102 protein-coding genes and 1 tRNA gene are annotated in these 115,343 nt (G+C 59.4%); 54 read left to right on the plus strand and 49 right to left on the minus strand.

What is annotated here, in order from left to right; all coding sequences use genetic code 11:
* Together QZ869_RS00985 and QZ869_RS00990 are read left to right on the plus strand one after the other, a co-directional pair.
* On the plus strand, positions 1-614 hold a 614-nt coding region (locus QZ869_RS00985; protein ID WP_296102066.1), incomplete at its 5' end, for an efflux RND transporter periplasmic adaptor subunit.
* Entirely contained in the window at positions 611-3,700 is a 3,090-nt protein-coding gene (locus QZ869_RS00990) for an efflux RND transporter permease subunit (protein ID WP_296102068.1), read from the plus strand. The genes QZ869_RS00985 and QZ869_RS00990, both read left to right, overlap by 4 nt.
* 348 nt (positions 3,701-4,048) lie before the next feature.
* Here QZ869_RS00990 and QZ869_RS00995 read toward each other — a convergent pair whose 3' ends face one another.
* The gene (locus QZ869_RS00995; protein ID WP_296014480.1) at positions 4,049-4,873 is read right to left on the minus strand and encodes a tetratricopeptide repeat protein; all 825 of its coding nucleotides are present in this window, start codon (positions 4,871-4,873) and stop codon (positions 4,049-4,051) included.
* 183 nt (positions 4,874-5,056) lie between these two features.
* Positions 5,057-5,284 (minus strand): 30S ribosomal protein S21, encoded by a 228-nt coding sequence (rpsU, locus tag QZ869_RS01000; RefSeq protein ID WP_296014350.1) that lies wholly within the window; start codon positions 5,282-5,284, stop codon positions 5,057-5,059.
* Positions 5,285-5,589: 305 nt separating this feature from the next.
* Between rpsU and QZ869_RS01005 the strand changes: the two genes are divergently transcribed.
* The 5 genes from QZ869_RS01005 to QZ869_RS01025 are packed head-to-tail and all read left to right on the plus strand — an operon-like array spanning position 5,590 to position 11,069.
* Positions 5,590-6,843, plus strand: coding sequence for a sarcosine oxidase subunit beta family protein (locus tag QZ869_RS01005; RefSeq protein ID WP_112520933.1), 1,254 nt, complete (start codon positions 5,590-5,592; stop codon positions 6,841-6,843).
* Positions 6,840-7,247, plus strand: a complete 408-nt coding sequence (locus tag QZ869_RS01010; protein WP_296074460.1) for a hypothetical protein — start codon at positions 6,840-6,842, stop codon at positions 7,245-7,247. Before QZ869_RS01005 ends, QZ869_RS01010 begins: the two co-directional genes overlap by 4 nt.
* A 9-nt stretch (positions 7,248-7,256) precedes the next feature.
* Positions 7,257-7,571 (plus strand): sarcosine oxidase subunit delta, encoded by a 315-nt coding sequence (locus QZ869_RS01015; RefSeq protein WP_062439490.1) that lies wholly within the window; start codon positions 7,257-7,259, stop codon positions 7,569-7,571.
* Entirely contained in the window at positions 7,568-10,528 is a 2,961-nt protein-coding gene (locus tag QZ869_RS01020; RefSeq protein ID WP_296102070.1) for a sarcosine oxidase subunit alpha, read from the plus strand. The genes QZ869_RS01015 and QZ869_RS01020 overlap by 4 nt, the downstream gene beginning before the upstream one ends.
* The gene (locus QZ869_RS01025; RefSeq protein WP_113261854.1) at positions 10,521-11,069 is read left to right on the plus strand and encodes a sarcosine oxidase subunit gamma; all 549 of its coding nucleotides are present in this window, start codon (positions 10,521-10,523) and stop codon (positions 11,067-11,069) included. The genes QZ869_RS01020 and QZ869_RS01025 overlap by 8 nt, the downstream gene beginning before the upstream one ends.
* Before the next feature lie 110 nt (positions 11,070-11,179).
* On the opposite strand, the gene QZ869_RS01030 is transcribed toward QZ869_RS01025, so the two are convergent.
* The 14 genes from QZ869_RS01030 to QZ869_RS01095 all read right to left on the minus strand — a co-directional run bounded on the left by QZ869_RS01030 (position 11,180) and on the right by QZ869_RS01095 (position 34,960).
* Positions 11,180-11,812: a LysE family translocator gene (locus QZ869_RS01030; protein ID WP_296102072.1), complete on the minus strand. Its 633-nt coding sequence runs from the start codon at positions 11,810-11,812 to the stop codon at positions 11,180-11,182.
* Between the two features lie 76 nt (positions 11,813-11,888).
* The gene (locus QZ869_RS01035; RefSeq protein WP_296102074.1) at positions 11,889-13,259 is read right to left on the minus strand and encodes an APC family permease; all 1,371 of its coding nucleotides are present in this window, start codon (positions 13,257-13,259) and stop codon (positions 11,889-11,891) included.
* 350 nt (positions 13,260-13,609) lie between these two features.
* Entirely contained in the window at positions 13,610-14,647 is a 1,038-nt protein-coding gene (locus tag QZ869_RS01040) for a DUF2332 family protein (RefSeq protein WP_296102076.1), read from the minus strand.
* A gap of 24 nt (positions 14,648-14,671) precedes the next feature.
* Positions 14,672-15,154 (minus strand): MaoC family dehydratase, encoded by a 483-nt coding sequence (locus tag QZ869_RS01045; RefSeq protein ID WP_296014335.1) that lies wholly within the window; start codon positions 15,152-15,154, stop codon positions 14,672-14,674.
* A gap of 57 nt (positions 15,155-15,211) precedes the next feature.
* Positions 15,212-17,170 carry a glycogen debranching protein GlgX gene (gene glgX, locus QZ869_RS01050; RefSeq protein ID WP_296102078.1) on the minus strand — a complete coding sequence of 653 codons (1,959 nt, stop codon included), beginning with the start codon at positions 17,168-17,170 and terminating at the stop codon, positions 15,212-15,214.
* Between the two features lie 289 nt (positions 17,171-17,459).
* Complete coding sequence (locus QZ869_RS01055) at positions 17,460-19,091, minus strand: alpha-D-glucose phosphate-specific phosphoglucomutase (protein ID WP_296102079.1); 1,632 nt, start codon at positions 19,089-19,091, stop codon at positions 17,460-17,462.
* Complete coding sequence (gene glgA, locus QZ869_RS01060) at positions 19,092-20,534, minus strand: glycogen synthase GlgA (protein WP_296014331.1); 1,443 nt, start codon at positions 20,532-20,534, stop codon at positions 19,092-19,094.
* 5 nt (positions 20,535-20,539) lie between these two features.
* Positions 20,540-21,802 (minus strand): glucose-1-phosphate adenylyltransferase, encoded by a 1,263-nt coding sequence (glgC, locus tag QZ869_RS01065; protein WP_296014330.1) that lies wholly within the window; start codon positions 21,800-21,802, stop codon positions 20,540-20,542.
* Between the two features lie 119 nt (positions 21,803-21,921).
* Positions 21,922-24,129 carry a 1,4-alpha-glucan branching protein GlgB gene (glgB, locus tag QZ869_RS01070; protein WP_296102081.1) on the minus strand — a complete coding sequence of 736 codons (2,208 nt, stop codon included), beginning with the start codon at positions 24,127-24,129 and terminating at the stop codon, positions 21,922-21,924.
* Positions 24,129-26,591 carry a glycogen/starch/alpha-glucan phosphorylase gene (locus QZ869_RS01075; protein ID WP_296085928.1) on the minus strand — a complete coding sequence of 821 codons (2,463 nt, stop codon included), beginning with the start codon at positions 26,589-26,591 and terminating at the stop codon, positions 24,129-24,131. Before QZ869_RS01075 ends, glgB begins: the two co-directional genes overlap by 1 nt.
* A 332-nt stretch (positions 26,592-26,923) precedes the next feature.
* Positions 26,924-28,165 carry a TadE/TadG family type IV pilus assembly protein gene (locus tag QZ869_RS01080; protein ID WP_296102082.1) on the minus strand — a complete coding sequence of 414 codons (1,242 nt, stop codon included), beginning with the start codon at positions 28,163-28,165 and terminating at the stop codon, positions 26,924-26,926.
* A gap of 161 nt (positions 28,166-28,326) precedes the next feature.
* On the minus strand, positions 28,327-29,208 hold the full coding sequence (locus tag QZ869_RS01085; RefSeq protein ID WP_296102083.1) for a transglutaminase family protein: 882 nt from the start codon (positions 29,206-29,208) through the stop codon (positions 28,327-28,329).
* 3 nt (positions 29,209-29,211) lie between these two features.
* Positions 29,212-31,629, minus strand: coding sequence for a circularly permuted type 2 ATP-grasp protein (locus tag QZ869_RS01090; protein ID WP_296014322.1), 2,418 nt, complete (start codon positions 31,627-31,629; stop codon positions 29,212-29,214).
* Position 31,630: 1 nt separating this feature from the next.
* Positions 31,631-34,960: a DUF2126 domain-containing protein gene (locus QZ869_RS01095; RefSeq protein WP_296102084.1), complete on the minus strand. Its 3,330-nt coding sequence runs from the start codon at positions 34,958-34,960 to the stop codon at positions 31,631-31,633.
* A 415-nt stretch (positions 34,961-35,375) separates the two neighbouring features.
* On the opposite strand from QZ869_RS01095, the gene QZ869_RS01100 reads away from it, so the two are divergent.
* Positions 35,376-37,136, plus strand: coding sequence for an ABC transporter ATP-binding protein/permease (locus tag QZ869_RS01100; RefSeq protein WP_296102543.1), 1,761 nt, complete (start codon positions 35,376-35,378; stop codon positions 37,134-37,136).
* 63 nt (positions 37,137-37,199) lie between these two features.
* Here QZ869_RS01100 and QZ869_RS01105 read toward each other — a convergent pair whose 3' ends face one another.
* Positions 37,200-37,406 carry a hypothetical protein gene (locus QZ869_RS01105; protein WP_296014319.1) on the minus strand — a complete coding sequence of 69 codons (207 nt, stop codon included), beginning with the start codon at positions 37,404-37,406 and terminating at the stop codon, positions 37,200-37,202.
* Between the two features lie 342 nt (positions 37,407-37,748).
* Between QZ869_RS01105 and QZ869_RS01110 the strand changes: the two genes are divergently transcribed.
* Positions 37,749-38,132, plus strand: a complete 384-nt coding sequence (locus QZ869_RS01110) for an acyl-CoA thioesterase (protein ID WP_296014318.1) — start codon at positions 37,749-37,751, stop codon at positions 38,130-38,132.
* Positions 38,133-38,199: 67 nt separating this feature from the next.
* On the opposite strand, the gene QZ869_RS01115 is transcribed toward QZ869_RS01110, so the two are convergent.
* Both QZ869_RS01115 and QZ869_RS01120 read right to left on the minus strand, forming a co-directional pair.
* Positions 38,200-38,568 carry a hypothetical protein gene (locus QZ869_RS01115; protein WP_296014316.1) on the minus strand — a complete coding sequence of 123 codons (369 nt, stop codon included), beginning with the start codon at positions 38,566-38,568 and terminating at the stop codon, positions 38,200-38,202.
* 233 nt (positions 38,569-38,801) lie between these two features.
* A complete protein-coding gene (locus QZ869_RS01120) occupies positions 38,802-39,401 on the minus strand; it encodes a LexA family transcriptional regulator (protein WP_296014315.1) in 600 nt (199 codons plus the stop codon).
* 420 nt (positions 39,402-39,821) lie between these two features.
* Between QZ869_RS01120 and QZ869_RS01125 the strand changes: the two genes are divergently transcribed.
* From QZ869_RS01125 to QZ869_RS01170, 10 genes are all read left to right on the plus strand, one after another.
* Positions 39,822-40,001 carry a hypothetical protein gene (locus QZ869_RS01125; protein WP_296102086.1) on the plus strand — a complete coding sequence of 60 codons (180 nt, stop codon included), beginning with the start codon at positions 39,822-39,824 and terminating at the stop codon, positions 39,999-40,001.
* On the plus strand, positions 39,994-40,224 hold the full coding sequence (locus tag QZ869_RS01130) for a hypothetical protein (protein ID WP_296102087.1): 231 nt from the start codon (positions 39,994-39,996) through the stop codon (positions 40,222-40,224). Before QZ869_RS01125 ends, QZ869_RS01130 begins: the two co-directional genes overlap by 8 nt.
* On the plus strand, positions 40,221-40,352 hold the full coding sequence (locus tag QZ869_RS01135; RefSeq protein ID WP_296014311.1) for a hypothetical protein: 132 nt from the start codon (positions 40,221-40,223) through the stop codon (positions 40,350-40,352). Before QZ869_RS01130 ends, QZ869_RS01135 begins: the two co-directional genes overlap by 4 nt.
* Before the next feature lie 361 nt (positions 40,353-40,713).
* Positions 40,714-40,920 (plus strand): hypothetical protein, encoded by a 207-nt coding sequence (locus QZ869_RS01140; protein WP_296075516.1) that lies wholly within the window; start codon positions 40,714-40,716, stop codon positions 40,918-40,920.
* A gap of 10 nt (positions 40,921-40,930) precedes the next feature.
* Positions 40,931-41,404 carry a DUF1376 domain-containing protein gene (locus QZ869_RS01145; RefSeq protein ID WP_296102088.1) on the plus strand — a complete coding sequence of 158 codons (474 nt, stop codon included), beginning with the start codon at positions 40,931-40,933 and terminating at the stop codon, positions 41,402-41,404.
* A complete protein-coding gene (locus QZ869_RS01150) occupies positions 41,397-42,035 on the plus strand; it encodes a hypothetical protein (protein ID WP_296102090.1) in 639 nt (212 codons plus the stop codon). The genes QZ869_RS01145 and QZ869_RS01150 overlap by 8 nt, the downstream gene beginning before the upstream one ends.
* On the plus strand, positions 42,032-42,442 hold the full coding sequence (locus tag QZ869_RS01155) for a hypothetical protein (protein ID WP_296102091.1): 411 nt from the start codon (positions 42,032-42,034) through the stop codon (positions 42,440-42,442). The genes QZ869_RS01150 and QZ869_RS01155 overlap by 4 nt, the downstream gene beginning before the upstream one ends.
* Positions 42,439-42,999, plus strand: a complete 561-nt coding sequence (locus QZ869_RS01160) for a hypothetical protein (RefSeq protein ID WP_296102093.1) — start codon at positions 42,439-42,441, stop codon at positions 42,997-42,999. The genes QZ869_RS01155 and QZ869_RS01160 overlap by 4 nt, the downstream gene beginning before the upstream one ends.
* A gap of 377 nt (positions 43,000-43,376) precedes the next feature.
* Positions 43,377-44,513, plus strand: a complete 1,137-nt coding sequence (locus tag QZ869_RS01165) for a Fic/DOC family N-terminal domain-containing protein (protein WP_296014301.1) — start codon at positions 43,377-43,379, stop codon at positions 44,511-44,513.
* Positions 44,514-45,100: 587 nt separating this feature from the next.
* Positions 45,101-45,646 (plus strand): terminase small subunit, encoded by a 546-nt coding sequence (locus QZ869_RS01170; protein ID WP_296014300.1) that lies wholly within the window; start codon positions 45,101-45,103, stop codon positions 45,644-45,646.
* Between the two features lie 130 nt (positions 45,647-45,776).
* On the opposite strand, the gene QZ869_RS01175 is transcribed toward QZ869_RS01170, so the two are convergent.
* The gene (locus tag QZ869_RS01175; protein WP_296014297.1) at positions 45,777-46,535 is read right to left on the minus strand and encodes a DUF4261 domain-containing protein; all 759 of its coding nucleotides are present in this window, start codon (positions 46,533-46,535) and stop codon (positions 45,777-45,779) included.
* A 237-nt stretch (positions 46,536-46,772) separates the two neighbouring features.
* Between QZ869_RS01175 and QZ869_RS01180 the strand changes: the two genes are divergently transcribed.
* The 12 genes from QZ869_RS01180 (at position 46,773) to QZ869_RS01235 (ending at position 57,765) form a co-directional block, all read left to right on the plus strand.
* Entirely contained in the window at positions 46,773-48,284 is a 1,512-nt protein-coding gene (locus tag QZ869_RS01180) for a terminase (RefSeq protein WP_296040208.1), read from the plus strand.
* Between the two features lie 402 nt (positions 48,285-48,686).
* Positions 48,687-48,902 (plus strand): hypothetical protein, encoded by a 216-nt coding sequence (locus QZ869_RS01185; RefSeq protein WP_296086045.1) that lies wholly within the window; start codon positions 48,687-48,689, stop codon positions 48,900-48,902.
* A 1-nt stretch (position 48,903) separates the two neighbouring features.
* Positions 48,904-50,619 (plus strand): portal protein, encoded by a 1,716-nt coding sequence (locus QZ869_RS01190; RefSeq protein WP_296102095.1) that lies wholly within the window; start codon positions 48,904-48,906, stop codon positions 50,617-50,619.
* Positions 50,616-50,912: a hypothetical protein gene (locus QZ869_RS01195; protein ID WP_062439578.1), complete on the plus strand. Its 297-nt coding sequence runs from the start codon at positions 50,616-50,618 to the stop codon at positions 50,910-50,912. Before QZ869_RS01190 ends, QZ869_RS01195 begins: the two co-directional genes overlap by 4 nt.
* Positions 50,890-51,600: a hypothetical protein gene (locus QZ869_RS01200; protein ID WP_296102097.1), complete on the plus strand. Its 711-nt coding sequence runs from the start codon at positions 50,890-50,892 to the stop codon at positions 51,598-51,600. The genes QZ869_RS01195 and QZ869_RS01200 overlap by 23 nt, the downstream gene beginning before the upstream one ends.
* A 3-nt stretch (positions 51,601-51,603) precedes the next feature.
* The gene (locus tag QZ869_RS01205; RefSeq protein WP_296102098.1) at positions 51,604-52,599 is read left to right on the plus strand and encodes a major capsid protein; all 996 of its coding nucleotides are present in this window, start codon (positions 51,604-51,606) and stop codon (positions 52,597-52,599) included.
* Between the two features lie 26 nt (positions 52,600-52,625).
* Positions 52,626-53,069 carry a Bbp16 family capsid cement protein gene (locus QZ869_RS01210; protein ID WP_296078554.1) on the plus strand — a complete coding sequence of 148 codons (444 nt, stop codon included), beginning with the start codon at positions 52,626-52,628 and terminating at the stop codon, positions 53,067-53,069.
* The gene (locus QZ869_RS01215) at positions 53,062-53,511 is read left to right on the plus strand and encodes a hypothetical protein (protein ID WP_296102100.1); all 450 of its coding nucleotides are present in this window, start codon (positions 53,062-53,064) and stop codon (positions 53,509-53,511) included. The genes QZ869_RS01210 and QZ869_RS01215 overlap by 8 nt, the downstream gene beginning before the upstream one ends.
* 72 nt (positions 53,512-53,583) lie before the next feature.
* Entirely contained in the window at positions 53,584-54,165 is a 582-nt protein-coding gene (locus tag QZ869_RS01220; RefSeq protein ID WP_112953547.1) for a hypothetical protein, read from the plus strand.
* 4 nt (positions 54,166-54,169) lie between these two features.
* Positions 54,170-56,785: a ubiquitin-activating E1 FCCH domain-containing protein gene (locus QZ869_RS01225; RefSeq protein WP_296102102.1), complete on the plus strand. Its 2,616-nt coding sequence runs from the start codon at positions 54,170-54,172 to the stop codon at positions 56,783-56,785.
* Positions 56,782-57,240, plus strand: coding sequence for a hypothetical protein (locus QZ869_RS01230; protein WP_296102104.1), 459 nt, complete (start codon positions 56,782-56,784; stop codon positions 57,238-57,240). Before QZ869_RS01225 ends, QZ869_RS01230 begins: the two co-directional genes overlap by 4 nt.
* Positions 57,241-57,243: 3 nt before the next feature.
* Complete coding sequence (locus QZ869_RS01235; protein ID WP_296102105.1) at positions 57,244-57,765, plus strand: hypothetical protein; 522 nt, start codon at positions 57,244-57,246, stop codon at positions 57,763-57,765.
* 41 nt (positions 57,766-57,806) lie between these two features.
* Here the strand turns inward: QZ869_RS01235 and QZ869_RS01240 are convergent, their stop codons facing one another.
* Positions 57,807-58,358, minus strand: coding sequence for a hypothetical protein (locus QZ869_RS01240; RefSeq protein ID WP_296102107.1), 552 nt, complete (start codon positions 58,356-58,358; stop codon positions 57,807-57,809).
* A gap of 116 nt (positions 58,359-58,474) precedes the next feature.
* Positions 58,475-59,080, minus strand: a complete 606-nt coding sequence (locus QZ869_RS01245) for a hypothetical protein (RefSeq protein ID WP_296102108.1) — start codon at positions 59,078-59,080, stop codon at positions 58,475-58,477.
* A gap of 332 nt (positions 59,081-59,412) precedes the next feature.
* Here QZ869_RS01245 and QZ869_RS01250 point away from each other — a divergent pair, with 332 nt between their 5' ends.
* Positions 59,413-61,845, plus strand: a complete 2,433-nt coding sequence (locus tag QZ869_RS01250) for a hypothetical protein (protein ID WP_296102110.1) — start codon at positions 59,413-59,415, stop codon at positions 61,843-61,845.
* Positions 61,846-62,011: 166 nt separating this feature from the next.
* On the opposite strand, the gene QZ869_RS01255 is transcribed toward QZ869_RS01250, so the two are convergent.
* Positions 62,012-62,284 carry a hypothetical protein gene (locus QZ869_RS01255; RefSeq protein WP_296040240.1) on the minus strand — a complete coding sequence of 91 codons (273 nt, stop codon included), beginning with the start codon at positions 62,282-62,284 and terminating at the stop codon, positions 62,012-62,014.
* Positions 62,285-62,295: 11 nt separating this feature from the next.
* Here QZ869_RS01255 and QZ869_RS01260 point away from each other — a divergent pair, with 11 nt between their 5' ends.
* The 11 genes from QZ869_RS01260 to QZ869_RS01310 all read left to right on the plus strand — a co-directional run bounded on the left by QZ869_RS01260 (position 62,296) and on the right by QZ869_RS01310 (position 74,252).
* The gene (locus tag QZ869_RS01260; RefSeq protein ID WP_296102113.1) at positions 62,296-64,383 is read left to right on the plus strand and encodes a hypothetical protein; all 2,088 of its coding nucleotides are present in this window, start codon (positions 62,296-62,298) and stop codon (positions 64,381-64,383) included.
* 17 nt (positions 64,384-64,400) lie between these two features.
* Positions 64,401-65,882: a hypothetical protein gene (locus QZ869_RS01265; protein WP_296102115.1), complete on the plus strand. Its 1,482-nt coding sequence runs from the start codon at positions 64,401-64,403 to the stop codon at positions 65,880-65,882.
* Positions 65,872-68,016 carry a hypothetical protein gene (locus QZ869_RS01270; protein WP_296102116.1) on the plus strand — a complete coding sequence of 715 codons (2,145 nt, stop codon included), beginning with the start codon at positions 65,872-65,874 and terminating at the stop codon, positions 68,014-68,016. The genes QZ869_RS01265 and QZ869_RS01270 overlap by 11 nt, the downstream gene beginning before the upstream one ends.
* Before the next feature lie 135 nt (positions 68,017-68,151).
* A complete protein-coding gene (locus QZ869_RS01275; protein ID WP_296101191.1) occupies positions 68,152-69,816 on the plus strand; it encodes a hypothetical protein in 1,665 nt (554 codons plus the stop codon).
* Between the two features lie 143 nt (positions 69,817-69,959).
* Complete coding sequence (locus QZ869_RS01280; RefSeq protein ID WP_296102118.1) at positions 69,960-70,376, plus strand: hypothetical protein; 417 nt, start codon at positions 69,960-69,962, stop codon at positions 70,374-70,376.
* 13 nt (positions 70,377-70,389) lie between these two features.
* Entirely contained in the window at positions 70,390-72,054 is a 1,665-nt protein-coding gene (locus tag QZ869_RS01285) for a hypothetical protein (protein WP_296102120.1), read from the plus strand.
* Between the two features lie 152 nt (positions 72,055-72,206).
* The gene (locus QZ869_RS01290; protein ID WP_296040259.1) at positions 72,207-72,452 is read left to right on the plus strand and encodes a hypothetical protein; all 246 of its coding nucleotides are present in this window, start codon (positions 72,207-72,209) and stop codon (positions 72,450-72,452) included.
* Positions 72,415-73,002, plus strand: coding sequence for a lysozyme (locus QZ869_RS01295; RefSeq protein ID WP_296102122.1), 588 nt, complete (start codon positions 72,415-72,417; stop codon positions 73,000-73,002). Before QZ869_RS01290 ends, QZ869_RS01295 begins: the two co-directional genes overlap by 38 nt.
* Complete coding sequence (locus QZ869_RS01300; RefSeq protein WP_296102123.1) at positions 72,999-73,382, plus strand: hypothetical protein; 384 nt, start codon at positions 72,999-73,001, stop codon at positions 73,380-73,382. Before QZ869_RS01295 ends, QZ869_RS01300 begins: the two co-directional genes overlap by 4 nt.
* Before the next feature lie 13 nt (positions 73,383-73,395).
* On the plus strand, positions 73,396-73,626 hold the full coding sequence (locus QZ869_RS01305; RefSeq protein WP_296040267.1) for a hypothetical protein: 231 nt from the start codon (positions 73,396-73,398) through the stop codon (positions 73,624-73,626).
* A gap of 14 nt (positions 73,627-73,640) precedes the next feature.
* Positions 73,641-74,252 carry a hypothetical protein gene (locus tag QZ869_RS01310; RefSeq protein WP_296013942.1) on the plus strand — a complete coding sequence of 204 codons (612 nt, stop codon included), beginning with the start codon at positions 73,641-73,643 and terminating at the stop codon, positions 74,250-74,252.
* A gap of 33 nt (positions 74,253-74,285) precedes the next feature.
* Here QZ869_RS01310 and QZ869_RS01315 read toward each other — a convergent pair whose 3' ends face one another.
* A complete protein-coding gene (locus QZ869_RS01315; RefSeq protein ID WP_296102125.1) occupies positions 74,286-74,858 on the minus strand; it encodes a DedA family protein in 573 nt (190 codons plus the stop codon).
* A 195-nt stretch (positions 74,859-75,053) separates the two neighbouring features.
* On the opposite strand from QZ869_RS01315, the gene QZ869_RS01320 reads away from it, so the two are divergent.
* Positions 75,054-75,194: a DUF2256 domain-containing protein gene (locus QZ869_RS01320; protein WP_296013939.1), complete on the plus strand. Its 141-nt coding sequence runs from the start codon at positions 75,054-75,056 to the stop codon at positions 75,192-75,194.
* A gap of 42 nt (positions 75,195-75,236) precedes the next feature.
* On the opposite strand, the gene QZ869_RS01325 is transcribed toward QZ869_RS01320, so the two are convergent.
* The 11 genes from QZ869_RS01325 to cpdR all read right to left on the minus strand — a co-directional run bounded on the left by QZ869_RS01325 (position 75,237) and on the right by cpdR (position 85,086).
* Positions 75,237-75,623, minus strand: coding sequence for an ACT domain-containing protein (locus QZ869_RS01325; protein WP_296102127.1), 387 nt, complete (start codon positions 75,621-75,623; stop codon positions 75,237-75,239).
* 14 nt (positions 75,624-75,637) lie between these two features.
* Positions 75,638-76,891: an acetylglutamate kinase gene (locus tag QZ869_RS01330; protein ID WP_296102129.1), complete on the minus strand. Its 1,254-nt coding sequence runs from the start codon at positions 76,889-76,891 to the stop codon at positions 75,638-75,640.
* 194 nt (positions 76,892-77,085) lie between these two features.
* Positions 77,086-78,405 (minus strand): extracellular solute-binding protein, encoded by a 1,320-nt coding sequence (locus QZ869_RS01335; RefSeq protein WP_296013933.1) that lies wholly within the window; start codon positions 78,403-78,405, stop codon positions 77,086-77,088.
* Positions 78,406-78,500: 95 nt separating this feature from the next.
* Positions 78,501-79,349 (minus strand): carbohydrate ABC transporter permease, encoded by an 849-nt coding sequence (locus tag QZ869_RS01340; RefSeq protein ID WP_296102131.1) that lies wholly within the window; start codon positions 79,347-79,349, stop codon positions 78,501-78,503.
* On the minus strand, positions 79,349-80,272 hold the full coding sequence (locus QZ869_RS01345; protein WP_296013930.1) for a carbohydrate ABC transporter permease: 924 nt from the start codon (positions 80,270-80,272) through the stop codon (positions 79,349-79,351). Before QZ869_RS01345 ends, QZ869_RS01340 begins: the two co-directional genes overlap by 1 nt.
* Complete coding sequence (locus QZ869_RS01350) at positions 80,265-81,365, minus strand: ABC transporter ATP-binding protein (protein ID WP_296102133.1); 1,101 nt, start codon at positions 81,363-81,365, stop codon at positions 80,265-80,267. Before QZ869_RS01350 ends, QZ869_RS01345 begins: the two co-directional genes overlap by 8 nt.
* 44 nt (positions 81,366-81,409) lie before the next feature.
* Positions 81,410-82,921, minus strand: a complete 1,512-nt coding sequence (locus tag QZ869_RS01355) for an alpha-N-arabinofuranosidase (protein WP_296102135.1) — start codon at positions 82,919-82,921, stop codon at positions 81,410-81,412.
* 172 nt (positions 82,922-83,093) lie between these two features.
* Positions 83,094-84,020, minus strand: coding sequence for a metalloregulator ArsR/SmtB family transcription factor (locus QZ869_RS01360; RefSeq protein WP_296102137.1), 927 nt, complete (start codon positions 84,018-84,020; stop codon positions 83,094-83,096).
* A gap of 59 nt (positions 84,021-84,079) precedes the next feature.
* Complete coding sequence (locus QZ869_RS01365; RefSeq protein ID WP_296102138.1) at positions 84,080-84,340, minus strand: hypothetical protein; 261 nt, start codon at positions 84,338-84,340, stop codon at positions 84,080-84,082.
* Positions 84,341-84,567: 227 nt separating this feature from the next.
* Positions 84,568-84,642: transfer RNA gene (locus QZ869_RS01370), tRNA-Val, on the minus strand.
* Positions 84,643-84,723: 81 nt separating this feature from the next.
* Positions 84,724-85,086 carry a cell cycle two-component system response regulator CpdR gene (gene cpdR, locus QZ869_RS01375; protein ID WP_027675545.1) on the minus strand — a complete coding sequence of 121 codons (363 nt, stop codon included), beginning with the start codon at positions 85,084-85,086 and terminating at the stop codon, positions 84,724-84,726.
* A 180-nt stretch (positions 85,087-85,266) separates the two neighbouring features.
* Between cpdR and QZ869_RS01380 the strand changes: the two genes are divergently transcribed.
* Both QZ869_RS01380 and hisN read left to right on the plus strand, forming a co-directional pair.
* Positions 85,267-86,151 (plus strand): N-formylglutamate amidohydrolase, encoded by an 885-nt coding sequence (locus tag QZ869_RS01380; RefSeq protein ID WP_296040327.1) that lies wholly within the window; start codon positions 85,267-85,269, stop codon positions 86,149-86,151.
* Between the two features lie 348 nt (positions 86,152-86,499).
* Entirely contained in the window at positions 86,500-87,276 is a 777-nt protein-coding gene (gene hisN, locus QZ869_RS01385) for a histidinol-phosphatase (protein WP_296102140.1), read from the plus strand.
* Positions 87,277-87,294: 18 nt separating this feature from the next.
* On the opposite strand, the gene QZ869_RS01390 is transcribed toward hisN, so the two are convergent.
* Positions 87,295-88,236, minus strand: coding sequence for an alpha/beta fold hydrolase (locus tag QZ869_RS01390; protein ID WP_296101176.1), 942 nt, complete (start codon positions 88,234-88,236; stop codon positions 87,295-87,297).
* Positions 88,237-88,755: 519 nt separating this feature from the next.
* Here QZ869_RS01390 and QZ869_RS01395 point away from each other — a divergent pair.
* Complete coding sequence (locus QZ869_RS01395; RefSeq protein WP_296013917.1) at positions 88,756-89,238, plus strand: Hsp20 family protein; 483 nt, start codon at positions 88,756-88,758, stop codon at positions 89,236-89,238.
* A gap of 388 nt (positions 89,239-89,626) precedes the next feature.
* Here QZ869_RS01395 and QZ869_RS01400 read toward each other — a convergent pair whose 3' ends face one another.
* On the minus strand, positions 89,627-90,667 hold the full coding sequence (locus QZ869_RS01400; protein ID WP_296102142.1) for a bile acid:sodium symporter family protein: 1,041 nt from the start codon (positions 90,665-90,667) through the stop codon (positions 89,627-89,629).
* 199 nt (positions 90,668-90,866) lie between these two features.
* Here QZ869_RS01400 and QZ869_RS01405 point away from each other — a divergent pair, with 199 nt between their 5' ends.
* A complete protein-coding gene (locus QZ869_RS01405; protein WP_296038367.1) occupies positions 90,867-91,727 on the plus strand; it encodes a LysR substrate-binding domain-containing protein in 861 nt (286 codons plus the stop codon).
* Positions 91,728-91,745: 18 nt separating this feature from the next.
* Here QZ869_RS01405 and QZ869_RS01410 read toward each other — a convergent pair whose 3' ends face one another.
* On the minus strand, positions 91,746-92,801 hold the full coding sequence (locus QZ869_RS01410) for a low specificity L-threonine aldolase (RefSeq protein ID WP_296102143.1): 1,056 nt from the start codon (positions 92,799-92,801) through the stop codon (positions 91,746-91,748).
* 374 nt (positions 92,802-93,175) lie between these two features.
* On the opposite strand from QZ869_RS01410, the gene gltB reads away from it, so the two are divergent.
* Together gltB and QZ869_RS01420 are read left to right on the plus strand one after the other, a co-directional pair.
* The gene (gene gltB / locus QZ869_RS01415) at positions 93,176-97,915 is read left to right on the plus strand and encodes a glutamate synthase large subunit (RefSeq protein ID WP_296102145.1); all 4,740 of its coding nucleotides are present in this window, start codon (positions 93,176-93,178) and stop codon (positions 97,913-97,915) included.
* A 182-nt stretch (positions 97,916-98,097) separates the two neighbouring features.
* Positions 98,098-99,555, plus strand: coding sequence for a glutamate synthase subunit beta (locus QZ869_RS01420; protein ID WP_296077893.1), 1,458 nt, complete (start codon positions 98,098-98,100; stop codon positions 99,553-99,555).
* A gap of 58 nt (positions 99,556-99,613) precedes the next feature.
* Here QZ869_RS01420 and QZ869_RS01425 read toward each other — a convergent pair whose 3' ends face one another.
* Complete coding sequence (locus tag QZ869_RS01425) at positions 99,614-100,573, minus strand: GlxA family transcriptional regulator (RefSeq protein ID WP_296102147.1); 960 nt, start codon at positions 100,571-100,573, stop codon at positions 99,614-99,616.
* 83 nt (positions 100,574-100,656) lie between these two features.
* Here QZ869_RS01425 and QZ869_RS01430 point away from each other — a divergent pair, with 83 nt between their 5' ends.
* Positions 100,657-101,322: a DJ-1/PfpI family protein gene (locus QZ869_RS01430; protein WP_296102148.1), complete on the plus strand. Its 666-nt coding sequence runs from the start codon at positions 100,657-100,659 to the stop codon at positions 101,320-101,322.
* An 81-nt stretch (positions 101,323-101,403) separates the two neighbouring features.
* Here QZ869_RS01430 and QZ869_RS01435 read toward each other — a convergent pair whose 3' ends face one another.
* The 3 genes from QZ869_RS01435 to QZ869_RS01445 all read right to left on the minus strand — a co-directional run bounded on the left by QZ869_RS01435 (position 101,404) and on the right by QZ869_RS01445 (position 104,278).
* A complete protein-coding gene (locus tag QZ869_RS01435; protein ID WP_296077890.1) occupies positions 101,404-101,595 on the minus strand; it encodes a hypothetical protein in 192 nt (63 codons plus the stop codon).
* A 154-nt stretch (positions 101,596-101,749) separates the two neighbouring features.
* A complete protein-coding gene (locus QZ869_RS01440) occupies positions 101,750-102,952 on the minus strand; it encodes a DUF459 domain-containing protein (protein ID WP_296102544.1) in 1,203 nt (400 codons plus the stop codon).
* 102 nt (positions 102,953-103,054) lie between these two features.
* A complete protein-coding gene (locus tag QZ869_RS01445) occupies positions 103,055-104,278 on the minus strand; it encodes a lytic murein transglycosylase (protein WP_296016601.1) in 1,224 nt (407 codons plus the stop codon).
* A 200-nt stretch (positions 104,279-104,478) separates the two neighbouring features.
* Between QZ869_RS01445 and galU the strand changes: the two genes are divergently transcribed.
* Positions 104,479-105,369, plus strand: coding sequence for a UTP--glucose-1-phosphate uridylyltransferase GalU (galU, locus tag QZ869_RS01450; RefSeq protein ID WP_113180803.1), 891 nt, complete (start codon positions 104,479-104,481; stop codon positions 105,367-105,369).
* A gap of 93 nt (positions 105,370-105,462) precedes the next feature.
* Here the strand turns inward: galU and QZ869_RS01455 are convergent, their stop codons facing one another.
* Positions 105,463-107,004, minus strand: coding sequence for an outer membrane beta-barrel protein (locus tag QZ869_RS01455; RefSeq protein WP_296102150.1), 1,542 nt, complete (start codon positions 107,002-107,004; stop codon positions 105,463-105,465).
* Positions 107,005-107,156: 152 nt separating this feature from the next.
* Here QZ869_RS01455 and QZ869_RS01460 point away from each other — a divergent pair, with 152 nt between their 5' ends.
* Entirely contained in the window at positions 107,157-108,152 is a 996-nt protein-coding gene (locus QZ869_RS01460) for a KpsF/GutQ family sugar-phosphate isomerase (protein ID WP_296081076.1), read from the plus strand.
* Between the two features lie 48 nt (positions 108,153-108,200).
* Here QZ869_RS01460 and QZ869_RS01465 read toward each other — a convergent pair whose 3' ends face one another.
* Positions 108,201-109,073, minus strand: coding sequence for a DMT family transporter (locus tag QZ869_RS01465; protein ID WP_296077885.1), 873 nt, complete (start codon positions 109,071-109,073; stop codon positions 108,201-108,203).
* A gap of 156 nt (positions 109,074-109,229) precedes the next feature.
* Between QZ869_RS01465 and QZ869_RS01470 the strand changes: the two genes are divergently transcribed.
* Positions 109,230-109,826, plus strand: a complete 597-nt coding sequence (locus QZ869_RS01470) for a TetR/AcrR family transcriptional regulator (protein ID WP_296096886.1) — start codon at positions 109,230-109,232, stop codon at positions 109,824-109,826.
* Between the two features lie 65 nt (positions 109,827-109,891).
* Here QZ869_RS01470 and QZ869_RS01475 read toward each other — a convergent pair whose 3' ends face one another.
* The 5 genes from QZ869_RS01475 to omp10 form a co-directional block, all read right to left on the minus strand.
* Entirely contained in the window at positions 109,892-110,350 is a 459-nt protein-coding gene (locus tag QZ869_RS01475) for an NfeD family protein (RefSeq protein WP_296038381.1), read from the minus strand.
* A gap of 1 nt (position 110,351) precedes the next feature.
* Positions 110,352-111,407 (minus strand): SPFH domain-containing protein, encoded by a 1,056-nt coding sequence (locus QZ869_RS01480; RefSeq protein WP_296016618.1) that lies wholly within the window; start codon positions 111,405-111,407, stop codon positions 110,352-110,354.
* 43 nt (positions 111,408-111,450) lie between these two features.
* Positions 111,451-112,500, minus strand: coding sequence for a ferrochelatase (gene hemH, locus QZ869_RS01485; RefSeq protein WP_296038383.1), 1,050 nt, complete (start codon positions 112,498-112,500; stop codon positions 111,451-111,453).
* Between the two features lie 199 nt (positions 112,501-112,699).
* Positions 112,700-114,661, minus strand: a complete 1,962-nt coding sequence (locus tag QZ869_RS01490) for a 5'-nucleotidase C-terminal domain-containing protein (RefSeq protein ID WP_296102152.1) — start codon at positions 114,659-114,661, stop codon at positions 112,700-112,702.
* A 211-nt stretch (positions 114,662-114,872) separates the two neighbouring features.
* On the minus strand, positions 114,873-115,241 hold the full coding sequence (gene omp10, locus QZ869_RS01495; RefSeq protein WP_296016625.1) for an outer membrane lipoprotein Omp10: 369 nt from the start codon (positions 115,239-115,241) through the stop codon (positions 114,873-114,875).
* Positions 115,242-115,343: the final 102 nt, after the last annotated feature.

A 115,343-nucleotide genomic window follows, 5' to 3' on the forward strand; every position in this document is an offset into this window, starting at 1 on the left:
ACAAGGCCAATGAGCAGCTCGGTTACGCACAGCTGACGGCGGAGTTCGATGGTGTGGTTACGGCAACATCCGCCGAGTTGGGGCAGGTCGTGACCGTCGGCCAGGTGATTGTCACGATTGCCAAGCCGGATGAGCGGGATGCAGTCATCGACGTACCGCAGTCGGTGGCCGAGCAGTTGAAGCCCGGAATGCCCTTCCAGGTGGCATTGCAGCTGGACCCGAAGGTGCGCGTGCCCGGCACGGTGCGCGAAATCGCCCCGCAGGCGGATGCGGCGACGCGCACGCGCAGAACCAAGATCGCGCTCAGCAATCCGGGTGAAGCCTTCCGTCTCGGTGCGGTCGTCACGGCCTCTGCCAGCGCTGCCGATCAACCAACGCTGATGCTCCCCGCAACTGCGATCCGCAGCCGCGACAACCAGACGGCTGTGTGGATCGTCGATGAAGCTGCGGCGAAGGTTATGCTTCGTCCCGTCGTGCTAGACGGCGAACCCAATGCCTATGGCTATGTCACTATCAAACAAGGCGTTTCGCCGGGCGACCGCGTCGTTGTGGCCGGTGTCAACACGCTTGAGGACGGACAGTCGATCCGCGTCGATCAGGAGCTCGCACAGTGAAAAAGTTCAATCTCTCCGACTGGGCGCTCGAGCACCGCTCGCTTGTCTGGTATTTCATGGTCGTCTTCCTGATCGCAGGCGTGTTCTCCTATCTCAATCTGGGCCGCGAAGAAGATCCGAACTTCACCATCAAGACGATGGTGATCTCGGCAGCGTGGCCGGGCGCCACGGCCGAAGAGGTCAGCCGCCAGGTGACCGACCGGATCGAGAAGAAGCTGCAGGAGCTGGAATCGCTCGATTATACTCGCAGCGAAACGACCGCCGGCAAGACAACCGTTTTCCTCGAGCTGCTGCCCACGACGAAAGCCAGGGACGTGGAGCCGACATGGCGTCGCGTCCGCAACATGATTTCCGACATTCGCGGCGATTTTCCCTCCGGCGTGCAGGGGCCGTTCTTCAACGACCGCTTCGGCGATGTTTTCGGCAACATCTTCGCCTTTACCAGTGACGGTCTCTCCCAGCGCCAGCTGCGCGATCTGGTCGAGGATGCGCGCTCCAAGATCCTGACCATTCCCAATGTCGGCAAGGTGGATATTATCGGGGCGCAGGACGAAGCGATCTATCTGGAATTTTCGACCCGCAAGATCGCAGCGCTTGGCATCGATCGCCAGTCGATCATCACGACACTTCAGGCGCAGAATGCGGTGACCCAGTCCGGCTTCGTCACCGCGGGGCCTGAGCGCATCGCCATTCGCGTCGGCGGGCAATTCGCCTCGGAAAATGCGCTGGAGTCCATCAATCTGCGCGTCAATGACCGCTTCTTCCCGCTGACAGACGTGGCCACCATCCGCCGTGGTTATGTCGATCCGCCAACCGCTTTGTTCCGCTATAACGGCACGCCCGCCATCGGACTTGCGATCGGCATGCGCGCGGGCGCAAACCTTCTGGAGTTCGGCGCGGCGGTGGACGAGCATATCAAGGCCATCGTCGCAGATCTGCCCATCGGCGTGGATGTTCACCGCGTTTCCGATCAGCCTGCCGTGGTGGAAGAGGCGGTGTCCGGCTTCACCCGTGCGCTGTTCGAAGCGGTCGCCATCGTTCTCGTCATCAGCTTCATCAGCCTTGGTTTTCGCGCCGGTCTGGTGGTGGCGGTGTCCATTCCGCTCGTGCTGGCCATCACCTTCGTCTATATGGAGTTCAGCGGTATCTCGCTGCAACGCATCTCGCTCGGCGCCTTGATCATCGCGCTCGGGCTTCTGGTCGACGATGCGATGATTGCAGTGGAGATGATGGTGGCGCGGCTGGAGGCCGGGGATAATCTGCGAAAGGCCGCCACATACGTTTACACCTCGACTGCCTTTCCGATGCTCACGGGTACGCTCGTCACCGTCGCGGGCTTCATCCCGATCGGTCTGAACAGCAGTGCGGCGGGCGAGTTCACCTTCACGCTCTTCGTCGTCATAGCGGTGTCGCTGCTTGTCTCGTGGATCGTCGCGGTTCTCTTCACCCCGCTTCTCGGCGTCGTCATGCTGCCCAAGCAGATGAAGGGGCATCATGAGGGCAAGGGCAGGTTTGCGCGGATCTTCTCCAGCCTGCTGCAAACGGCCATGCGTTGGCGCTGGGTGACCATTTTGCTCACCATCGCCATCTTCGGCGTGTCGGTGGGCGGCATGGGCCTGGTGCAGCAGCAGTTCTTCCCAAGCTCCGACCGGCCCGAACTGATCGTCGACTGGAACTTGCCGCAGAACAGCTCCATTGCAGAAACCAACCGCCAGATAGCGCAGTTCGAGCGCGAGAAGCTCGCCAATAACGCGGATATCGACCACTGGACGACCTATGTCGGTCAGGGTGCGCCCCGCTTCATTCTGTCCTTCGACGTGCAGAGCCAGAATGCGTTTTTCGGCCAGACCATCATCGTGTCGAAAAGCCTCGAGGCACGCGACCGCATTCGAGCCGATTTCCAGAAATATCTGAATGAGACGTTCCCCGGCACCGATGCCTTCGTAAAACTGCTCGATATCGGCCCGCCGGTCGGAAAGCCGGTTCAGTATCGCATCAGCGGCCCCGACATCCAGAAGGTGCGCGATATCTCGATGCGGTTTGCAGGCGTCGTCGGCCAGCATCCGTTGCTCACCAACATGATCTATGACTGGAACGAGCCGTCCCGCGTGGTCAAGGTGGATGTGTTGCAGGACAAGGCGCGGCAGCTCGGCGTCAGTTCCGAAGATATCGCCACCGTGCTGAACTCCATCGTGGAAGGGGCAAGCGCCACGCAGGTGCGCGACGACATCTACCTCGTCGATGTGATCGGGCGTGCGGCAGCCGATGAGCGTGGCTCTATCGAGACGCTGCAGAATCTGCAAATTCCAGGTTCCGGCGGAAAGCTCATTCCGCTCTCGGCGGTGGCAAATCTGCGCTACGATGTGGAGCAAGCCATGATCGCATCACGCGATCGCATTCCGACGATCACCCTGAAGGCGGCGATCAAGGGTCCAACGCAGCCGGCCACAATCGTGACCGCGCTTCAGCCGCAGGTCGATGCCTTCATCAAGACGCTGCCGGTGGGCTACAAGATCGAGATCGGCGGGTCGGTGGAATCGAGTGCGGAGGCGCAGGGGCCGATTGCAGCCGTCGCGCCCTTCATGCTCTTTGCCATGGCGACGATCCTGATGATCCAGTTGCAGAGCTTCAGCCGTCTGTTCCTGGTCTTTGCGGTGGCGCCCACGGCACTAATCGGCGTAGTGGCGGCGCTGCTTCTCAGCAACGCACCCATGGGCTTCGTCGCGATCCTCGGCATTCTGGCGCTGATCGGTATCCTCATCCGAAACTCGGTCATTCTCGTGGTGCAGATCGAAGACCTGCGCAAGGAGGGCGTGCCTGCCTGGCAGGCGGTGATCGAGGCGACGGAACACCGCATGCGCCCGATCATGCTGACGGCGGCGGCAGCGACCTTGGCGTTGATCCCGATCTCGCGCGAGGTGTTCTGGGGCCCGATGGCCTATGCGATGATGGGTGGTATCGTGGTCGGCACGGTGCTGACGCTGCTCTTCCTGCCTGCACTCTACGTGGCCTGGTTCCGGATCAAGCCGGAGGAGAAGAAGGCTGAGCCGGATGCGACGGCAGAAGGCGACGCCAAGCCTGCATGACGAAAGAGCCCTGCCATCGATCGACTGGCGGGGCCTTTTTTCTCGTTTCAGGTTTATGGCTTCGGCTGAACGGCTCGGAAAAAGCGGCTGAAGCGCTCTTGGGCTACGGGGCGAAACCCGGCCGGTCGTCAACCTCGGGCTTCACCCGAGGGTCCATATGCTCACGTGCTTGACAGTGGGACCGTGGATCTCGCCTCAAGGGCGAGTATGACAGCGAGGCGAGCTTCAAGGTCACGTGAACCGCGTGACGGATGCAATCCTGCTACCTCATAGCGTAGAGTAGGCGAGAGGCGAATAGTCCCCATCGCTCGTCGTTGCGGTCCCTACGCCATTGAAACGGCAGAGACCTTACGAGGCGCCAGCGCCGCGCAGGCGGGCAGCGCCGTCGACGCCGGGTTTGTATTTGGGGTCCAGGCGGGCGGCGTGGCTGTAGGATTTATACGCCTTGTCTCTCTCGCCACGTCGCTCATAGACCAGCGCCTGGTTTGCCCAGGACTCCGCCAGATCGCCGTCCAGCGCGATGGCGTGGTTGAAATCGGCAAAGGCGTTTTCGTCGTCGTTCAGCGCAATGTAGGAAATGCCGCGGCCGTTATACGGCTCGGGCGAATTGGGCGAGAGCGAGATGGCCTTGGAAAAATCTTCGATGGCCTGGCTATGCTGGTTGCGCAGCTGATAGATCAGGCCACGGTTGTGATAGGCGCGGCCATCGGTCGTGTCGGTGTTGATGGCGGCGGTGAAATCATTGAAGGCTTCGTTGGTGCGGCCTGACTGGCGGTAGAGATTGCCGCGACCGATCAGCGCCACGTCATAGTTCGGGTTGATCTGCAGCGCGCTGTTGTAATCCTGAAGCGCCTGCTGCTGCTGGCCCATATTGCGGTAGACGAGCGCGCGGTTGGCATAGGCCTGATAGAAGCGCGGGTTAATCTGGAGGGCCTGATTGAAATCGGCAATGGCGCGTTTGGAGTCACCGGCGCGGCCGTAAGCCGATCCGCGAACGTTGTAGCCTTCCGGGTCCTGCGGGTTCGCATTGATGACCGAGGTCAGCGAGGCGATGTTCTGCTCGGAGCCTTGAGCGCGGTCGATCTGGAAGACGTCGCTCGTGGGGGAAGTGGTGGCGCAGCCGGCAAGAGCCGCAACCATGCCGCAGAGGATGAGGGTGGAGGAGAGCCGCATGGTTTTTCTCTGAGATACGCCGTGGAAGAGGGCGAAAGGACGTCTGGATTCACGGATATCAACAGCGTTCATACGATATGGGTTCCCTCTCAAGGCCATTCATGCAGCCACAAACTCAAAGAGCGGCGGCGAATAAATCGCCCCCGCCCCATAAGCATTCAAAAACGTCGAAAAGACGGCCTATCAGCGGCCAGTGCGCGGACCGGCGATCAGACCTTCACGCTGCATGCGCTTGCGAGCCAGCTTGCGAACGCGGCGAACGGCTTCAGCCTTTTCGCGAGCGCGCTTCTGCGAAGGCTTCTCGTAGTAATCGCGCATCTTCATTTCGCGGAAGATACCTTCGCGCTGCATTTTCTTCTTGAGAGCGCGAAGCGCCTGATCAACGTTGTTATCGCGGACTAGTACCTGCACGTGAATCCCGTTCCTTTAGCTTGGTTATCTTGCCATGCGAATAAAGGCATTCGCAGGCAAACAAAAAATCGTTCGTGTGGCCGGCTGGCCGCGCGATTGGTGAGGTGCAATATCAGATCGTTTCCCTGAAGTCCAGCCGTTAACTGTATCTCCAAACGAAAATACAAGGGGTGTCGCGAAAGTTATGACCCATGTCAAAACATTCATGTCGCACGTCGCAAAAGGAACACTGTCATGTTCTTTGATTTGTCATGTTCGGGCCTCAGCCGGAATAATCCAGCCTGTCTTCAGGGAGTTGCTTGCGAATGCGCAAATTTTCTGTTTTTGCCGTGGCTCGCGAGGCAATGCGAGCCCACAAGGGATGGGATGCTCAGTGGGCTTCTCCCGAGCCGCGCAAGGAATATGACGTCATCATCATCGGTGGCGGCGGCCATGGTCTCGGTGCCGCTTATTATCTGGCCAAGGAACATGGCATCACCAACATCGCCGTTCTGGAAAAAGGCTGGCTCGGCGGCGGCAATACTGGCCGCAACACCACCATTATCCGCTCGAACTATCTCTATGAAGAGAGCATGGATATGTACGAGCATTCCCTCAAATTGTGGGAAGGCTTGAGCCAGGATCTGAACTACAACGTCATGTATTCGGCGCGCGGCGTGATGATGCTGTCGCACAATGTGCATGACCAGCAGTCCTTCAAGCGCCATATCAATGCCAACCGTCTCTACGGCATCGACAATGAATGGCTGACGCCGGAACAGGCCAAGGCCTATTGCCCGCCGCTCGATATTTCTGCGAACGCCCGCTACGCCATCAATGGTGCTGCCCTGCAGCGTCGCGGTGGTACGGCCCGTCACGATGCGGTGGCCTGGGGTTATGCCCGTGCGGCATCCGATCGCGGTGTCCACATCATCCAGAACTGCGAAGTGACCGCGATCCGTCGTGGTCCGGATGGCGCAGTGACCGGTGTGGAAACCAATCGTGGCTTCATTGGCGCCAAGAAGATCGGCGTATCGGCTGCCGGTCATTCCTCCGTCATCATGAAGATGGCCGATGTGCGCGTACCGCTTGCCTCCAACCCGTTGCAGGCGCTGGTCTCCGAGCCGCTGAAACCCATCTTCCCCTGCGTGGTGATGTCCAACACCGTGCATGCCTATATCTCGCAGTCCGACAAGGGCGAGCTGGTCATCGGTGCCGGTACCGACCAGTACAACTCCTACTCGCAGACGGGCGGCTTGCAGATCATCACCCATACGCTGGATGCCATTTGCGAGCTCTTCCCGATCTTCCGCCGTGTGAAGATGATGCGCCAGTGGGGCGGCATTACCGACAACACACCGGACCGTTCGGCGATCCAGAGTGTCACGCCGGTTCCGAACCTCTTCGTCAATTGCGGATGGGGTACTGGCGGCTTTAAGGCGACCCCTGGTTCGGCGCATCTCTTTGCGCATCTGATTGCGCGTGGCGAGCCGCACCGGCTGGCGGCGGGGCTGAACCTCGACCGCTTCCGCACAGGACGCTTGATCGATGAAGCGGCAGCTGCGGCGGTTGCCCATTGAAAATACCAGCCGCTCTTCTTGCTGCTGCGTCTATGGCCTCTGCGGCCGATGCCGGTCCGGTTCTTCCAGAGGCTGGCGATTTTCGGGTGCAGACCATTCGCAAGGTGCAGGGAGAGGAGAACTGGCCGTTTTTGGCGCAGGAGGGCTTTTTGATGTGCGCTCCAAGCCTTGGCCAGAGGCTCGTCTATTTCGTGCCGAAAGGCCCGGACGGCGAGAATGAATATCCCGTCGCGCTCGACAGCAATCTCATGTCGATGGCGGTGGTCAATATGGGGCGCGGCAATGCGTTTCGTCCCTATGCGAATTTCGAAGAACTAACGAACAGGCTCTCCCCCTACATCACCATGGGAAAGCGCCTGTGTGACCAACCCGCCGGAACGGTGATTCCGGAAAGCTCTCTTTGAGGGAACATTATGCTGCTGATCCGTTGTCCATATTGCGAAGAAGAACGCTCTGAACTGGAGTTCCGCTGGGCTGGTGAGGCGCACATCGCCCGCCCTGAAAACATTGCCGGAATTTCCGATGAGGAATTTTCTGAATATTTCTTCATGCGCGATAACGACAAGGGCATGGTTTATGAGCGCTGGCGCCATATCCATGGCTGCGGTCGCTTCTTCAACGCGGCGCGCCATTCCGTGACCGACAAGTTCCACCTGACTTACAAGGCGGGCGAGCCGAAGCCGGATGAGGCTTCGCTTCTCTCCTCCAGCGAAGGAGCAGCCCGATGAGCGGCGCTTACCGTATCAAGGGCGCTGGCCGCCTGACGCCCGCCCGCACCGCCCGCTTCAACTTCGACGGCAAAAGCTATACAGCGCTTCAGGGCGACACGGTCGCCTCCGCACTGCTGGCAAATGGCGTGCATCTGATCGGTCGCTCGTTCAAGTATCACCGTCCACGCGGCTTTCTCTCCGCCGGTCCGGAAGAGCCGAATGCGCTGATCGACGTGTCGCGCGATGCGTCCCGCCGCCAGCCGAACGTGCGCGCCACGGTGCAGGAAGTGTTCGATGGCGCGATCGTCTCGTCGCAGAACCGCTATCCGTCGCTCTCCTTCGATGTTGGCGCGATCAACGATTTCTTCTCGCCCTTCTTTGCGGCGGGCTTCTACTACAAGACCTTCATGTGGCCGAAGGCGGCATGGCACAAGCTCTATGAGCCGATCATCCGCCGCGCCGCGGGTCTCGGCAGTGCGCCGAAGCAGAGCGATACCGATCAATATGCCAGCCGTTATGCTCATTGCGACGTGCTGGTGGCGGGCGGCGGTGCTGCCGGTCTGACGGCGGCTCTGTCTGCCGCGAAGACCGGTGCCAAGGTGATCCTGGTCGATGAAAACCCGACGGTTGGCGGCGCGCTGCGCTTTGAAAGCGGCACCGTGATCGACGGCAAGAATGGTTATGAGTGGGCGCAGTCGGTGCTGGCCGAGCTGAAGGCCATGCCGAATGTGGAAGTTCTGACCCGCACCACCGTCTTCGGTTACTACAACCACAACTTCATCGGCCTTGCCGAGCGCGTGACCGATCATCTGGCAAGCCCTGCGCTGCATGAGCCGCGCGAGCGCCTTTGGCAGGTGCGCACCAAAAAGGTGATCATGGCAACCGGTGCCATCGAGCGCCACATGGTGTTTGCCAATAACGACCGCCCCGGCATCATGCTGGCGTCGGCTGCGCGCACTTATCTCAACCAGTATGGCGTGGCCGTTGGCCACAATGTCGGTGTCTATACCGCGCATGACAGCGCCTATGAGGCGGCCTTCGACCTGAAGCGTGCCGGTGTGAAGATCGCAGCCATCGTCGATTGCCGTCCGAACCCGGACCAGAAGCTTCTGGATGAGGCGCGTGCGCTCGGCATCGAAGTGCTCGCCGGCCACAGCGTTTACGACACAGCGGGCCGTCTTCGCGTCACCTCCATGACGGTTGGCCGCAATGGCGGTTCGGGCAAGCGAAAGATCGCTGTTGATGCGCTGATCGTATCTGCCGGCTGGACGCCATCGGTCCATCTCTTCTCGCAGTCTCGCGGCAAGCTGAAATATGATGCGGCCAACCAGCGCTTCCTGCCGGATGTGCACGTGCAGGATGGCGTTTCCATCGGCGCCTGCAACGGCACCGACGATCTCTCCGCGCTGCTTGCCGAAGCGGCTGCGGCTGGCGGCGGCGAGGTTGCCATCTCCGGCAGCAACGCCAACACCTGGACGGGCGGCATGATCGGCGCTGCCGAAGGTGCGGGTGCCGACCACAGCGTCAAAGCCTTTATCGATTTCCAGCACGATGTCTGCGCCAAGGATATCCGCCTTGCGGTGCGCGAAGGCATGCACTCCATCGAGCATATCAAGCGCTTCACCACCAACGGCATGGCCTCCGACCAGGGCAAGATGTCCAACATGCACGGTCTTGCCATTGCATCGGAAGCGCTTGGACGCGATCTGCCGAAGGTCGGTCTCACCACCTTCCGCGCGCCTTACACGCCTGTGACCTTCGGTACGCTGGTCGGCCATTCGCGTGGCAAGCTGTTCGACCCGGCCCGCAAGACGCCGATGCATGCCCTGGAAGAGGCAGAAGGTGCGGCCTTCGAGGATGTCGGCAACTGGAAGCGCGCCTGGTACTATCCGCGCGCCGGTGAAGACATGCATGAGGCGGTCAACCGCGAGTGCAAGACGGTGCGCGAAAGCGTTGGCGTCTTCGATGCCTCCACGCTCGGCAAGATCGAGGTTGTCGGCCCGGATGCGGCAAAGTTCCTCAACCTGCTCTACACCAATGCCTGGGATACGCTGAAGCCCGGTCGCTGCCGTTACGGCATCATGACCCGCGAAGACGGCTTCGTCTATGATGACGGTGTTGTCGGTCGCATGGCGGAAGACCGCTTCCACGTGACGACGACGACGGGCGGCGCGCCACGCGTGCTGCACCACATGGAAGATTATCTGCAGACGGAATTCCCGCATCTCAACGTCTGGCTGACATCTGCCACCGAACAATGGGCGGTGATCGCGGTGCAGGGACCGAAGGCGCGCGAGGTGATTGCGCCGCTGGTCGAGGGTATCGATCTGTCGCCCGAAGCCTTCCCGCATATGGCGGTGGCGGAAGGCAAGATCTGCGGTGTGCCGACGCGTCTTTTCCGCGTGTCGTTTACCGGCGAACTCGGCTTCGAAGTCAACGTGCCGGCCGATTTCGGCCCGGCGGTGTGGCAGGCGATTGCCGAGCGGGCGAAAGCCGTTGGCGGCTGCCTCTACGGCACCGAGACCATGCACGTGCTTCGCGCCGAAAAGGGCTACATCATCGTCGGCCAGGATACAGACGGCACGGTGACGCCGGACGATGCGGGCCTCGGCTGGGCCGTCTCCAAGAAGAAGACGGACTTCGTCGGTATTCGCGGTCTGCAGCGCCCGGATCTGACCCGCAGCGGCCGCAAGCAGCTCGTCGGACTTCTGCCGAAGAACGCGCATGAGGTGCCGGAAGAGGGCGGTGAGATCGTCGTCGATCCGAATGCGCCGAAGCCGATGACGATGCTCGGTCACGTCACGTCGTCCTACTGGTCCGAAAATCTCGGTCGCGCCATCGCTTTCGGCCTGGTGGCCGATGGCCGGGCGCGGATGGGTGAGACCCTTTACATTCCGCTTGCCGACAGGACGATTGCAGTCGAGGTGACGGACATGGTGTTCTTCGACAAGGAAGGAGGCCGGATCAATGGCTGATTTGGCGACAGCAAAGCGTACATTCGTTCTCGATGGCGTCCATGGCGGCTCCGCCGGAACCTCCATCAAGCCCGCGGCCCCGGCCTACCGGCTGGTGCTGCGCGCGCGGCCAGAGGCGATCGAAGCGGTATCTCAGGCGCTCGAACTTGCCCTGCCGACACGCCCGAAAACGTCTGCGACTTCGGGACTGCGCTCGGCCTTGTGGATCGGCCCGGATGAGTGGCTGGTCATCGACCAGGGCGAAGCAGACCTGATGGCAGCACTTTCCGGCACCACGGGCCTCTTCTCCGCCACCGACGTCTCGCATCGCAACCTCGCAATCATCGTTTCCGGCCCCGGCGCGGAAACGACGATCAATGCTGGCTGCCCGCAGGACCTGTCGCTCGCCGCTTTTCCTGTGGGTGCCTGCACCCGCACGGTGTTCGGCAAGGCGGAAGTCATTCTGCTGCGCGTGACCGATGACACGTTCCGCGTGGAGTGCTGGCGTTCCTTTGCCGAATATGTGTTCGGTTTGCTGGACGAGGGCTCGCGGGACGCTTGAGTTTCGCGCCGCCTATCACGTCACCTAGACATGGATCCTCGGGTTAAACCCGAGGATGACGAGCTTGGGTTTGGATGTCCCATCCAGGCAGCCCTTCGGTGTTGCTTCTCCTATTGCCTCGTTCCAAGCGCCAGACGGCAGGCGAGCCCCGCAAAGACTGTCGCGAGCAAATATTGCGGCAGCCTGGGAAAGCGGCGGATGCCGGAGAGACGCTGCCGGATATTGCTGCCAAGCAGGATCACAGCACCATTTACCACAAAACCGACGCCGTTCAGGATCGTGGCGAGGATCAGCATCTGGAGGATGAGCGCACTGCCATCCGGACTGATGAACTGCGGGAAGAGCGCGAGCACAAAGAGCGCCATTTTCGGGTTGAGGATGTTGGTGGCGAGCCCTTCCAGGAAGATGCGTCTGGAAGAAAGCCGCTTCAGCCCGGCAGACGGCGCAAAGGCAGCGCCTTGTGAGCGCAAGGTTTTAACCGCCAGATAAAGCAGATAGGCGCAGCCTGCCCAGCGGACGATCTCGTAGGCGACAGGTACCGTCAGAAACAATTGAGAGAGGCCCAGGGCCGCAGCAATGGCGTGGCAATAGGTCCCCGCGGCTATTCCGGCATAGGTCAAAAAGCCTGCGGACCGGCCCTGGCTGACGCTGCGAGAAGCGATCAGCAGCATATCGGGACCGGGTGTTGCCGTCAGCACCAGGGCTGCGGCGGAAAAGAGCATGAGGGTCGGGAATTCCGGCATGGTATTTTCCTTTTGAAAATGAGGCCGGAATTCCGATCTATCATGGGCGGCGCAGATAGCTAGTGCCGTTGCGAGGTCAGGTGGATTTCGCCTGCACCCGCATGAAGCCGACGGTCGCTGCCCAGAGCACGACACCGATCAGGAGCAGCACGGCGGCAATCGAATATTGCACCGGATCGCGACCCGTCCATGGGCCGACGAGGAAGAAGCAGCTGATGGCGCCGAGCACCGGCAGGATGGTCGGTGTGCGGAAGTGCTTGTGCGACACCTTGTCCTTGCGCAGCACCAGCACCGCAACATTGACGATGGTGAAGACGCCGAGCAGGAGCAGTGCCGTTGTACCACCAAGCGCTGGCACGCCGCCTGCAAACGCGATGAGGCCAACGGCAATCAGCGAAGTGAAGATGATGGCCACATACGGCGTGCGGCGACCGGAATGGACCTTGCCGAGGGCTGGGGGAAGAACGCCTTCGCGGCTCATGCCGTAGATCAGGCGGCTTGCCATCATCATGTTGATCAGTGCGGAATTGGCGACGGCGAACATGGTGATCACAGCAAAGATGCCGATCGGGAAGTTCGGTGCGCCTGCTTGCACCACCTTCAACAGCGGCGTTTCGCCCTCGCCGAGTTCGGCAGCAGGAACCAGCGTGATGGCGGAAATGGCGACCAGAATATAGATGATGCCGGTAATGACGAGGCCGCCAAGCAAGACTTTCGGGAAGATGCGGGCAGGCTGCTTGCACTCTTCCGCCATGTTGACCGAATCCTCGAAGCCGACCATGGCGAAGAAGGCAAGCGTGGTGGCGGCCACCACCGACCAGATTACGCCGTGTTCCCCGGCGGGTTCAAACGTCCAGGCGCGGGAGACATCACCCTGACCGTTGCCGATGGCCCAGAAGCCGATGCAGATGATCATGAGCAGGCCGGTCAGTTCCACGACGGTCAGCACCACATTCATCTTCACGCTTTCGCCCACGCCGCGAAAGTTGATAAGCGCGACGGCGACGATGAAGGCGATGGCTATGCCTGTCACGCCGAAGCCGCCGAAATCGAAGCCGGTGACGGTGGCGAAGTTTGCGGCAAAGGCGCGGGACGCAGTCGAGGCAGAGGTGACGCCGGACGACATGACCGTGAAGGCGACGAGAAAGGTGATGAAGTGAACGCCGAAGGCTTTGTGCGTATAAAGCGCTGCACCCGCGGCGCGCGGATACTTCGTCACCAGCTCCAGATAGCTGCAGGCCGTGAGAAGCGCCACCGCAAAGGCGATGAGGAAGGGTAGCCAGACGACGCCGCCCACTTCGGCTGCGACCTGTCCCGTCAGCGCATAGATGCCGGTTCCGAGAATGTCGCCGACGATGAAGAGAAGCAGCAGCCCCGGCCCCATGACGCGCTTGAGCTCAGTCTTGTGCTCGCCTGCATCATCCGGTTGTGTGATGTTATTCGCCATGTAGAGTTCCCCCGAACAATATGTCTTTCAACGCGAGCAAAAGGGGAAGGTTCCCGCGCGACAAGAGCAAATGGGGTCAAGCGCTTAAGCCGGAACTGACATCGCGGGAATGGCTTATAGTGTCCGATAAAGAGGTACAGCTTGTGGGTGAGGGGCTGAGCCTGCGCCTGCTCTGTCCGGGCTGGCTCTTCGGGCTATCCGGCATCCGCCATAGGGTGGATCTCCGGCGCATACCTGGCCTGCTCCATGCAGCATGGAGCTCTCGTGTCAGCGATTTGCGGCAACGATCAGTCGGCATCACTCACGGCGCCCACCCGCGCCATTCCATCCAGCCGATCAGTCGGCATCACTCACGGCGCCCACCCGCGCCATTCCATCCAGCGCCCGTGAAAATCCGCTCGACCAATCTCCTGCTTTTCGCCGGTCGGCCAGATTTGCAGGGTCAGCGCTGCCCCTTGTGGTTGGCCGTCGCCTTCCATCTGGAGGCGGGCGAGAGGGGCGTCTGCTGTGGCGCAAGCGCCGGCCTCGGCGATCAAGGCTTCGCCCTTCTGTTTGAGGGCGTCGGGGAAATATTGCCAGGCGACGGAGTGGAAGATGACGTGGGCGGCATGTGGTTTCGGGTCTTTCAGCCGCTTTGCCAGCCAGTCGATCGCGTCTGCCTTTTCCACCTGCAGGTGATTGTCCGCCGCGATGCTGAGCGCGTTTCGCGTCCGCTCCAGGCGGTCTGTCTGATCGGCCCAGATATAGGAGAGCTGGCGCAGGCGATCCTCGGCAGAGGAGGGGTTCAAGGGGTTGAGGTCGCAGCCTGCCCGATCAAGAACTGTGAAGGTGTCGGGGATTTCGGGCGCTTCGCCGCGCCATTCGGGAGAGAGGAGGACGGGGCTCTGCGGTCCCCACTCGGTTTGGCCAAGCCGGTAGCGATAACGGTCCAGCTGGAGGTTGAGACCGGCACTGGCGCCGACTTCGGAAAGGATCAGCGGTTTGCCGGTTTGCTTGGCTACGATGAAGAGACCGGGCAGCAGGGCTGCGGAGCGGCGGACCTCGTTGGTCTGGGGTGGCGATGTCAGACGGTCGAGGATGAAGGCTTCGTGTTGCCGGAATGCTTGTTGGACTGCCGGCCAGAGGGGATCGTCTTCGAGTTCGGTGAGCGGGTCGATCCTTTCAGAAAGAACCAGCGCATGCAGTGCGCCCGCAATGCGCAGCGGCACGGAATCGTCGCTGGGGCCGGGTGGCCCGGGCCAGTGAAGAATGGTTCGGGCCACAGCGCCTTGTGTCGTTTGGAGCTTGTCGGCGAGCAGCCGGCAGAGCCTTGCGGTGAAGGGAGAGCCGAGTGCGTCGCAAGCCGCGGCCTGCGTTTGGAATGCCTCTCTCACGATTGCTTCCGGCATGGCGACCTCCGTTTAACCTGTTGATCAGTCTTCGGGCCGGTCCTTCGGATCGAACTGAGCGATGGTGATCCAGCGGGCGGTCAGTGCGGGTTTCTTTTCGTTTTCGATCTCTACCGCCACGTCATAGGTCATCATCAGCATGGCGCCGCCGCGAAAGCGCGCCTCGGCCAGCGTGAAGCGTCCGCGAACCCGCGCGCCACTCTTGACCGGAGAAACGAAGGTGACTTTCTCAAAGCCGTAATTGATGCCCATGGTCTGTTCGCGAATTTTCGGCAGGGCGCTGTAATTCATGGCAGACAGGAGCGAAAGCGTCAGGAAGCCGTGCGCGATGGTGCCGCCGAAGGGGCTTTCGGCCTTGGCGCGTTCCGGGTCTGTGTGGATGAACTGGTCATCCAGCGTGGCCTGCGCAAAGGCATCGATCATTGCCTGATCGACCGTGATCCAGTCGGACAGGCCAACTTCCGTACCGATCAGACCCTTTACCTCGGCAAGCGAAACGTCTTTCACGGCAACCCTTTCTTTTGAACAGTCGAACCCCGTTATAGGGCGGTGACCGCTACCCGATCAATCGCCAAGATAGAATACGACGGAGCGAGGCGGGAGCCAGACCGGTACGCCGAAGTCGACACCGAGCGGCCTCCAGCCTTCACCCTTCAAGGTGAAGGGAATGGCGTTGCGGCTGCGGTTGAAGAGCGTCGCCAGGCGCACAGTCTTGCCGGTCTCCTTGTCCAGTGTTTTGAGCACCATGGCGAAGGTCGTCGCATCCGGCCGGTTCCAGTCCTCTTCGCACATGGGCTCGCCCAGAGGGGACAGCCATTCGATCTCGCCGCTGTCGGTCGAGAAGAAGGTGCTTTCGCCGAGGGCTGAAAAGCGCTGGCGAAGTTTCGCCAGAAAGGCTGTGTGGTCGATCAGGTCAGGCGAGAGTGCTGCCCAGTCAACCCAGGTGATGGCGTTGTCTTGGGCGTAAGCGTTGTTGTTGCCCCGCTGGCTGCGCCCGCCTTCGTCGCCCGCGGTCAGCATGACCGTGCCACGGGTGACGAAGAGGGTGGCGAGCAGCGCCTTGATATCGGCGATGCGGGCGGCATTCACCGCTGCGTCGTCCGTCAGTCCCTCGACGCCGTTGTTCCATGAGTGGTTGTCATTGTGGCCATCGCGGTTGTCTTCGCCATTCGCCTCATTGTGCTTGTGAGCATGGGACACGAGATCGAAGAGGGTGAAACCATCATGGGCGGCGATGAAGTTGACGCTGCGGGTTTCAGTCTGTTCGTTGCGCGAAAAGAGTGGTGCGGAGCCGGCCAGCGCATCGGCAAGTGCTCCGATCGTGTGATCGTCGCCGCGCCAGTAGCGGCGGATATCGTCGCGCGCCCGGTCGTTCCATTCGAGGAAGGACGCGGGGAAATTGCCGAGTTGGTAGCCGCCGGGGCCGATATCCCAGGGTTCAGCGATCAAGATGCGATCGGCAAGCAGAGGGTCTTCATGCATCTGGTGCAAGGTTTCGCTGTGTGGATCGAAGCCCTCAGGGCCACGGCCAAGCACGGGGGCAAGGTCGAAGCGGAAGCCATCGACGCCTGCTTGGCTGACGAAATGGCGCAGCGTTTCGGTGACGAGATGGCGCACTTGGGGGTGATCGCAGGCGAGCGTGTTGCCGGTGCCGGTATCGTTGATCAGCGTGCCGGGATCGTTCGGTAGATGGCGGTAATAGGTGCGGTTGTCGAGCCCGCGCAGCGACAGTGTCGAGCCGAAGCGATCGCTCTCGCCGGTGTGGTTGAAGACGAGATCGAGAATGACCCCAATGTCGGCTGCATGCAGAGCGGCGACGGTATCGCGCAGTTCCTTCATGCCGCCGGGGCAGAGGCGCGGATCGAGCGCCATGAAGCCGACGGGGTTATAGCCCCAGCCATTGGTGAGACCCAGCGGCGGCAGATGCCGCTCGTCTATCCAGGCGGTGATGGGCATAAGTTCTACGGCGCTGAAGCCGATCTTCTGCAAATGCCCGATGATGGCGGGGTGGGCGAGCGCTGCAACCGTGCCTCGGGTGGCGTCGGGCACGTCGGGGTGCAGCATGGTGAAGGGCTTGACCGCGACCTCGTAGATCAGGCCGCCTCGGGTAAAGCGGGGAGGCGTGAGGCTGACCGGCGCGTCGCTGGAAACAATCGCCTTCGGCATGATCGAGGCAGTGTCTTCGCCAAAAGTGAAGAGGCTTGGATGGTTTTCGAAGGGTCGGTCGATAGTCGTGGCGTAGGGGTCGAGCAGCAGCTTTGTCGGGTCGAACCATAGACCCTGTTCAGGGGTGTAAGAGCCGTGGGCGCGGTAGCCATAGCGGGTGCCGACTTTCGCCTGCGGGACGGTGAGACGGTGGATGCCATTGCCGCCGGGTTGCATGGCGAGGCGGGCAGTCTCTGTGTTGCCGTCTGTCTCGAAGAGGCAGAGTTCGATTTTTGTGGCGTCGCGAGAGTAGACTGAGAACTCGGTGCCGGTTGAGGCGGGGACTGCGCCTTGGGGAAATGCTGCTTTGGTTGGCATGGGCTGGTCCCTCTGGTGATGGGTGGGTTTGGAGCTAGCGCCGTTTTTTTTAAGGCCCGCTATGTCCTGTCGGACATCTTCCGCTCAATGCGGCAAGCAAATTGAGGTTGGCCGCTTGCGTTTCCTGCCACACCTGCTGAGAGGCTTCTCCACTTTTGAAGCTTTACGAGACTCGATACCTCATCGGATATCGATCTCCCCCTGGAGGGGAGATGCCCGGCGGGCCAGAGAAGGGCGGCCCACCCACAAAAGCGGATGAGGGGCGCCCATCCCAATCATCGACTCTAGATCAGGTAATCACCGTCGGCGCATCACGGCCGGTGTGCTTCTTGATCCCCGCAATCGTATCCGCCACAGCGATCAGGTCGGCCAGCGCTTCCTGCGTTTCGATGTTGTGGCGGGCCGCATCGGCCTCGTAGCGCTCTACATAGAGGCGCAGCGTGGCGCCCGATGTGCCGGTGCCGGAGAGGCGCAGCACGATGCGCGATCCGCCTTCGAAGAGGATGCGGATGCCCTGGTTCTTGCTGACCGATTGGTCGACCGGGTCGTGATAGGCGAAGTCGTCGGCCTTTTCGACCTTCAGATCGCCGTAGGTCGTGCCTGGCAGTGTGGCGAGCTTTTCGCGCAGCGTTGCGACCAGCGTGTTGGCGGCGTCGCTATCGACTTCTTCATAGTCGTGGCGCGAATAATAGTTGCGGCCATATTCGGCCCAGTGCTTGGTGACGATGTCTTTCACGCTTTCCTTGCGGGCGGCGACGATGTTCAGCCAGAAGAGCACGGCCCAGAGACCGTCCTTTTCGCGCACATGGTTGGAGCCGGTGCCGAAGCTTTCCTCGCCGCAGACGGTGACCTTGCCGGCATCCAGCAGGTTGCCGAAGAACTTCCAGCCGGTTGGCGTTTCATACATGCCGATGCCGAGCTTTTCGGCCACGCGGTCTGCTGCCGCACTCGTTGGCATGGAGCGGGCGATGCCGGAAATGCCGGATGCGTAGCCGGGGGCGAGCTTGGCATTGGCGGCGATGATGGCAAGCGAGTCCGACGGGGTGACGAACATGCCCTTGCCGACCACCATGTTGCGGTCGCCGTCGCCATCGGAGGCGGCACCGAAGTCGGGGCCTTGCGGGCTCATCACGTCGTCATAGAGTTCCTTGGCGTGAACGAGGTTCGGGTCCGGGTGATGGCCGCCGAAATCCGGCAGCGGTACGGAGTTGCGAACCGAGCCTGCCGGTGCGCCGAGGCGCTTCTCGATGATTTCGACCGCGTAGGGGCCGGTCACCGCGCTCATGGAATCGACCACGACCTTGAAGCCGCCTGCGATCAGATCGCGGATCGCGCCAAAGTCGAAGAGCTCTTCCATCAAAGCGGCGTAATCGGCCACCGGGTCGATGACTTCTACCTGCATGCCAGCCACGTCGCTTGTGCCGATCCGGTCGAGATCGATATCGGCGACATCGGCGATGCGGTAGGTTTCGATTGACTTGGTGCGGGCGAAGATGGCGTCGGTGATCTTTTCAGGGGCCGGGCCGCCATTGCCGATATTGTACTTGATGCCGAAATCTTCGTTCGGGCCGCCGGGATTGTGGCTGGCCGACAGAACAATGCCGCCGAAAGCCTTGTATTTGCGGATGACGTTGGAGGCGGCGGGCGTGGAGAGAATGCCGCCCTGGCCGACCAGAACCTTGCCGAAGCCTGCGGCTGCGGCCATCTTGATCGCCTTCTGGATGACCTCGCGGTTGTAGTAGCGGCCGTCGCCGCCGATCACCAGTGCCTGACCCTCGAAGCCCTCGAGGCTATCGAAGATCGACTGGATGAAATTCTCTGCGTAGTTCTCCTGCGCAAAAACCGGCACCTTCTTCCGCAGACCCGAGGTTCCGGGCTTCTGATCCTGAAATGGCGTGGTCTGGACGGTCTTGATCGACATTCAATGGCCTTTCGACGTAAGTTGGGTGTAAAGCGCGGCGTAAAGTCCTGCGCTCTTTTCCCAGGAAACATCCGATTTCATCCCCTGCTTCTGCATCTGCGTCCACAGCTTCGGGTCTCGGTAATATCGCATTGTGCGACGTAGCGCCTGGCGCAGCCCATCCGGCGTGACGGAAGAGAACTGAACGCCCGTTGCCACTTTCGCGGAAACAGCAGCATGATTGGCATCGATCACGGTATCGTTCAAGCCACCATTGCGCGCCACCACCGGTACGCAGCCATATCGCAGCGCATAAAGCTGGGTGAGGCCGCAAGGCTCGAAGCGCGACGGAATGATGATGGCGTCGCAACCGGCCTGCATGAGGTGCGAGAGCGGCTCGTTATAGCCGACCGCCACGCCGACCCGTCCGGGATGACGGGTGGCCGCTGCCATCAGCGCGCCTTCCAGACCGATTTCGCCCGCGCCCAGCACGACGAGGCGACCGCCCATGGCCACGATATCATCGGCAACCTCGGCGATCAGGTCGATGCCCTTTTGCCAGGTGAGGCGGGAGATGACGCAGAAAAGTGGGCCGTTATCGTGGTCCACCCGGAAGTGGCTGGCCACCGCTGCCTTGTTGAGCGCACGCAGCTTGAGGTTGGCGGAGGTGTAGTTCTCCTGGATCAGATGGTCGATGGCCGGGTTCCAGACCTCGGCGTCAATGCCATTGACGATGCCGTGCAGCACGTGGGCGCGGGAGCGAATGACGCCGTCCAGGCCCATGCCGTAATCTGGCGTCAGGATTTCGTCGGCGTAGGATGGGCTGACGGTGGAGAGTGCGGTTGCCGTCTGCAAGCCGCCCTTCAGGAAGCTGATATCGTTATAATATTCGATGCTTTCGGTGGAGAAGGCGTGTGCGGGCAAGCGAAGCTCGGAAAAGATATTGGCGCCGAACTGACCCTGGAAGGCAATATTGTGGATGGTCAGCAGGCTTGGAATTTCCGGCGTCTCGGCATAGCGCATATAGACCGGAGCCATGGCCGACTGCCAGTCATGCGCGTGAAGAACGTCGGGCTGCCAGCCTTCCAGCTTTCCGGCGGCGATTTCGGCAGCCGCCAGCGAAAGGGCGGCATAGCGCTTCCAGTTATCCTCGAAGTCCTTGCCCGTCGAATCCAGATAGGGGCCGGCAGGGCGATTATAGAGCGAGGGTATGTCGAGGATCAGCAGATCCAGCCCCTCGTGTTCTCCGGCCAGAATATCGGCATGTTCTCCCAGAATGTCGGGAAACGCGCCGACCTTATGGGCGTCCTTCACCGCAGATGTGACGGCGGGATAGCCGGGGATCAGCGTGCGGGTGCGGATGCCGCTCGCCTTCAGCGCGATGGGAAGCGCGCCGGCAACGTCGGCGAGCCCCCCTGTCTTGATCAGCGGATAGATTTCGGACGCGACCGAAAGAACATTCATGAGGCTCACAGATCCAGCTTGTCGATCATCGATTGGGTTATCAGGCAGATTCCGTTTTCGCTGCGGCGGAAGCGCTTGGCATCGAGAACCGGATCGTCTCCAACTACCAGCCCTTCCGGAATGACCACGCCATGGTCGATCACGACGTTGCTCAGTTGCGCGTGACGGCCGATCTTGACGCTCGGCAGCACGACCGCATTTTCAAGCCGCGAATAGGAATTGGCGCGCACGCCGGTAAAGAGCAGGCTGCGGTTGAGCGACGCGCCGGAAATGATGCAGTCGCCGGACACGACGGAGGAAACTGCCGAACCACGACGGTTTTCGTCGTCATGAACGAATTTCGCCGGTGGCGTGATTTCCGCATAGGTCCAGATCGGCCAGGACTTGTCGTAAATATCGAGATCCGGAACGATATCGGTGAGGTCGATATTGGCCTGCCAGTAGGCATCGATGGTGCCGACGTCGCGCCAGTACGGACCATGCTCGAAATCGGAGCGGACGCAGGACGAGGCGAAGCGGTGGGCGACGGCCTTTCCGTGCTCAACGATATAAGGAATGATATCCTTGCCGAAGTCGCGGCTGGAACTGGGGTCGGTGGCGTCGCGGCGCAGGCATTCCATCAGGAACTTGGTGTGGAACACGTAGATACCCATGGAGGCGAGCGCGTTTTCTTCATCGCCCGGAATGCCTGGCGGATCGGCAGGCTTTTCGATGAAGGCGATGATCTCGTCCTTGTCGTTCACATGCATCACACCGAAGCCGGTTGCATCCATGCGCGGCACTTCCAGACAGCCGATGGTAACATCCGCGCCCGAATCCACATGCTGCTGGAGCATGTATTCGTAATCCATCTTGTAGATATGGTCGCCAGCCAGGATCACCATATATTCCGGGCCGTGAGCCTCGATGATGTCGATGTTCTGATAGACGGCGTCGGCTGTGCCTTCATACCATTGCGTTTCCGACACGCGCTGGGAGGCGGGCAGAATATCGAAGCTTTCGTTACGCTCCGGGCGGAAGAAGTCCCAGCCGCGTTGCAGGTGGCGGATCAACGAATGCGCCTTGTACTGCGTGGCCACACCGATGCGGCGGATGCCGGAGTTCAGCGCGTTCGACAGCGCGAAATCGATGATGCGCGCCTTGCCGCCGAAATAGACGGCTGGCTTTGCCCGCCGGTCGGTCAGCTCCTTCAGGCGGCTGCCGCGCCCGCCTGCGAGGACATAGGCCATTGCATCACGTGCCAGAGGCTGAATTCTCTTTTCACTCATCGCTCGAGTCCTCCCATAAAATTCCACTCTTGTCTTAGTCTGTAACGCGACTGGAGTTTTTAATGCTTCCCGTCACGTTCTATTCTTGTCTGCCTCATATCCCTGCAACGCGAGGAAGATCAGTTCTCAAGCTCCAGCATGATGACGGCAAGCGGCGGAAGTGTGAGCGTTGCGCCGATACTGCCACCGGCATCCACCGCCTGAACGCGTCCGCCATTACCCTTGCCGGTGCCGCCATAGATCTCGGCATCGGTATTGAGAATTTCGCGCCAGCGTCCGGCAGCCGGAAGCGGCACATAGTAGTTCTCGCGATAGACCGGCGTGAGATTGGAGATCACCGCCACCGGCTTTTCGCCCGGTGCGCGGCGCAGCCATGCCAGCACGGAATTGTCGTGATCGTCGGCCACCAGCCATTCGAAGCCTTCCGGCTCGCAATCACGCGCATGGAGAGCGGCCTTGGAGCGGTAGGTGAAGTTGAGGTCGCGCACCAAACGGCGCATGCCCTCGTGCATGTGGTACTGGAGGAGGTTCCAGTCGAGCGAAACCTTCTCGCTCCATTCGCTCCACTGCGCAAATTCCTGGCCCATGAACAGCAGCTTCTTGCCTGGATAACCCCACATGAACGCATAATAGGCGCGAAGGTTGGCGAATTTCTGCCAGTCGTCACCCGGCATCTTGGCAATCATCGAGCCTTTGCCGTGCACCACTTCGTCATGCGAGATTGGGAGCACGAAGTTTTCGCTATACGCGTAGAGAAGGCCGAAGGTCAGTTCCTGATGATGGAACTTGCGATGCACCGGTTCGCGGGCAAAATAGCTCAGCGTGTCATGCATGAAGCCCATGTTCCACTTGAAGCCGAAGCCCAAGCCCCCCTCATGCACGGGCTGCGAGACTTTCGGCCAGGAGGTGGATTCTTCCGCAATGGTCATCACGCCCGGATGGTTGCCGTAGATCAGCGTGTTCATCTTCTGCAGGAAGCGAACAGACTCCAGGTTCTCGCGCCCGCCATATTCATTTGGGATCCACTCGCCTTCCTTGCGGGAGTAATCGAGATAGAGCATCGAGGCGACCGCATCGACGCGCAGGCCATCGAGATGGAATTTCTCGGCCCAATAGAGCGCATTGTTGATGAGGTATGACATGACCTCGACGCGACCGAAATTGTAGATCGCGGTGTTCCAGTCCGGATGGAAGCCCTGGCGCGGATCGGCATGTTCGTAAAGGGCCGTTCCGTCGAACCATTTCAGACCATGCTCGTCGGTCGGGAAGTGAGCGGGCACCCAGTCGAGAATGACGCCGATGCCGACCTTGTGGGCGCCATTGACGAAGCGGGCAAACCCTTCCGGCTCGCCGAAGCGGGCGGTCGGTGCATAAAGGCCGGTCGTCTGGTAACCCCAAGAGGGGTCATAGGGATGTTCGGTGACAGGCAGGAACTCGATATGGGTGAAGCCCATGTCAGCACAGTAAGGAATAAGCTCCGCGGCCATCTCGTCCCAGGTCAGCATCGAGCCGTCCTGACGCTTGCGCCAGGACGCAGCGTGGACTTCGTAAATGCTGATCGGCTGACGGCGCTGATCGATGCTGGCCCAATGCTTGCGGTGGGTTTCATCCTCCCATTGCTGCACGAGTTCGGGCGTGGTGACGGAAGCGTTCTTGGGACGAAGCTCTGCGCGCCGCGCATAGGGGTCGGCTTTGAGCGGCAGAAGCTCGCCATGGGGACCGATGATTTCGAACTTGTAGGCGCAGCCGGCATAGACATCCGGTGCGAAGATTTCCCAGATGCCGGTGTCCTTGCGAAAGCGCATCACATGGCGGCGGCCATCCCAATTGTTGAAATCGCCGACGACGGAAACGCGGCGCGCATTGGGTGCCCAGACGGCAAAATGAAAACCTTCGACACCTTCGAGCTTGAGGGTATGTGCGCCCATTTTGTCGAAGAGGCGAAGATGGGAGCCTTCTCGGACGAGATAATCGTCCATGGGCCCAAGAACCGGGCCGAAGCTGTACGGATCGGTAACCGCCCACTCGGCGTCGTCGCGAAGCGCGCGGTAGCGCACCGGCTGGCGCTTGGTAATGTCGATCACGCCTTCGAAGAAGCCGTCATCGTCGGTGCGCGTCAACTCTCCGGCAACGTTGCCGTCAAGTGTCATCACCGTCACCTCTTCGGCACCGGGGATGAAACAGCGCGCCACGAAACCGCCCGGCGTCTGGTGGACGCCGAGCACTGCAAAAGGATTGGAATGCAAACCGCTCTTGATTGCCTCGATTTCGGCCGTGGGTATGGGATTGAAGGTCTTGTCTTCGGCCGAATTGAGCGGTTTTTTCATCAGGCTCTCCAGATTTCCGTGGCGTATTGGCGGATCGTCCTGTCGGACGAGAACCAGCCCATGCGCGCGGTATTGCGAACGGTTTTTTCATACCAGCTGGAAGGGTTGCTCCAGATGGCGTCGACATCGCGCTGGGCTTGCGCATATGCATCGAAATCGGCGGCGACCATGAACCAGTCATTGTTGTAGAGGCCGTCCATCAGCCCGGTGAAGCGCGAGCGATCATCGGGAGAGAAGACGCCGGATGCAATCGACGAAACGGCCTGAGCAAGCTCTGCCGAGTTTTCGATGATGGCGCGGGGATTGTGGCCTTCGGCGCGGGCCTTTGCCACTTCGTCTGCCGTCTTGCCGAAGATGACGATGTTGTCTGCCCCGACATGTTCCAGCATCTCGACATTGGCGCCATCGAGCGTGCCGATGGTGAGTGCGCCGTTGAGAGCAAATTTCATGTTGCCTGTGCCGGACGCTTCCATGCCTGCGGTGGAAATCTGCTCCGACAGGTCGGCTGCCGGCACCATGATTTCGGCCAGCGAGACGTTATAATTCGGAACAAATACCACTTTCAGAAGCCCACGCACTGCCGGATCGTTATTGATGACGCGGGCGATATCGTTGGCGAGCTTAATGATAAGCTTGGCATTGTGATAGCTCGGCGCGGCCTTACCGGCAAAGAACTTAACGCGTGGAACCCAATCGAGTTCCGGGTGCGAACGAATTTGGTCGTATAAAGCGACAGCCTCGATCAGATTGAGGAGCTGACGCTTATATTCATGGATGCGCTTGATCTGGATATCGAAGAGCGCGGACGGATCGATGCGGATGCCCATGCGCTGCGCCACCGTGTTGGCCAGACGCACCTTGTTCTGCCGCTTGATCTCGGCGAACTTGTCGCGGAAGCTCGAATCTTCGGCAAAACGATCGAGATCGAGAAGCTTTTCGGCGTCGTCCAGGAAGGCATCGCCGATGGCATCGCGGATCAGGCTTGTGAGGCCCGGATTGCACTGCATCAGCCAGCGCCGCGGGGTAATACCGTTGGTCTTGTTGTTGATGCGGGTTGGAAACAGCATGTGCAGGTCGGAGAAGACCGTTTCCTTCATCAGTTCGGTATGGAGTGCCGAGACGCCATTGATGGAGTGCGAGCCGATGAAAGCCAGATTGCCCATGCGAACCCGGCGCTCGCCGCCTTCGTCGATCAGCGAGATCGAACGGATCTGGCCATCCGAGAGCTTCTTTTCCTTGCGGGCGAAGATCAGCGTGTTGGCATTGATCGCGTAAATGATCTGCATGTGGCGCGGCAGAAGACGCTCGAGCAGCGGCACCGGCCAGCTTTCCAACGCTTCGGGCAGAAGCGTGTGGTTGGTGTAGGAGAAGGTGCCGCGGGTGATCGTCCAGGCCTCTTCGAAATCCAGACCGTGTACGTCGCACAGAAGGCGCATCATTTCGGCGATCGAAATGGCCGGGTGGGTGTCGTTGAGCTGGATGGAGACCTTGTCCGGAAGGTTGGTGAAATCCGGATATTGCTGCAGGTGACGGCGCAAAATGTCCTGCAAGGAGGCCGACGAGAAGAAGTACTCCTGGCGAAGGCGAAGTTCCTGGCCGGCGGGATTGGCATCCGCCGGGTAGAGAACGCGGGTCAGCGCCTCGGCCTTGTTGCTTTCGCGCAGTGCGCCGATATGGTCGCCGGCATTGAAGGCATCGAGCAGGATCGGGTCGATCGGCTGGGCAGACCAGAGGCGCAGCGTGTTGACGCGGGTGCCGCGCCAGCCCACGACCGGCGTATCATAGGCCATGGCGATCATGCGTTCGGCAGGCTTCCAGACGAAACGCTGTGGCTCCTCATAGCCGCCGACGGTTTCCACCGATCCGCCGAAGCCGATTTCGTAGGCGCTTTCACGCCGTTCGAATTCCCAAGGGTTGCCATGGGCAAGCCAGGTTTCCGGCAATTCTACCTGCCATCCATCGGCCATCTGCTGGCGGAAGAGCCCGTGAACATAGCGGATGCCATAACCATAGGCCGGAATATCGACGGTGGCCATGGATTCCATGAAACAGGCGGCAAGACGGCCAAGACCACCATTGCCAAGGGCGGCGTCCGGCTCAAGCGCTGCGATCACATCGAACTCGACGCCAAGCGAGGTCAGCGCCTGACGGATTTCCTCCATCAGCTCCATATTGGTGATGGCGTCGCGCATCAGGCGACCGATCAGGAACTCCAGCGACAGGTAATAGACGCGCTTGGAATCGTTCTGATAGGCCTTGCGGGTGGATTCCATCCACTTGTCGATGATGCGGTCGCGCACGACCAGAATGGTTGCCGTCAGCCAGTCATGCGGTTTGGCGACCTTCACATCCTTGCCGATACGATAGGTCAGACGCTCGATGATTTCGGAGGCAAGCACGTCCGGGTCGGAACTGCGCGGGGCGGGGCGGGGAAGATCGTTGGTAGCCAGTTTATTGATCATTGGTCGGTCAGCACCTTGATGGGAGGGGAGGGGCCTGATTGTGTCGATCCGTTAAAGCGTTGCGCTATCCGTCAGATACGCTCTTCACGCCTTGAATCCTTTCTTTGTCGCATGCCGCTGTCACAAAACCTCGGGACAGGTTCGGGCGTCATGCCGTCGTGGTTCGCTTGCAGTTTATGCATCGATAAGCGGCTGTGGCAACAGCCGTTTTCGCTGGAAGAGCGATTGCCCGAAAAGGGTCAGTAAGGACGTGGTGAGACGGATGGCAGCAACGCAAAGTGCGCGCGGCTTTCGCCACGCGCACGTGCAGAACAAAGGACTGAAATTCGCTGTCAGTTCATCAGACGGGTGGGGGTGCTCGCCGCCTTGCGGGCGATTTCGCCGAAGGCCGCGACGATTTCCTCCATGTTTTCCGGATCGTAGTAATTGTCCGGACTGCTGGCGCAATATTGCAGCAGCGACTTGCCCTTGGCGGGCGCCATGAAAGCCACGGTGAAGATCTGGATGCCGTCTGCCTTGACCGCCGAGCAGGTGGAGCGCACCTGACTGTCGATGGCGCTGCTTGTCATTTCGCCGTCGGTCATCAGCACGATGTAGCGCTGAAACGTGTCGCTACCCTTGTCCGCGTGCTGTTGCTTTTCGTAGGAATTGTCGCTTCGTAGCGCAGCGAAAGCGGTTTTGAGCGCCAAAGACGCGTCCGTTCCCCCCTGTGGATATTTGTCGATGGCGTTGACGTAGGATCCGGCCTGGGAGGTTCCCCAGCTCAAATTACGCGGCGGGAAGGGGGCAGAGTTGTAAGCGATGGCGCCGGTGCGCACGAGTTCCGATTCCGGCGAACCGCGGTCCTGATAGGATGGATCGGCCTTGTTCAACGTGTCCGTCAGGTAGGAGACGGCCTCTTTGAGCGACTGGATCTTGGTGACGTAGCACGGGCTGGTAAAGGCCACTTTCGGCCAGCTCTTTTCCGTGTAGTTCGGGCAGGCGTTCTTGCTGTTGTCGACCGTATCGGTCTTGAAGGACATGGAGCCGGAGCGGTCCAGCACAAGATAGAGCGATAGCGCCGCACCCTTGCTGAAGGCGCTTTGGGCGGTGCTGCTGACACCGACCTTGACGGTTCGGATGCCGATGAAGCTGATAAGTGGAGCCAGCGGTATTTCCGCGTTAAGCGTTGCGGAGATCTTGAAGCTCATTCCTCTTTTGGAGTCCGAGCGTTCGGCTATCGTATCGAGGTCGGGTTTCTTTTTCCCTTGATCGCTATCGCTGCCGGTTGCGCCGTCCTTGCCCTTGCTTAGTTCGCCCGTATAGGCTGCCATGCGCCGGTTGACTTCGTCGGCGTAGTCCTTGTTGGACCTTTTACCTTCCTCGACGCGTGCGGCGGTCGCTGCGGCAAGTGTTGCGCTGTCAAGTGCGGCTTGCATCTCCTGCTTGACCTGCATCACGCGGGTGGCTTCCATGCCAGCACCGGCCGTTCCGAGCAGAATTGGCAAGAGCAGGCCTGTCATCAGCCCGAAGTTGCCGCGCCTGTCACGCAGCAGAGCTTCGCCATTACGTAGTACGGCAAACCGCTTTCCCATGATTATCTCACCCAATTTTTATGAGTCAGAAGTAGAATGGGAAAATTGAATTTTTCCTAACTCATCATAATCAATTCTAACGAAGTTAAGTAATTCTAAGTGTTATCAAGTTTCGAACACTTAGACGCTGCGGCCAACGTCTACTCCAAACGCGCTCACATTCACGCTTTGACGGGAACAACGTCCACGGCCTGCGTGATCTTCTGGTTGCCGTAGCTCTTCAAAACGCCGATGACGGGAGCGACATCGGCATAATCGCGGCCATAGCCGACGACGATATGATCGCTGCCGGCGACGATATCATTGGTCGGGTCGAGCTCGATGTAACCGTCCGCCTCACCGCACCACACACGCACCCAGGCGTGCATGGCATCCGCGCCTTCCAGCCGCTCCTTGCCGGGTGGCGGAATGGTGCGCAGGAAGCCGCTGACATAGCCCGCCGGAATGCCGAGACTGCGCAGCGCTGAAATCATGATGTGGGAAAAATCCTGGCAGACGCCGCGTTTCAGCTTGAAGGCCTGAATAGGCGTCGTATCCACCGTGGTGGCCTCGCTGTCATATTTGAAATCCGCATAGATGCGCTTGCATAGCGCAAAGGCGATTTCGCGCACGGTCATGCCCGGTCTGGCCGTATCGCGGGCATAGGCCGCGATTGCCGCATCCTCGCCGATGCGCGGGCTGGCACCCGCCAGATGGTGCGGTGCCTGCGCATCGAGCGAATTGATGCTGGCCAGTTCCGCCTGGAGCTTGTTGAGCTGCGGAGACAGATCGGCGGTCGGTGAGGGGCTGTCCACAGCCACGCGGGCCTGCATGCGAATGTCCAGCTTGTCATGCGGTGCTCTGAGATAGATCGAGGTGGCAGTCTGCTGGAAGAAATCGGCAAAGACGGTGCGCTCCTCCGGCGTGGGCGACACGGTCAGGGCGGAAGCGACCAGTTTCTGTCTGCCAGGTATGGAGAGCGGGGTGACGCGGATCATGTGGCGCGCACCCGACGCCAGCGTGTCGTAGATATAGCCCATATGCAGCGTGAGATCGTAGAGCATCGACTATCCGAGATAGGTTTGCGCGAGAATGTCGGAGAGCCGCTCCAGATCCTTCTCCAACTGGCGGAAGACATCGCCGTCGAGATTCTCCGACGTCATGACCGCGAGCGTGGAATGAATGCGCATCGCTTCCCGGTAGAAGGGCGACATCTGGCCGTTAACGAAAGCGTTCGGCAACTGCTCCACCTCGGCGCGGATTTCGTTCAGCTGAAAGAGGATCGAGCGCGGGTTGAGCGGATCGAGCGCCAGAAGATCCATGACGGTGAGAGCCGCCGTGTTCACATTGTAGCGGCGGCGGTGGGTCATGACGCTGTCGCCGATTTCGAGCAGCATGTCATAGGAGCCGTCCGGTGCGTCCGGGCCACCCATATGGGCAAGCAGCCGCGTCATGTGCAGGCCGCGCTCCAGATAGCGACCGATGGCCAGGAAGCGCCAGCCGGTGAAGCGATACATGTTTTCATGCACGAGACCGGCAAAGCCTGCGACCTTGCGCAGCAGAATGGTCGTGGCATGAGTCGCGTCGTCGCCCGCGTGGATCTTGCTCTGGAAGCGGCGGGCGGTCTTTGCCAGATCGTTGAGCGCCAGCCAGCCATCGGGCGAGAAACGGTCGCGAATGTTGCTGGCGGAATAGATGGAGCTGTTGATATTGGCGATCAGGCTGGAGGGAATGGCCTCCTTCACGTCGATATCGACCGTCTTGAGATAGTCCGTCACATGCGCGAGCAGAGGCTGCTTCGGGTCGGCGGATTCAGCGTAGCGTGCGTGCCAGGCGCGCAGGATGCGCAGCGCCCCTTCGGACCGCTCGATATAGCGGCCAAGCCAGAAGAGATTGTCGGCTGCACGGCTTGGCAGGCTGCCCGGCATGTTGCGGGTGAAGTTTTCTTCCGGCGGCAGAAGCGTGGTGCGCTCCACCGGCTTGTCGCTGACGATCCAGACATCCGCTGCCCGGCCACCGGCCTGCATGGCAATGGCCGCGACATCGTTGCTGCGTCCGATACGGGCAAAGCCGCCCGGCATGACCTGCCAGCCGTCCTGGGTGCGGGCCACGAAGACACGAAGGCTCATGGGCCGTGGCACGAGCTTGCCATCGACGAAGGCGGGCGTGGTGGAGAGGGTCACGACCTCCTGGCCGACGAGCTTGTGGCCGTCACTTGCCAGCCAGTCGCTGATCGAATCCTTGGCGGTTTCGCGTAGGCTCGAGCCGAGCACCGACTGGCCGTTATCGTCGAAGAAGGGCAAGCGCGAGTATGCCGGGCCGATGACCATTCGCTCGATATTGCGGGCCACCTGCTGACGTTCGGTCGGTTGGCCGCACCACCATGTGGCAATCGAGGGCATGGCGAGGTCTTCGCCGAGGATGTGGCGACAGATGGCGGGCATGAATGCGAGCAGCGCACGGGTTTCGAGAATGCCGCTGCCGAGCGCATTGACCATGCTCAGCGCGCCTGCCCGCAGCGCCTGCACCATGCCGGGTGTGCCGATATGGGAGTTCTGGTCGAGTTCCAGCGGATCGGCGTAAGACGCATCCAGACGCCGCCAGAGCACGCCGACGGGTTTGAGACCGGCAACGGTGCGCACCATGACGCGGTTGTTGACGACGGTCAGATCCTCGCCCTCCAGTAGCATGACGCCGAGATAGCGGGCAATATAAGCGTGCTCGAAATAGGTTTCGCTGGCGGGGCCAGGTGTGAGAACCGCAATGCGGTCGTCAGGGTGCTGGCGGTGCGACTGCAACGTATCGCGAAACGCGCCGAAGAAGGAGGCGAGCCGATGGACGTGGGCCTCGGCATAGATATCGGAAAAGGCGCGGGTGGTGGCCACGCGGTTTTCCAGTGCAAAGCCCGCTCCTGACGGGGCTTGCGCCCGGTCTGCCAGAACCCACCAGTTGCCGTCCGGGCCGCGGCCGATCTCGAAGGAGCAGAAATGCAGATAGTGACCGTTGGCGGGCTTGATGCCCACCATGGGCCGCAGAAATTCCGGATTGGAGGCGATGAGGGCTGGCGGCACATAGCCCTGCTTCACCAGCCGGCCTTCTCCATAAATATCGGCCACCACGGCTTCGAGAAGATTGGCGCGCTGGATCAGCCCCCTGGAGACGACCTGCCATTCAGCATCGTCGATGAGGACCGGGACGTGGGAGATAGGCCAGTTGCGTTCGCTGCTGCCGCCGCCGCTTTGAGCGCTGTAATCGCGATAGAAGACGCCGGCATCGCGCAGGTAACGATCCGTGCGGGAAAAGCGGTCGTGCAACTCGCGCTCATCCATGCGTGAGAGTGCATCGACGAAAGGCTGCCAGACCGGGCGAATTCGCCCCTCTATGTCCAGCATTTCATCGGCAACGCCCGGCAGGGCGCGGTAGCCCAGCAGGGGGTCCGTGCTGGTCTCTCCGGTCTTGCGTTCCGTTGCAGGTGCCTTCGCCACCTTATACTCCTTGCGGGCGTCGCAGATCGAGTGTCAGCGGAAATTCCGGCGACACGCTTTCCGGCCAGACCGTGTACTGGCCGCCCGTATGTCCCCACGGTTCGAAACGCGCCAGGCGACGCGCTTCCGCCTCGTTTCCATTGACGGGAAAGGTGTCATAGTTGCGCCCGCCCGGATGGGCAACATGATAGATGCAGCCGCCAATCGACCTGTTCGACCACGTATCATAAATGTCGAATGTTAAGGGCGAGTTGACCGGCAGCACCGGATGCAGTCCGGACGCCGGCTGCCACGCCTTGAAGCGTACGCCCGCGACCGAGACGCCTGAGGTTTCCGTCTGCTTCAGCGGCACGGAGCGACCATTGCAGGACACGGTGTAGCGAGCGGGATTGGCGGTTTCGAGACGCACCTGAAGGCGCTCGACGGAAGAATCCACGTAGCGGACCGTACCGCCGATCGCACCCTGTTCGCCCATCACATGCCATGGCTCCAGCGCCTGGCGCAGTTCGAGCTTGGAGCCCTCATATTCCACCTCGCCGAAAAACGGGAAACGGAATTCCAGCTGTGCGGCAAACCATTCGGGTTTGAGGTCGAAGCCATGTTCGCGAAGATCGGCCAGAACATCGAGGAAATCGCTCCAGACGTAATGCGGCAGCATGAAGCGATCGGCAAGGGCGGTGCCCCAGCGCACGAAGCTGCCACCGATTGGGTTCTTCCAGAAACGGGCAATCAGAGCGCGCACCAGCAATTGCTGGGCCAGCGACATGCGCGCATTTGGCGGCATTTCGAAGCCACGGAACTCGACCAGCCCAAGACGACCCGTCGGGCCATCCGGCGAAAACAGCTTGTCGATGCAGATTTCCGAGCGATGGGTGTTGCCGGTGACATCAACGAGCAGATTGCGGAACAGGCGGTCGACCAGCCAGGGGAGCGGGGGAACGCCTTCACCTGGAGCCGGGACCTGCGCCATTGCGATTTCCAGCTCGTACATGCTGTCGTGGCGCGCCTCATCGATGCGCGGCGCCTGGCTGGTAGGGCCGATGAAAAGGCCGGAGAAGAGATAGGAGAGCGAGGGGTGGCGCTGCCAGTGCAGCACGAGGCTCTTCAAAAGATCAGGGCGGCGCAGGAAGGGGCTGTCATTGGGGTTCGCGCCGCCGACAACGACATGGTTGCCACCGCCGGTACCGGTGTGGCGACCGTCGATCATGAACTTGTCGGCGCCGAGCCTCGACTGGCGGGCGTCCTCGTAAATGGCGGTGGTGATATCGACGCAGTCCTTCCAGCTTGCCGCCGGATGGATATTGACCTCGATGACGCCCGGATCTGGGGCGACGCGGATGACATTCATGCGCTCGTCATGCGGTGGCGCATAGCCTTCGATATGGACGGGCAGGCCGAGATCGGTGGCGGCGGCTTCGGCGGATGCGATGAGATCGAGATAATCCTCGATGCGCTCGACCGGCGGCATGAAGACGCAAAGGCGTCCATCGCGGGCTTCGACGGAAAGGGCGGTGCGCACCGTTCCGGCTATATCGCTGATGACCTGTTCGTTGCGGCCAAGGTTTGGCGCATCGCCCGCCTGGAAGGAGGCTTCCGGCATGCTACGCGCCGAAGGCGGCACGGCATCGGGCAGCGGGCCACGGGGAATGGAAGGGTCTGCCTCGTGAATATAGGGGAACTGCGATGGCGGGATGTAGGGGAGCGTTCCAAGCGGCAGGCGGTAGCCGACAGCGCTATCGCCAGGTACGAGGAAGATCTTGCCGCGGCGTGTCTTCCACCGCTCGCTGACCCAGCGCTTGTGGCCGGAGCTTTGCGCGTTCCAGGCCTGAACGGGCAGAATATAGCCGGTCGGTTCCGTCAGGCCGCGTTCGAAGACGCGGGCGATACGGTTGCGCTCTTCCGGGTCCTTGAGCTTGGAGTTCGACGGATCGACATTGTCGGGGAGATTGGCTTCCTTGATCAGCCATTCCGCCGGGTCCTCATAGGCCGGAAGCACCAGATCGGGCTCGATTCCCAGATGGCCGGCAATCGAGGTGAGGAGCCGTTCGGCATCGACGGCGCTGACGCCTGTATCCTTGCCCTCCTCAGCCACGAGATCGGCATTGCGCCAGACGGGGTTGCCATCTTTGCGCCAATAGAGCGAAAAGGTCCAGCGCGGCAGGCTTTCGCCCGGATACCACTTGCCCTGGCCGTAATGCAGGAAGCCATTGGGGGCAAAGCGCTCGCGCAGCTTGCGGATCAGGATGTCGGCCTTCTGCCGCTTGGTGGGGCCGACAGCGCCGGTGTTCCATTCTTCCGATTCGAAATCATCGATGGAGACGAAGGTCGGCTCGCCGCCCATGGTAAGGCGCACGTCCTGCGCGGTCAGCACCCGGTCCACGGTCTCGCCCAGCGCGTTCAGTTCTTCCCAGCTTTCATCCGAAAACGGCTTGGTGATGCGCGGATGTTCTGCCACCCGCGTGACCTTCATGTCAAAGTCGAATGCGGTATTGGCCTCACCGAAATAGCCACCGGAGATGGGAGCGGCATTGCGATAATGGGGGGTGGCCGACAGCGGAATATGGCTTTCGCCGGTGAGAAGCCCGGATGTCGGATCAAGCCCGACCCAGCCAGCGCCCGGCAGATAAACTTCCGCCCATGCGTGCAGATCGGTGAAATCCACTTCCGTACCCGATGGTCCGTCAAGCGCCTTCAGATCCGGTGCCAGCTGGATGAGATAGCCCGACACGAAGCGGGCGGCGAGACCCAAGCGGCGCAGCACCTGCACCAGAAGCCAGCTGGTATCGCGGCAAGAGCCCTTGCCAGACAGAAGCGTTTCTTCCGGTGTCTGGACGCCTGGCTCCATGCGGATGACGTAACCGATCTCCTGCTGGAGCCTTGCATTGATGCCGACGACCATATCGACGGTCGTCTGGCCGGGGGTCTTGTCGATGGTCGCCATCAGCGCATCGAACAGTGGGCCTGTCTCTTCCGGCTTGCGGTAGATCGACAGGTCGTCCTTCAACGTCTCGGGATAATCGAAGGGCCATTTGGTAGCGCTTTCCTCGACGAAGAAATCGAAAGGATTGTAGACCGTCATATCCGCGACGAGATCGACCTCGATCTTGAACTCGGTGACCGGATCGGGGAAGACGAACCGAGCCTGGAAGTTGCCGTAAGGATCCTGCTGCAGATTGACGAAGTGATTGGAGGGCGTGACCTTCAGCGAGTGGCTGATGACCTTCGTGCGCGAATGCGGCGCGGGCTTCAGCCGGATGATCTGCGGTCCCAGCCGAACCGGGCGGTCGTATTTGTAATGCGTCAGGTGATAGATGCTGGCCTTGATCGACATGAGGGCGAGGTCCCGATTATGATACTGAAATGGCGTGGCCGGTTTGGCGGGTGACTTCGTTAAAAAGCCTCGGCGATACTGACCGTATCGTCTGCGTGTTTCGCCCAGTCCCACATCCAGATCGTCTCACGCCATTTCAAAACTATCATCGCGTTCTCGCCCTTCGCCTTTATTTACCGGCATTTGCGGATTGTTCCGCCCCCCTCTGTTGCATCGACTTTGTGCAATGCACGCAAATAATGCAAGGAACATTTCGACCCGGTAGCGCATTCGATGCGGCGGTATTTCAGGCAACACTTCGGGGTTGTGTGGACAAGGGCGGGCGGAGTGATATTGCTGTCATCCGAGAGGTCGACAGTTGATTGCTGTAAGCTGTTGTGATTCGACGATTTCAGAAAGTGGCGGTCCATTGACAGTGCAGGGAAATTCTCCGGAAGAGAAAGCCGCTTATGCGCTTTTCGATCTCAATTTCCGCTCGCAATTGCGCATGATGGGCAATGCGTTCTGGGGCTCTCCCGTGCGAGGACGGCTTATCCTGCTGGCCTGCGGATTGCTGACCATCATCCTCGTGACCGCCTATGGGCAGGTGAAGCTGAACGAGTGGAATGCGCCCTTCTACAACGCGCTGGAGCGGCGCGATATCAACGCCTTCATCCACCAGCTGGAAGTGTTCGCCATCATTGCCGGTTGCCTGCTGCTGCTCAACGTGTTCCAGACCTGGTTGAACCAGATGACGGCGCTGAACATGCGCGAGGGCTTGGCGAAAGACATGGTGGATCAGTGGCTGAAGCCCGGCCGCGCCGCCAAGCTTGCAAGCTTCGGCACCATTGCCATCAACCCCGATCAGCGCCTGCATGACGATGTGCGCAACCTGGCCGAAAGCAGCACGGCACTTGCCATCGGTCTCGTCAACGCCACCATCATCCTCGTCAGCTTCATTGGCGTTCTCTGGGGGCTTTCCGCTGGCTTTGCGCTGGAAATCGGCGGAAAGATGGTGGCGATACCGGGTTATATGGTCTGGGCGGCGCTGCTTTATGCGGGCTCTGCCTCGCTGCTTTCCAACCTTGTCGGCTACCGGCTGGTGCCACTGAATGCCGAGCGCTACTCGAAGGAAGCCGAGCTTCGCTTCTCCTTGATGCGCGCCAGCGAAAACCTTACCGCCATCACGCTCTCGCGCGGTGAAAAGAACGAGCGTCACCGCATTCGCGGCGATATCGATGCGGTGCTGGGCGTGATCCGTGGGCTTGCCATGGCGCTCACGCATCTGACCTGGGTGTCTGCCGGTTATGGCTGGCTTGCCATCGTCGCGCCGATCCTGATTGCCGCGCCCGTCTATTTTTCCGGCAACCTCACCTTCGGTGGGCTGATGATGGCGGTGGGCGCCTTCAACCAGGTGAATGTGGCGCTGCGCTGGTATATCGACAATTTCGGCCCGATCGCCAGCTGGAAGGCGACGCTGCAGCGCGTTTCGATCTTCCGTCACGCGCTGATCCAGATGGACAGTGTGGAGCGCCATGGCAATGCCATCGAGGTGGAGCGCGTGGCCACCGATATCGTGCGGCTTTCGGCCATCGAGATCATTCCCGATGCCGGAGGGCAGGATGGACGGCGCACCTTCCGCCTGCGCGAAGACCCGGTGGAAATTGCGGTTGGCGACCGGGTGATGATCAATGGCGACCAGGGCGTGAACCGGCGGCTATTCTTTGCCGCGATTGCCGGGCTATGGCCCTGGGGGCGCGGCAAGATCACCGTACCGCCGCGCGAAGAGATACTGTTTATTGCCCAGCACGGCTACATGCCGGCGGCACCCTTGCGCGAGATCCTGTCCTATCCGCGTGCGCCGCAGAAATTCAAGGAAGACGAGTTTCTGGCCGCCATGGAAGCCTGTGGCCTTGGCCACATCATTCCGAAGATGAACGACGCGATCCGCTGGGACCAGAAGTTCGATTCCGACGAGCAAGCCTGTGTCCGGGTGGCCAATGCATTGCTGTTGAAGCCGCGCTGGCTGTTCATCGACGATCTTCTGGAAGGTTTGGAGAAGCACACGATCGACCGGCTGGTGGCGGTTCTGAATGGCATGCGCGACACGGCGGTCGTCTATATCGGGCGATCGGAAGCCTTTATGGAAACGATGTCGCCGCGAACGCTCCATCTGGATCTGGAGCAGCAGCTGTAAAGACGGGCTCGACCCATTGTCCGAACCCGCTGTCTGAGCGCTTTCTTGCTGTCAATACTCGCGTCAAGACCGCGCGAGGCGAATAGTCCGGGCCTCTTCGATGATGATCGGCGCGCGGTTTTCGGCCTGCGCTTTCGCCGTCATGTCGGTTTCGAAATGCAGCATGAAAGGTGCCGTGACCGCAATCGATACGAGGGTAAGCAAGGCAGCCACGATCACGCGGTCATAATGCCTTTGCTTGATGTCATTCCCACTCCAGTCATATGCCATTTTTAGAGCCCCGCCCTGCATCTGGAAGTATGTGAACACACGCTAATTCATTAATAGATTGACCCACTATAGTTAATGAAGCGTTACCGAAACTTGTGCGCCCCAGTATTAATGCGATTCGGCGGAATGTGACATGCGGCTCTATTTCGATGTGCGCATAGCAACATCCGCAAACGAGGCTTGTTATTGGCGCGGATCGATTTCAACATGCGGTGTTGTTGAGGCGTGCCAAGGCCGGCATGCCGGAAACGAAAACCAGCCACGACGAAATGGCTCTTTTCGGGGGGCGGGCGAATAGGGTATCGCGGCACTGGGAGGTGCGCGATCAAGAGGTTTAAGCTCATGGATACCCAACCCCCTACCGATATGGAACTGACACTGCGGACGCTTGCCATGCCGGCCGACGCCAATCCCGCAGGGGATATTTTTGGCGGCTGGGTGATGTCGCAGATGGACCTTGCCGCATTCGTTCGCGCCAATGACGCTGCAGGCGGGCGCACCGTGACCGTTGCCGTCAACGAGATCATCTTCAAGAAGCCGGTCAAGATCGGCGATACGCTGTGTGTCTACACCCGTATCGAAAAGATCGGCCGCACATCGATCACGCTGAAGATCGAGGCCTGGACGCGCCGCCACTCGCAGCAATCCCGCGACAAGGTGACGGAAGCGATCTTCATCATGGTGGCGGTGGACGAGGCGGGCAACCCGAGGCCGGTGAAGGGGTGAGGGTTTTGCCTTCGATGTGCTTGGCTGCGTGTGTTGGCGATGTCGGTCAGTGGTTGGGGCGTCCTGATTACGCCCGCGACTGGATGTCCTGCTGCACATGGTTCAGCGTATTGTAGAGGCCGGTGCCGTGGCGCAGGCGTCGGTGTCGAGCGATCTCGTCGCGTGCCTCTTCTTCCCTGCGGTCTTCCTCTCGCTCGGTGAAGGAGCGGAGATCGAAATCCTCGGCGATGGACATGCCCTTCTTGGCCTTGAAGTCGTAAAGATCGACGCCAATTACCGTGCAGTTTTCGGAGGTCGTTTCATCGATGAGCGCCTGGATTTCTTGCGCCTTGTAAAGGCGCACCGGCATTTCCAGAAGAACCGTATCGCCATCGCGCCAGCGGGTGGCAATGAGCAGCATCTCGTCTTTTCCGATGATGTAGCCAGGTGCGGTCATGGGAGAACCTCCTCGTCATCGCTGTCTCGCTGGAGGATTCACTGCTCGATCCCCGAGTCGTCTTACCCCCTGATGAGCGAGCAACATCTACTATAATACTAGTAGTTCTGTCAACAAGAAAACTAGTAGTTATGAGAACAAAGAGGGAATCGCGGTGGTGCGCAGGGCCTTGCGTGGCAGCCGCCGTCAGGCAGGGGTGGTCCAGGATCGGGAGGGCTGTCCTCCCAAATGCTTTACATGTTGATGATCGAGCGGCGGACGCGGCCGACGATGATGGGATCGTTGTCCGGGAAGATCGGCTCATGCTGCGGGTTGGTCGAAACCGGCTCGAAGCGCATGGGGCCTGAGCGGTAGCGCTTATATGTGGCGTTGCCTTCCACGTCTGAAATGACATAGCAGCCATTGGGCACGAGGTTGCGGTCGCTGCGATCGACGAAGATGACGGAATCGGGCGGGGATATCCGATCCATGGAATCTCCTATGACTTTCAAGGCGATCCAGTCTCCGGATGCCGGCAAATCCGCCACGCGGATGAGGCCAAGCGCTTCATCGGCAATGTCATCGCGGATCATGGCGCCGGCGCTGACCCAGGCGAGATAGGGCACGCTTAACGTGGGAATGCCCTCCGCATCCGGCGTGTAGGATGGGTCGAGCTCATGGACGCCGACGCCGAGCGCCTGGGCGAGAGCAGGAAGCTCTGTGGTCTTTTCGGTCAAGCCGGTCTCGAGCTGCGAGATGAGCTGCTGGCTGACGCCAGACAGTTCCGCAACTTTCGCCTGCGAAAGATTTTTGATCTTCCTGATCGACTTCAGATTTTCGCCAATAATTCCCATGGCTTAGTTATTACCAGAACGCTTGTGGAAAAGCACACAAGGAAACTAGTTGACGGGCGCCCGGATTTTTACTAGTTTTCTTGTATGAACAGATTTCGTCATCACATCAACCATGCCGCCGAGGCATGTGGCTTTCAAGCCGGGCTTGCTGCGGCAAGCAGCTGTGACAAGCCGTTGCTTTTGCCGCCGCTGCCCGACGCCGGGCACGTCTGCGTGACGCCAGCGGTTGCGGGTGAGGCGGTGTCTGCTTTGCGAATGGCGGGGGATGGGTTTGTCCCTCGTCTGGACCTGCGCCCCGATGTCTTTGGTGAGCGGCACGCGCTGAGGCGAAAGGCGGAAGCGTCTTTTGCCGGGCCGTCTGCTCTCAGGCATCGGGGCGGGGCGAAGGCGGGGCTTTCCCTTGAAGGAGGATTTGCGCGCATGAGTTCCGTTCGTATCGAAGCATCCACGCAGGCGCGCCGCGCCGCGTTTCAGCAGAGTTACATCGGCTGCCGCGAATGCCGGCGTCCGCTTTCCATCGAACACCAGATCGAGCGGTTCTGCGACGCTTGCGGAGCGGTGACGCCGGTCGAAATACGGGAAGGGAAAGAGCATGAGTGACGTTCTGGAAAAGCCCGGTCTGGGCGTGGCGCGCTGGAAGGCGGTGGCCGAGTATCGAAGCGACGCAGGTGTCGTCGATGTCGAATACGCCATCGAGGAACTGGACGAGCTGCGTGACCTGATCGAGCGCGGGCCGGTTTGGAACACGTTGATCAGGATCACGGTGACCTTTGCCCGACCGGTTTGCGCGCTGCTGACAATCGAAGAGGCGGCGCGGCTATGACGACACGCAGCACTGCGCATCCTGCAGCGACGCATGACGATGGAGATGTGCGCATCGACATCGAGGCCTTGGAGGCCGAGCTTCTTTGCGAGGTGGAGCGCATCAACCGGGAACGGCTGGCGGCGTGAAGGCCGGAGTGTTTGCCGCATGACTGCATATCAGGTTTCGGCGGTTCTGCCGCCGCATCACAGGTTTTGATCGCTTCTCCTCTCCGGCGATCAAAAGCGGGCTGACGGCTTGTCCTCCCCGGGCCGTCAGCCCAACCCCTTCCTACCTCGAAGCCTTTGCCGTCCCAAGTGGACGGTTGGATGTGCTTGTCGGGAGGCAGACTTTGAGCCGGAGCGCCGAGCTTTCGGCCTGACGCGCCTCGACCGCGCCGTGATGGTGCGGCGGGAGATCACCATTGCCAAGACCAAGCCTGGACGTCTGCGCCACCGGTTCAGACGGCGGGAGACCTTTGCCGCCTTATGGCGAGAAGCGAGATTACGCATGAGCAAGGCACTAACACTTTTCCGCTCCGGCTATGACACCGCCGAGATCGCCTACATTCTGGGGCGCACGGAAGCCGATGTTTACAACGAGCTTGCCCGGCTTCGCGAGGAAAGCCGGGCGGCGAATGTGGCGGTGATCAAGTATCACCCCGGTAAGGACGCCTGGGGCGTGCCTGCGATGCGCGGGGAGAATGCCAATGGCTAACCTGCCTTTCATGCCGTTCTGGACCGATGCCTATCTCGCCGACACGGTGCATCTGACCACCGAGCAGCATGGTGCCTATCTGCTGCTGCTCTTCCAGGCGTGGCGTTCACCCGATTGTTCGCTTGTTGACGACGACGCGTTGCTGGCGCTGCAGGCCAAGGTTTCGCCAGCCAAGTGGCGGGCGATGAAGCCGGTGGTGATGGCGTTCTGGAAGCTCGACAAGCGGCGGAAAAAATGGGTGCAGAAGCGCCTTCGGCTGGAGCGGGAAAAGGCCATGGAGCGCAAGGCGAAAGCCAGGGATAGCGCAGTAACCCGTTGGAAGGCTGAGAAAAACAGCGATGCGAAGGCATTGCGGGCGCAGAGCCGAAGCACTGCTTCCAGAGTCACAGCCATAGAAGAAAAATCTGGCGATTTTTCTAAAGGCGCGGCGGCGCCGAAAAAATCATCCCGCGATGTTTTGATGGAGGCTTTCCAGGATGTTTGACCTCATTGCCCAAGATCAGTTCGACCGCTTGCCGGAGCGGTATCGCGAGCGTGCGCGGCAGATTGCCCTGCGGGTGCAGGAAATCGACCGGCTGCTTGCGCCTGCTGCAGCTGAGACCGTTCGCGATACCGCATTGCGGCTGATTGGCCAGTTTCGACCGCAGCCGGGCATGGACGTGGCGGGTTTTGGCCGGGAGTTTCGCGGCGTCTGCGCCGATCTGCCGGAATGGGCGGTGTGCGAGGCGGCCAATGATTTTATGGCTGGGCGTGTTGCCAACCACACCGGCCAGTTCGTGCCGACCTGTGCCGAGTTCGGCAAGCAGGCGAGAGCCATCATCGCGCCTTTTCACGCCGAACGCTATGCGCTGCGCATCGAAGCCTCGCGACTGTTCGACCGTGCGGCGGATGAGAAGCGCCGGGCGCTGATTGCCATCGAGCGGGCCGATCCGGCGGTGAAGGCGCGGGTGAGGGCGATTGTGGCTGAGGCGCGTGCCGGGGCGCCGGTGAAGCTTTCCCGACCGCATGGCGCGATCAGCGCGCAAGCGCAGGCGGTGCTGGATGCGATGAAGAAGACACAGCAGCACCCTTCGAAGATTTCTCAGACACGTATCGGCAAGGACGCCAGACGATGAACATCTATCCGCAAACGCAACTGAGTTTCACCCTGATCCAGACGAGCCGCGTGGACGGGTTTCTGCGCCTCGTCAGCCCGCTGGAAGCGCGCGCCCGCGACAGCATGGCGGATGCGGCGCGCTTTGTTCTCGAAAAGCACCCGGACGCCACGCTGCAACTGGTGCGCAGCGACGTGCGCGCACGCTGGCTGGTGCGGATCCGCATGGAGATGGTGGTCCATTTTCGCGATGCGCTGGGCAAGACCTACCCACAGATCGCCCGCTTCATGCGCCGCGACCACACCTCCATTCTGCATCTCTACCGCAAGGCGAAGGCGCAAGCGGCGGCGGGTGAAGCCGCGAACTATCCCGCAGAAACGACATCAAACGATCTTTGTGACGCAACATCGGAAGGACGAGCAGCATGACCAGCAAGGCAGAAAAACTGAAGCAGAAGCGCGGACGGCGCAAGGTGATCAATGTGGCGCGTGAGCCCAATGGTCGTATCTCACGATCCGGCCGTGCCCACGCTCCGGCAGACAGCGTGGCGCTGAAGGCGCGGGCAAGCCGCATGGGCATGACCATGGAAGAGGCGAGGGATCCGCGGGCCGCAACCTATATCGGCACGCTGAACATGCTCGGCAAACGCGATGGTCTGAGCGATGACCAGTATGAGGGCGCGGTGCGGTTTCTGGAACTGCGCCAATCCTACATGATGGCAATCAAGGCGCCGGATGGGGAGCGCGACAAAAGCGAGCGCAGCACGCCCTCCCAGACGATCAGCGAGGATTACGAGAAATGGTGCAAGGCGGTGATCGCCCGCTATGACGGATGCCGCAAAACCATCCAGACCGCACAGAACGAGCTACGCCAGAACCTCTGGGCGGCGCTGGATTTCTGCGTGATCAAGGGCGAGCGGCAGCACCATATGCTGGGGGATCTGCGCGTGGTGTGCAATGTGCTGGCGCGGTTTTTTGGGGTTTGATTGGGGTGAAAAGTCTTGAAGGCGGCGGCGTTCGCGTCGCCCTCGCCACGCCAATTTTATGGGCTATGCGAGAAGCCCTTACATAGCTTCAAGTGGCTTCCCACGCCGGATGAACAACGATCCGGTGCATAGAAGAGGTTGATTTTCAAAATTGTCGCTTTTTGAAAGACAAACCGGCTTGTCTCGCATGCGTGATACGCAAAAGGATTTGACTATCAATAATCCGGTATTTTGAAAATCAAATGGGTTTGAGTGATACAGATGCACATCAAACCGTGTTGTCTATCAAAAATAACCATTCTTGATAGACAACGGCTCCGTGATCAGGCATTACATCGTAGCTGATACGTCAAGAATCCTGAAACTCGGACATCACAATGGCGCAGCGCCCAGGCTTGGACCTCTCTGAAGCGGTCGAATATCACTATGATCAGTTTCCACCGCGGTCCATCGATGCTGGCAGACTCATTACGACGGTGGCATCCGCATCCGCTGCTCTGGCGCGCTACGATCAAATGCTCAAGAGCATGCATAATAGCGAGATTCTGCTGGCGCCCTTGAGAAATCAAGAAGCCGTTGTGTCTTCCCGTATGGAAGGCACGGTCAGTACGCTCGACGAAGTGTTGCGATATGAAGCCGATCAGGAAGAAAGCGGTGACGAGACGGGTGGCCACTATCGTAATGAAGCGATTGAGGTCTTTTTGTACACTCGCGCCCTGTCAGCCGCCCAGCGCAGTATGGAGCAGGGAGCGCCACTGTCCGGCTTTCTCGTAAAAAGCGCGCATCGCGTTCTTCTTGGTTTCGGTCGCGGCGCGCATCTATCCCCCGGCGAGTATAAGACGGAGCAAAATTATCTCGCCGATCGAATGCGCCGCAAAGTTCATTTCGTGCCAATGCGACCCGAACAACTTCAAGATGGCATGGATCGTCTTTTCGCGTTCATCGACTCGGATGACTGGCAGATTCTCATCAAGACGGCAGTCGCTCATCTGGAGTTCGAGGCCCTGCATCCGTTCAAAGACGGTAATGGCAGAATTGGGCGGATGTTGATCACCCTCATGCTTTGGAAAGCCGGAGCGATCTCCGCGCCGCACTTCTATATCAGTAGCTATTTTGAAGATCGCCGCGATGAATATATCGATCTTATGCGTGACGTGTCCAAGTCGGGGGCTTGGACCGAGTGGATCATTTTCTTTCTCGAAGCCTTGGAAGCCCAGGCGCAAAAAAACCTGGCAACAGCCGAACGGATTCGCGACCTTTACGAAGAGCTGAAAAAAGAGTTTCCGCAACTCCTGACATCGCAGTGGAGCACAGCGGCTCTGGACTTCCTTTTTTCGCGTCCAGTTTTCAGGAATAACGTTTTCACCAAAAAATCTGGAATTCCTGGACCCTCCGCTCACCGGTTCACGCGCATCTTGTCCGAACGCGGGCTGATACGGACTCTTGAGCCTGCTGCCGGTCGACGGCCAGCGCTCTATAGTTTTGAGCCGCTTTTGCAGATCGTTCGTGACTAATGGTCTGCTTTTGACCTTTGCTACCGCTTGCAGAGGCCGTGAAAGCAAAGGTCAAAATCTGAGGAGATAGGTGCTCATGTTGATTGTCTCCTTCTCGTCAATTCCGCCGCGAAATCTCCGGCTCTCATCACCGATATGCCGAACGCCTTGTCGGCAGGATGCTCGAAATGCCTGCCGCTACTGACGATGAATGTCGCACCAGCCGTCAAAGCGGGTTCTCTATACAAATCGTCCTTTGGATCAGTGGATTTTAAAATATATTTTTCAGAGCTTTAGAAGATTTTTGAGTTTTGAGGATTTTAGCGTTTGACTTTTCTTCCCGAAATAGCGATAAATGACATGTCTTCATATTCGAAGAATTGTATTTGGGAGCGGCCTTCGGGTCGCTTTTTGCGTTTCGGGGCCACTTGTATCGATGGGCGGCTTTTGCCTCGAAGCCTCTTTCCTCCCGCCTTCGTTTCCGATCTTTCTTTTTAGCCAGTTGGCTCAGCGTTGCCAGTGTGTCGCTCAGGTTGCTTCTACGGCACGGCCTGAGATCCAAGCCTTGATGCACGACGCAGTGGACCGCTGGCACGGAATGACCTCCTATGAACACACCACGGCCATTAAATCCGCGGCAGTGCCTTTTCGTTGAGGAGTATCTGCTCGATCTGAACGCCGCCCACGCTGCAATCCGGGCGGGGTATAGCCGTTCGTTTTCCGACAAAGGAGCTTGGAAGCTATTGCAGAATGCCGAGATCAGGGCTGCGATCGACAAGGCGAAGCTCGAGCGCTCGAAGCGCACGCAGATCCATGCGGATTGGTTGCTGTCGCGGCTGGCCGAAGAGGCGCTGGCTGATATTGCCGATCTTTATAATGAGAATGGCGGGCTGAAGCCGGTCGATCAGTGGCCGTTGATCTGGCGGCAGGGGCTGGTGGCGGCGGTTGAGGTCAAGGAATTGTTCGAAGGGCGCGGCGAGAGCCGTGAGGCGATCGGGCGGGTGTCTCAGGTGAAGCTCAGTGACCGGATCAAGCGGCTGGAGCTGATCGGCAAGCATATCGATGTGCAGGCGTTTCGGGAGAAGGTCGAGGTTGAGGTTAGCGGGTCGCTGGCCGAGCGGTTGGCGCGGGCCAAGGCGCGCGCTTTGGAGTGACGGTTTTATTGCCGGGTTTTCCCGTTGGTTGCCAGAGCTCCTACCCTACTCCACTGTCATTCGTGGAGAATCCATTTTGCAGTACGCCGCCTCTTCAGGCTTCGCGACCAATCAAATCCTACGAGGTTAACTAGTGTGGAAAATACAGCCTATAGACAATGTGCGGATAGTACATCGAACGCTCGAATTTAACCTGAATCTTTTGTTCTGCACTCAAGCCAATAGTATCACCATCCCGGATGTTGGGACGCTCCTCAATCAGATAACCGCCAAGGCAGAAAATGAATTGATGGAGTTCATGAACCGAGCCAGTAAAGTGACGGGCTTCAACATCCATTAAGCCAAACTCTGATAACCCTTTAGTCGAGACAGAAATACCAGTATCCGAGACGGTGCCTGGTGGCTCACGAGCAAAAAAGCATGAAATGAAAAGTGGAGCGCATACATGCTCGTAGCTCGTCAAAGCGGCACCTACGGCTCTCTTTGAAAGCAGAGCACCAGAATACGGGTAGGCTGTTCCAATCGCACTGGGTTCAACTTCAAAGACCGCACCGACGATCCGCTGTAACACTATAGCGCGGTTATACGGACTGTTTCCTCCGGCTACGGAAATTACGAGATGCGCCTGATGCTTGCGGATATCGTCCCATGCATTTGGCCAGAGAACGGCGTTCCTAATTTCTGGATCCGATGAACGGAGTGGGGCTGGCGCCTCCATGTGCATCATGGTGCAGAGAACACCTTCCGTTTTGAACAGATAGGGGAACTTGGCGCCAGTTGATGGTCCGTTTAAAGGAAATTCCATGTCGGTAAAAGTTTTTTGAAGCAGCCCTTCAAGCTTTCCGAGGTCTGAAAGGTCTTTTTCAGCCAGGAAGATGAGTACGGTCATCGCGGAGCTCTTCGTCTCAGAAGTCGCTTCATTTGGCATTCGTCGCAGCCTCGACTTGTTGATCTAGTTAAAGCAGTTGAACTGAGCTTTTTGCCTTATTGTTGTCCGCGCGCCGAAGAAACGCATGCCAAATTAAAATACTTAAATCATCATTCTCGCGATGGTGAGCCTTCTATACCAACGGCGAAAAGACATCACTCAAGACGAGATAATGCAGGCTTTGCCGGGAGATCGTTCATGGGCAATGCCAAGCAGGTGAGCAAGGGCCGTGTGGATGCCGATCTCGATGCGGAGATTATCGAGGCGGCGGCTCGGTTTCAGTATGATCCACAGGCCTGGGCGCGGTTTGCCTGGGATTGGGGTGAGGGCGAGCTTGACGGAATCGCGGGGCCGCGGGATTGGCAGGCGGATATCAATGATGAGATTCGTCAGCATCTGAACAGCGAGAACCGCTACCAGCCTTTGCAGATTGCGGTGGCGAGCGGGCATGGCATTGGGAAATCGGCGCAGATGGGGATGATGGCCAATTGGGCCATGTCGTGTTTTGCCGATTGCAAGATCGTCGTGACCGCCAATACCGAGACGCAGTTGCGCACCAAGACATCGCCGGAAGTGGGCAAGTGGTTCCGCTCCTCGATCACCAGCCACTGGTTCGAGACGCAGGCCATGTCGATCAAGTCGCGCGATCGGGGACACGCGGATTTGTGGCGGCTGGATTTCGTCGCTTGGTCTGCCAACAACACCGAGGCTTTTGCCGGTCTGCACAACAAGGACCGCATCATCGTCTTGATGTTCGACGAGGCGTCGAAGATTACCGACAGTGTCTGGGAAGTGGCCGAAGGCGCGCTGACCGACGAAAACACCATCATCATCTGGATCGTCTTCGGCAACCCGACGCAAAATACCGGGCGGTTTCGCGAGTGTTTCCGCCGTCATCGCCGGCGCTGGATCAGGCGGCAGATCGACAGCCGCACGGTGCCTGGCACCAATAAGAAGAAACTTGCCGAATGGGTCAGTGACTACGGCGAGGACAGCGATTTCGTGAAGGTGCGAGTGCGTGGCATGTTTCCATCGACATCGGCAAAGCAGTTCATCTCCACCGAAGATGTGGATGCTGCCCAGAAGGTGCATCTGCGCAAGGAGCAATATGATTTCGCGCCGAAGATCATCGGCGTCGATCCGGCCTGGACCGGTGACGACGAGCTGGTGATCTATCTGCGCCAGGGGCTCTATGCCCGGCTTTTGATGACGATGCCGAAGAACGACAACGACATTCTGGTGGCAAATCATGTGGCGCGCTTCGAGGATGAATTGCAGGCCGATGCGGTGTTCATCGATCTTGGTCACGGCACCGGCATCTATTCCGCTGGGGTGACGCTGGGGCGCACATGGCAGCTCGTCAGCTTTGCCGAAAAGAGCATCGACCGCGGTTGTCTCAACAAGCGCGCCGAAATGTGGAAGGGCATGCGCGACTGGCTCAAACAGGGCGGCGCGCTCGATGCGCGCGACGACATTCTCTACCACGACCTGATCGGCCCTGAGCTTGTGGCCCGCGTGGATGGCAAGCTGCAGATCGAGAGCAAGGAAGACATGAAGGCGCGAGGGCTTCCTTCGCCTAACCGTGCGGATGCGCTTGGACTGACCTTTGCCCGGCCTGTGGTGCCTAAGGGGCGGGGGGATGAGCGGTATAATCATAGCCGGGAGACCGGGTATGGTGGTGATGGGGATGGGTATAATCCGTTTGGGTGATGGCTGCGCCATCTGATGCGCGGAAGTGTTGCGTCGTTTCCGTGATGTTGTCTGCTTGCCTTGTTTTGGCGAAGGTTCTTCCCTGCCTCATTCCTGTTCCCCGGATCAAGTCCGAGGATGTTACGGGAATCTAGCCGCCGCGCGTCTGCGTGGCGAAAGAGCTTTTCCAGACCAAGGACTTGGTCTGACTGGATCCCTGTGACGAGCACAGGGATGAGGGTCGTTCGGGCGTAGTCCTCTGCAATCCGGAACGTTGCGTCTGTTGCGATGCCGATGGACCTCGGGTCGAGCCCGAGGATGACGCAGGGTGGGGCGCTGCCTAAGTTATTGTTTCCATGAAATTTAAGCCGAACGGCTCGCAGTGCGGGCTGGCTCTGTCTGTCTTCAATTCGAGGTTTTGCGATGTGTGTTTTCAAGTCTCCCAAGGTGGCGAAGCCGGAGGATCCGAAGTTGCCGATTGAGTATGCGGCGCAGCGCGAGCCGGATGCCCAGACGGTGAATGGGGCCGGGCGGAGAACGCGGGATCGGTTGCGGGCGGCGACGTCGACGATGTTGACCGGGGTTCAGGGCGTGGGTGCGCTGGATACGAGCGGCAAGAAAAACCTGTTGGGAGGCTGATATGGCCGATACGATCCGCGAACGGCATGAGCGGCGCCTGAAGGCGTTGCAGAAGGAGCGCAACCCCTATGAGGCGCAGTGGCAGGAGCTGAACGATTTCATCGTTCCCGGTCGCTACCGCAAGGGAGATGCCCGTGACCCGAAGGGGATCAACGGCAACAAGAAGATCATCGACAATTCGCCGAAGCTTGCCCATCGCGTGGCGCAATCGGGCATGCAGGCGGGGCTGACGTCTCCCACGCGGCCCTGGATGCGCTACAGCATTACCGACAAGGACCTGCGCGAGTTCGGCCCTGTGAAAGATTACCTCTATGAGGCGACACGCCGGGCGCGTGAGCGGCTGGCCGTCTCGAATATATATAATTGTCTTCATTCCGGTTATGGCGACGAGCTTCTGTTCGGGCAGTTCTGCCTGATCCTGACGCGCGCCGGGCGGCGCCTGCACGGCATTCTGCCGCCGGTCGGGCAATATTGGCTGGCGCAGAGCCAGTATGGCATGCGGGTCGATACCTGTTATCGCCGCGTGTGGATGACGGTGGAACAGATCGTCGGGCGCTGGGTGGCAAAGCCCAATTCCCGCGATATGGGCTGGTCGAACGTGTCCTCCACCATCAAGAACCTGTGGGACCGGGGCAATTACGACGAGGTGGTAGAGGTGTTCAACGCCATCGAGCCACGTTCCGCCCGCGATCCCGCCCGCCCGACCAAGGCGAACAAGCCCTTCATGTCCAACTATTGGGAAGCGGGCCAGGACCGCGACAAGATGCTGGAGGTGAGCGGCTTCGACCGCAATCCGCTGATTGCGCCGCGCTGGGATGTGGTGGGCGAAGATGTCTATGCCGCCACTTGTCCCGGCATGGATGCGCTGCCGGATGTGAAGATGCTGCAGACGGAGCAGCGCTGGAAGGGCATGGGCATCGAGCACCAGGTGCGCCCACCACTGGTGGCGCCGACGTCGCTTCGCAACAAGCGCAATTCCTCGCTGCCGGGCACCGTGACTTTCGTGGACGAGCAGAGTGTCGGGACTGCGGCCTATCGCCGTGCCTTCGAGGTGAATGTGCCGCTGGGCGATCTGGCCGCCGATATCGATGAGGCGAAGCGCCGGGTGGACCGGGCCTTTTATGCCGATCTCTTCATGGCGATCAGCACGATGGAGGGGGTTCAGCCGCGCAACCAGTTCGAGCTGACGCAGCGCAAGGAAGAGCAGCTTCAGCAGCTGGGACCAACGGTGGAGCGACAGCATCACGAGTTGATCCAGCCCTTGGCGGACTGGGTGTTCTATCAGCTAGACGATGACGACGAGCTGCCGGACGCGCCGCAGGATCTGCAGGGCGAGGAGCTGAATGTCGACAATATCTCGACGCTCTACCAGGCGCAGCTTGCGGTTTCGACTGGCTCTATCGAGCGGATGGTGAGTTTCGTCGGCAATCTTGCGGGTGCGCGTCCGGACGCGGTGGACAAGCTCGATGTCGACCAGGCGATCGACGAATATGGCGATGCGATCGGTGTTGTTTCCACCATCGTGCGTTCCGACGACAAGGTGAAGGCGATCCGCGACGAGCGGTTGCAACAGCAACAGGCGGCGCAGACGACGGAAGCCGCCGCCAAGCTGGCACCAGCACTGAAGGATGGTGCGCAGGCGGCACAGGCGCTTTCCGCCACCGACGATAATGGCGGGCCGGTGGAACTGCTGCGCAAGCTTGGAATTGCCGGATGACAGCCAAAACAATGCAGGAACAGGCGCTCGATCTCGCAACAGAGTTCGTGCTTGCGGAGCCGCGTGCGCGCGAATTTCTCTGGTGGGTGCTGTGCCAGTGCAACGTCTATGGCGCGCCGCATGTGGTGAATGGCGAGACCGGCATTCACATCGGTCGCCGGATCATCGGCGTCACCATCATCGACCAGCTGAACCAGATCAAACCCACCGCCTATGCCGAGATGATGATCGAGGCCCACAGACGCGCGGAAAAGCGCAAGAGGGAAGAGCATGCTGAGACAGTGGATGAATAGCGCCACCTTTGCGCCGGAAGGCCATACCGATTGGGGCGCTGCCCCGGATCATGGCGGCAATGACAATGCCAACGCCAATGACGATGCGCCGCTTCTGAACGGGGCGGCCGAGCCGCTTGTCGCCGGTCAGAAGGGGGCAGGGCGAGAGGGCGGCGAAGGGGAGGGTGGCAATCTGTCTCCCGAACCGGGCGCTGCCGCCGATCTGGTGCCTGAAAATGGTCAATACGACATCAAGCTCGATGGTGGCATCGAACTCGACCGGGCGCTGCTGGACCGCGCCTCTCCGGTGATGAAGGAGCTTGGCCTGACGAATGGCCAGGCGAGCCGTCTGGCCGGCGTGATCGCCGAGCAGCGCAAGCTGGAATATGACGCGCTGAGTGAGCGCCACCAGAAGATCACCTCCGACTGGCAGCAGGAAATCCGCGCCGACCGGGACTTTGGCGGCGATAATCTCGCGACCAGCCTCAACAACGCAAACCGCGTGATTGCGACGTTCGGAGACGATGCTCTCCGCCGCGATCTCGTCGAAATCGGGATTGGCAACCATCCCGGACTTTTCCGGCTATTGGCCCGTGTCGGCAACGCTCTCAGTGATGACAAGCCCGCATCGTCGGAAACCGCAGCAGCCCCTCCGACCTCGCCCGAACAGGCGATGTATGGAGCGACAACATCAACGACACGAGGTTAACACATGGCCACTATCGGCAATTTGTATCCCACCCTTTCCGACCTGAAGAAGCAGGGCTGGGGCGACGACATTTCCACCATCATCGACATGCTGGTGCAGTTTAACGCGATGTATGAAGACGCGCCGATCTTCGAATGCAACATGGGCTCGTCGCATCTGACGACGGTGCGCACCGGCCTTCCCGTGCCCACCTGGCGCAAGCTCTACAAGGGCGTTTTGCCGACCAAGGGCACGACGGCGCAGGTGAAGGACGCGACCGGCATGCTGGAAGACTGGTCGGAAGTCGATGCCAAGCTGGTCGAAATCGCCAAGAACCCGGCGCGCTTCCGGCTCAATGAAGCCAAGGCGCATATTGCGGGCATGGCGAACATGCTGGGCTCCACCGTCTATTATGGCGATATCGACGTTAACCCGGAGCGCTTTACCGGCCTGCATGCCCGCTTCAATTCCAAATCCGCCGCCAATGGCCGCCAGATCGTCGATGCCGGCGGTACGGGCTCGGACAACACCTCCATCTGGTTCGTCACCTGGGGTGAGGATTCCGTTCACCTGCTTTATCCGGAAGGATCGAAGGCCGGTCTGCAGCGCGATGACAAGGGCAAGACCACCAAGGAACTGCCGGACGGCTCTCTCTACGATGTGTACCGCGAGAAATTCCAGCAGGATATCGGCCTCTCCGTGCGCGACTGGCGCGGCGTGGCGCGTATCGCCAATATCGACGTCTCCGATCTGCGCGCCAATCCTACGGCGGGCGGTGCCGATCTCATCAACCTGATGATCGACGGCTATTACGCACTGCAGAACCCGAACCAGCCGAACGGCAAGACGGTGATCTATGCCAGCAAGACGGTGCAGACCTTCCTGCACAAGCAGGCAATGAACCGCACCAATGTGAACCTGACGCTCGACCAGAGCCAGGGCAAGCCGATCGTCTCCTTCCTGGGCGTGCCGATCCGCCGCGACGACAATATTCTCGAAACAGAAGGGCAGATCGTCTGAGGGCGGTCTGAAACAGGTGACACTCCATGATTTTTGACGCACAGAATCTCTTTTCGGAGGCGCAGGCGATCACCGCCTCGACTGTATCCACCAATGTCATCGACTTCGGCGCTTCGGGCAAACCGGTGGGTGCTGCTGCCGCAATCCGCAAGGATCTTGGCCGCGGCAAGAAGGTCGATCTTCGCTTGCAGATGGTGGAGACAGCGCTTGCCGCCGGTGCGGCGACGCTGACCGTCGATCTGCAGACGGACGACAATGAGGCGTTCTCCTCGCCGAAAGTGGCCTGGACCTCCGGCGCGATCCCCAAAGCCTCGCTTGTAGCGGGCTATGTGTTTCCGCTGGAGTTCTTTCCGCGCGGTGCCGACGAGCGCTATGCCCGTCTTGCCTATACGGTTGCGACCGGTCCGCTGACGGCGGGCAAGATCACCGCCGGTGTGGTGGCCGCCTCGGAGGACAATAATTATGACTAAGACCGTGATGGCGACCCGGGCCGGTGTCTACGGGCATTTTCGTGATGAGGGGGCGGTTTTCGAGATCGCCACAGAGGCGCATTTCTCGCCCTTCTGGATGAGCGAGATTTCGCCGGAAGAAGCGCTGGCGCTGCAGGTGGCAGCACGCAAGCGTGCGGAGGATCAGCGCCAGGGGATGGGCACCGCCCATGTCGACAATGCCGAGATCGAGGCTCTTCGGGCCGAGATCGCGCAGAAGAATGCCGAAATCGAGCGGCTGACGCGCAATGTTCCGGGCGTCGCGGTTGAAAAGACCGCTAAAGACGTCGTGAAGATGGCGGGCGATCCGGGCGTCGAGTTCATGACCTTCAAGGCGGCGGCGCGCAAGATTCTGGGCGAAGCGACGCCTTCGACCAAGGCCGAGATTATCGCCGCACTTGAGGACAAGGCGACCCAGGGGTGATCCCTGTCGATCAAGCTTAAGACGTTGAACCCGGCTCAATCCAGAGCCTGGTTTTCTATTTTGGAGAAGCGAATGTCATCCGTTACCAGCATCTGCAACATTGCGCTGTCCAATATCGGCAAGAAGACCATTTCCGACATAGACGAGCCCTCGACCGAGGCGCGCACCTGCAAGCTTCACTATGCGCTGACGCGCGACCGGTTGCTGCAATCCTATGAATGGGAATTTGCCAAGACCATGGTCGATCTGGCGGAGGTGGCCAATCCGCGCCCTGAGCGCTGGCGCCATGCCTATGCGCGGCCGCAGAATTGTCTGAAGCCGTTGCGCATCGTGCCGGCGGTGCTTTTGCCGGATGATGCCGACGATGTGCTCTATCACGCGACTGAAGGGCTGATCTTTTGCGATCAGTCTCCGGCGAAGCTGGAATTCGTGCGGCAATTCGATGACCCGGCGCGCTATCCGCCGCTTTTCGAAGAGGCGTTGAGCTGGGCGCTGTCTGCCAAGATCGCCATTCCGCTGACCTCCGACCAATCCACCCGCAAGGATGCCTACCAGATTGCGGCCTCGTCTTTTGAGGCGGCGAAGGAGGCGGATGCGGATGAAAATCGATCGAGCTGGACCGACAGTTCCACACTGATGACCGCGAGGGGCTGAGACCATGGCGATTTTGCGCGTGATGCAGCCGGCCTTTACCTCCGGCGAGTTGAGCCCGGCGCTTTGGGCGCGGGTCGATGTGGATAAGTATCGGTCCGGTCTGAAGGTGGCGAAGAACATTTTCATTCATCCGCATGGCGGAGCGTCCAACCGCAGCGGGCTGGAATTTATCGGCCGGACGCGGGGGTCGGGCTTTGCCATTCTGCTCCCCTTCATTTTCGATGCGGAGACGGACCAGACCTATAATCTGGAGTTTTCGCATCTGAAGATGCGCGTCTATCGCGCCGGGAGCCCGGTGCTGGAGGCGGCAAAGGCGATTACTGGGGTTTCAATAGCCGCGAATGGCGTGCTGACGTCCGCAGCGCACGGCTTTGCGAATGGCGACGAGGTGTTCATCTCCGGTCTGTCGGGCATGAGTGGGCTGAACAATCGCAATTTCATTATCCGCAATGTCACGGCCAATACGTATCAGCTGGAAGACCTGCTGGGTGTGGCTCTCTCCACGCTCGGCATGCCGGGCTATGCGGGTGGCGGCACGGCGCGGCGCGTCTACGAGATTGCCTCGCCGTACACGGCGGAGGAGTTGCGCCGTGTGGTCTTTGCCCAGGAAAACGATGTGATGTATCTGACGCATCAGGCACATCCGCCGATGAAGCTTTCCAGGTTTGGCGATGCCAACTGGCTGTTTTCGCCGCTGACCTTTGTGCCGCAGATTGCCAAGCCAACGGGGGTGACTGGAACGGTATACTTCAAGCGCAAGACCGGAGCTGTCGCCAATATCGGCTATCGTGTCTCAGCGATCAGCGGATCTGGGCGGGAAAGTGCGGCGTCGGCTGCCGTAACCGTTGGCGTTCAGTATGAGAATGAAGACGGGCGGCGGGTGCGCCTGACATGGAACGCCTCTTCGGGTGCCACACTCTATCGCATCTATCGTTCAGACGGCAGCACCGGCATTCTGGCAGAAACTGCTGTGACCGACATCGAGATCGACCAGACGCAGTATCAGGGAGATGGGACAGCCATACCCTCAGCCTCTGCAACGGGCGCGCCGCCGGTGCCGACGGGCGTGACGGGTGCGATCGTCTACGGCAAGGAGATGAAATATGTGGTGGCCGCCATCTCCGACGAGACGGGAGAAGAAAGCCTGCCATCCGAGCCTGCGACGCTGCGCAACGACATGGTTTATCGCGGCAACCGCAATGTGCTGTTCTGGACAGCGACGCCGGGGGCGGGAAGCTATGTGGTCTACCGGCTGGACAATGGCCGCTATGGCTATGTGGGCAGGACGGAGACGACGAGCTTTACCGATGAGAATATCACGCCGGATCTGGCGAGCGGCCCGCAGGAAGGGAACAATCCTTTCAACAGTGTTGGCAACTATCCGGCCTGCGTGAATTTTTACGAGCAGCGGCTGGCCATGGGCGGCACGGCGAATGTGCCGGCGGGGCTCTGGCTCGGGCAATCCGCCAATTACGAGAATTTCGGCGCGGCCTCGCCGGTGAAGGCAAGTGACGCCATCACCTTGCGTATCCGCTCCAAGGAGAAGAACCAGATCCGCGCGATCAGCGAGTCTCGCGGTATGGCGGTGTTCACCACCGCGAACGAGTTCAACGTGGCCGGCAGTGGCGAAGAGATCATGACGCCGGTCAATATGGTGGTGAAGAAGCAGAGCAACCGCGGGTCATCCTGGTTGCAGCCGATTGCGGTGGGCGACGTGATGCTGTTTGCGTTGGCGCGGGGCGGGGTTATTCGCGACTATTCCTATGAATTTTCCAACGACAATTTCACTGGCCAGGATCTGACAATCATGTCGCGCCATCTGTTCGAAGGCCGGCAGGTTGTGTCCTGGGCCTTTGCGCAGTCGCCCTATTCGATCGTCTGGGTGGTGCTGGATAATGGGCAATGCGTGAGCCTGACCTATATGCGCGAGCATGAGGTGTGGGCCTGGACGCGGCATGAGACGGACGGCCAGTTCGAGGCGGTGAATGTGGTGGCCGAAGGTGATGAGGATGCGGTCTATTTCGTCATTCGCCGCACGGTGGATGGCAAGTCGCAGCGTTACATCGAGCGCATGCATTCGCGCCTCTTTGCGGTGTCCGAAGATGCGTTCTTCGTCGATAGCGGGCTTTCCTATGAGGGCACGCCGACGAAGACGATGCGCGGGCTTCACCACCTGGAGGGCAAGGTGCTGGTGGCGCTGGCGGATGGCAATGTGGTGCGCGATCTGGTGGTGACGAATGGTACGGTGACGCTGCCGATTGCCGCTTCCAAGGTACATGTGGGCTTGGCCTACGAGGCGGAGCTGAGGACGCTCGATATCGACCTTGGCAATGTGGGCGAGCTTGGCACGGTGCAGGCGAGGAACAAGGCGATCGCCAATATCACGCTCAGGGTGGAAAAGACCCGCGGCATCTGGGCCGGGCCTGCCGAGGACGCGCTGGTGGAGCTGAAGCAGCGCGAGTTCGAGAACTGGAGCGAGGCGATCCGCCTTGCGACCGGCGATGTGGAGCTGACGCCGACGGCGGACTGGACGAAGGGTGGGACAATGATCATCAAGCAGTTCGATCCGCTGCCGATGACGGTTCTGGCCATCATGCCGGATCTCAGGGTGGCAGCGTGACGGTTCGGGTGATCGAAGCGAACCGCGACCACGTGGATGTGATTGCGCCGCGGATGCGTGAGGCCGACCGCGAGGAGGTGTTCGCCGCCGTGGGACGCGGACCGGCCTCTGCGCTTTTGCACTCGCTGGAGCGGTCCGACTTTGCCCATACCGTGTTGTTTGACGATGTGCCGGAGCTGATGTTCGGCTGCGGCACGACGAATATGCTGACCCAGACTGGGGCGCCCTGGCTGCTGGGGACCGATGCGCTGGAGCGGCATGCGCGCGATTTTCTGCGTGGCTCTCTCCACTGGGTGGCGCAGATGCGGCAGCGCTACACGCTGCTGCAGAATGTCGTCGATGACCGGAATGTGGTTTCCAAACGGTGGCTGCAATGGCTGGGCTTCACGCTCTCCGATCCGCAGCCCTTTGGTTATGAGCAGCGCCCTTTTCGTATGTTTGAGATGAAGGCTTGAGGCATGTGTGATTTTGGTCTGATCCTTGGCGCCGCCTCGACCGTGATTGGTGCGGCCGGCGCAAAACAGGAGGCGGAGGCAAGTGCCGCCGCATCCGAATATAACGCGAAAGTCACGGACATGAATGTGCGGCTTTCCGAAAGGCGGGCGCGTGACGCGCTGGACCGCGGCAAGCTGGAAGAGCAGAAGAAGCGACAGGAGACCGCGCAGATTACCGGCCAGCAAAGGGCAGCCATGGCCGCCAATGGCGTGGACCTGACATTCGGCTCTCCGCTTGATCTGTTGGTCGATACTGCGACGCTTGGCGAGATCGACGCGCTGACCATTCGCCGCAATGCCGCAAACGAGGCCTATGACTTCGATGTGGCGGCGGCCAATGGCCGGGCGGAGGCGAGCCTTGCGCGGGCGAATGCCAAGAACACCCGCAAGGGCGGCAACCTGAAAGCGCTTGGCACGCTGCTGACCGGAGCGAGCAAGGTGTTTGGCGATAGTCCGTTGTTCAAGCCGAAACCGGGGACGGGATGAGCGCTCATTGTTGGTCGGGGCTTTCCAGAGCCCTTTAGCCGTCAAGGCGTCTCGGCGAACGGGTCCTGTTGCTTTGCCTTATCGGTGCTTTTGCGGAGCATTTCTTCGGTCTTGTCCTGGCAGGCGCGCATTTCGTAAATCGCCTGGGTTGCTCCCTCGAGCTGAAAGTTTGCGACTTCCTTCTCAGCATAGGTCACGCGCAACTGAGTGCTTTTTTGAGCCTCTAGCATGAATTTGCCGCCCATCTTCCCGATGCTCAGGTCTTGCAATGTCTCGCTCACCGATGCGATGGCGTCCACCTCCAAAGGTGCCTTTGAATCGAAGGTGAAGAGCAGCGGGTAGACCTTCTCGTCTTCCAGCGATTTCCACTTCTCGTTCCTCAACAGAAGATAGAATCTTGGAAATTCCGTTGCGAGATCCATGCCGAAATGCAGGATCGTATCGCCCTCGGAGCGAAGCGCCACATAGCAGCCAAAATTCCGATCGGGCTCCACGGCCACCGACCAATTGCCAAAGGTTCCCCATTCTACAGGAGCGGCATTGGGGCTGAATGGCACATAGAGAAGGCATGCGGCGAGGAGGGTGTGTTTCAAGAGCCTGTCCATGTCTTTTGCCTGATCATGCTGGATGGTTGTTTTGCCGGATGTGGTTGTGAGAGCTCTGTTTGACCATCGCGTTCATCGACTGCCAAGAGGCTATTGCCACCCGATTACGGTTCGAAGGGGTCGTCTGAGGCCTGTGTAGCCGGTTTCTTGGCAAAGGGATCGGATGTGTCGGACTCCGTTCTGGAGATTTTCAAGAGTTCGTCCGTCGTCTGCTGACAGGCGTCCATTTGTTCTACAGCCTTTTGGACGCCGCTCAGGGAAAGTCGAGCGATCTCCTTGTCCTCGTAAAACATCTTGACGGTCTTGCTGGACTTGAACTCATCAAAAAAAGCGCGCGCGACTGTTTTCATCGCAAGTCTACGGGTGGATCCCTGGACGTAGGCTCCGCTCTCTGTGTCCCAGGTTTCTTTCTCATCAAAGCCGACACTGACGGAGTACACTTTTTTATGCACCAATGACTTCCATTTCTCGTTCTGAAAGGAAATGAAAAATCCGGGCTTACCCGGTTTGAAATAGCGTCCAAAAACCAGAATATGACCGGTGTCAAACTCGGATGCGACGACACAAGCATGACCAAGGTCCGGTTCCATCTGAACCGTCCAGGTGCCAAATTCGCCCCAAAGGATCGGGTCTTTTACCTTCGATGCGTCCTGCGCGGCGGCGGCGAAAGGCATGCAGGCCAGCAGGAGGGCGGCGATTGCCTGTTTCATGTGAGGGCCTGCTGTTCGGGTGCAGTATTGGTTTGAGACCTGGATATTTGTGCAGGAGTTGAAAAGGCTGTCGAGTCGTTTCTTCGAGCTAAAGCGTGTCGCGATCTTTCAGATTCGCGTATACGCTTTAGATCTTTGTTTTGTCGCATGTCGTTATCGCAAAACCGGTGACCACTTTTGCGCGACATGCTTAGGCGTGTGTTCTCACAGGTGAGAATGCGCAGAACCGCCGCAGGTGAGGGCTCGGCCATTGGCTGCGGCCTGTTCTGACAAAATAACGAGATTAGTTGTTGCCAGGCGTTCTTCGGGCGCCTTTTTTTATGGAGTGAGCCATGGCTGAGGTGCCGGTCAGACAATATTTTCGCCAGGCAGCCGTGCCTGTTTATCAGGGCAGCGTTCCTCAGCGGCCGATCCTCCAGCAGCCACTGACGGTGAAGGCCTCGGAGAATGATTTTGGTGCGCAGGTGGGTAGGGGCATGCAGTCTCTTGGCGAAGGACTTGGCAAAATGGCCGAGGCTGCCAGCAAGCTGCGCGACCTTCAGGCCGACACGACCGCCAAGGACAGCAAGACTGCCTTCGAGCGGGCAAAGCTTGCGCTGGAGCATGGCGAAAACGGTTATCTCAACACGAGTGGCCAAAGCGCTGTCGAAGGCTATCCCGGCTATGAAGAGGCGCTTGCCAAGCTTCAAAAGACCTTTGAGCCGAAAGATCCGCTGGCGGCGGGACGATATGAGGCGATGGTCGCTCCTGTGGTGACGACCGGCCTGGAAGCTGCCATCAAGCACAGGGCGCAGGGACAGAAGGAATGGGTGGGCAAGGCCGCTGAAGGCAGGCTTTCTCTTGCCAAGGATCAGGCGATCGCCGGGTACAACAAGCCTGAGCAGATCAATTCCGCGGTGGCGTCCGGCGTCACCGAAATCCACAATCTCGGTAAGCTGAACGGCTGGACGCCGGAGGTGATCCTGGCCAAGGCCATGGACTTCGTAACGGGACTTCACACCGGGGTCGCCATGACTATGGCTGGAAAGCCTGGTGGGGCGACCGCGGCGATGGAGTATCTGAAGGCCAACAGTGCGCAGCTGGACCTAAAGGCGCGGGCGGACCTGGAGAACAAGATCAGGCCCTTGGCAATCGATGAGAAGGGCAAACAGATTGCCTTGGAGATCGTTTCCGAGAAACGGACCTCTGCCGGTGCGACTGATGATGTTGTGACGGGCGCTGTGGATAAGGCTTCGCCCGGCAAGGCTGAGACTGGTGCTGGTAAGGATGTTGGCACGCGAGGCGATGCCGATGCCGCTCAGAATCCAACCGCTGATGCCGGCAAGGATACGGTTGGCAGAACGGAGAGGAATAGCAGCAACACCGCTGACGGTGGGGACGCGAAGGCTCGGCCCGGTCAAACATCCACAGGTGGCGTGAACCGTGCCGCGGAGGAAGAACCGCAACGCGGCGGAGCAACGCGGGCGAAAGCGTTTCTCGTTTCAATCTCGGCAAAGCCCGATCGATCCGGGGACGCGCTTCCGCTTGACAACGAATTTGCCAAAAATGCCCAGGCTTTTATCGAAGATGCGCCAGAGGACATTCGCAAGGGGCTGGGGGTGAGTTTTCTATACCCGACATCACGCGCCTCTGTTGCCTTAGCGTCTTCCGCTTCCAGTGGGCGCAGCATCCAGTTGGCCTATGAGGGGCGGCCTCTGGATCAGGCTCCGGCTCCTGTTCTCGACTGGCTTCACGACAATGCCGAACAATATGGTCTGCGGTTTCCCTATGAGACCGACCCATCCTCCACCGCACCGGAGGCGTTCGGACGTGCCGGCAGCACTCTTGTTGCGGCGCGGGACGGGGTTGCAGCGCGCAGTCAAATGCTGCCCTTTTCGCAAGCGATAGGAAGGGTGCGGCAGATTGAAGACCCGGAGTTGCAGTCTTCGACGCTGCGTTATGTGAAGGGGATGTTCCGGGAGAGTGGCAGAGCCGAGAGTGCGGCTGCCAACGCTGCGAAGATGCAGATGTGCCAGATGATCATGGACAACATGCCCTTGTCCCAGATCCCGCTCGACCTGAAACTCGCGGCCGGCCCGGATGCTGTCGATGGCGTCAAGCAGCGCGAGGCGCAGGGCGACAGGATAAAATCCAATCCCGATCTCCATGATCAGCTTTCAATCATGAGTGCGAGCAATCCTCGGCAGTTTCTGAAGATGGACCTTACCGGACCGGAGATCATCAACAGGCTTTCCCGGGAGCAATGGAAGGGTCTGGCGGACAAGCAAGGCTCCATCCGGGCCGACGAGGCAAAGGCCGACCGCGATGGCACATTTTACAAGCAGGCGTTCCAGGAAGCCGGATTGACGCTGGAGGAGGCGGGGATCAACACACCCCGCCAGACGCTGCGCTATAATGCGCGGTTGCAACGCGAGATCGACCAGTGGGTGGAGCGTAAGGGCGAATATCCGAATTTTGCCGAGAGGCAGTCAATGATCAACATGCTCGCCATGGAAGTCATCTACACGGAGAAACGTGCTCGTCTGTCTCCAATGAGGCTGATCGACGACGGCGAAGATCAGGTTGGCAGCGGCTATATGTTCGACAATGACGACAGGCCGGAAGGATCTGACGTCAGACTTACGGCGCGCTATGGCAAGATCCCGCCAAACGAGCGGGCGCGGCTTTTCAAGGTGCTGATGAAGAAAAACGGCAAGGCGCCGTCACGAGCCGAGATCGAAGCGCAGTACAGCGCCGAGGCGATGGAAACCATTGGGACGGATTGATGCTGGTTCTCCTGGTTTGGCCGTTCGACTTTTAGGTGACGTTTTCGACGTTCGAAGGCTCAGCGGCCCATAGTGGGACATCCTGAAAAATGTCGCGACCGTCACGCGCGCCTTTTGCCCTACCAGGTCTACCCACTGGCTCTAAGCTTAGGCCTGGGCTTTTGGTTCATCCTGCCATGATAGAGAGTGCTTCAAGAATCAAGCAGGTGATGACTGCTGCCAGCGCGCCTTTCCAGGGATTACTCGAACGACGTCGTACCCAATAGACGATCGAGCCAACGATTGAACCTGCTGCGAAGGTGGGGAGCACGGTCCCAACCCACTCTCCGACGACCCGGCCAGGGCTCGCGGAAAATCTAGCCGGATCCCAATCAAACTGTCCCGTGACCAGTGCCGCGACGACCGTCGTGCAGAGTGCTGCGAAAAATATTCTTTTCAAGCGAGACCCCCATGTCCCCAGAAGAAAATCGAGACAGGACCCCTACACAGGCCGGGGCCACTGTCAAGCAGACGGCGTATGAGGAGATGATACGTCAGGGTAAGTTTGACCTCTCCGCTCTCAATAAGCCCGCCAAGCAGGCCGCCGATTGGTCCTCTAATGAGATCAATCTTCGTATCAAAGAGCAAATTCTCCGGGAAAATCCCATGCTGTGTTCTTGGGTCCAAGTGCCTAAGAACGCAGAGGCCGCGAAGGGGGAATTGCGCGAACTTTCATTTTGGGAGCGGCTTTCCAACGTTAACCTGAAAGATGAGGCAATCGAACTGGGGGAAGGGGCCTGGGAGTGGCTGGCTGAAACCCGCGGGCCGGGCGATGTCATTGAGTTTGGAAAGGGTGCTCTCGGATCAGGCGCGAAAAAGATAGGCACTGTCACCGAGGGACTGGGACAAATGATCTACACGCCGCCGGGTCCGAACGAAGCCCCTGGCGAGGAAGGGTGGCTCAATTTTGTATCAGAAGGTCTTCAGTCTACCGGAGAGTGGATTCAGGATTCCAGCGAAGAAACGTTTCGCGCCAGGGAGAAATGGAAGGACAGCTGGGCCAGACAAGCTGGCGAGCTTATCGGTGATGAACTCCCCAATGTTGCCATCAGCGCTATTCCAGTTGCCGGACGCGTCCTGGCACCGGTCGTCGATGGCTTTGCGAATGCCGGTGAGTCCGCCAGCAATGCGCGAAGAGCTGGAGCCGATGAAAATGCTCAGACGAGCGCGGCTAGGTCGGGCTTCTTGTTAGGTGCCCTCGAACTGCCTGTCGATAATTTGATCGAAGGAAAGGAGGAAGTGGAGGACGGGAAGGGTGAGAAGGATCGGAAGGCAGGAAAGGGTTGGAGGAGACTTGGCGCGGAATTGCTGTTCAAGGCTACTTGGACAGGAGCAAAGGATATAGCGAAAAAGACTGGGCAGAACGCGATTGCAATCGATTATTACAAGCCGGATCAAAAACTAGACGACGGCCTGCTTCAAGCAGGCGTAAATGGCGTTGCGAAGTCGGTGATGTTTCAAGGTATCCCGAAGGTCGTAAACAAAGCATTCGGTCAACCCCAGCCCCGCGGCGGGGCCGAGCAGCCGGAAGCAGCGGGGCAGACGCTCACCGAAATATCAGAGCATGCCACTTCGTCCAAGGTTCGTGCGCTTCATCCAGAAGAATTTGGCGACTACCTACGCGTGGTGACCAAAGATACGCCGATCGAGACGCTTCACATAGAGGGGAAAAAGTTTAGCGACGCCTTTCGAAACAGTGGTGATGACACGAGCACGGCATTCCGAAATTTGCCCGGTTTCGATAACGCGCAATTGAATGTAGCCATTTCCAGCGGTGGAGACGTCAAACTACGTCTTTCTACTTATGCGACACACTTGGCGGGGGGGAAATACGATTCAGCGTTGCTGCCTCATATGCGCTTCGATCCACGTGCCAAGACGCTTGCCGAAGTGCAGGCGTCGAGAGCGCGTGAGAGCGAGCGCTCATCCCCGGCAAATAGCGATGCCGAGGCCGTGCGGGGAGTTCAGGAGAAAAATCAAAAAATTGCGCACCACGAGCGTCAGCAGGATGTTCAGCGTCTGCCGCATTCCGGCGTTCTTCCGGAGCAGGCGCAGTCTGGGGCTGTTGCGCTGGATGCCACGCGCGGGGTGAGATCGGCTAAGACCGGTCGGACGCGCGAAGACTATTTGCGGGAAAACCCGCCGGCTGGCGCGTCCTCGACCAATGGTGCTTTGGGGCAGGCGGCGGTTGGTCCTTCTAGAGGGGACAGTGGTTTTAATAGTGCAGCTGCTGCCGTTCCTACGCCCGACGGGAATGGCGTTTCGTCAAAGGGTGAGAGAACTCTGGCCTCTCCGCCGCCGCTTTCCTCACCGGCTGCTTCTGACGCGGGCATGCCTATAGAGCGCTTCAAGGCGATACTGGAATCATCCACCGCGCCTGTGGTCAGGCTGGAATCGCCCAGTCCGTCGCCTGAGATTTTCAAGCGACAAGGCCCCGTGATACCGAGCGAGATGCCCTGGCCAGAGCGTCGAAAGACGTTGGAACGAAACGGGCGATAAATTGAAGGAGGGATTCGATGGACGCTGTTGAACCCGATCACAACTCATCCCTCATCCGGCTTTTTGAAAGTGTCGAGCTTGGCACATTTCTTCGTGGGACGAGCCGGTATTTTCTGGGCACACTTCCTGAAATAGGCCGGACGGATGCCGATGTTGAGGAGATGGGTGATAGTCTGCGCAACTGGGGGCGAGAAGTTTCTGGTGCTGACGAAAGAACGATCCACGCGCATTTTGCCCATGCCTTTGAGGTGTATCTGCTGGAGGGTAAGGCGCCTTCTGTGGCTCTTCGCACCGTTTTCGAGCATTTTGCCGAGTGGCTTCTGCATGTTTATGGGGCATTGCGCAGTGCTGATCTGTCGCTCTCGCCCGATATTCGCGATGTGCTTTTGCGGATGCTGGTAACGCATGCGGCGATTGAAGAGGCGCGCGATGACATGTCTGCGGGCATGCTGTTTACGGGTGCGAAGACGGCGGGGCTTTCCGCTGACGAGCACCGGCGCCTGCGCCGGCTTGATGAAGAGGCCGATGATGAGGCGCATCAAAAACTGCGGCGTCAGGTGATGAAGCCGATCTTTCTCGCGCGCCAGGACTGGTATCGCAAGGAGCGCGAGACGATGAAAGAGAACGCCACCCGGACATTGCAGGCTGTTCCAATCTACCGTGCCATTCAGGCATTGCGGTTTGGCACGGATTTCGATGGCAGGCCGGTGGGGCGGATCAAGCTGGACAGGGGCGTTCTGCAGCGGGAATTCGGGTTGAAGCCGCTTTCTTCTCCTTCCGATGGAGGCGAGGGCGAGCTGGACCATGCCAATGCCTTTGCCGGACGTGATGGCATTCACCCGGATATTGCCGCCGGCATGTATGGGTTCGACAGCGGCCGGACGTTTGTGCAGGCGCTGGTGCGGGCGCGTCCTATCGAACTTGCCATCGAGCTTCTGACAGAGCAGACGATGATCGAGCGCCATGGCGATCTTTTGCTGGATGGCCAGTTGGAAGAAGAGGCGCTGAAGGCGCTGCACGGGGACAAGCGTCGCGAGTTTCTGCTGGCGGAACTGAACGTGCTGAGCAAACTTTCCGGCGGCGAGGCGACGACCCGCCAGGAGGTGGAGGGGAATGTCCACCGGCTTTTCAGTGCGCTGAAAGTGTCCAGTGCGACAGATTCGGACCGCCACCTTGCGGCGGAGCGCAAGACCGCTGCCGAGGCGGCGAGTGCCTTTACCAAGGACGATCTGAGCCAAGCGGCGGAGGCAAAGCGCCGACAGCTGATGGCCTGCCATTTTTACATGGCGGCTTCCGCCAAGGCTGACCAGCTCGAAAGGCTAATCGACCGGATGGCGGCGCTGGACGCCACGGATGACGAATGGACGGCGGGTGAGGAGGCGGATCACCGAAAGGCGATACGCATGCTTGCCGCAAAATTTGGACTGGCGAGCATGCCCGTTCGTTTCGATATGGACGGTTGGCTCGAGCAAATGAAGGAGGGCGACCTTGTTCTATAATGCGGTTTCACAAGCCGAAGAGGTCTATACCTGGGCTGAAGAGAGAGTGTTCGGTGATCTGACGGTTGCAGAGTTCGATGCCGTTCATGACGCGATCGACAATGTCGAGGAGGTTGGCCGGGCTGCGAAAAGCATCGAGATCGAGGGAGTGCGGGAGGATCGCGACTCCGTTATTAGCGCGCTCCTGGCGGTTGTGGAGACGCGCAGCGGGGACCGAAATGCCGCACTTCAACGCAGTCTCAAGGCTGTTGGTGCAGGCGCTCTTTCGCCCCTTTCTTTTGCCGCGGCGATGCGGCGCGTCGAGGTTTTTGCGCTGGATATGGATGGAGGGATGGAGGGCGTGTATGCGCGTTACATCGTTCAGCCAGTGAGAGACGCATTCGACCTGTACCAAAAGGAAAAGGCGGCTCATCTTCGTGCCCTCCGGGCAATTATCGAGCCGCGCAAGGCTGAGTTTTTCGGGCCGGCGATCAGCGCACCGGAGCTTGGATACATATTCGAAAACAAGGGCCAGCTATTTCATGCGCTTCTGCACATGGGCAACGACAGCAATCGGAAAAAGCTTCTGGCCGGGCGCGGCTGGGAGGCTGGATGGGATGGCTTTCTTCTGCGGATGTGGAAAGAGGGTACCGTCACCAAGGCCGATCATGATGCGGCGCAAGCCATTTGGGATGTGATGGATGGGCTTAAGCGTCCGGCGCAGGAGGCACACCGCAAGATATGCGGATTTTCCTTCAGACCGGTCTTGCCTGCCGCGATCAGGACGCCGTTCGGCACCTATGAGGGTGGCTTCATTCCAGCGGTGTTCGAAGTGAGTACCGATATGCTGGACAGGGGCAGCATGAAGCAAGGTTCGCAGCAGGGTGAGAATCCCGCATCCATGCTTCCGGCCCGCTGGCCGGCTTTCCTTGGCTTGCCGGCCGGAGATGACGCACGATCGATCGCATTGGATATTCTGATGTTGCCAGCGCATGTGGATCGGCTGTTGAGGTTTATCCATCTCGAGCCCGTTGTTCAGCCGTTGGCTCAGATGATTGGCCGTCCGGAGATCCGCTTCGCACTGGATGAGGTGGCGCCCGGGATTTTCGAGACGGTGATCGGTCCATGGCTGAGCATCGTTCGGCAACCGGTATCGAGTGGGCTGCCAGGAACGCCGGAAGGGCAAACGCTGCTTGGCACATTGAAGCGGATACGTGGTGAGCCGGGTGTTCGCAACATGGTCCTGGATATGGTCAACGCGGCCGCACTGGCGACGGGCGGGTTCTCCACTCTGCGGCAGCTTGCGCCTGAGCGGCTGAAGGCGGCGCTCATCCGTTTCATGTGCCAAGGTGAGGGCGCGGCGATGCGGGAAGAGGCGGCACGTCTTTCTCCCATCATGAAAGCGCGTATCGGCGCGGGCAGTCGGGAAATGGAAACTCGTCTCGCAGACGCGGTGGTCAAGCCGGAGAACGGCGGGCTCCTTCAACAAAAGGCAGCGGTGTATGGCGACATTCTGAAAAGCGGCGCTCGAGCCGTTCTGAATGTCGTTGCCTGGCACTCGGCTTATGACGAGGCAATTGCCAAGGGTATGGTGCAGGCCGATGCTCTGCTGAAGGCCGACAGTCTTGTCCAGGAAATTGCGGGCACCGAAACGTCGACAGAAGGTGAGACCTTCATGCCATTGTTCGCTCTGTTTTACAGCTATTTTAACGGTCAGGCGTCTCTCGTCGGCGGGAATCTCCAGCCGATCATGGGGCACTTTGGTTATGCCGGCGCGCCGCGTCTGTTTGCCGTCTATATGGCTGGAATTGCCATGCCGGCGGTCATCGCCCAAGTCCTCGTCGCGACCGCGAGCGCGGGGGATAGTGAGACGGACGGCGATTTCGACGCGCTGATGGGTCTCTTTCTCGGAGCGAAAGCCGAGTATGGAGCGGGTATGACATCTCAGCCTGGCCAGCTGTTCGACGCCTTCGAGGCTGGATGGGGCGATGTGCCGTCAAGCTCGGATATGACGGCACGCGCAGGTTTCGATTTTACCGCAGGACTTTCCGCGCTTGGGCTGGTGCTTGACGTTTCTGAGGAGTGGCTGGCGAAAGCCGCAGCCATTGGTACGGGTGCGGTGAATGGCGACCCACAATGGGAGGTGTTTCTTTAACGGCTGCAGCATGCTCTGCCAGTCGATAACAACGGCGACGATGGAGGGGTGATTTTCCGCCCGCGTTTTCAAACAGTGATCACACAGACCGAAATGACAGGCGCCTGCGAAGGCGCTTTTTTTATGGAGTGAACCATGACGGTTTCAAGCGAAGTGAGCGTGGCCGGGCCGTTTTACGGCAACGGCTCAACCAGGACTTTTCCTTATGCATTCAAGATTCTCGATGCCAGGCACATTCGGGCGGTTCTGATTTCCGCTTCGGGTGACGTGTCCGATCTTTCTCTCGACAATGGCGATTATTCCGTCACCGGCATTGGCAGCGAGACCGGCGGCGATGTCATCAAGGCCACGCCGCTGCTGGCCGGCCAGACACTGACGCTGGTGCGGCGACTGCCGCTCACCCAGGAGACATCACTGGAAAACCAGGGGGCCTACTATCCTGAAGTTGTGGAGCGTCGGCTTGATCAGATGGTTATGCAAATCCAGTCGGTAAAGGAGGCGACGGAGCGATCGCTGACTGTTGAGCCCGGACAGGAAAAGCCTTCCATGACGCAGATTGCTGCGGCAGAGGGCTATGCGCAGGGCGCAAAGCAAAGCCGCGATGAGGCGAGCCAGTTTTCTAGCGATGCTGCTGGCAGAGTTGAAGAGGCTTTTCAAGCGGCTGGCCTGTCGGAACGGTGGGCGAGCGCGCCGGAAAATCAAGAGGTGGTTCCGGGATCGGGCCAGTATTCAGCACTGCATCAGGCCAAAAAGGCAGAAGCTGCGAAAGATTCCGTTATCGCCGGTTGGTCTGCTGCTGTGCGCAACGCCCCATTGAAGGCGACGCCTTCAATGGCCGATGAGTTCGGTTTTGCCGATAGCGGCGATAGCTGGACGATCAAGAAGCAGACCTTTGCCAAGCTGCAAGAGGTATTCGGCCTCCCGATTGGTGGCGTCATGATGATGCCCGGCAACGGCAACAACCCGCCAGCCGGATTTCTGCTGATGAACGGTGCGCCCTGCACGCCAGCCTATCCGCAACTGCGAGCCTGGTTGCTCGCCAATGGCGCAAGCACCAACGGCGAAGGCGATCCGATTATTGAGGATATGGGAGGGTACTTTCCGCGCGGTTGGAGGCCAGGGCAGCTTGTGGATAGCGGGCGTGTGTTTGGCGCTGTGCAGCAGGATGCGCTGCAGAACATCACTGGCGAGCTTTCACAGGCTCCGTCCATTAGTACTACCGCAACTGGCGCCTTTGCACGCGGAGCGGGTAACGGGACAGGTGATGTTGGACGAGGCTCCAACAACGGTGAGTCCCTATCATTCAGCGCTTCAAGGGTCGCTCGAACAGCAATGGAAACGCGCCCGGTCAACAAAACCTTTTCGTACTGGATCAAGGCATACGCCGCCGATCAGGCGCCTGGAAGCGCTGATTTTACGTCGCTCGCCAACAAAGTTCAATCCGTGCTTACACGCCTCTCGGCGTTGGAGGCAGATGCACCGTTCATCAGCACTCCGCAAACTGTGATTGGGAGCGGCATTGTGGTGGTCGAACATTCGCTTGGGAAGTTTCCGAGTTGGATCACGCTGGATTTCGTAAACATGCAGACCGAAGGCGGATATTCGCCGGGAGATGTCGTGAACGTAGCGCCCTCGCTTCCCGATAACTATGGCGGCCACGGTATTACGGTATCTAAGACTAGGATCAATATAATGATCATCTTTTCCTCAGGCGGTGTCTATTTCAACCAGAAAATAGGTGGTGCGCCATACCTGATCAATCCTGCTAAATGGCAGATGATTGTGAGAGCGAAGGGGTAACTCAGCGGTACTTCGTGAACAGGGTCGGCTTCCTCTTGCTGGCTATAGCAACTTAACTTTTTGTCGCAGAGCGCGCTTGCAGTTAATTGCCCCCTCAGAACTGGTTCCCGTCCAATTCAGCCATAACACAAAAGGTCACGAACATGAGCATTACCAAGAAATTCGACACTGTCGTTTATCAGGATGCGCGCGGCGACGATGCCGGTGCTCCTGTTGTCGTTTCTGTTTCTCTCGATAGTTCTGGCAATCCAGCGCAAGCGCTGCCTCCAGGGCGATCGACCGCCGCGCATTCAGTTCCAACAGCCCTTTCAACCGAAGACAAGGATGCGCTCGACAAGGCTAATAGCGGTTATAGCAGCGCTGCGGCATATACCAACAATACGGCAAGAGTCGCCGGTAGAGGCATTCTCGCGAATATTACAACGGCCGGCACGGCGACGCTGACTTTTGGCGGCGCGGATATCCAATTCACCTTTGCTGTCGGTCCCACGATCTTGCCGCTCGCAATAACGAAGATATCCCTCGGAACCGCGGCTGGTTCATTTTATGCGGTTTCCTGATGGGGTTTAAACGATGAGCGGTGAAATGACGGGTCTGGGTTTGGCTCTCGGAATGGGTGTGGTCCAGACGAGTGGTGTAGCGCCACCGTTCGATCCTGATCGTTACATGGTGTTTGCGACACGTGCGCGTATGCCGTCCGGCGCGATCTACACGGCTCTTGCCAACAACACGTACATCTGCACGAAAATCAAGGTCGGCTGTCCTCAGTTCAAGACCCGCGCCTTCAGGTTCCATTTCTCGGGCTTCGCATCCACGGAGGGCGGGAATTCTCCGCAGGAAACGATCGTCACCGGCACGCTCGGTACTCCGGGAAATTCTGTCATAATCGACGAATTTGTCCTGCGTTACAGAGGGCAGTTCTATCCTGTCACCTTCAACGGGGGCAGTGCCGGTGTAACGATTGCGGATCAGACGAACGGCGTCTGGACGGACGAGATCACGATCCCTGGCGATGTCGATGCGGAGGGTGATGTTGAGCTTTGGACTGTCTACCATGTCGCGAGCGCAGGTGACAAAGTCTGGCCGGTCTATCGTGTCCAGCATCATCGCGGCGAGCGTGTCTGGGGCGGCGCAAGCCTCAGCGCGGTACAGGCGTTTCAGGCCACGCCTGAAGCGGCGAGCACCTCCGCACTCATCAGCTCAACTGGCGATGCCGGTTATGGCCAGCAGGCGCAGTATCAGCATTATGGCCCGGATTTCATGGTCGCCAGGGGAGACTGGGATGGGCGTCCTGTCGCTCTGGTTGTGGCAGACAGTATCGGCGAGGCCCGTCAGGAATATGGTCCAAATGCCGATGCACGGGGTAATCTCGGTTACCTGCGCAAATGGCTTGATAGAAAGGACACCGCTGGCCGGGTTCCGCATCTGGTAATTGGTATGCCAGGTTCGGCGAGCTTACGCGAATTGACAGGCAGCGGCTCTTCCATCGCCACCCGCCGCTGGGAGATTCTCGATCAGGTGAAGGCTTTCAACAATGGGAAGCTGCCCTTTACGGCGATCCTCAATCAAATGGGTCAGAACGATACGACAACCTCCTACGCGACCTGGTGGAGCCGCGTCACGGGCTTGGCGTCACGCCTTCGCACGCGCTATCCCGGTGTCCGGCTCGTCCATCTCGTGCCACTGGGTCGGGCTGCCAATAGCCAGGAATACACCGACGCCAACGCCGTGTCCTATAGCGCAAACAATGTGTGGCCGGCAGACGGCACGGATGCATCCGGCAAGTGGCGGCTTCGCAATGACCTTCTGGCGCTGAAGGATAATGTCGCCGATGCCGCCATCGATACACTGGCGGCGTGGCAAGGTTCTGCGGGGCTTGCCAAGCCTCCGATGTATGATGAACTTCCGTGGTCCAGCCTCACGGAACAGGCTGGAACGGATGGCACCGCGACCTATCAGACCTTTCAGGTGGCGGATGGCTCGCTTTATCAACCAGAGCAGCAGCTTCGCGTCTACTCGCCGGATGGGACGACACTGTTGGGATCGGGCAGTGTCATCGCTGAGATTTTAGGTGACACGCTGAAATTGCAGTCGGCGATCGCGACCATCTTTCCCATCGGTGCGCGGCTCTATCAAATTCCGGTGAACTACGGCGACGGGTTGCACCCCATGCCGGTGCTGGTCAGGCAACTGGCCACGAAGCTAGCTGATAGTGAAAAAGCAAAGCTGTCTGCCTAATCTGGTCGTTGACCGACATGGTCATCGCGTCCCGACGGCGCATTTCAATCCTTGAGCTTCTCTTAGACCCTCAGGCATTCGACAGCGGCGAAGGCAAGACCGCTTCACGCCGTGGCGTGACAACGGCCAGGCGCTCTTCAAAGGAAAAAACCATGCTGATTGCCAATTGGCGGCAGGTGCTGAAACGCGCCTGGTCCATTCGATTGCTCGTGCTTGCCGGGCTTCTGTCCGGCCTCGAAGTGTTTCTGCCGATCATCGATGAGAATCTCGATATTCCGCGCGGCGTTTTTGCCGCGCTTTCAGGGGCCGCGACCTGCGCGGCCTTTATTTCCCGTATTCTTGCTCAGAAAGGTATTGTCGATGCCGATCAACAGGATCACGCCGACACGGCGGGGTAAGGCTGCAATTGCGGCGGTGCTCGCCAGTATCGCTGCCGGTGGCTATACGGCCTATGACCGTTATGCCACGGCGGCGAAAATGGATCCCGCCGTCATTCTGGCAGTGGAGAAGGCCATCATCCCCTGGGAGGGGCTGGTGCTGCAATCCCATTGGGACCCTTACGCGAAAATCTGGGACATCTGCTATGGCGAGACGAAAGGTGTCGGTCCCGGCATGACGAAGACGAAGGCGCAGTGTCGCGACATGCTTCTGCGCCGCGTCCATGATGACTATCACCAGGCGATCATGACATGCTCTCCGAACCTGGCGAAAGCACCTTTGAGCGTTCGTGCGTCGATGATCTCCGGCGCCTATAATTTTGGTGTCGGTGCCTGGTGCCGGTCGACGGCGAAGGCGCGCGTTGAGGCAGGGCAGTGGCGGGCGGCCTGTGAGGCGCAGACGGCCTTCAATCGTGCCGGTGGCCAGATCGTGCGCGGCCTCGTCAACCGTCGGGAAATGGGCGACGCGCAGCGCATTGGCGAGGCGGAACTCTGCCTGAGCGGCCTATGAGTATTTTTTTTCCGACTTCGCTTCCGGCGCGATTTGCAGCGCTTATCATCGTGGCCCTGCTGGCCTTCGGCGGCTTTCGGCTGTGGCTGGCGTCGCATGATGCGACACTGCTGAAAGGTTATGTGCTTCTCTCGGAAAAGACCGCCGCCGAGGCAAAGGCTACGGAACTGGAGCGCCAGCGCAATGCGAGCGCCCAGGCGCTTGAAGACTATCGCAAGCGTGCGGTGGCCGATGCTCTTACCCAACGAAAACGCCAGACTGAACTCGAAGAGGCGATCCGCAATGACAACCAGACGATGGATGATGGCGATTACCGCTGGAGCGATGCTGATCGTCTCTGGCTGTGCCGGCAAAGAGGCGCGGCTGATTGCAGCCGCTGACGCGCGGGGCAGGATGGCCGCAGGAATCCGCCTTCCGGATCTGCCCGATGAGTGCCGTCAGACGATGGACAGGGTCGTGCCGAAATACGGGATCGAGAAGCCGCGCAATACGCAATTGCGATGGGAAGTTGCGGCCGATCTCGCTGACCGACGCACCGGGCGATGCGCCTCCTTTTACGATGGCGTGAAAACACGTTTCGACCCGACCACGCCGCAGGGCGTGGAGCGTGGTATCAGGCAATGACAGGACTTGAAGACATGAACGGCCATGAAACCCACCGCGCCTATAGCGATGCCGCCACCGCACAGCTTGGCGAGCGCGTCACCAACCTGGGGCGCAGGCAGAGCGATCTTGAAACGGAAATGCGCTCTGGTTTTAAGCAGGTGGAAAACGCCATGGGGGTAATTGCCAATGAGATGCGCACGTCGATCTCCGGCCTGTCTGCCAGCCTTGCGGAGCGCAGCCGTACCCAATGGCCTGTCGTCTGGTCGGCGGTTGGCGTGTCGTTCACGATCCTGGCGGCGCTCAGCGCCTTTGTTTATGGCACACTCAGCAAGGACCAGAGCCGTCTCGATGCCGCGATCCTGAAAAATTCCGAATTGGCACAGACGGCTGTCGCCAGATTGGCCGAAACCACGCAGCAGAGCATCGTGGCCATGACCGAGCGGATGGTGACGCGCCAGGAAATGGAGTGGCGACAACAGCGCGGCTCCGAGGACCGCATTCGACTGGAAACAGAAATCAAGGATTTGCGCGATGCGCAGGTCCCGCGTCCCGAGCTCGATCGCGCTTTTGCCGATTACGATCAACGCTTTAGCGCTCAACAGCGCCAGATCGACGAGCAGAAGAGGCGAGCTCAGCCTCAGTAATTCCTCAAAGTCACGTGCGGCATGTGGTGCCGATCATGTCTTTTCCGAAGATCTGGCGAAATGATGCACGCCGAAGGCAATTGCCGCGATGATGAGGATGCAGGGGATCAAGACGAGCGCTAGATGATGGCCGATCGCAAGTCTGCCGAGCAGCGTTTCGACAGCCTGTCCCAAACCATAGCCGACAGCGGTGATGACGGTGCCCCAAGTGGCGGCGGAAATCATGTTGATGAAGAAGAAGCGGGTGGCCGCAATGGAGGACAGGCCGATTGCGACCGGGCTGATCGTGCGAATGCCATAGACGAAGCGGAAGAAAAAGATGAAAGCGTTGGGGTGCTGTTCCAGCCAGGAGGTGACGCGCCTCATTGCGGGCTTTGCCGTCAGCCGCTTCACCGCTCTAAAATCGCTGGCATAGCGTCCGAGAAAAAACAGGATCTGGTCTGCCAGGAATGAGCCAATGGCGGCTGCCATGGCGGCCTGCGAATAGGGAAACAGACCCTTGTGGGCCAAGACCCCGCCGAGAAATGCGACGGTCTCTCCCTCGACGCCGGAGCCAATGAGAACGGCGGTAACGCCGTAATCGGTTATGAAGTGTTCAAAGGCCATGATGTCTTCCGGATGAATGGTCGATGGTAAGACTGTCGTGGGGCATAAATGGTTGCCACCGCATCCTGGTTTCGCGCCTGTCCCTTGTTCGTCCTCGGTATTTTCGGTGTGTCGGCGCGTAAAGGGATCTGCTGCCTTATCGTTTCGTGATCCAGCCGGCGAGTGATGCCGTAAGGCGTGGGACTGGAGGAGCGGATGGCGAAACATCGGAAAAAATCGGACCTGCCTTCGAAGATCTGCCCGGTCTGCGGCAGGCCTTTCGTCTGGCGCAAGAAATGGGCTAAGGACTGGGAGACTGTAAAATTCTGCTCCCAGCGATGCCGCGAAGCGAAATAAGGGTTCGCTCCCGCCCGTCCTGACGAAGTGATGAGAGCGCCACTACGAAACGAAGACGTGCCCTGCCTCTTCAAGAAGACGTTCTGCGCGGTCCCAATCCCTGTCCGGCACGAGAATATGCTCGCCGTCAAAGGTGCAGAGAACGAATACGCCTATGCCATTTTCGGAGATCGGCTGGATCAGTGCCTGAAGGATGCCGGTGGCATTAAACGGAATGGGGCCGAGGCTGCGCAGGCAGCGCCAGTTCGGCTCGGCTTCGATGTCCCCCGGCACGCGGTCTTGCAGGCAGATCAGAGTGAGTTCATCATCGCTTCTCACCAGGGCGGAGAAGCCGGGCCCATTGAACCAGTCAGGGACGGATGCGTCGGCGGCAAGCCGAGCGACGCCATAGAGACCGGGAACAATGCGCAGATTGATCGAATGTGGCACGGCGTCTCGTCCCTTTACTGCCTGGTTGCAGCGTCGATCAAGGTCGTGGGACGTACCGCGCAATGGGCCACGCATTTTTCGATCTTTGAGAAATCCGTCAGGCCGCACCAGAACACTTTCCAGCGCTCCTGTTTGAAACAGCCATCGGACTGGGCGTAATAGAATATGTTGACCTGGTTGTTGTGGCGCGAGCGCCAGAACAATTGCGGTGTCTCTTCGCGCATGACCTTCCAGACCGCACGTCCCAGGCCCTCGCCCTGCGCCTCGTCCAGCACGGCGAACTTGTCGAGATAAGGCACGCCATCTTCTTCAGTCATGATGATGGCGGCGCGGTAATGCTCGCTGATATAGGCCCGCAGCAGGCGGGTGCGCTGGAAATAATCCGCCACCACGGGCCGCCCGAAGCTGGATTCGATCAGTGCTCGCAACCGGGTCAGGTCCAGTTCCTCCCAGGAGGTGGCGCGCAGCACGCGCTCGCCGCGGCGGATCAGCGTGCCGGAGCCCTTATGGGTAAAAAGCTCCTGCGCCAGATTGGCCGGGTTGGTGATCGAGATCGAAGACTCCATCGGCAAGACGTCCAGCAACTCTCTCATCTGCTCGATCTTGAAGGTAAAGCCGCCGTCGCAATAGGTCTTGCCGACGAACTGGTCGTATTCGGTAGACAGGTTGATCGAATCGATCCGGCGGCCAGTGTCATGGCGCAAGCCGCCTTGGCTTGTCAGAAAAATGACCTTGAACGGTTGCAACGACCGTACCATCTCGCTGGTCGCGTCATCGCTGCCGATCTCGATGACTTGGCCCGATGGTGTCTCTCCGACGCTGCTGATGACGGGGATCGATCCAGCATCGAGGCTGGCTTCGATCGGTGCCAGTTCGACGGTGCTGATGGTTGCAACAGGATTGGCAGTAGTGCCCGTCGACGTTTGCGCCATGAAGATGCCTGCCGCAATCGAAGTGGCGCGCGCGCCTTGCTGCTCAAGCAGTTCGACAAGCTTGAGATTCAAAGCTTCTGCCGAAAACTCAAATTGATTGCCAGAGGCTGCCCCCAACAGGACGATAGGCGTCAGGCCGACCTGTTGCAGAAACGACAGCGACGAGGCTGTTGCCTCCGCTTCGCGCGCATCGTGCAGGATCGCGCCATCGATGTTGACCACCGCGAAGCGCTTGGCATCGAGCTGAGAGAAGCGTTTCAGATACTGGTCGATCTCCTTGGCGCTTGCCATGGTGGAGAGGAGACGCACGATTGTCTGGCGGGTGTCGCTTTGCATTTTAGGCACGGTCGTTGATTGTTTCGGGCGATGGAGTGGGTTTCACCCATAGGACCAAGATTGTCCATTTCCAAATCATATCGACCATCAAGGCGAAAAAGAGAGCGGTGCGCTCATCAAAATCTCGCGCCTCGCCCCCGGGAGGGTAGGCGAGGCGCGAGAGACCGCAGCAAAGGGGGGCTGCGGTCTACTGATCAGAGGTTGGCGAGAAGCTCGTTGACGCGGCTTTCCATATCGGCCAGCGCGGATTCAACATCCTTCTGGCCGCTGATTGCTGCACTCATTTCCTCACCGACAATATCCTGGATGGCGAACTGGCGCTGGACGGCAGAGGGCAGCGGCTTGCCAAGCGTGGCGATCGGCGCAATCGTATCGCGATGCGGCAGCGCCTTGAACTCGGCGGATTCGATGACCGCCTTGTAAGCCGGCAGGTGACCGGTGCGCGACCATTCGAAATCATTATCGGCAAAGAATTTCAGGAATTTGGCGATTGCCGCTTCCTGCTCCGGGGTGCGGTCCTTCTTGGAGACGGCCCAGCTGTGGCCATCGGCATATTGCGCCTTGGCGCCGGGGAAGAGCTGCGGATAGGGATAGACCGCATAGCCGCCCTTGTTCAGCGCGGTGCCCGGCTTTTCAGATTGGGCATTGTAGTCGCCGACCATCCAGGTGCCGTTCAGGTGCACGCCGCCTTCACCGCCGAGAAACGCGTTGATGGAGCCGCCGTAATCAAGGTCCTTCGTCGTGTCGTCCTTTTCGAAGATGGTCTTGTACATCTCCACGATCTTGCGTGCTTCCGGCGTGTTGAACTTCACCTTCTTCGGATCAGCGAAGAAATCGGAATTCTGCTGGAAGAGATAGGTGTAGAGATTGCGGGCATAGAGCGCCGTCTCGTTGGCGAGGTTCTGGACGAAATAGGGCTTGCCGGTCTTCTGCTTGAACTGCTCGGCCTGGGCCAGCAACTCTTCCGGTGATTTCGGCAGGATCGGCGTGCCATCGGCATTGACGAGGCCTGCGGTTTTGAACAGGTCCATGTTGATGTGGTAGAGCATGGTCCAGTTGTCGATCGGCAGGCCGTAGATCTTGCCGTTCTTGGTGACACCTTCCTTGGCGGCGTCGGTAAATTTGTCCGGCGTCACGCCGACCGTCTTCAGCATGTCGTCAAGCGGGACCAGCAGATCCTTGGACTGATAGTCGGACAGGACAGATTCATGGATGGTGACGATATCCGGTGCGTCGCCCGAGGCGAACTGAGCGGTCAACTGGTCGTAGCCCGGCCATTCCACCGTGGTGACATTGATCTTGATATCGGGATTGTCGGCAGCGAATTTGTTGATCATCGAAGTGATGATGCCGCATTCGCCCACCGCCTTGCTGACATCGGTGTTCTTGCCGAAATCTGCGTCGCAGGCGCCGAAGAAGCGCTGCACCTGCAATTCGGTCTCGGCAAAGCTTGGTGATGCGACCAGAACCGCGGCTGCGGATATGGTGGCGAGAAACAATGTCCTCAAAGTCATGATAGTCTCCTCCTCCTCAGGTTTCGCCGTCGCTGGGCGAGCGGCGTCTTTTCCTCATTCGTTCAGGCCTTGCATCTTGGCCGGAGCGTCATGCATCACCGCACCGCCGCGCCAGATACGGCGGTGACGATATATTTCTGGAAAAACAGATAGATGATCAGGATCGGTGCGCCGGCGAACACCGCCTGCGCCATCAGAAAGCCGATGCCCTGCGACTGGGCAAAGTTCATTTGCGTCGAGGCAATGCCGACGGTGAGCGTGAACATTTCCTTCTTCGTCGCAGAGATCAGCGGCCAGAAGTAATCGTTCCAGGCGCCGAGAAAGGTGAAGATGCCAAGTGTCGCTTGGGCCGGAACGGTCAGTGGCAGAAGCACCTTCCAGAAGACGCGGAAGCGGCTGGCATTGTCGAGGATCGCCGCCTCATCCAGCTCCTTTGGGATGGCGCGGAAATATTGCGTCATCAGGAACACGCCAAAGGCGGATGACAGGCCCGGCAGGATCAGCCCGGGATAGGAATTGTGCAGGCCAAGCCAGCTGAAGATCTGATGGCGGGCAATGAGCACCGCCTGTTCCGGCACGGCAAGACCCAGTAGCACCAGAACGAAGAGGACGTCGCGACCGGGGAAGTTCAGCCGGGCAAAGCCATAACCCGCAAGTGATGACAGGACCAGCGTCATGATCGTCATGCCGCCAGCCACCACGATGCTGTTGAACACCCAGAGAAACACGCTGGAGGTGCCGATCGTGTCGATATAGTTCTTGATCGTGTAGGGCAGATGGAAGACCGAATGCGGATCGACCATCAGCGCATTGTTGTCTTTCAAGGACAGCGCGATGACGTAAATGACAGGCGCTGCCATGACGATCGCCAGAAGGATGACGAGGCCGTAGAGAACGCGGTCGCCGAAGGATCTGCCGATGATGTTGGAGTTTTGCGAAGCCATCACACATCTGCCTTTCTGCGGGACACCAGAAATTGCACCATGGCCGCGATCAGGATCAGCACGAAAAGCACTTCGGACGCGGCGGCACCGAGGCCAAGATCCCAGCGGCGGAAGGCGGTTTCGTAGATATAGAAGACGATCGGCTTGGTGAGGTTGTTCGGGCCACCGCGCGTCATCAACAGCGCCTGGCCGAAGAGCTGGAACTGAAAGACGATCTGGATGATGACGACGAGCACGAAGGTGCGCTTGATCGAGGGCAGGGTGATGGACCGCAGCGTCTGCCAGCGGTTGGCATTATCGAGGGCTGCGGCCTCGTAGATATCCTGCGGGATCTGTTGAAGGGCCGAGAGAAACAGCATCATCGGCAGGCCGATGCACCACCAGACGGTGGCGATAGCGATGCCGATCATAGCAAGGCTCGGGTCCGACAGGAAGGCAGGGGCACGAGCACCGAACAGGCCGAAAATCATCGACAGAAGGCCGATATCGGGAATGTAGACGATCCGCCAGATCAGCGTGACGATGGTGACGGAGAGAACCGACGACGAAAAGAACAGGCCTCTGAGAACGGCGGCGCTGCGGGTGCGCTTGTTAAGGCAGAGCGCCAGAAACAGGCCGAGCAAGGCCAGCGACGGGACGGTCAAGAGAACGAAATAGAAGGTGTTCCAGATCGACTGCAGGAAGATCTTGTCATTGAACAGGCGGACATAATTTCCGAGGCCGATGAAGCGGCCGGAGGAGAATGTATCCGCCTTGTGGAAGGACAGCCAGATTCCCCAGAAGAGCGGAACGACAAGCAGCGTGACGAAGAAGACGAGATAGGGCGCGACGAAGAGGAAGTTTCGCCATTGCGGCGCGTAGATATCGACGCTTTTTCTTCGCTTGATTGGGGCTTTATTTGCTGCGGTCAGTGCTTCAGCCATGACCCACCTCCCGCGCATGCCAGGCGCGGCCTGACGCATCGAAGAGATGCGCCTTGGCGCTATCGAAGGAGAGGGCCACCCGGTCGCCGACCGTAACACGGCTATCGCCGCTATCGGAGCCGACAAGCTGCTGGCCGTCGGCAAGGCGCACATAGACCAGCGTGCGCTCTCCCAGCCGCTCCACCACATCCACAATGCCTTCGGCAGAGCCGCTGCCGGGTGTGGTGATGCGCACGTCTTCCGAGCGCAGGCCGAGTTCGAATGCGCCGGGCGCGATGCCTGCGGCGGGAATGGCGGTTGCGATCTTGATGCCGGAGGCGGTTTCGACGCTCACCAAGCCAGCATCCGTGCCGATGGTGACGGGCAGGAAATTCATTGCCGGGGCACCGACGAAGCCGGCGACGAAGCGGCTGGCGGGACGATTGTAGATCTCCATCGGCGTGCCGATCTGCTCGATCTGCCGGTTGTTCATGACGACGATGCGGTCTGCCAGCGTCATGGCTTCGATCTGGTCATGGGTGACGAAGATCATCGTCGATTTTAGCCGCTGGTGCAGTTGGGCAAGCTCGATGCGGGTGCGGGTGCGCAGTGCCGCATCGAGGTTGGACAATGGCTCGTCGAAGAGAAAGGCCTTCGGCTCTTTCACGACGGCCCGACCGATGGCGACGCGCTGGCGCTGGCCTCCGGACAATTGCCCGGGCTTGCGCTCCAGCAGATGGCCGATCTCCAGCATGCGTGCGGCTTCGGCAATACGGGCATCGATGACGGAGCTGTCGACAGCGATGTTCTTCAGCCCGAAGGCCATGTTGTCGCGCACCGTCATATGCGGATAGAGCGCATAGGACTGGAAGACCATGGCGACGCCGCGTTTGCCCGGTGGCTGGTCGTCGATGCGTTCGCCATTGATGCGGATTTCGCCGTCATCGACACTTTCCAGCCCGGCAATCATGCGTAAAAGCGTGGACTTGCCGCAGCCGGAAGGGCCGAGGAAGACGACGAATTCATGCGCCGGAATGGAAAGCGACAGCCCTTCGAAAACGGTCAGCCCGCCGAAGTGCTTGCTCACATTGTTGATATCGATACTTGCCGTCATTGTCTCTCCTCCCATGACCCGTCTGGCATTCCCGGCTCAGCCGGTCAGACCTTGATGCGGAGCATCTGGTAGGAGTAGGGAGCGCAACGCGCCGAAAGCCGCCCGTTGGCAAGCGTTGCAGTATCGGCCTTTTTCGGCGCGACGTTGTTCATATTCGCTTCAGTGTTCACGGCCTTCAGATCGGCATGGGTCATGATCTGATGATCGGCGATGCTGCTTTCGCTGCCGAAGGCTGCGACGTCGAAGTCGGCCTCGATCTCCTTGTCGGAGCGGTTGACAATGAAGAAGCTGACGAAGCGGCCTTCCTCGTCATGCACGGCGGATACGTCGAGGCAGGATACCTCGCCCGCCACATCGCTCTTATAGGTGGGGCTGTCGACCTTCAGATCCAGCGCCTTGCCGCGACCGTAGCGGGAGGCAAACAGGAAGGGATAGAAGATCGTCTGGCGCCAGGCCGGTCCGTTCGGCGCGGTCATGATCGGCGCAATGACGTTCACGAGCTGCGCCAGGCAGGCAATGCGCACCACATGCGAGCGGCGGATAAAGGTGTTGAGGATCAGGCCGACCTGCAGCACATCCTCGAAATTGTAAATATCCTCAAGGAGCGGTGGGGCAAATGGCCAGCCATCGGCGCCGGCAAGCGTTTTCTTGTCCTGTTCCTTCGAGTGATACCAGACGTTCCACTCGTCGAAAGAGATGTAGACCTGGCGCGACGAGCGCTTCTTGGCCTTGATGTAATCGATGACGCCCGCGACCGACATGATATAGTCATCGAGCTTCTGGTTCATCGCCAGATAGTTGCCCACATCATTGGCGTGGTTTTCGAAATACATGTGAAGCGAGATGTAATCGACCTCATTATAAGTGTGATCGAGAACGGTCGCTTCCCACTCCGGATAGGTCGGCATCTTGGCATTGGACGAGCCACAGACGACAAGTTCGAGCGAGCTGTCGAAGGCGCGCATGGCCTTGGCGGTCTCATGGGCCAGGCGGCCATACTCATCGGCTGTCTTGTGGCCGATCTGCCAGGGGCCATCCATCTCGTTGCCGAGGCACCAGAGCTTGACGTCGAAGGGCTCCTTGCGCCCATTGGCAATGCGCTTGTCGCTCCACTCGCTGCCGCCGGGATGATTGGCATATTCCAGCATATTGCGCGCTTCATCCAGCCCACGCGAGCCGAGATTGACGGCCAGCATCATTTCGGTGTTGGCGGATACGCACCAGTCGGCAAATTCATGCAGGCCGACTTCGTTGCTCTCAGAAGTATGCCAGGCAAGATCGAGGCGTACGGGACGTTCTTCCTTGGGGCCAACACCATCTTCCCAATTGTAGGCGGAAACGAAGTTGCCGCCGGGATAGCGCACGATCGGAACATCCAGTTCCTTGACGAGATCGATGACATCCTGACGCATGCCGTTCTGATCGGCCGCTTCGTGGGCTGGCTCGTAGATGCCGGTATAGACCGCGCGACCGAGATGCTCGATGAAAGACCCGTAGAGTCTTGGATCAATATCCGCCACGACAAATTGCGGATGCGCCACAACCGACACCTTCATGCATTCCTCCCATTCATATCATAAAAAGCGATATGTATCGCCATTGCTGATAATAAATCGGAAAATCCGGTAAGGGTCAACCGGAAGAGCGCTGATGCCGCTTGAAGAAGCTACCCGTAATTTCTAACAACTTGATGTCGCTTTCTTATTTTAAATATCGGAATTCTTGATATTATTCGATTTTCAGGCGCAGAACGATGTCCTGATCGTAATTGCCAAAGCCCTTGCCGAAGATATTGATGCCACCCGGATGCTTGGCGTCGTCCTCGATACCGATGCGCACGCGAATGGAGTGATGGCTGGCAAGATCGAGGTCGGCCAGCGTCACATCGGAAATCTGCACGCCATCGACGAAGGTGCCGTCCGGTCCGACGCGCCAGTTCTTCAGCTTGCCATATTGCGAGCCCTTGAGCTTCCACCAGTCTGGCGTATAGACGCCACGTTTATCGCCGAAATCTCCGGGTGAGGTCCACACGCCGACCTTCTTGCCGTTGATGGTCAGCAATATGTCAGACGGCCAGTCGGCGCTGGTTCCTGGCACTTCCGAGCTCAGCTCCACCGCTACTTCAAGCTCGCGAATTGCGGTGTTGGAGAGTTTGGCATTGTTGGGGAACTGATATTCCACATGGCCACGGGTAAACCAGATCAGCCCCGCCTTCATCCGGTCCGGATCCAGAAGTGCATTCGGAACATCGAGAAGCCCGATAATGCCGTCCGTGGAGCAGAGCCCGCAAGGCGCCGTCACCTCGAAGCCGGTGTAAAGACCCACTGGCATCGCCACCTCGATCATGTCCTTGCGCGGCTCACGCACCTCACTCTTGAAGACGACAACAACCTCTTCCACCGTGGCGCGGCAAATCTTCTGGCTTCCCTTGCGCGCCTTCTGCGTCTCGCTCTGCAACAGGCCGGCATCTTCCAGAATCTGGATATGGGTGGAAACAGTCGATTGCGGCAGTTCCAGAGCCGCCGCCATGTCGTTGACATTCATCGGGCCGCGATCATGCAGCATTTTCAGCATGGTCGCTCGCGTCGGCGAGGCAATGCCCTTCAACACGGCGTGGTCGGTCTCGGGATCGATGATGAGGAATTTTTTCGTCATGGCGCTTTTACATTCGGATTTTCCGATTTGTATCGCGCTTTCTGATAATTGAAAAGTCGCTACTTCCTGTCTGCCCGATCCCGTTTAGAGGCGGTGAGGCTGAAATAGGCTTGCAGGAGCACGGATACGAAAAATCCGACGGCAGCGAGAGCGGTATAGGCTACGAGGCGATTGGAGAGCGTGTACCATCCGCACAGGATCGCTACTGCATTCATTCCCATCAGAGCTGCAACGACGCCAAAAAAGCAGATTGCTGCTTTCCACGGACCTGAGGCGGCGCTGACGAAGCGCCTCAGCCCAGATGAGGTGCGATTGCTCATTCGTCTACCTTTATCACATAGTCCTGTTTCTATCGCGCCCGGACTCATCCTCGGAGCGAAGGGAACTCATGCCGCACTGGCTCGTCGCCACGGTACATCCTGGCTTGTTGCTTCGAACGCCAGCGACGTGGTCCTGTGTGCGGTATATTGCTGTCTGGGGCAGGGCGGGACAATAAAGAAAAAGGCCCTGCAATATTTTGCAAGGCCTTGATTTCTTTGAATTCGGATGGTGGGCGTGACAGGGATTGAACCTGTGACCCCTACGATGTCAACGTAGTGCTCTCCCGCTGAGCTACACGCCCTCCGTTGCGGCGCATAAATCACATAACCGAATGAAGCGTCAACTGCCTTTTTCGATTTTGTGACAGGTTTTTTTGAAACCCTTACGCCACAAGGAGTTTGTTGACCTCGTCGACGAGGTCGCGAAGGTGGAATGGCTTGGAAAGCACCTTGGCATCCTTCGGCGCCTTCGAATCAGCATTCAAAGCAACCGCTGCGAAACCGGTGATGAACATGACCTTGAGGTCGGGATCGAGTTCGGTGGCGCGGCGCGCAAGCTCGATGCCGTCCATTTCCGGCATGACGATATCGGTCAAAAGCAGTGAGAAAGGCTCTTCGCGAAGCCGATCATAGGCGCTTGCACCATTATCGAAGGACGAGACCTTGTATCCGGCCTTTTCAAGCGCCTTCACCAGGAAGCGGCGCATGTCATTGTCGTCTTCGGCGAGAAGAATTTTCTGAACCATATAAGTGACCGTAACTACAGAATTATTGGGATACCCTATCGCGATTGTACCATTGTCGGAGTAAATATCATGTGAATGGTAGAATCACGAGAGGGTGACTGCCTGCCAGTATGGACTTGCACTGGCGCAACTGGCAACATGATGCGTCTGGCAGAATTATGACATGGTAAACGGGACGGCATGGACTGGGTGACGGGCGAATATGAGCTGTTCGAGGTGTGCGAGCCTGCGGTGCACAGCATTCCCTTCGTCTATAATTCACCCCATAGCGGCCGCTGTTACCCCGTTTCCTTTCTTGAATCCTCGCGGCTCGATTCCTACGAAATTCGCCGCTCGGAAGATTGCTTCGTCGATGAGCTTTTTGCGTGCGCTCCTGATATCGGCGCGCCGCTGCTGAAGGCCAATTTCCCCCGCGCCTATCTGGATGTCAACCGCGAGCCCTATGAGCTCGATCCTCGCATGTTCGACGGCGCACTGCCATCTTACGCCAATATCGGCTCCATGCGCGTTGCAGGCGGTCTTGGCACCGTGCCGCGCATCGTAGCGGAGAACATGGATATCTACGCGCACCGCCTATCGGTGGAGGAGGGGCTGTCGCGTGTCGAGGGCATCTACAAGCCCTACCATGCTTGCCTGCGCCGCCTCGTCTCGCGCACCCATGCCACGCATGGCATGGCGGTGCTGATCGACTGCCATTCCATGCCTGGCAATATCCGCCTAGCCGGATCGAACATCCGCCCCGACATCATCATCGGCGATCGTTACGGCACTAGCGCCTCTGCGGAGATTTCCCGTGCGGCGTTGCATTTCCTTGAAGAGCTTGGCTTCAACGCCGTGTGCAACAAGCCCTATGCCGGCGGTTTCATCACCGAGCATTACGGCCGGCCGATCCGCTCGCTGCATGCGTTGCAGATCGAGGTGAATCGCGCACTCTATGTGGACGAAAAGACCTTTCTGAAGGCGGCGGATTTCCCGGCCATGCAATCAGCTCTGGGCATCTTCATGCGTCAGATGGCGGGTTTCGTCTCGGAATATGTGATCGATATGGCCTTTGCGGCCGAATAAAGCTTTTTTCATCCCGAACAGGACGCCTGGACGTCTCGCGCCGCTCTGGGCTGAGCGCAAAAAAAACCGCGCCTTCGCGCGGTTAAGTCTAGGGAGGAAACACCCAAGGAGGGTATTTACAGTCAAAGACTGTGATCCCCATCCTAGATAAAAATGCACAATTGTCAATCATTATAATTACTTGTATAAATTATAGGCAATATTTGGGTTGTTGCATGTATGGTGGACTGGCATTTCTTGGGCATGCCTATTCTGCAGGCAATAGGTGCCTCACGTAAGGAGAGTGGACGAGTCGCGCAGAACCGCGCTATGTGATTCTCCAGCCAATTACAGATGCCGGGGATTTTCATGCTGCCAGATCGCGACTTCTTCTTCCGCCTCGCCGATGCCGCCAAGGCGGAGACGCTGCCCCGGTTTCGCACCGGTATCGCTGTCGATAACAAGCAGGCCGGCGGTTACGATCCCGTAACGGAGGGCGACCAGGCAGCCGAAGCGGCAATCCGCGCACTGATCACCGAGCGTTTTCCCGATCACGGCATCCTTGGCGAGGAGCATGGCAGCATCGGGCTCGACCGCGAGCATGTCTGGGTGATCGATCCGATCGACGGCACCCGCGCCTTCATTTCAGGCGTGCCGGTCTGGGGAACGCTGATCGGTTTCCAATCCGGCGGTCGCGCCAGAATGGGCCTGATGGACCAGCCCTTTACCGGCGAGCGCTATTACGCCGATGGGGAGAAGGCATGGTACAAGGGGCCGGAGGGCGAAAAAGAGATCAGGACGCGGGCCTGCCGGTCGCTTTCGGATGCCATTCTCTTTACCACCTCGCCCCATATCTTCACGCCAACGGAGGCCGAGCGTTACGGCAAGGTGCAGGTTAAGGTTCGCCTGTTCCGCTATGGCGTGGATTGCTATGCCTATGCTTTGCTGGCTGCCGGCCATGTGGATCTCGTCATCGAATCCGGCCTGAAGCCCTATGATGTCGGTGCGCTCATCCCGATCATCGAACAGGCGGGCGGCATCATCACCACCTGGGATGGCGCACGGCCGGAAGAGGCAGGGCGGATCATCGCTGCAGGCAGCAAGGCCGTGCATGAAGAGGCGCTCGCGCTGCTTTCCGGGCTCTGATTTTCTGTCCAGTCCGGTTTATTCCTCCGGCGCGAAAAAGGCGTCGATCGCTGCAAGCGCCTGAGCACGATATATGTCGCGTTCCTGGAAGAGTTCGTGGCGCGCGCCGATCACCGGGATTAGTTGCGCTGCCCGGAAATTGCGCGACAATTCCTCCTGCGCCGCATAGGGCGTGATGGTATCGAGAACCGGCGCCAACAACAAAGTTGGAATGGTGATGTGGGTAAGGTGATCCTGCCGCGTCACTTTCGGCATGATCTTCATCACCTCATAGACCCAGCGAGCGGTCGGCCTGCCGATGAAAAGCTCCGGGTGGCTACCGATCATGGCGATGTTGCGGGCGAAGCGCTCGGCATCGGATGTCAGCGGGTTGCCGTCGAAATCCCGCTCTCTCTGGTCTTTGCCCAATTGCTTGCCGCCGAAGCCCGTCAGGGTCAGCGCTGTTGCAATCGTCTTGACCCATCGTGGCGAAACGGACTGGCCGCTCAGGGCGATAAAGGGCGAGCAGAGCGCCATGCGCTCGATGCGATTGGAGAGTTGCGGGGCCATGGACAAGGCGATCAAGCCGCCCGTGGAATGCGCCATGAGGAAGAATGGCAGCCGCGTGTCCGGCAGCACGACCTGTTCCAGAAACAGCGACACGTCCTTCTGATAATCGGAAAAGCGCCGCACGTAACCGGCATCCGCCTTTTTCAATAACCGCTCCGAACCACCCTGGCCGCGCGTATCGAAGGTCGCGACCCAGAAGCCCTTCGCCGTCAGATCGCGGATTGTCTCAAAGTATTTCTCGATCGTTTCATTGCGGCCGTGCAGCAGCACGATGGTTCCGCGCGCGACCGTCTGTTCCGAGCGAAAAATCGCATAACGCAGTTTCTTCCCGCCTTGACCTTCGAAAATTCCGATATGGTGGTTGCCGGGCACGGTATTGCCTTTGGTCTCATGGAGAATGGCTTCGGTCATCGATATCCTGCCTGGGGCAAATCGTGGTCGCACGAGAGCGTCCTGCGGCTTTTTTACAAGCACAAAGGACGCTCTATCCTCTTTAAATCTACGCATCGTGTTTCGTGAAAATCGAATCCGATTTCCGGGCCGATGCCGTAGAGATATCTGAAGGGGATAGGTTGAGCGCCCGCATGCGTCAAAGGAAATATGCGCCATCAGAAAAATTGCCGGAACCGTCGGTCTTAGCAGTCGCGGTTCCGGCCAGTCGGACGGAAGGAGAAGGGACGATGCTCTTCCGCCCTCGAAGTTGCCTTCGATGAGACGTTTCTAGCGGTGCGAAAATGAACGCATCCGGAACCTCTTATTCAGCCGTCATTCAGGTGATGCGATCTCGAAAATTTTTCCTCTTGAACTGACAAAACAGCATTCCCACCTATTGCTCACGGTCGCCAGAACGGGGCCGTATCCAGGTCTCTCTCATCGCCAGAATGGGATGGAGAGTCGCCACCGCAAACAGTCGCTTCTAAGGAGGACACCATGCGTCACGTTGATTTTTCCCCCCTGTACCGCTCCACTGTCGGTTTCGACCGCCTGTTCTCGATGCTCGACAGCATCGGCCAGCCCGAGCAGGCACAGGCCTATCCGCCCTACAATATCGAGCGCACCGGCGAGAATGCCTACCGCATCACCATGGCGGTTGCCGGTTTCGATGAAAACGAAATCAGCATCGAATCCCGCGCCAATGTGCTGACAGTCAAGGCCGAGAAGGCCGAAGACACAAAGGCATCCGAGGGCGACTTCCTCTATCGCGGCATTGCCACGCGCGCCTTCGAGCGCCGTTTCCAGCTTGCCGACCATGTGGAAGTGCAGAATGCTTCGCTGAAGAACGGTCTTCTCCACATCGACCTTCTTCGCAACATTCCCGAAGCCATGAAGCCGCGCCGCATCGCGATTGCGACCGACGTCTCGGACGCACCGAAGCAGATCGAGGCACAGGTCACGCCTACCCAGGTGAACTAAGTTTAAGGGTTAGCGCAGAATGAGAAGACGGCTCCCGCAAGGGGGCCGTCTTTTTTTGCGTTTACGGATGGGCGAAGCTCACTCTGGCGTGAGCCTCGTGCCGCGCTCAGCCGCCTTAGAGCGTTTCCTTGTTAAATAGAAAACGTTCTGCCGGAGCAGGTTTTCGTCAGGGCAAAGGCGATTGGCGAAGGGCATACCCAAAGGTACGGTCGAGCCGATCGCCTTTGAGCCTGGCGGAAAGATGACCGGCCCTTCGGATTGGTTGAAACGGGCCACCTGCTTGCCCGGACGGCTTGGCCGTATGCGTTGGCTACGGCACGCGCCGCCCGGACAATCAGTCGATCCCGTTTGAACCAACAGAACTGTTTCTATTTAACAAGGAAACGCTCTACGATGCCGTCTTGGCAGCGATGGCAGCGGCCTCGGGCGCGTCTGCCGCCGGTGCAGCAATCTTTACAGCCTCCGCTTCCTTCGCCTTCTTGGCATAGCGCTGCGCAATCACGGCGCAGGCCATCAGCTGGATCTGGTGGAAGAGCATGATGGGCAGGACGATGGCGCCGATGCTTTGGCCGGCAAAGATGGCGCCAGCCATCGGCACGCCGCTTGCGAGGCTCTTCTTCGATCCGCAGAAGGTGATCGTGATCTCGTCTTCCTTCTTGAAGCCGAGCAAACGGCTGCCGAACATGGTGAAGCACAAAACAAGCGTCAGGAGCACGATGTTGATGCCGATGACCACGGCAATATCGCGCAGCGTGAACTGATGCCAGATGCCTTCCACGACGGCGTCACTGAAGGCCAGGTAGACGACCATCAGGATCGAGCCGCGATCGACCGGAGCCAGAAGCGTCTTGCGGGCGCGTATCCAGTTGCCGATCCACGGTTGAAGAGCCTGACCGGCAATGAAGGGAAGCAGCAGCTGCAGGAAAATCTGGCCAAAGGCATCGAGCGAAAAGCCGCCGCCGTGGCCGCCGACGGTAAAGAGGAAGCCGACGAGCAAAGGCGTCAGGAACATGCCGAAAATATTGGAAGCCGAGGCTGCGCAGATCGCCGCCGGGACATTGCCGCCCGCCATGGAGGTGAAGGCAATCGAGGACTGCACTGTGGATGGCAAAACGCACAGAAACAGCACGCCCATATAGAGCGGCTGCGGCAGTATGCTGTCTGGAATGTAACCGAGCGCGATGCCGAATAGCGGGAAGATACCAAAGGTGACGAGAAGGATGACGAGGTGAAGCCGCCAGTGCAGCATGCCCGCCAGTACCACATCACGTGACAGACGTGCGCCATGCAGGAAGAAGAGTAGCGCAATGGCGCATTTCGTCGCGATGGAGAAATAATGTGCAGGCTCTCCGCTGATCGGCAGCAGCGACGCGAGGACGACGGTGGCGACCAGCATCAATGTGAAGCGGTCTGGCAGGAAGCGGCTCATGACGCGGCCTTTCTAGAACGTGGTGCGCAAGACGGCTTTTCGCCTTGCAATCGGGAAATCCGTTGAACCGGGCTCAAGCGCGAAAAGAGCGAAAGATCCCTCAGCGCCGCGAGCCAGCTTGCAGATTGTAATGTGCTGCACTATCGCTCATCATGAAATCAGATGCAAAAACTAACAGTTATCATGTTTCGAGATAGCCATGCTGAACCTGCAACATCTCGCCAGTTTCGTAACGCTGGAGCAGACGATGAGTTTCACCCAAGCCGCAGAGCGGTTGGGGATTGGCCAATCTACAGTCAGCCAGCACATCCAACGGCTGGAAGCTTCACTCGGCCAGCAGCTGATCGCCCGCGATACGCATCGCGTTCGACTGACGCCGGAGGGCGAGGCGCTGTTAGGCTATGCGCGCAAGATGCTGGATCTCAACAACAAGGTCGCCACCCTCTTTGGTGAGAGCAATCTGCGTGGTCGGCTGCGCCTTGGCGTCTCGGAGGATTTTGTCGCAAGCCGTCTCACCGTCATTCTGGAAGAGTTTACCAGGCTTTATCCGCTGGTCGATCTGGAGCTGACGGTCTCGCTTTCTGGCGTTCTCTATCAAATGCAGGACAATGGCGAGCTCGATGTCGTGCTGGCCAAACGCAGACTTGGCGATCAACTTGGTCATTTCCTTTATCGCGAGCCACTGGTGTGGCTCGCCAAGGATCCGGATGCGATCCTTGCGCGCAAAGAAGCGCTACCGCTCATCGCCTTTCCGCCGCCCAGCATCACGCGCAAAGCCGCGCAAGAAGCGCTCGATCGGGCAGGCGTTGCCTGGCGGATCGTCTGCACTTGCGGAAGTCTCAGTGGGCTGACGGCTGCCGCCCGCGCAGGCATGGGCGTTCTCGTCCAGCCTCGCAGCATGGCACCATCTGGCCTGCGTGAACTGCCTCATGGAAGCTTGCCTTCGCTGGAGGACGTGGAGTTCGTGCTGCAGCCGCGCAAGGGCGCGGATGCAGAACTGGTGCGGGCGCTGTCATCGCTGGTCACGGCAAAGGGCATGGTGCCGGGCAGTTTTGCGTGAAAGCCCAGCAGCTTTTTCTCAAGCCCCGCCGCAAATTCGCAAAAAGGCGTCTACGTCGCTTTCCTCTGTTGCAAAGCTCGTCACGAGGCGGATGAGCTGTTCGTTCTCGCCGACCTCCTGCTGCATATCGTGTGGTGTTGGCCACTCGTAGAAGCTCGCTCCTGAGTCGCGGGCGGCCTTGGCGCTCTGCTTGTCCAGCACGACGAAGAGTTCGTTGGATTGGGTGGGCCAGGCAAGGCGGGCACTGTTGGAGGCGGAAAGACCGTCACGCAGGCGGTTTGCCATCGCGTTGGCGTGGGCGGCAAGCTCCAGCCACAGGTCGTTCTGGAAATAGGCGTCGAACTGGGCCGCCATGAAGCGGGTCTTGGAGAAGAGCTGGGCGGAGCGCTTGCGGATGAAGGGCAGGTCTTCTGCCATTTTCGGATCCATATAGACGATGGCTTCCGCGCACCAGCAGCCGTTCTTCGTTGCGCCGAAGGAGAGGATATCGACGCCGCGCTTCCAGGTCATTTCGGCAGGCGTTGTTTCGAGCGCGGTCAGCGCGTTGGCAAAGCGCGCCCCATCCATATGAAGAGGAACGCCGGCGCTCTTGGCAATCTCGGAGATCGCGGAAATCTCGTCGAGATCGTAGATCGTGCCCTGTTCGGTGGCTTGCGTCATCGTCACCAGCATCGGCTGGCCCTGGTGGATGGAGCCGGGCGGAAAGCGGTCGATGGCGGCTTTCAGGTTCTTCGGCACCATCTTGCCGTTTGGCCCTGCCACCGGCATCAGCCGCGAGGCGTTGGAAAAGTAGATCGGCGCGCCGCATTCATCCTCGATCACATGCGCTTCGGAATGGCAAAAGGCGATGCCGCCGGGACGCGCCACACTTGCAAGCGCCAGTGAATTGGCAGCGGTGCCGGTGCCGACGAAGAAGACGGCGACCTCGCGCTCAAAAATCTCGTTGAACTTCTTCTCTATTGCCTTGTCCAGTTCGCTCGTGCCGTAAGCGGCAGCAAAGCGGGTGGATTCCTTCATCAAACGCTCGTTGATGGCCGGGTGGGCGCCAGCCCAGTTATCGGAGGCAAAAATCATCGTCAGCACTTTCAAGCAGGTTGCGGGCAGGAATGTCGCGCGGTTGATACGATCAGCGAGGATAGGTCCGAGGTTTTACGAGCATATTTCAGCCAAGGCAAATGCGGCAATGAAAGCAATCATTTCTGCGTCCCTGAGGAAGAAAATTACGCAATCCTTCATTTGGTTGAAATTTCACGTCATAAAGCTTGTCTATAAATTAACGGCATCCCCTTGCGAAAGGTGGGTGTTTCTGTCATTGTTCAGACAGAATTAAGACAGCAATGCTGTCCTAAATTGGAATGCGGAGACGGATTTGGCTTCTGAGATGAGGGCCGGATCGGCCTCCGCCTCTCTGCGTGACACCATGCAACGAGTTTGCAGGAGGGATGACAATGACCATACGGCTGGAAGGCGAAAACGCCCAGGCACTTCTAACGAATGACTGTCCGAGCAACCCGTCGGAGGCGTCGTCGCCTCGTGCGACGATCGGCGGTCTTCCGGCCAAGCAGGGTCTTTATGATCCACGCAATGAGCACGATGCCTGCGGCGTCGGCTTCGTCGCGCATATGAAGGGTCAGAAGTCGCACCAGATCGTCAAGGACGGTCTCTTCATCCTCGAAAACCTCACGCATCGCGGCGCCGTTGGCGCTGATCCGCTGATGGGCGATGGCGCTGGCATTCTCGTGCAGATCCCTGACCGCTTCTTCCGTGAAGAAATGGCCAAGCAGGGTGTGACGCTGCCGAAGGCTGGCGAATATGCCGTTGGCCACATCTTCTTTCCGCGCGATCCGGAACGTATTGAGCACTACAAGAAGGTTATCGTCGATGTGATCGGCGAAGAGGGCCAGCAGTTCCTTGGCTTCCGCGATGTGCCGGTCGACAATGCCTCGCTTTCGAAGGCTGCTGACATTGCTGCCACCGAGCCGCATCACGTGCAGGTCTTCATTGGTGCGGGCCGCGATGCCGCCACCAATGCCGAGTTCGAACGCCGTCTGTTCCTTATCCGCAAGGTTCTGTCCAACCGCATCTATGACGCCGGCGGCGGCAAGGAAGCGCAGGATTTCTATCCTGTGTCGCTTTCCTCCTCGACCATCGTCTATAAGGGCATGTTCCTGGCCTATCAGGTCGGCGCCTATTACAAGGACCTCTCCGACCCGCGCTTCGAAAGCGCCGTCGCGCTCGTTCACCAGCGCTTCTCCACCAACACCTTCCCGTCCTGGAAGCTCGCCCACCCGTACCGCATGGTTGCCCATAACGGCGAAATCAACACGCTGCGTGGCAACGTCAACTGGATGGCGGCGCGTCAGGCCTCTGTTTCCTCCGCTCTCTTCGGCGACGACATTTCCAAGCTCTGGCCGATCTCCTACGAAGGTCAGTCGGATACGGCCTGCTTCGACAACGCGCTGGAATTCCTGGTGCGCGGTGGCTACTCCATGGCCCATGCCGTCATGATGCTGATCCCCGAAGCATGGGCTGGCAATCAGTCCATGAGTGCCGAACGCAAGGCGTTCTACGAGTATCACGCGGCCCTGATGGAGCCATGGGATGGCCCGGCAGCTGTTGCCTTTACCGATGGCAAGCAGATTGGTGCGACGCTCGACCGTAACGGTCTGCGTCCAGCCCGTTACCTCGTCACCGATGACGACCGCATCATCATGGCATCCGAAGCTGGCACGCTGCCGGTGCCGGAAGAGCGCATCGTCAAGAAGTGGCGTCTGCAGCCCGGCAAGATGCTGCTGATCGACATGGAAAAGGGCGAAATCATCTCGGATGAGGACGTCAAGCACGAGCTTGCCGCCAAGCACCCGTACCGCAACTGGCTAGACCGTACACAACTGATCCTGGAAGACCTGAAGCCGGTTGAGCCGCGCGCGCTGCGTCGCGACGTATCGCTGCTCGACCGCCAGCAAGCCTTCGGTTACACCAGCGAAGACACCAAGCTTCTGATGTCTCCGATGGCGACCACCGGTCAGGAAGCCGTCGGCTCAATGGGCACCGATACGCCGATCTCGGCCATGTCGGAAAAGTCCAAGCTGCTTTACACCTACTTCAAGCAGAACTTCGCGCAGGTCACCAACCCGCCGATCGATCCGATCCGCGAAGAGCTGGTGATGAGCCTCGTCTCCTTTATCGGCCCGCGTCCGAACATTCTGGACCATGAAGGTGCGGCACGTGCCAAGCGTCTGGAAGTGCGCCAGCCGATCCTGACCAATGGCGATCTGGAAAAGATCCGCTCCATCGGCCACACGGAAGACCGCTTCGACACCAAGACGCTCGACTTCACCTATGATGTGGAGCGTGGCGCTGAAGGCATGCCGGACATGCTCGACCGTCTGTGCGAGCGGGCGGAATCTGCCGTGCGCGGCGGTTACAACATTATCGTCCTGTCCGACCGTCAGGTCGGTCCGGATCGCATTGCAATCCCGGCGCTGCTGGCAACCGCTGCCGTTCACCACCACCTGATCCGCAAGGGTCTGCGCACCTCGGTCGGTCTCGTCGTCGAAACCGGCGAGCCGCGCGAAATCCACCATTTCTGCCTGCTGGCCGGTTATGGAGCGGAAGCGATCAATCCCTATCTCGCCTTCGACACGCTGCTCGACATGCACAAGCATGGCGCGTTTCCGAAGGAAGTGTCGGACGACGAAGTGGTCTATCGCTACATCAAGGCGGTGGGTAAGGGTATTCTCAAGGTCATGTCCAAGATGGGCATTTCCACCTACCAGTCCTATTGCGGCGCGCAGATTTTCGACGCCATCGGCCTGTCGTCGGAATTCGTCGAGCAATACTTCTTCGGCACCGCCACCACCATCGAAGGCGTGGGCCTGAAGGAAATTGCCGAAGAAACCGTGGCACGCCACACGGCGGCTTTCGGCAAGGACCCGATCCTTGCGAACACGCTCGATATCGGTGGCGAATATGCCTATCGCATGCGCGGCGAAAGCCACGCCTGGAGCCCGGATTCGGTTGCCACCCTGCAGCATGCCGTGCGCGGCAACAGCCAGGAGCGTTACCGCGAATTCGCCGAGATGGTGAATGACAGCAACCTTCGCATGAACACCATTCGTGGCCTGTTCAAGATCAAGAGCGCCGAGCAGCTCGGTCGCAAGCCGATCTCAGTCGATGAGGTTGAGCCAGCCGTCGATATCGTCAAGCGCTTCTCCACCGGTGCCATGTCCTTCGGCTCGATCAGCCGTGAGGCGCATACCACGCTTGCGATTGCGATGAACCGCATCGGCGGCAAGTCCAACACGGGCGAAGGCGGCGAAGAGTCCGACCGTTACATGCCGCTTCTCAACGGCCAGCCGAACCCGGAACGCTCGGCCATCAAGCAGATCGCCTCTGGCCGCTTCGGTGTGACGACGGAATATCTCGTCAATGCCGACATGCTGCAGATCAAGGTCGCGCAGGGTGCAAAGCCCGGCGAAGGCGGCCAGCTGCCCGGCCACAAGGTGGATGCGACGGTTGCCAAGACGCGCCACTCTACGCCGGGCGTCGGCCTGATTTCGCCGCCGCCGCACCACGACATCTACTCGATCGAAGATCTGGCACAGCTGATCTACGACCTGAAGAACGTCAACCCTGAAGCCGACGTGTCCGTCAAGCTCGTCTCCGAAGTGGGTGTCGGCACGGTTGCTGCCGGTGTCGCCAAGGCGCGCGCCGACCATATCACCGTGTCCGGCTTCGATGGCGGCACGGGAGCGTCGCCGCTCACCTCGCTGAAGCATGCCGGTAGCCCATGGGAAATCGGTCTTGCCGAAACCCAGCAGACGCTGGTGCTGAACGGTCTTCGTTCGCGCATCGCGCTGCAGGTGGATGGCGGCCTGAAGACCGGCCGTGACGTCATTATCGGTGCGCTTCTGGGCGCCGACGAGTTCGGCTTTGCGACGGCTCCGCTGATTGCGGCGGGCTGCATCATGATGCGCAAGTGCCATCTGAACACCTGCCCCGTGGGCGTTGCAACGCAGGACCCGGTTCTGCGCAAGCGTTTCAAGGGCACGCCGGAGCACGTCATCAACTACTTCTTCTTCGTGGCCGAAGAAGTGCGCGAAATCCTCGCTTCGCTTGGTGTTTCCAGGCTGGACGAGATCATCGGCGCTTCGGAGCTGCTGGAGAAGGATGAGATGCTGGCGCACTGGAAGGCACGCGGGCTCGATTTCAGCCGCATCTTCCACAAGGTGGAAGCGCCGAAGGAAGCGACTTACTGGACCGAGCGCCAGAAGCACCCTATCGACGACATTCTCGACCGCAAGCTGATCGAGAAGTCCATGCCGTCGCTGGAAAACCGCGAGCCGGTGGTCTTCGAAGTACCGATCAAGAACGTCGACCGTTCCGCTGGCGCGATGCTGTCTGGCGCGCTTGCCAAGCGTTGGGGCCATAAGGGCCTCAAGGACGATACGATCCATGTGACGCTGCGCGGCACGGCTGGTCAGTCCTTCGGCGCGTTCCTGGCACGCGGCATCACCTTTGATCTCGTCGGTGACGGCAACGACTATGTCGGCAAGGGGCTGTCTGGTGGTCGCATCATCGTGCGTCCGCCGGAAAATGCCCGCATCGTTGCGGAAAACTCGATCATCGTCGGCAATACCGTGCTTTACGGCGCGATCACCGGCGAATGCTACTTCCGCGGTGTGGCCGGCGAGCGTTTTGCCGTGCGCAACTCCGGTGCGATTGCCGTCGTCGAAGGCGTGGGCGACCATGGCTGCGAATATATGACAGGCGGCATTGTCGTGGTTCTGGGTGAAACCGGCCGCAACTTCGCAGCCGGCATGTCCGGTGGCGTGGCCTATGTTCTGGACGAGACCGGCGATTTCGCCAAGCGCTGCAACATGGCGATGGTCGAGCTGGAGCCGGTGCCGGAAGAAGACGACATGCTGGAAAAGCTGCACCACCACGGCGGCGACCTCATGCACAAGGGACGCGTGGACGTTTCCGAGGACATGACACGTCACGACGAGGAGCGCCTCTACCAGATGATCTCTAACCACTTCCACTACACCAACTCCACCCGCGCCAAGGATATCCTTGACCGCTGGAGCGAGTTCCGTCCGAAGTTCCGCAAGGTCATGCCGGTCGAGTACCGCCGTGCGCTTGAGGAAATGGAGCGGCTGAAAATGGGTGTTGCGGCTGAATAATCCGCCGCGCGGCAATGGTTCATCGACTGATTTCGCTGCTCATCGCACTCGCCCCACCAGCGGCGACATGGGTAGCCAGCGGCGAAATCAGATTTGAGTTTATCGTGCTGGGAGCGATCATGGGCATCGCTTACTGGTACTGGGGTCCGAGCGGGACCCTGCTTTGATGTGAGGAAAGTAACATGGGCAAGGTTACAGGTTTTCTGGAGATCGATCGTCAGGTTGGCAAGTATCAGCCGGCGTCGGATCGTATTCGCCATTTCCGGGAATTCACCATTCCCATGTCGGATGCCGAAGTGCAGAAGCAGGCGGCGCGCTGCATGGACTGTGGCATTCCCTATTGCCACGGCCCGACCGGCTGCCCGGTGCATAACCAGATCCCAGACTGGAACGATCTGATCTATAACAACAATTGGGAGGAGGCGATCCGCAACCTCCATTCCACCAACAACTTCCCGGAATTCACCGGCCGTGTCTGTCCCGCCCCTTGCGAGGAAGCCTGCACGCTGAACCTGGAAGATGCACCAGTCGCCATCAAGACCGTGGAACAGGCGATTGCCGACAAGGCCTATGAGCTTGGCTTCATCGTGCCGAAGCCTGCCACCGTTCATACCGGCAAGAAGGTCGCGATCATCGGCTCGGGTCCGTCTGGTCTTGCCGCTGCCCAGCAGCTCGGCCGCGCCGGTCACGAGGTGCATGTCTATGAGCGCGAAACCAAGGCCGGTGGCCTGCTGCGCTACGGCATTCCCGACTTCAAGATGGAGAAGAACTTCATCGATCGCCGCGTCGAGCAGATCAAGGGCGAGGGCGTGACCTTCCATTACGGCGTCAATGTCGGTGTCGACATGACGGTTGAGCAGCTGATGGCCGAGCATGATGCCGTGCTTTATTGCGGCGGCTCGGAAACCCCGCGTCCGGCCGGTATCGGCGGCACGGAGTTCCATGGCGTTCACGATGCCATGCCCTACCTGGTGCAGCAGAACCGCCGCGTTGGCCGCGAAAATATCGACAGCGTCGGCTGGCCTGCCGATCCGATCCTTGCAGGCGGAAAGCATGTCGTCGTCGTCGGTGGTGGCGATACGGCGTCCGACTGCGTCGGCACGGCGTTCCGTCAGGGAGCTGTGAAGGTAACCCAGCTCGACATCCGCCCGATGCCGCCGGAAAAGGAAGACAAGCTAGCGGTCTGGCCTTACTGGGCCACCAAGATGCGCACCTCGTCCTCGCAGGCCGAGGGTGCCGCACGTGAGTTTCAGGTGGCGACGCTCGAATTCGTGGGTGACGAAGACGGCGTGCTGACCGGCGTAAAATGCTGCCAGGTGGATGAGCGCCGCAAGCCGATTGCTGGCACGGAATTCATCATCAAGGCCGATCTCGCCTTCATCGCCATCGGCTTCTCCGGTCCCTTCACTGACAGCGTTCTGAAGGAGTTGGACGGCAAGCTGACGCTCAACACCGACCGCCGTGGCTCCACCAACGTCGTTGCCAATGACCGCGACTACAAGACCTCGATCGACAAGCTCTGGGCCGCCGGCGACGTGCGCCGTGGCCAGTCGCTGGTGGTCTGGGCCATCCGCGAAGGCCGCCAGGCTGCGCGCGCCATCGACGAGGCGCTGATGGGAAGCACGATTCTGCCGCGCTGAGTGATTGTCGGATAATCCCATGAAGATACGCCCGGGACGTCGTTCCGGGCGTTTTGCTTTATGCCGCCGCCATGAAGCGTTCGCGATAGGCCTGTGGGCTCACGCCGAAGCGGCGTTGGAACAGGCGGCGCAGGGTTTCTTCGCTGCCAAAACCGGCGCGGCGCGCAGCGCGCGAGACCGGCTGGGCCTGCTCCAGCAGACGCCTTGCGGTCTCCAGACGCATCTCCTCCAGTGCCTTGGACGGCGTCACACCCGTCTGCTCGCGGTAGTGACGGGAGAAGCTGCGAAGGCTCATCCCCGCTTTCTCGGCAAGATCGGCAACTGACAGATCCTGCGTGATGTTTTCCATCATCCAGGCATGCAAGCCGTCGAAGCGGCCGCTTTCATCCTGAAGCGTCAGGGCTGCGCTGAACTGCGACTGGCCGCCCGGGCGCTTGAGGAACACAACGAGCTGGCGCGCAACGGCCAGTACGACCTCGCGGCCAAGGTCGTTCTCCACCAATGCGAGAGCGAGGTCTATGCCTGCCGTCACGCCTGCAGAAGTCCAGATCGCTCCGTCCTGTATGAAGATCGGGTCCGGATCGAGACGGACCTTGGGAAAACGCTTTCGAAACTCGCCGCAGCGTTGCCAGTGCGTCACTGCCCGCCTGCCATCGAGGAGACCGGTGCTCGCCAGCAGAAAAGCGCCGCTGCAGACAGAGGCCGTGCGTCGCGCCGTTTTGGAGCGCTGCGCGATCCAACTGACAAGTTGTTGATCTTCACAGGCGCGATAGACGCCCCAGCCACCCGGAACGATCAGCGTGTCCAGCGCTTCGCTGGCACCGGAGAGAGCCGATGTGCCGATCGTGAGCGCGGACGATGTGACGATGGGGGTCTGCGCACCGACGGCGACCGGCTGATAGTGCGCAGGTTTTCCCGCATTGACCAGCAAGTCGTTCGTCGAGGCAAAGACCTGCAAGGGTCCTGCTACGTCCAGCAGCTGGACATCCGGAAAGGCAAGAATTTCGATACGTCGCATGATTTTGGCCTGAAGCGTGGGATGAATGGCAATTACGCCAAGCCATGCGCGCCTATCATTCCCTCGTCAACAGGAGAGTTCACATGACCTATCGCTTCGGCTTTCTCATCTTTCCGAATATCCAGCAGCTCGATCTGACCGGTCCATATGAGGTCTTCGCATCGGCGAGCAACAGCGAAGTCCATCTGGTGTGGAAGGACAAGAGCCCGGTTCGCTCCGTAACGGGGCTGAGCTTCACGCCGGATGTCGATTTCAGCGACAGCCCACAATTCGACGTGCTCTGTATTCCGGGCGGTGGTGGGGTCAATGCGCTTCTCGAGGACGAGGCAGTGCTCGGCTTCATTCGTAGCCAGGCTGAGAAGGCGCGCTACGTCACCTCCGTCTGCACCGGTTCGCTCGTGCTGGGTGCTGCCGGTCTGCTGAAGGGAAAGCGCGCTGCAACGCACTGGAATGCGATGGATTTTCTGCCGCATTTTGGCGCGACCCCAGTTTATGAACGCGTGGTCAAGGATGGCAATCTCATCACCGCTGGCGGCGTCACCTCCGGCATCGATTTCGGTCTGTCGCTCATCTGCGAATTGATGGGGGAGGAGGAAGCCAAGATCGTGCAATTGTCGCTGGAATACGCACCGGCGCCGCCGTTCAATTCCGGCACCCCTCAGGAAGCGTCATCCGATATCGTTGAAAAAGCCAAGGCCCGCATTGCCCGGTCGCGTCAGGAGCGGGAGAGGTTGCTCATCGCTCGATAAGCGGCTTCATAGGAAGCTTGGCACAATAAAAACGGCCCCCGTGCGTCCTGCGCGGGGGCCGTTTTCCCACATGCGTGGAAATCAGTGCTTGTTCTTGTGGCTCTGCTGGCCGGCCTTCATGTGCTGCTCGGACGTGCCACCCTGCTTGCCGCTGGTCTTGCTGTCCGATGCGGACTTGGACGATGCGCTGCGGGTTGCCTTGTCGTCGCTGTTCTTGTGCGACTGCTTGCCGGCTTTAACGTGTTGTTCGTGCGTGCCACCTTGATTGGCCATGACGGTATACTCCTCATATCCATCTTTTTTCAGCAAAGCCTCATGCCTTGCCGGGCGTGAACACAGCTTGAAGGGAGATCGTTCCGACTTTAATATTTCGTGATGAAAAACCGGCGAAAACGGGTAGCTGACTACCCGTTGCGCCACATAGCGTCTATTTCGCCGCCGTTTCGCCGGTCGCCGGCAGGCGGTAATCGTCCACGCGGCCAAGCGGCGCATCTTCCATCAGTCCGCGCTTCGTCAGCTTTTCGCGCGGCGTTTCGACCACGGAAAATTTGGCCGGAGCCGGTTTTCCACCAAGCAGAGTGTCACCACCGTCGAGATCCGGATCGGTCAGGCTGATCGGCTGGGTGCGAACCTGCTGGGCATCGATGCCGAGTGCCGGGAGCGAAGTCAGTGCGGGCAGGTTGCTGCCGTCCAGCGTTTTCAGATCGGGTTCTGCGCCATCGAGATGGCGGCGAACGAATTTCTCCACATAGAATGCGAGCTTCTGCTTGCCGGCCTGGGTCATGCCGATGCCGTCTGCCTCGCGCAGACGTGCCTGCTGGCCGTTCACGTCATATCCCGTGGTCACGTATTTGCCGCCCTCATCCACGAAGCCGTCCCAGACATCGACGAACTCGCCGCCGAGCTTTTCGATATGGCTACGGTAAAGGCGGTTGAAGCCGACGAAATCCGCCGTCAGCGAGGGCGACTGGAAGGCGGGCAGACCCACCCATAGCACCGGCACCTGCTGGCGCTTGGCAAGTGTGATCAGAGCGTCGATGCGCTTCTCATATTCCTTGAACCAGAGTTCGGTGCCGTATTTTTCCTTCGTGCCGCCGATATCCATCGCCTGACGGTCGTTGGAACCCATCATGATGACGATGGTGGCAGGCTTGGTGTCCTTGATGAATTGCGGGAGATTGGCAAACCAGTCGTAGTAATCCGAACGCACCAGACCGGACGAGCCGTTGGCACGCACGTCGATGGCGATGCCTGCGGAGCTTTCGAAGTTGGACACAAGCGCCTCGCCCATGGCGCCGGCTAGAAAATCACCGACGATGAGAACGCGTTTGGCGGTTTCCAGCTTCTCGACCGGCGCGGGCTTGGCGGTGCGCATCTGCACGACCGACGGCGTACTGCGCGGCGCCGATGGCCTTGTGACGGAACGGTTGGAGTTCTGGCGTGGCGGTGCAGCCTGGCGCCGCTGCTCGCGCCGTTCCGGCGAATAAAGACGATCATTATACTGATTGGGGCCGCCAAACAGCATTTCCATCAGCGTGCGGCGTTCGCGGTACTCCTGCGCAACCGCAGTTGCCGTCCAGGACGGGACGCTGAGCGTCACGACAAGAAGCGCGACACTGCCGCGCTTCATGGTCTTTGCAATGGGTCCTGCTTCTCTGGTGGTCATGGCGTGATGTTCCCGAGACGGTCCCATTGACTATATGCTAATATTCTTGGCCCGTCAGGACCATTATCAGTTCCGCAGTGCTCTCAGCAGGGTCTGCGATGGCTCGCCATCATTTTGCAGGCCCATGCGCCTCTGAATGGCGCTGATCGCTGCCTTCGAGCCGGAGCCGAAATTGCCATCGATTTCGCCATCATAATAGCCGAGCTCCTTCATACGCGTCTGAAGCTCGAACTTTTCCTTGATGTCCAGCGTGCCGTTCGGGCGCGGCCACTTCTGCTGCATGCCGCCATAACCGGCAATCTCGTCTGCCAGAAGGCCAACGGCAAGCGCATAGCTGTCCGACGCGTTGTAGCGCTTGATGGTGAAGAAGTTTTTGGTCATCAGGAAACCTGGACCATTCGAACCACCTTCAAGCTTCAGCGTCGCGCGATCCGAACCGCGCGGAAAACCCTTGCCGTTCGGGCGGAGGAAGCCGAGCTTCTGCCATTCGGCGAGCGACTTCGTCTGGTCCGCATAGCGTGCTCCGCCAGCAGGAACGGCTGTCTCATAACCCCAGGTGCGGCCCGGCTCCCAGCCGTTCTTCGCCAGAAGGTTGGCAGCCGTTGCCAGCGCATCCGGCACGGAATGCCAGATGTCGCGCTTGCCGTTGCCATCCGCATCGACCGCATAGAGCAGGTAGCTCGTCGGGATGAATTGGGTGTGGCCCATGGCGCCTGCCCATGAGCCGGTCAACTGCTTTGGCGTCACGTCACCCGACTGCAGGATTTTCAGTGCGGCAATCAGCTGTGTGCGGGCAAACTTGGCGCGCTTGGGATCGGAATAGGCAAGCGTTGCCAGTGCCTGGGGAATGTTGTGAAGGCGTTCGGGCTTTTCCAGCACCGCGCCGTAATTGGATTCCATCGACCAGATGGCGAGGATGACGTGCTTGTCGACACCGAAATTGCGCTCGATCCAGTTGAGCGTCGTGGCGTGCTTCATCTTCATCTCGCGACCGATGCGCACCGTGTAGGGGTTCACGCGGCTGTCGAGATAATCCCAGATCTGGGTGGTGAATTCTGGCTGATAGGTCGCCTTACGCAACGCATCGGGATCAGGTTCGGAAACGCCTGCAAAGGCCTTCTGATAGGTCGCGCGCGAAATGCCTTCCTTGGCGGCTGTGGCATAGAACTGGTTGATCCATTGCTTGAAACCCGCATCTGCATTTGCAGTGACGGGTGTCAGAGCAATGGTCAGGCCTGCGAGTGCTACGCAGCCAAATTTACGGACGCCGGAAAGGATCATCTTTTTCATCGTCAGTCTTTCGTTTCTCTCGAATGTCAGTTCGATTGCGAGACACGCATCGGGCTTCACGACGGGGTACCAGATTAAAGTCAACAAATTCTTTACCATTAACGATAGGTAACGTCACCCTTTGCAAAAACTTGCCACTTTTGTCATAACAAGTTCGTGTGCGTTACTTAAAAGCCGTTGAAATCTCTCAGGAGGGATGTGTGGTAGAAAAGAAGAAGATTCGGAAAGCAGTGTTTCCCGTTGCAGGTCTTGGAACACGTTTCCTGCCGGCAACAAAAGCGGTTCCGAAGGAAATGCTCACGGTGGTCGACAAGCCAGTCATCCAATATGTGGTGGATGAGGCAGCTGAGGCAGGTATCGAGCACTTCGTGTTCGTCACCGGACGCGGCAAGGGCGTGATCGAGGACTACTTCGACATCCAGTTCGAGCTGGAGCAGATGCTGCGCGAGCGCAACAAGAATGCCGAATTGACCCTTCTGTCCAATATCCTGCCGAAAGCCGGCACCGCCAGCTTTACCCGCCAGCAGGTTCCGCTCGGTCTCGGCCACGCGGTATGGTGCGCACGCGACATCGTCGGCGATGAACCCTTCGCGGTTCTGCTGCCCGACATGATCATGACGGGTGACAACAAGTCCTGCCTCAAGGGCATGGTCGAGCTCTACGATCAGAGCGGCGGCAACGTTCTTGCGGTTGAAGAATGCGCACCGGAGCTTGCCCATCGTTACGGCATCGTAGCGCCCGGCGAGGAGATCGGTAACGGTTTCCGCATCACCGACATGGTGGAAAAGCCTGCCAAGGGCACGCAGCCGTCGAACTATTTCATCAACGGCCGTTACATTCTCCAGCCGGAAATCTTCACGCTGCTCGAAACGCAGGAACGTGGTGCCGGCAACGAGATCCAGCTGACGGACAGCATGCTGAAGCTTCTGAAGCAGCAGGACTTCACCGCTTATCCATTCCGCGGCGAAACCTACGACACCGGCGCAAAGGATGGCTTCATTCTGGCCAACCTGGCTTTTGCCCTGCAGCGCGAGGACATCCGTCCGCTGATCGAAGGCCCGCTGAAGGACATCATCGCCAAAATGGGCTGATCCGGTTGATCAAGTCACCCCGTCGCTTTTGGGCTCGACCCGGAAGCTCAGGGTGGCAAGCCTCAAGAATCCCGGCCTCGCGCCGGGATTTTTTTATCGCCTGAGCGTCAGGCCAGCGCCAATGCGCCAATCGCTTGTCTTGATGACGGGCGTGGTTTCGTAAGTCAGGTCGGTGGTGAAATCGAGATAGCGGTTGATCTTCCAGGTCAGGCCAGCGCCCACCGAATACTTGATTTGATTGTCGATGCTGTCTGTCTGGAAGTTGCGGTGTTCAAGCCCGGAGCTTAGCCGCGCCACGAGATCGTTTCGCAATTGCTGGATGACCGCGACCGTCAATTGACGCGTGACCCAACCGCCGCGCGCGCCGCCGGCAAAATCTTCTATGTCGGTCTTCAGGCCGAAATTGACATCCGTGCCGCGCATGGGGGACCAGGTGAGGGTGCCATCTGTGGTCAAGGCGTTGACCGATGCCAGACGGTTATCGTCGTAATCGCGCCGCAGCAGGCCGACTGCCACTTCGCCGCGCCACTTTTCGCCGAGATCGATCTGCGTTCCGACCTTGGCGCCGTAGGAGGTGGAAGATCGCTGGTAACCGGTGCTGTCTGTCTTGTTGTCGTAGGTGCTCAAGGCGCCCGTCGCTTCGAGGAAGGGGACGAGCGCAGGCGACATTTCGTAGCCGACACGGCCGCGCAAGGCTACGCCGGACCGATCTCGGTCGGCAAGGCTGATCGACTGGCCATTGATGCCCTTGGCATCAGTATAAATGGCGCGGGAGAGATCGAGGGCTGCAAGCGCCTTGACAAGACCGATATTGCGCTCGATCGACCCACCAGCTGTGAAGAGATGTTCGCCACCCTGGATCGATGCACCGGAAATGGCGTTCGGATCGCTGGTGTCCTCGCGGCTGAAGGCATAGCCCGCCTTGAGCCGGGCGGTTGTCTGGTCTGCCAGATCGAGCCGCAACTCCGCCTGCACGTTGGCGCTCGGGTTCTCCCCGGCACTGCCGCCGCTGATATTGCGCTCATAGACGCCTTCGCCTGAAACCGTCAAAGCGTGGCGCGACCAGTCGCTGGTCAGTGTGCCGCGAATCCCGGTTGCCAGATAGGTCCGGTTGGTGGAGGCCGCCGGAAACTTCTTGTTTTCATGGTTGATCGTCTGGCTGATCGATGGGCGCAGCGTGAGCGTCCCGATGCGGATTCCGGGTGCTGTACCATCATCGACGGTGGCTTTCTCGCCGCCATCCACCGTCGGCTCGAAGATGTTGTCGCGCCGGTCGGCTGGCTCTATCGCCTCATCCACCGGTTCGGGTATGGCGCTGCCGGGCTCTGTGCGCGCACCAATCACGCCATTCGGCGTTTGTTCAGGACGTGGCGTGGGAACAACGGTTGCGGCGGGCGTATCGGCATTCGTGCCGACTGGCTGACCGGACGCTGGATCGTTGGCATAAGGATCGGCGCTTTGAAGGCCGACCGGCAAGACCGGTGTGTTGCGGCCCGTGTTCTGGCCGCTGTTCTGGCCGGTATTTTGCCCGCTTGTCTGGGCCTGCACAGGAAAGGACAGCCACAGGCAGGCGGGCAGAGCGACGGCTGCTCTGCGCAACGTCTTCAGACGCATCGCTCTGCTGTGACGGTTCATGCGTTTCACCCGGATTCGGTATGTTGGTTACTCAAAGGTAAAACCGCATGGTTAACATCTGGTTGATCACAGTTGATTGGAGGGCGCCAACCCAGACGCCAGCAGGATTTCGCCAATGGACAGGCAAAGGCGAAAAGAGTAACAGTCCGGCCATGACCACGAGATCTGCCGCCCTGACTGAAAACAATGCCATCGAGTCTGCGCTGAGAACCGTTTCGGTGGAGCGGAAAGGGCTTGCTGCCCTGGAAACGGCGCTGTCTGGCGATCTTGGCGAGGCCTTTGCCAGAGCCGTCGATGTGATCGGCAACATCACCGGCCGGCTGATCATTACCGGCGTCGGCAAGAGCGGCCATATCGGCGCCAAGCTTGCCGCGACCTTTGCCTCCACCGGAACGCCTGCCTTCTTCGTGCATGCAGCGGAAGCCAATCATGGCGATCTTGGCATGATTGGCGGCAATGATGCGGTGCTTGCGATTTCCAAGGGCGGCGAAAGTGCAGAGCTTCGCAGCATCATCAACTACACCCGCCGCTTCGCCATTCCGCTGATTGCGCTGACCTGCGCCAAGGCGGGATCGCTCGCCAAGGCGTCCGACATCGTTCTCCTGCTTCCGGATGAGGAGGAGGCCTGTCCGCATGGGCTTGCGCCCACCACATCCACTCTCATCCAGCTTGCACTGGGCGATGCGCTGGCGATTGCCCTGCTTGAGGCACGCAAGTTCACCGCTGGCGATTTCCGCGTATTTCATCCGGGCGGCAAGCTCGGTGCGAGCCTGACGCTGGTCGGCGATATCATGCACACGGGCGAGCGCGTACCGCTCGTTGTTAAAGGCACGCCGATGGCAGATGCCATCCGTGTTCTGGCGCAGAAGCATTTCGGTTGTGTTGCGGTGCTGGATGAGAATGAACGTCTTTGCGGTATCGTCACGGAAGGCGACATGGCGCGCAATCTGACGCGCAATCTGGCTGAGCTGACGGTGGACGACATCATGACGCGCACGCCCAAGACGGTGAAGAAAGAGGTGCTTGCGACGGCGGCCTTGGCCACGCTCGAAAAGCACCATATCGGCGCGCTGATTGTGATCGATGAGGACAGCAGGCCGATTGGCCTCGTTCACTTCCACGATCTGCTCCGGATCGGTGTTGCCTAATCTCATCGTTGCAAGCGTGCTGCGATCGTTCAGATCCGCTGATACGCTTTAGCGCATCACGGGCTTGCGTGTGTTGCCATAGAGGGTAAGCAGGATGCCCGCCGTGACGATCAGGGTCGCTCCCACGACGGTGTGGATCGTAGGCACATCTCCAAACATCACGAAGCCGAGAATGCTGACCCATATGAGGCTTTGATATTCCAGCGGCGCCAGGACCGATGCCGGTGCAAAACGATATCCCTCGAAGAACAGCATTTGGGCGAGCAATATTTCGATGCCAAGGATCGCACACATGCCGATCTCGAACCAGTTTGCCGGCGTGGTCCAGTCCATCAGCAGGCCGCTGACCAGGCAGAAGACGCAGCCCGTTGTCAGCAACTGCGCCTGCGTGCTTTCCCGTGTCGCGGCCTTGCGGGTGTAAATCACCGCAAGAGCCCAGAAAATCCCGGAAGCAAAGGCAAGCAGGGTTGGAACAGGGTTGAGGGAACCAGTCGGATTGGCGGCGATGACGGTGCCGATCATTCCCAGGACGACCGCCGCCCAACTTGCTCTCCCGACCTCTTCGCCGAGAATCGGTATGGCGAGGAGGACGATGATGACCGGGGCTGCGGCATAAAGCGTTGTGACTTGCCCCAGAGGCATGAGCTTTGCGGCGGCAAAGAAACAAAAGGTGCAGGCGATTTGGAACAGCGCTCTGACCGCCGTCGCCCCCTTATAGGGGCTCCTGATAACTTCTCGGCATACGGAGGGCTTCATCATTATGGTGGCGAATACCATCACGATGCTGCGGATGAAGAGGAGTTGCCAGACGCCGAACAGGTTTCCCATCCACTTCATCGTGGCGTAATGGAGGGAGTACATCATGTAGCAGCCGCAAACCAGAACGATGCCCAGTGCCCTTTTTTCATGGGTTGTGATCACCGCGGGCCTCCCGGTTGATGTTTTCGCACATGCGAATACCGAAGTGCGGGATCACGTTTGCCTGGGGGGCGGCTGTGAGGCTTTCATTTGACATTGACCGACCACATACCCCTTAATGCCTCAGTGTGAATTATATAGTAGACCGGTCGTCTAGTAATGGCTCGAGAGAATGCGACACGACACAAGCTTATTTGCGAAGGGCTGAAAGGCTTGATTGCGCATGGCTATGAAGGAGTGGGGATCGGGCCGATCCTGGCGAGCGTCGATGTGCCTAAAGGGTCCTTCTACCATTTCTTCAAAAGCAAGGACGATTTCGTCGGCGCCATCATCGAGTATTATGCAGAGATATGGGAAGCGCAGCGCAAGGACATCTTTGGAGATCAAAGGCTTAGCCCACTCCAACGGCTCGATGTCTATTTTGGGCTGCTCGAAAGTCAGCTTCGCGAGGAGCATCCATCAGGCGGGTGTCTGTTTGGTGCCCTCGGGCAGACTGTTTCAGGCCGAAGTTCCATGCTGCGGTCCAAGCTAGCGCAGGCCTTTCGTTCCTGGGAAAGCAGCATCGCGCGCCTTCTTGAAGAAGCAGAGGTCGCCGGTGAGCTGAGGGATGGCATCGATCCGCACATGGCTGCCGGAGAACTTGTCGACGCTTATGAAGGCGCAATCATCCGCGTAAAGCTCAACGACGATCTGAAGGCCTTCGCGCGTTTTCGAACACTGGCGCTTGCGAAACTGAGACAACCACGCGGACAGTGAGGCGATGCCATCGCCTGCGTCTCACCGTTTTGCGACACTTTAAAGCTTGAGGGCTGCGTCGACGCTTAAGCCTTCTCCACCGTTAATGTGCGACCATGGGCAGAGGCGATCCGGACCCGGGTGCCGGCCGGCTGATCCGCGCCCTGCACCGGCCACCATGTATCATCCAGACGAATACGACCGCGACCTTCGGTGATCGGCTCCTGGAGGGTCGCGGTGCGGCCGATGAGGCTTGCCTCGCGCTGGTTGAGGAATGGCTCGTCCGTTGCCGCGTGTTTGCGGTCATAGTAGCGGCGACCGGCAATGGCGAAGGCGACGGAGAGTGCGGCAAACAGTAGGAATTGGAGCTGCCAGTTCCAGAAGCCCATGTCCCACAGCGCCAGAGACAGCGCGCCGATCACCAGCGCAGCCGCGCCGATCCAGATCAGGAACACGCCCGGTGCCGCCAGTTCCGCCACCAGAAGGATGGCGGCCAGCACCCACCAGCTCCAGGGACCGAGATCGGCAACAAGTTTCTCGATCATGTCACTTGTCCGTCGGGGCAGCGAATGGGTTGGGCACGGTCACGTTGATTGTCTGGCCGCCCGGGCGGTTGGAGGGCGGAACGGAGGAACGGCTTGCCGGTCCGCGTGGAGCGGGCGGAGGTGTTGTTCCGTCATTGTCCTTGCCAAAAACCTCGCGGGCAATGGCGCCAATGCCGCCGAGCGAGCCGATCAGCGACGAAGCTTCCATCGGCATCAGCACGATCTTGGAATTGGTCGCCTTGCCGATATCGGCAAGCGCCTCGGTATATTTCTGGGCGATGAAGTAGTTGATGGCGTGGATGTCACCGGCGGCAATAGCCTCGGACACCATGCGCGTTGCATTCGCTTCGGCTTCCGCCAGACGTTCGCGTGCCTCGGCGTCGCGGAAGGCGGCTTCGCGCTGGCCTTCGGCTTCCAGAATGGCCGATTGCTTGGCGCCCTCGGCGCGCAGGATCTGAGCGTTACGCGACCCTTCGGCTTCCAAAACCTGGGCGCGCTTTTCACGCTCGGCCTTCATCTGGCGGGCCATGGAGGTGACGAGATCCTTTGGCGGAGCAATGTCCTTAATTTCGATGCGCGTGACCTTGATGCCCCACGGACCGACGGCTTCATCGACGACGCGCAGCAGGCGATCATTGATGGCATCGCGGTTGGAGAGAAGCTCGTCGAGATCCATCGAACCCATGACCGAACGAATGTTGGTCATCGTCAGGTTCTGGATGGCGAATTCCAGATTGGCGATCTGGTAGGCGGCCTGGGCGGCGTTCAGCACCTGGTAGAAGGCCACCGCATCCGAAGACACGCTGGCATTGTCCTTGGTGATGACCTCCTGGGTCGGAATATCCAGTACCTGCTCCATCACATTCATGCGCGCGCCGATGCGCTCGATGAAGGGCGTGATGAGGTTAAGGCCGGGCTCCAGCGTGCGGGTGTAGCGCCCGAAGCGCTCCACCGTATAGCGGTATCCCTGCGGCACGGTCTTGATACCGGCAACGAGCGTCAGGATGACAAGAATGACCGCCGCTATGACAAAAATATCGAAACCGCTCAAATCCATTCCTGCTCTCCTGTTTCATCAACGAGGGGTAGCCGAGACTGGATCAGACCCAGCCCTGCAACTCCTTGCGTACAACTTTTTCGAGAACTCGCATACCATCGGCGCTGTCGTTGAGGCAAGGAATATGGGTGAATTTCTCGCCGCCATGGTGCAGGAAGCTTTCGCCCGCTTCACCGGCAATTTCTTCCAGCGTCTCGAGACAATCGGAGACGAAACCCGGGTTCATCACCGCAATGCGCTTGACGCCTTCGCTTGCCAGCTTCTCCACCGTCTTGTCGGTATAGGGCTGCAACCACTCTTCCGGCCCAAAGCGAGACTGGAAGGTGATCATGAAGCGGTCTTTGTCCAGCCCGAGCTTTTCGCGCAGCAGGCGGCCGGTCTTCATGCACTGGCAGTGGTAGGGATCGCCCTTCTTGAAGTAGGATTGCGGAATACCGTGGAAGGATGCGATCAGCTTTTCCGGCTCCCAGTCCAGCGTTGCCAGATGGCTCTTCACCGAGTTTGCGAGCGCATCGATATAGGTTTCGTCATCGTGGTAAGGCGGCACGGTGCGCAGTGCGGGCTGCCAGCGCATTTTCATCAGGTGCTCGAAAGCCTTGTCGTTGACGGTCGCCGTGGTGGCCGCCGCATATTGCGGGTAGAGCGGGAAGAGCAGGATCTTCTCACAACCCTGTTCCTTTAGCGCATCGATCTTGGAGGCGATGGACGGCTGGCCGTAGCGCATGCCCCAATCGACAACAACATTCGGCAAATCGGTCAGCGCCTGCGCCATCAGGTCGGACTGGTTGCGGGTATAGGTGCGCAGGTAGCTTTCGTTCTTCTCGTGGTTCCAGATTTCCTCGTAGGCCTTGCCGACCTTTTGCGGGCGCTTGTTCAGCACGATGCCGTAAAGGATCGGGTACCAGAAGACACGCGACCATTCGATCACGCGCTTGTCGCTCAGAAACTCCGCAAGATAGCGGCGCATGGACTTGTAATCCGTGCCATCCGGCGTGCCGAGATTGACGAGAAGAACGCCAACCTTGCCGAAGGAAACCTTCGGATGGTCCTTGGGCAGGTGGCTTGCGGGGAAAGTGGTGATGTCTGCGGCCATTAACTTGTCCTGAACTCTCATGAATCGCGGAAGACTACGTCCGCGCGTGCATCGTGGATCAATCTTTAGACCATCAATCCCGTGATCTGAATTGATTTTTGACAAAGCCCACGCGGCATTTGAGCGCGTCGCTGCACCTGGGCATGAAAAAGCCGGTCCGCGACGCGAACCGGCTTCTCCTCATCAATTCCCGCGCAGATCAGTTGGCCGGAATGGTCAGTTCTTCACCGATCTCGATATGGTTCGGGCGACGCAGTTCGTTGGCTTCGGCGATCTTCTTCCAGTCGACGCCCTTGCCGTATTTCTCCTCGGCGATCTTCCACAGCGAGTCGCCCTTGGTGACGACGTATTTTGCCGCTGCGGTGGCAGCCGCCGGTGCGGATGTCGTTGTGGTGGAAGGTGCTGCTGGAGCCGTTGTGGCAGGGGCTGGTGTTGCCGGTGCTGCTGGAGCGGCCGGAGCAGGCGCGGCAGGAGCCTGAGCAGTGGTGGCCGGAGCGGGTGCAGCCGGTGCCGGTGCGGCAGGCTGCTTTGGCGGAGCGACGTAGTCGGCAGGCGTTGCGTCTACGATACGGCCATCGGTATAGGGTTTGTAAGGGCTGTGCGCGCCGATATAGGCGGCGACAGCGTCTTCCAGGCTCGGTCCGAAGTCGTAAGGGTTGATTGCCTTGGTGGCAAAGGTTTTGAAGCCGTCGCCGCCGGTACGGGTGTAGTTGTTGGTGACCACGCCGTAGGTCTTTTCAGGGTCGAGCTTGACGAAGTTGTCGCCTTCCTTGACCTCGACGGAGACAATGCGGCTTCCAGCTGGCTTGGAGCGATCGAAGGTGTATTTCAGGCCGGACGCCTGAACGAAGCGACCCGCGCCTTCCTCGATCTGGCTTGCGCCGTTTTCAAGTGCGGCCTGCAGGTCCCCACCCTTGATCTGGAAGGTAGCGATGGAATTCTGGAACGGCAGTACCGTCAGAACCTCGCCCATGGTTACCGGACCGGCATCAATGGAGGCGCGAAGACCGCCACCATTCTGGATGGCGATGGTGATGCCCTGATCCTTGACGCGATCAAGCAACGCATCGGCAACAAGATTGCCCATTGTGCATTCCTTGACGCGGCAAACCTCGCGCGAACCGTCAATTGCAGCTTCGCTGACGCCGATCTCCTTCTTCTTCATTTCTTCGAGCGGCGCGGCCAGTTCCGCCACACGCTTGTTGAAACCTTCATCCTGCGCCACGGCGGCATCCAGCAGCTTCGGCGCGCCGGTTGCGGATTTCACCACGCCATTGTCATCGAAGGTGACGGAGAGATCGCCGAGATATTTGGAATAGGCATAGGCGGTGACGACAGGCACATCGACACCGGAAGGGTTCTTGACCAGCGTCGGGTAGGGACCGGCAGCCTTCGGATCGGTGCTGGAAAGCAGCGTGTGGCTGTGGCCGCCGACGATCACGTCGATACCATCCACTTCTCTGGCGATTTCCTGGTCGCGCACGTAGCCGACGTGGGAGAGCAGCACGATCTTGTTGACGCCCTGATCCTGAAGCTCCTTCACCGCGCCCTTGAGGTAGGTGACTTCGTCTTCGAAGGAGACCTTGTCACCCGGCGAGGAGGTTTCGCCGGTGTCGGTGGCGAGAACGGACACCACGCCCACCTTCTGACCGCCCATTTCCTTGACGACGTAGCCCTTGAACTTGTCCTTCAGTTCGGAGCCATCGGCAATCTTGGTATTGCCGGAAATGATCGGGAACTTGACGGCGTTGATCAGCTTCAGAAGTTCTGCCGGGCCGTCATCGAACTCATGGTTGCCGATCGCCATGGCGTCGAAGCCGATGCCGTTCATGAATTCGGCAACCGGTCCGCTTTTGTACTGCGTGTAGAACAGCGAGCCCTGAAACTGGTCGCCGGCATCAAGCACGAGAATATTGGCGTTCGGCCCAAGCTCGGCGCGGCGCGCATCGATCGCACCCTTCACGCGGGCGATACCACCGAAGCATTCCTTCTTTTCTGCGTCGGCAGCCGAGCAGGTGGAGTCTGATTTGTTGATGGGCTCGATGCGGGAGTGAAGATCGTTGATGTGCAGGATGTTGAGTTGATAATCGGCGAGTGCTGCGCCTGCCGAAAGAGCGACCACGGAGGCGGTCATCAGGCCAAATCTCAAAATCCTGTTCATCAGTCTCTCTCCTGTTGATGTCTTGCTTGCAGTTTCGGGCTGCACATCTCTTGCTAATTCAAGAGTGTGACAGCCTTTCGAAGGCATGTTTCCATCTTGAGGCATCTGCTGCAAGTAGAATTGTTGGGGGAGAAGACACAATAAAAAACGCGCGCTACACGCGCGCGTTGAAATACCAAATCGGCTTTGCTTTGCGACCGGCGCTTAAGGCTCAGCCTTGGCGGTTCAGCGTAAACTGGCTGTTGCTGTCCGTGGTGCAGTTCAACTGGCCGGGCGAAATCAAGGCGCAATTGACGCGCGACTGGGTGTTACGCACCAGCGAGGTCATGTTGATCTCATAGAGCGTTGGGGAGATCGCCACGTAGGTTCCCGATGCCAACAGCGTGTTGGTGTCGGACGAACGGGTGGAGAAAGAGCCGTTCTGGAAGGTGGAGACGATACCGTTACGGTCGATCCAGCGGCCATCCACTGCGGGGCGCTGGGAGATTGACGGCATGGGCCGCACAGGGCTGGAAGCCGGCGCACAAGAAGAAACGGCAATTGCAGCCAACAGCAAGGCAACACTTGTCTTGAAATACATCACTCTTTTCTCCTGCGATTCTTCAGCCGATGGTTAATGACGATGGCGCGAGTTCGGGTTTATTGCAAGCCAACGAGAGGCGATACTCACCAGTTCCTCGTT

This window comes from uncultured Agrobacterium sp. (genome assembly GCF_913777885.1).
Classification (GTDB): Bacteria; Pseudomonadota; Alphaproteobacteria; order Rhizobiales; family Rhizobiaceae; genus Agrobacterium.

Coding starts and splice junctions, on each gene's coding strand:
- QZ869_RS00995 (WP_296014480.1), bottom strand. CDS start 4,873: ATGCGGCTCTCCTCCACCCTCATCCTCTGCGGCATGGTTGCGGCTCTT.
- QZ869_RS01005 (WP_112520933.1), top strand. CDS start 5,590: ATGCGCAAATTTTCTGTTTTTGCCGTGGCTCGCGAGGCAATGCGAGCC.
- QZ869_RS01015 (WP_062439490.1), top strand. CDS start 7,257: ATGCTGCTGATCCGTTGTCCATATTGCGAAGAAGAACGCTCTGAACTG.
- QZ869_RS01020 (WP_296102070.1), top strand. CDS start 7,568: ATGAGCGGCGCTTACCGTATCAAGGGCGCTGGCCGCCTGACGCCCGCC.
- QZ869_RS01025 (WP_113261854.1), top strand. CDS start 10,521: ATGGCTGATTTGGCGACAGCAAAGCGTACATTCGTTCTCGATGGCGTC.
- QZ869_RS01030 (WP_296102072.1), bottom strand. CDS start 11,812: ATGCCGGAATTCCCGACCCTCATGCTCTTTTCCGCCGCAGCCCTGGTG.
- QZ869_RS01035 (WP_296102074.1), bottom strand. CDS start 13,259: ATGGCGAATAACATCACACAACCGGATGATGCAGGCGAGCACAAGACT.
- QZ869_RS01040 (WP_296102076.1), bottom strand. CDS start 14,647: ATGCCGGAAGCAATCGTGAGAGAGGCATTCCAAACGCAGGCCGCGGCT.
- glgX (WP_296102078.1), bottom strand. CDS start 17,170: ATGCCAACCAAAGCAGCATTTCCCCAAGGCGCAGTCCCCGCCTCAACC.
- QZ869_RS01055 (WP_296102079.1), bottom strand. CDS start 19,091: ATGTCGATCAAGACCGTCCAGACCACGCCATTTCAGGATCAGAAGCCC.
- glgA (WP_296014331.1), bottom strand. CDS start 20,534: ATGAATGTTCTTTCGGTCGCGTCCGAAATCTATCCGCTGATCAAGACA.
- glgC (WP_296014330.1), bottom strand. CDS start 21,802: ATGAGTGAAAAGAGAATTCAGCCTCTGGCACGTGATGCAATGGCCTAT.
- glgB (WP_296102081.1), bottom strand. CDS start 24,129: ATGAAAAAACCGCTCAATTCGGCCGAAGACAAGACCTTCAATCCCATA.
- QZ869_RS01075 (WP_296085928.1), bottom strand. CDS start 26,591: ATGATCAATAAACTGGCTACCAACGATCTTCCCCGCCCCGCCCCGCGC.
- QZ869_RS01080 (WP_296102082.1), bottom strand. CDS start 28,165: ATGGGAAAGCGGTTTGCCGTACTACGTAATGGCGAAGCTCTGCTGCGT.
- QZ869_RS01085 (WP_296102083.1), bottom strand. CDS start 29,208: ATGCTCTACGATCTCACGCTGCATATGGGCTATATCTACGACACGCTG.
- QZ869_RS01095 (WP_296102084.1), bottom strand. CDS start 34,960: ATGTCGATCAAGGCCAGCATCTATCACCTGACGCATTACAAATACGAC.
- QZ869_RS01105 (WP_296014319.1), bottom strand. CDS start 37,406: ATGGCATATGACTGGAGTGGGAATGACATCAAGCAAAGGCATTATGAC.
- QZ869_RS01110 (WP_296014318.1), top strand. CDS start 37,749: ATGGATACCCAACCCCCTACCGATATGGAACTGACACTGCGGACGCTT.
- QZ869_RS01115 (WP_296014316.1), bottom strand. CDS start 38,568: ATGACCGCACCTGGCTACATCATCGGAAAAGACGAGATGCTGCTCATT.
- QZ869_RS01120 (WP_296014315.1), bottom strand. CDS start 39,401: ATGGGAATTATTGGCGAAAATCTGAAGTCGATCAGGAAGATCAAAAAT.
- QZ869_RS01125 (WP_296102086.1), top strand. CDS start 39,822: ATGAGTTCCGTTCGTATCGAAGCATCCACGCAGGCGCGCCGCGCCGCG.
- QZ869_RS01130 (WP_296102087.1), top strand. CDS start 39,994: ATGAGTGACGTTCTGGAAAAGCCCGGTCTGGGCGTGGCGCGCTGGAAG.
- QZ869_RS01135 (WP_296014311.1), top strand. CDS start 40,221: ATGACGACACGCAGCACTGCGCATCCTGCAGCGACGCATGACGATGGA.
- QZ869_RS01140 (WP_296075516.1), top strand. CDS start 40,714: ATGAGCAAGGCACTAACACTTTTCCGCTCCGGCTATGACACCGCCGAG.
- QZ869_RS01145 (WP_296102088.1), top strand. CDS start 40,931: ATGCCGTTCTGGACCGATGCCTATCTCGCCGACACGGTGCATCTGACC.
- QZ869_RS01150 (WP_296102090.1), top strand. CDS start 41,397: ATGTTTGACCTCATTGCCCAAGATCAGTTCGACCGCTTGCCGGAGCGG.
- QZ869_RS01155 (WP_296102091.1), top strand. CDS start 42,032: ATGAACATCTATCCGCAAACGCAACTGAGTTTCACCCTGATCCAGACG.
- QZ869_RS01160 (WP_296102093.1), top strand. CDS start 42,439: ATGACCAGCAAGGCAGAAAAACTGAAGCAGAAGCGCGGACGGCGCAAG.
- QZ869_RS01165 (WP_296014301.1), top strand. CDS start 43,377: ATGGCGCAGCGCCCAGGCTTGGACCTCTCTGAAGCGGTCGAATATCAC.
- QZ869_RS01170 (WP_296014300.1), top strand. CDS start 45,101: ATGAACACACCACGGCCATTAAATCCGCGGCAGTGCCTTTTCGTTGAG.
- QZ869_RS01175 (WP_296014297.1), bottom strand. CDS start 46,535: ATGACCGTACTCATCTTCCTGGCTGAAAAAGACCTTTCAGACCTCGGA.
- QZ869_RS01180 (WP_296040208.1), top strand. CDS start 46,773: ATGGGCAATGCCAAGCAGGTGAGCAAGGGCCGTGTGGATGCCGATCTC.
- QZ869_RS01185 (WP_296086045.1), top strand. CDS start 48,687: ATGTGTGTTTTCAAGTCTCCCAAGGTGGCGAAGCCGGAGGATCCGAAG.
- QZ869_RS01190 (WP_296102095.1), top strand. CDS start 48,904: ATGGCCGATACGATCCGCGAACGGCATGAGCGGCGCCTGAAGGCGTTG.
- QZ869_RS01195 (WP_062439578.1), top strand. CDS start 50,616: ATGACAGCCAAAACAATGCAGGAACAGGCGCTCGATCTCGCAACAGAG.
- QZ869_RS01200 (WP_296102097.1), top strand. CDS start 50,890: ATGCTGAGACAGTGGATGAATAGCGCCACCTTTGCGCCGGAAGGCCAT.
- QZ869_RS01205 (WP_296102098.1), top strand. CDS start 51,604: ATGGCCACTATCGGCAATTTGTATCCCACCCTTTCCGACCTGAAGAAG.
- QZ869_RS01210 (WP_296078554.1), top strand. CDS start 52,626: ATGATTTTTGACGCACAGAATCTCTTTTCGGAGGCGCAGGCGATCACC.
- QZ869_RS01215 (WP_296102100.1), top strand. CDS start 53,062: ATGACTAAGACCGTGATGGCGACCCGGGCCGGTGTCTACGGGCATTTT.
- QZ869_RS01220 (WP_112953547.1), top strand. CDS start 53,584: ATGTCATCCGTTACCAGCATCTGCAACATTGCGCTGTCCAATATCGGC.
- QZ869_RS01225 (WP_296102102.1), top strand. CDS start 54,170: ATGGCGATTTTGCGCGTGATGCAGCCGGCCTTTACCTCCGGCGAGTTG.
- QZ869_RS01235 (WP_296102105.1), top strand. CDS start 57,244: ATGTGTGATTTTGGTCTGATCCTTGGCGCCGCCTCGACCGTGATTGGT.
- QZ869_RS01245 (WP_296102108.1), bottom strand. CDS start 59,080: ATGAAACAGGCAATCGCCGCCCTCCTGCTGGCCTGCATGCCTTTCGCC.
- QZ869_RS01250 (WP_296102110.1), top strand. CDS start 59,413: ATGGCTGAGGTGCCGGTCAGACAATATTTTCGCCAGGCAGCCGTGCCT.
- QZ869_RS01260 (WP_296102113.1), top strand. CDS start 62,296: ATGTCCCCAGAAGAAAATCGAGACAGGACCCCTACACAGGCCGGGGCC.
- QZ869_RS01265 (WP_296102115.1), top strand. CDS start 64,401: ATGGACGCTGTTGAACCCGATCACAACTCATCCCTCATCCGGCTTTTT.
- QZ869_RS01275 (WP_296101191.1), top strand. CDS start 68,152: ATGACGGTTTCAAGCGAAGTGAGCGTGGCCGGGCCGTTTTACGGCAAC.
- QZ869_RS01280 (WP_296102118.1), top strand. CDS start 69,960: ATGAGCATTACCAAGAAATTCGACACTGTCGTTTATCAGGATGCGCGC.
- QZ869_RS01285 (WP_296102120.1), top strand. CDS start 70,390: ATGAGCGGTGAAATGACGGGTCTGGGTTTGGCTCTCGGAATGGGTGTG.
- QZ869_RS01290 (WP_296040259.1), top strand. CDS start 72,207: ATGCTGATTGCCAATTGGCGGCAGGTGCTGAAACGCGCCTGGTCCATT.
- QZ869_RS01295 (WP_296102122.1), top strand. CDS start 72,415: ATGCCGATCAACAGGATCACGCCGACACGGCGGGGTAAGGCTGCAATT.
- QZ869_RS01300 (WP_296102123.1), top strand. CDS start 72,999: ATGAGTATTTTTTTTCCGACTTCGCTTCCGGCGCGATTTGCAGCGCTT.
- QZ869_RS01305 (WP_296040267.1), top strand. CDS start 73,396: ATGGCCGCAGGAATCCGCCTTCCGGATCTGCCCGATGAGTGCCGTCAG.
- QZ869_RS01310 (WP_296013942.1), top strand. CDS start 73,641: ATGAACGGCCATGAAACCCACCGCGCCTATAGCGATGCCGCCACCGCA.
- QZ869_RS01315 (WP_296102125.1), bottom strand. CDS start 74,858: ATGGCCTTTGAACACTTCATAACCGATTACGGCGTTACCGCCGTTCTC.
- QZ869_RS01320 (WP_296013939.1), top strand. CDS start 75,054: ATGGCGAAACATCGGAAAAAATCGGACCTGCCTTCGAAGATCTGCCCG.
- QZ869_RS01330 (WP_296102129.1), bottom strand. CDS start 76,891: ATGCAAAGCGACACCCGCCAGACAATCGTGCGTCTCCTCTCCACCATG.
- QZ869_RS01335 (WP_296013933.1), bottom strand. CDS start 78,405: ATGACTTTGAGGACATTGTTTCTCGCCACCATATCCGCAGCCGCGGTT.
- QZ869_RS01340 (WP_296102131.1), bottom strand. CDS start 79,349: ATGGCTTCGCAAAACTCCAACATCATCGGCAGATCCTTCGGCGACCGC.
- QZ869_RS01345 (WP_296013930.1), bottom strand. CDS start 80,272: ATGGCTGAAGCACTGACCGCAGCAAATAAAGCCCCAATCAAGCGAAGA.
- QZ869_RS01350 (WP_296102133.1), bottom strand. CDS start 81,365: ATGACGGCAAGTATCGATATCAACAATGTGAGCAAGCACTTCGGCGGG.
- QZ869_RS01355 (WP_296102135.1), bottom strand. CDS start 82,921: ATGAAGGTGTCGGTTGTGGCGCATCCGCAATTTGTCGTGGCGGATATT.
- QZ869_RS01360 (WP_296102137.1), bottom strand. CDS start 84,020: ATGACGAAAAAATTCCTCATCATCGATCCCGAGACCGACCACGCCGTG.
- QZ869_RS01365 (WP_296102138.1), bottom strand. CDS start 84,340: ATGAGCAATCGCACCTCATCTGGGCTGAGGCGCTTCGTCAGCGCCGCC.
- cpdR (WP_027675545.1), bottom strand. CDS start 85,086: ATGGTTCAGAAAATTCTTCTCGCCGAAGACGACAATGACATGCGCCGC.
- QZ869_RS01380 (WP_296040327.1), top strand. CDS start 85,267: ATGGACTGGGTGACGGGCGAATATGAGCTGTTCGAGGTGTGCGAGCCT.
- hisN (WP_296102140.1), top strand. CDS start 86,500: ATGCTGCCAGATCGCGACTTCTTCTTCCGCCTCGCCGATGCCGCCAAG.
- QZ869_RS01390 (WP_296101176.1), bottom strand. CDS start 88,236: ATGACCGAAGCCATTCTCCATGAGACCAAAGGCAATACCGTGCCCGGC.
- QZ869_RS01395 (WP_296013917.1), top strand. CDS start 88,756: ATGCGTCACGTTGATTTTTCCCCCCTGTACCGCTCCACTGTCGGTTTC.
- QZ869_RS01400 (WP_296102142.1), bottom strand. CDS start 90,667: ATGAGCCGCTTCCTGCCAGACCGCTTCACATTGATGCTGGTCGCCACC.
- QZ869_RS01405 (WP_296038367.1), top strand. CDS start 90,867: ATGCTGAACCTGCAACATCTCGCCAGTTTCGTAACGCTGGAGCAGACG.
- QZ869_RS01410 (WP_296102143.1), bottom strand. CDS start 92,801: ATGATTTTTGCCTCCGATAACTGGGCTGGCGCCCACCCGGCCATCAAC.
- gltB (WP_296102145.1), top strand. CDS start 93,176: ATGACCATACGGCTGGAAGGCGAAAACGCCCAGGCACTTCTAACGAAT.
- QZ869_RS01420 (WP_296077893.1), top strand. CDS start 98,098: ATGGGCAAGGTTACAGGTTTTCTGGAGATCGATCGTCAGGTTGGCAAG.
- QZ869_RS01425 (WP_296102147.1), bottom strand. CDS start 100,573: ATGCGACGTATCGAAATTCTTGCCTTTCCGGATGTCCAGCTGCTGGAC.
- QZ869_RS01430 (WP_296102148.1), top strand. CDS start 100,657: ATGACCTATCGCTTCGGCTTTCTCATCTTTCCGAATATCCAGCAGCTC.
- QZ869_RS01435 (WP_296077890.1), bottom strand. CDS start 101,595: ATGGCCAATCAAGGTGGCACGCACGAACAACACGTTAAAGCCGGCAAG.
- QZ869_RS01440 (WP_296102544.1), bottom strand. CDS start 102,952: ATGAAGCGCGGCAGTGTCGCGCTTCTTGTCGTGACGCTCAGCGTCCCG.
- QZ869_RS01445 (WP_296016601.1), bottom strand. CDS start 104,278: ATGAAAAAGATGATCCTTTCCGGCGTCCGTAAATTTGGCTGCGTAGCA.
- QZ869_RS01455 (WP_296102150.1), bottom strand. CDS start 107,004: ATGAACCGTCACAGCAGAGCGATGCGTCTGAAGACGTTGCGCAGAGCA.
- QZ869_RS01460 (WP_296081076.1), top strand. CDS start 107,157: ATGACCACGAGATCTGCCGCCCTGACTGAAAACAATGCCATCGAGTCT.
- QZ869_RS01470 (WP_296096886.1), top strand. CDS start 109,230: ATGGCTCGAGAGAATGCGACACGACACAAGCTTATTTGCGAAGGGCTG.
- QZ869_RS01475 (WP_296038381.1), bottom strand. CDS start 110,350: ATGATCGAGAAACTTGTTGCCGATCTCGGTCCCTGGAGCTGGTGGGTG.
- QZ869_RS01480 (WP_296016618.1), bottom strand. CDS start 111,407: ATGGATTTGAGCGGTTTCGATATTTTTGTCATAGCGGCGGTCATTCTT.
- hemH (WP_296038383.1), bottom strand. CDS start 112,500: ATGGCCGCAGACATCACCACTTTCCCCGCAAGCCACCTGCCCAAGGAC.
- QZ869_RS01490 (WP_296102152.1), bottom strand. CDS start 114,661: ATGAACAGGATTTTGAGATTTGGCCTGATGACCGCCTCCGTGGTCGCT.
- omp10 (WP_296016625.1), bottom strand. CDS start 115,241: ATGTATTTCAAGACAAGTGTTGCCTTGCTGTTGGCTGCAATTGCCGTT.